Source organism: Virgibacillus sp. L01, assembly GCF_052246775.1.
In the GTDB taxonomy this organism is placed as follows: domain Bacteria; phylum Bacillota; class Bacilli; order Bacillales; family Amphibacillaceae; genus Lentibacillus.
This window is the reverse complement of record NZ_JBQQCP010000001.1, coordinates 576,716-692,058: the sequence shown is the minus strand read 5'-3', so window position 1 is coordinate 692,058 and position 115,343 is coordinate 576,716. Positions and strand designations below refer to the sequence as shown.

108 protein-coding genes, 4 pseudogenes and 3 riboswitches (2 of these 115 running past the window's edge) are annotated in these 115,343 nt (G+C 38.2%); of the genes and pseudogenes, 94 read left to right on the top strand and 18 right to left on the bottom strand.

The genetic code is table 11. The features are described from left to right. The 4 genes in view from ACTWQM_RS03170 to ACTWQM_RS03155 are tightly spaced (at most 13 nt apart) and all read left to right on the top strand, a layout consistent with a single transcriptional unit that may run on beyond the window. On the top strand, window positions 1-368 hold the 3' portion of the coding sequence (locus ACTWQM_RS03170) for a Gfo/Idh/MocA family protein (RefSeq protein ID WP_443256707.1). 538 nt of this gene lie to the left of the window's left edge; only the last 368 of its 906 coding nucleotides appear in the window; the start codon falls outside the window, past its left edge; its stop codon occupies window positions 366-368. 13 nt (window positions 369-381) lie between these two features. Then, complete coding sequence (locus tag ACTWQM_RS03165; protein ID WP_443256706.1) at window positions 382-1,404, top strand: Gfo/Idh/MocA family protein; 1,023 nt, start codon at window positions 382-384, stop codon at window positions 1,402-1,404. 12 nt (window positions 1,405-1,416) lie between these two features. Next, window positions 1,417-2,469 carry an alpha/beta hydrolase family protein gene (locus ACTWQM_RS03160; RefSeq protein ID WP_443256705.1) on the top strand — a complete coding sequence of 351 codons (1,053 nt, stop codon included), beginning with the start codon at window positions 1,417-1,419 and terminating at the stop codon, window positions 2,467-2,469. Next, window positions 2,460-3,578 (top strand): mandelate racemase/muconate lactonizing enzyme family protein, encoded by a 1,119-nt coding sequence (locus tag ACTWQM_RS03155; RefSeq protein ID WP_443256704.1) that lies wholly within the window; start codon window positions 2,460-2,462, stop codon window positions 3,576-3,578. The genes ACTWQM_RS03160 and ACTWQM_RS03155 overlap by 10 nt, the downstream gene beginning before the upstream one ends. A gap of 9 nt (window positions 3,579-3,587) precedes the next feature. On the opposite strand, the gene ACTWQM_RS03150 is transcribed toward ACTWQM_RS03155, so the two are convergent. Then, window positions 3,588-4,007 carry a hypothetical protein gene (locus ACTWQM_RS03150; protein ID WP_443256703.1) on the bottom strand — a complete coding sequence of 140 codons (420 nt, stop codon included), beginning with the start codon at window positions 4,005-4,007 and terminating at the stop codon, window positions 3,588-3,590. Between the two features lie 182 nt (window positions 4,008-4,189). Continuing rightward, window positions 4,190-5,548 carry a hypothetical protein gene (locus tag ACTWQM_RS03145; RefSeq protein WP_443256702.1) on the bottom strand — a complete coding sequence of 453 codons (1,359 nt, stop codon included), beginning with the start codon at window positions 5,546-5,548 and terminating at the stop codon, window positions 4,190-4,192. Between the two features lie 274 nt (window positions 5,549-5,822). On the opposite strand from ACTWQM_RS03145, the gene ACTWQM_RS03140 reads away from it, so the two are divergent. The 16 genes from ACTWQM_RS03140 (at window position 5,823) to ACTWQM_RS03065 (ending at window position 25,181) form a co-directional block, all read left to right on the top strand. Further along, a complete protein-coding gene (locus ACTWQM_RS03140; RefSeq protein ID WP_443256701.1) occupies window positions 5,823-6,839 on the top strand; it encodes an NAD-dependent epimerase/dehydratase family protein in 1,017 nt (338 codons plus the stop codon). After that, entirely contained in the window at window positions 6,840-7,892 is a 1,053-nt protein-coding gene (locus ACTWQM_RS03135) for a dihydrodipicolinate synthase family protein (RefSeq protein WP_443256700.1), read from the top strand. Between the two features lie 36 nt (window positions 7,893-7,928). Further along, on the top strand, window positions 7,929-8,933 hold the full coding sequence (locus tag ACTWQM_RS03130) for a zinc-dependent alcohol dehydrogenase (protein WP_443256699.1): 1,005 nt from the start codon (window positions 7,929-7,931) through the stop codon (window positions 8,931-8,933). Window positions 8,934-8,946: 13 nt separating this feature from the next. Continuing rightward, window positions 8,947-10,002 (top strand): Gfo/Idh/MocA family protein, encoded by a 1,056-nt coding sequence (locus ACTWQM_RS03125; RefSeq protein WP_443256698.1) that lies wholly within the window; start codon window positions 8,947-8,949, stop codon window positions 10,000-10,002. A 25-nt stretch (window positions 10,003-10,027) separates the two neighbouring features. Beyond that, a complete protein-coding gene (locus ACTWQM_RS03120) occupies window positions 10,028-11,080 on the top strand; it encodes a Gfo/Idh/MocA family protein (protein ID WP_443256697.1) in 1,053 nt (350 codons plus the stop codon). Beyond that, window positions 11,081-12,643, top strand: a complete 1,563-nt coding sequence (locus ACTWQM_RS03115; protein ID WP_443256696.1) for an FAD-dependent oxidoreductase — start codon at window positions 11,081-11,083, stop codon at window positions 12,641-12,643. A gap of 14 nt (window positions 12,644-12,657) precedes the next feature. After that, entirely contained in the window at window positions 12,658-13,680 is a 1,023-nt protein-coding gene (locus tag ACTWQM_RS03110; protein WP_443256695.1) for an acetylxylan esterase, read from the top strand. Between the two features lie 615 nt (window positions 13,681-14,295). Beyond that, window positions 14,296-15,138, top strand: coding sequence for a sugar phosphate isomerase/epimerase family protein (locus ACTWQM_RS03105; protein WP_443256694.1), 843 nt, complete (start codon window positions 14,296-14,298; stop codon window positions 15,136-15,138). 11 nt (window positions 15,139-15,149) lie between these two features. Then, on the top strand, window positions 15,150-15,833 hold the full coding sequence (locus ACTWQM_RS03100; protein WP_443256693.1) for a hypothetical protein: 684 nt from the start codon (window positions 15,150-15,152) through the stop codon (window positions 15,831-15,833). After that, the gene (locus ACTWQM_RS03095) at window positions 15,833-16,807 is read left to right on the top strand and encodes a Gfo/Idh/MocA family protein (RefSeq protein ID WP_443256692.1); all 975 of its coding nucleotides are present in this window, start codon (window positions 15,833-15,835) and stop codon (window positions 16,805-16,807) included. The genes ACTWQM_RS03100 and ACTWQM_RS03095 overlap by 1 nt, the downstream gene beginning before the upstream one ends. A 57-nt stretch (window positions 16,808-16,864) precedes the next feature. Next, window positions 16,865-17,743 (top strand): ROK family protein, encoded by an 879-nt coding sequence (locus tag ACTWQM_RS03090; RefSeq protein ID WP_443256691.1) that lies wholly within the window; start codon window positions 16,865-16,867, stop codon window positions 17,741-17,743. A gap of 9 nt (window positions 17,744-17,752) precedes the next feature. Beyond that, on the top strand, window positions 17,753-18,901 hold the full coding sequence (gene nagA, locus ACTWQM_RS03085) for an N-acetylglucosamine-6-phosphate deacetylase (RefSeq protein WP_443256690.1): 1,149 nt from the start codon (window positions 17,753-17,755) through the stop codon (window positions 18,899-18,901). Between the two features lie 3 nt (window positions 18,902-18,904). Then, window positions 18,905-20,002, top strand: coding sequence for a GNAT family N-acetyltransferase (locus ACTWQM_RS03080; RefSeq protein ID WP_443256689.1), 1,098 nt, complete (start codon window positions 18,905-18,907; stop codon window positions 20,000-20,002). A 27-nt stretch (window positions 20,003-20,029) separates the two neighbouring features. Next, window positions 20,030-20,839: an MBL fold metallo-hydrolase gene (locus ACTWQM_RS03075; protein WP_443256688.1), complete on the top strand. Its 810-nt coding sequence runs from the start codon at window positions 20,030-20,032 to the stop codon at window positions 20,837-20,839. 247 nt (window positions 20,840-21,086) lie between these two features. Further along, the gene (locus ACTWQM_RS03070; protein ID WP_443256687.1) at window positions 21,087-24,617 is read left to right on the top strand and encodes an FIMAH domain-containing protein; all 3,531 of its coding nucleotides are present in this window, start codon (window positions 21,087-21,089) and stop codon (window positions 24,615-24,617) included. Window positions 24,618-24,956: 339 nt separating this feature from the next. Further along, the gene (locus tag ACTWQM_RS03065; protein ID WP_443256686.1) at window positions 24,957-25,181 is read left to right on the top strand and encodes a DUF1659 domain-containing protein; all 225 of its coding nucleotides are present in this window, start codon (window positions 24,957-24,959) and stop codon (window positions 25,179-25,181) included. 127 nt (window positions 25,182-25,308) lie between these two features. On the opposite strand, the gene ACTWQM_RS03060 is transcribed toward ACTWQM_RS03065, so the two are convergent. Both ACTWQM_RS03060 and ACTWQM_RS03055 read right to left on the bottom strand, forming a co-directional pair. Then, window positions 25,309-25,470, bottom strand: coding sequence for a hypothetical protein (locus ACTWQM_RS03060; protein WP_443256685.1), 162 nt, complete (start codon window positions 25,468-25,470; stop codon window positions 25,309-25,311). A gap of 118 nt (window positions 25,471-25,588) precedes the next feature. Further along, the gene (locus ACTWQM_RS03055) at window positions 25,589-26,059 is read right to left on the bottom strand and encodes an acyl-CoA thioesterase (protein WP_443256684.1); all 471 of its coding nucleotides are present in this window, start codon (window positions 26,057-26,059) and stop codon (window positions 25,589-25,591) included. A 148-nt stretch (window positions 26,060-26,207) separates the two neighbouring features. Next, window positions 26,208-26,434, bottom strand: a riboswitch (cobalamin riboswitch). Between the two features lie 668 nt (window positions 26,435-27,102). Between ACTWQM_RS03055 and ACTWQM_RS03050 the strand changes: the two genes are divergently transcribed. Together ACTWQM_RS03050 and ACTWQM_RS03045 are read left to right on the top strand one after the other, a co-directional pair. After that, complete coding sequence (locus tag ACTWQM_RS03050) at window positions 27,103-27,297, top strand: DUF1659 domain-containing protein (protein WP_443256683.1); 195 nt, start codon at window positions 27,103-27,105, stop codon at window positions 27,295-27,297. Window positions 27,298-27,340: 43 nt separating this feature from the next. Further along, a complete protein-coding gene (locus tag ACTWQM_RS03045; RefSeq protein ID WP_443257082.1) occupies window positions 27,341-27,499 on the top strand; it encodes a DUF2922 domain-containing protein in 159 nt (52 codons plus the stop codon). A gap of 61 nt (window positions 27,500-27,560) precedes the next feature. Here the strand turns inward: ACTWQM_RS03045 and ACTWQM_RS03040 are convergent, their stop codons facing one another. Continuing rightward, window positions 27,561-28,055 (bottom strand): PTS sugar transporter subunit IIA, encoded by a 495-nt coding sequence (locus tag ACTWQM_RS03040; RefSeq protein WP_443256682.1) that lies wholly within the window; start codon window positions 28,053-28,055, stop codon window positions 27,561-27,563. Window positions 28,056-28,208: 153 nt separating this feature from the next. On the opposite strand from ACTWQM_RS03040, the pseudogene ACTWQM_RS03035 reads away from it, so the two are divergent. Further along, window positions 28,209-29,763, top strand: a pseudogene (locus tag ACTWQM_RS03035) (PTS transporter subunit EIIC). A gap of 3 nt (window positions 29,764-29,766) precedes the next feature. Then, entirely contained in the window at window positions 29,767-30,465 is a 699-nt protein-coding gene (locus ACTWQM_RS03030) for an N-acetylmannosamine-6-phosphate 2-epimerase (protein WP_443256681.1), read from the top strand. 35 nt (window positions 30,466-30,500) lie between these two features. Here the strand turns inward: ACTWQM_RS03030 and ACTWQM_RS03025 are convergent, their stop codons facing one another. Next, entirely contained in the window at window positions 30,501-31,310 is an 810-nt protein-coding gene (locus ACTWQM_RS03025) for a MurR/RpiR family transcriptional regulator (protein ID WP_443256680.1), read from the bottom strand. A 47-nt stretch (window positions 31,311-31,357) separates the two neighbouring features. Between ACTWQM_RS03025 and ACTWQM_RS03020 the strand changes: the two genes are divergently transcribed. From ACTWQM_RS03020 to ACTWQM_RS03010, 3 genes are read left to right on the top strand one after another with little or no spacing between them, the layout of a single operon-like run. Beyond that, the gene (locus ACTWQM_RS03020; protein WP_443256679.1) at window positions 31,358-31,585 is read left to right on the top strand and encodes a hypothetical protein; all 228 of its coding nucleotides are present in this window, start codon (window positions 31,358-31,360) and stop codon (window positions 31,583-31,585) included. A gap of 34 nt (window positions 31,586-31,619) precedes the next feature. After that, on the top strand, window positions 31,620-31,844 hold the full coding sequence (locus ACTWQM_RS03015) for a DUF1659 domain-containing protein (RefSeq protein ID WP_443256678.1): 225 nt from the start codon (window positions 31,620-31,622) through the stop codon (window positions 31,842-31,844). A 43-nt stretch (window positions 31,845-31,887) separates the two neighbouring features. Next, on the top strand, window positions 31,888-32,103 hold the full coding sequence (locus ACTWQM_RS03010) for a DUF2922 domain-containing protein (protein WP_443256677.1): 216 nt from the start codon (window positions 31,888-31,890) through the stop codon (window positions 32,101-32,103). Window positions 32,104-32,192: 89 nt separating this feature from the next. Here the strand turns inward: ACTWQM_RS03010 and ACTWQM_RS03005 are convergent, their stop codons facing one another. After that, complete coding sequence (locus tag ACTWQM_RS03005) at window positions 32,193-33,779, bottom strand: PucR family transcriptional regulator (protein WP_443256676.1); 1,587 nt, start codon at window positions 33,777-33,779, stop codon at window positions 32,193-32,195. Window positions 33,780-33,914: 135 nt separating this feature from the next. Between ACTWQM_RS03005 and ACTWQM_RS03000 the strand changes: the two genes are divergently transcribed. Genes ACTWQM_RS03000 through ACTWQM_RS02965 form a run of 8 tightly spaced genes read left to right on the top strand, consistent with a single transcriptional unit; the run spans window position 33,915 to window position 43,071 of the window. After that, entirely contained in the window at window positions 33,915-35,378 is a 1,464-nt protein-coding gene (locus ACTWQM_RS03000) for a CoA-acylating methylmalonate-semialdehyde dehydrogenase (protein WP_443256675.1), read from the top strand. Window positions 35,379-35,408: 30 nt separating this feature from the next. Next, the gene (locus ACTWQM_RS02995) at window positions 35,409-36,749 is read left to right on the top strand and encodes an aspartate aminotransferase family protein (protein ID WP_443256674.1); all 1,341 of its coding nucleotides are present in this window, start codon (window positions 35,409-35,411) and stop codon (window positions 36,747-36,749) included. A 20-nt stretch (window positions 36,750-36,769) separates the two neighbouring features. Continuing rightward, complete coding sequence (locus ACTWQM_RS02990; protein WP_443256673.1) at window positions 36,770-37,069, top strand: YhdT family protein; 300 nt, start codon at window positions 36,770-36,772, stop codon at window positions 37,067-37,069. Beyond that, window positions 37,066-38,535, top strand: coding sequence for a sodium/pantothenate symporter (gene panF, locus ACTWQM_RS02985; protein ID WP_443256672.1), 1,470 nt, complete (start codon window positions 37,066-37,068; stop codon window positions 38,533-38,535). Before ACTWQM_RS02990 ends, panF begins: the two co-directional genes overlap by 4 nt. Before the next feature lie 15 nt (window positions 38,536-38,550). Beyond that, window positions 38,551-39,774 carry a M20 family metallopeptidase gene (locus ACTWQM_RS02980; RefSeq protein WP_443256671.1) on the top strand — a complete coding sequence of 408 codons (1,224 nt, stop codon included), beginning with the start codon at window positions 38,551-38,553 and terminating at the stop codon, window positions 39,772-39,774. A gap of 1 nt (window position 39,775) precedes the next feature. Then, complete coding sequence (locus ACTWQM_RS02975; protein WP_443256670.1) at window positions 39,776-40,837, top strand: tartrate dehydrogenase; 1,062 nt, start codon at window positions 39,776-39,778, stop codon at window positions 40,835-40,837. 14 nt (window positions 40,838-40,851) lie between these two features. After that, window positions 40,852-41,601 (top strand): SDR family NAD(P)-dependent oxidoreductase, encoded by a 750-nt coding sequence (locus tag ACTWQM_RS02970; protein ID WP_443256669.1) that lies wholly within the window; start codon window positions 40,852-40,854, stop codon window positions 41,599-41,601. A gap of 27 nt (window positions 41,602-41,628) precedes the next feature. Then, the gene (locus ACTWQM_RS02965) at window positions 41,629-43,071 is read left to right on the top strand and encodes an aldehyde dehydrogenase family protein (protein ID WP_443256668.1); all 1,443 of its coding nucleotides are present in this window, start codon (window positions 41,629-41,631) and stop codon (window positions 43,069-43,071) included. On the opposite strand, the gene ACTWQM_RS02960 is transcribed toward ACTWQM_RS02965, so the two are convergent. Then, window positions 43,068-43,364 (bottom strand): hypothetical protein, encoded by a 297-nt coding sequence (locus ACTWQM_RS02960; RefSeq protein ID WP_443256667.1) that lies wholly within the window; start codon window positions 43,362-43,364, stop codon window positions 43,068-43,070. The genes ACTWQM_RS02965 and ACTWQM_RS02960 overlap by 4 nt on opposite strands. Before the next feature lie 242 nt (window positions 43,365-43,606). Here ACTWQM_RS02960 and ACTWQM_RS02955 point away from each other — a divergent pair, with 242 nt between their 5' ends. Both ACTWQM_RS02955 and ACTWQM_RS02950 read left to right on the top strand, forming a co-directional pair. Further along, the gene (locus ACTWQM_RS02955) at window positions 43,607-43,831 is read left to right on the top strand and encodes a DUF1659 domain-containing protein (protein ID WP_443256666.1); all 225 of its coding nucleotides are present in this window, start codon (window positions 43,607-43,609) and stop codon (window positions 43,829-43,831) included. 44 nt (window positions 43,832-43,875) lie between these two features. Beyond that, complete coding sequence (locus tag ACTWQM_RS02950) at window positions 43,876-44,091, top strand: DUF2922 domain-containing protein (protein WP_443256665.1); 216 nt, start codon at window positions 43,876-43,878, stop codon at window positions 44,089-44,091. Window positions 44,092-44,204: 113 nt separating this feature from the next. On the opposite strand, the pseudogene ACTWQM_RS02945 reads toward ACTWQM_RS02950, so the two are convergent. Together ACTWQM_RS02945 and ACTWQM_RS02940 are read right to left on the bottom strand one after the other, a co-directional pair. Then, window positions 44,205-44,492: pseudogene (locus ACTWQM_RS02945) on the bottom strand (acetyl-CoA hydrolase/transferase C-terminal domain-containing protein); the annotation flags it as partial. Between the two features lie 176 nt (window positions 44,493-44,668). After that, a complete protein-coding gene (locus ACTWQM_RS02940; protein WP_443256664.1) occupies window positions 44,669-44,920 on the bottom strand; it encodes a hypothetical protein in 252 nt (83 codons plus the stop codon). Window positions 44,921-45,099: 179 nt separating this feature from the next. Here ACTWQM_RS02940 and ACTWQM_RS02935 point away from each other — a divergent pair, with 179 nt between their 5' ends. The 11 genes from ACTWQM_RS02935 to ACTWQM_RS02885 all read left to right on the top strand — a co-directional run bounded on the left by ACTWQM_RS02935 (window position 45,100) and on the right by ACTWQM_RS02885 (window position 54,910). Then, window positions 45,100-46,053 carry an NERD domain-containing protein gene (locus tag ACTWQM_RS02935; protein WP_443256663.1) on the top strand — a complete coding sequence of 318 codons (954 nt, stop codon included), beginning with the start codon at window positions 45,100-45,102 and terminating at the stop codon, window positions 46,051-46,053. Window positions 46,054-46,262: 209 nt separating this feature from the next. After that, the gene (locus tag ACTWQM_RS02930) at window positions 46,263-46,442 is read left to right on the top strand and encodes a DUF4160 domain-containing protein (protein WP_443256662.1); all 180 of its coding nucleotides are present in this window, start codon (window positions 46,263-46,265) and stop codon (window positions 46,440-46,442) included. 90 nt (window positions 46,443-46,532) lie between these two features. After that, the gene (locus ACTWQM_RS02925; protein WP_443256661.1) at window positions 46,533-46,826 is read left to right on the top strand and encodes a DUF2442 domain-containing protein; all 294 of its coding nucleotides are present in this window, start codon (window positions 46,533-46,535) and stop codon (window positions 46,824-46,826) included. A 466-nt stretch (window positions 46,827-47,292) separates the two neighbouring features. Next, complete coding sequence (locus tag ACTWQM_RS02920; protein ID WP_443256660.1) at window positions 47,293-49,350, top strand: BglG family transcription antiterminator; 2,058 nt, start codon at window positions 47,293-47,295, stop codon at window positions 49,348-49,350. Window positions 49,351-49,389: 39 nt separating this feature from the next. Next, the gene (locus ACTWQM_RS02915) at window positions 49,390-49,884 is read left to right on the top strand and encodes a PTS sugar transporter subunit IIA (RefSeq protein WP_443256659.1); all 495 of its coding nucleotides are present in this window, start codon (window positions 49,390-49,392) and stop codon (window positions 49,882-49,884) included. Beyond that, the gene (locus ACTWQM_RS02910; RefSeq protein WP_443256658.1) at window positions 49,881-50,165 is read left to right on the top strand and encodes a PTS sugar transporter subunit IIB; all 285 of its coding nucleotides are present in this window, start codon (window positions 49,881-49,883) and stop codon (window positions 50,163-50,165) included. Before ACTWQM_RS02915 ends, ACTWQM_RS02910 begins: the two co-directional genes overlap by 4 nt. Before the next feature lie 71 nt (window positions 50,166-50,236). Continuing rightward, window positions 50,237-51,496 (top strand): galactitol-specific PTS transporter subunit IIC, encoded by a 1,260-nt coding sequence (locus ACTWQM_RS02905; protein WP_443256657.1) that lies wholly within the window; start codon window positions 50,237-50,239, stop codon window positions 51,494-51,496. Window positions 51,497-51,894: 398 nt separating this feature from the next. Then, a complete protein-coding gene (locus tag ACTWQM_RS02900) occupies window positions 51,895-52,926 on the top strand; it encodes a zinc-binding dehydrogenase (protein WP_443256656.1) in 1,032 nt (343 codons plus the stop codon). 22 nt (window positions 52,927-52,948) lie between these two features. Continuing rightward, window positions 52,949-53,620 (top strand): deoxyribose-phosphate aldolase, encoded by a 672-nt coding sequence (gene deoC, locus ACTWQM_RS02895; protein WP_443256655.1) that lies wholly within the window; start codon window positions 52,949-52,951, stop codon window positions 53,618-53,620. 57 nt (window positions 53,621-53,677) lie between these two features. Continuing rightward, window positions 53,678-53,833, top strand: coding sequence for a hypothetical protein (locus tag ACTWQM_RS02890; protein WP_443256654.1), 156 nt, complete (start codon window positions 53,678-53,680; stop codon window positions 53,831-53,833). 24 nt (window positions 53,834-53,857) lie between these two features. Further along, entirely contained in the window at window positions 53,858-54,910 is a 1,053-nt protein-coding gene (locus ACTWQM_RS02885; protein ID WP_443257081.1) for a galactitol-1-phosphate 5-dehydrogenase, read from the top strand. Between the two features lie 265 nt (window positions 54,911-55,175). Here ACTWQM_RS02885 and ACTWQM_RS02880 read toward each other — a convergent pair whose 3' ends face one another. Further along, window positions 55,176-55,295 (bottom strand): aspartyl-phosphate phosphatase Spo0E family protein, encoded by a 120-nt coding sequence (locus ACTWQM_RS02880; RefSeq protein WP_443257080.1) that lies wholly within the window; start codon window positions 55,293-55,295, stop codon window positions 55,176-55,178. A gap of 250 nt (window positions 55,296-55,545) precedes the next feature. Continuing rightward, window positions 55,546-56,568: a LysM peptidoglycan-binding domain-containing protein gene (locus ACTWQM_RS02875; protein ID WP_443256653.1), complete on the bottom strand. Its 1,023-nt coding sequence runs from the start codon at window positions 56,566-56,568 to the stop codon at window positions 55,546-55,548. A gap of 254 nt (window positions 56,569-56,822) precedes the next feature. On the opposite strand from ACTWQM_RS02875, the gene ACTWQM_RS02870 reads away from it, so the two are divergent. From ACTWQM_RS02870 to ACTWQM_RS02770, 21 genes are all read left to right on the top strand, one after another. Next, window positions 56,823-57,587: a YveK family protein gene (locus ACTWQM_RS02870; RefSeq protein WP_443256652.1), complete on the top strand. Its 765-nt coding sequence runs from the start codon at window positions 56,823-56,825 to the stop codon at window positions 57,585-57,587. Further along, complete coding sequence (locus ACTWQM_RS02865) at window positions 57,562-58,260, top strand: CpsD/CapB family tyrosine-protein kinase (protein ID WP_443256651.1); 699 nt, start codon at window positions 57,562-57,564, stop codon at window positions 58,258-58,260. Before ACTWQM_RS02870 ends, ACTWQM_RS02865 begins: the two co-directional genes overlap by 26 nt. Window positions 58,261-58,486: 226 nt before the next feature. Continuing rightward, window positions 58,487-59,245: a tyrosine-protein phosphatase gene (locus tag ACTWQM_RS02860; RefSeq protein WP_443256650.1), complete on the top strand. Its 759-nt coding sequence runs from the start codon at window positions 58,487-58,489 to the stop codon at window positions 59,243-59,245. Window positions 59,246-59,332: 87 nt separating this feature from the next. Further along, on the top strand, window positions 59,333-60,097 hold the full coding sequence (locus tag ACTWQM_RS02855; protein ID WP_443256649.1) for a tyrosine-protein phosphatase: 765 nt from the start codon (window positions 59,333-59,335) through the stop codon (window positions 60,095-60,097). 69 nt (window positions 60,098-60,166) lie between these two features. Further along, complete coding sequence (locus tag ACTWQM_RS02850) at window positions 60,167-60,574, top strand: response regulator (protein WP_443256648.1); 408 nt, start codon at window positions 60,167-60,169, stop codon at window positions 60,572-60,574. Window positions 60,575-60,606: 32 nt separating this feature from the next. Further along, a complete protein-coding gene (locus ACTWQM_RS02845) occupies window positions 60,607-60,813 on the top strand; it encodes a response regulator transcription factor (RefSeq protein WP_443256647.1) in 207 nt (68 codons plus the stop codon). Window positions 60,814-61,054: 241 nt separating this feature from the next. Beyond that, window positions 61,055-62,884, top strand: a complete 1,830-nt coding sequence (locus tag ACTWQM_RS02840; RefSeq protein ID WP_443256646.1) for a polysaccharide biosynthesis protein — start codon at window positions 61,055-61,057, stop codon at window positions 62,882-62,884. Window positions 62,885-62,914: 30 nt separating this feature from the next. Continuing rightward, window positions 62,915-63,793 (top strand): UTP--glucose-1-phosphate uridylyltransferase GalU, encoded by an 879-nt coding sequence (galU, locus tag ACTWQM_RS02835; protein WP_443256645.1) that lies wholly within the window; start codon window positions 62,915-62,917, stop codon window positions 63,791-63,793. 21 nt (window positions 63,794-63,814) lie between these two features. Continuing rightward, window positions 63,815-65,146, top strand: coding sequence for a UDP-glucose dehydrogenase family protein (locus ACTWQM_RS02830; protein ID WP_443256644.1), 1,332 nt, complete (start codon window positions 63,815-63,817; stop codon window positions 65,144-65,146). A 186-nt stretch (window positions 65,147-65,332) separates the two neighbouring features. Then, entirely contained in the window at window positions 65,333-66,442 is a 1,110-nt protein-coding gene (locus ACTWQM_RS02825; protein WP_443256643.1) for a DegT/DnrJ/EryC1/StrS family aminotransferase, read from the top strand. A gap of 53 nt (window positions 66,443-66,495) precedes the next feature. Then, window positions 66,496-67,071, top strand: a complete 576-nt coding sequence (locus ACTWQM_RS02820) for a sugar transferase (RefSeq protein ID WP_443257079.1) — start codon at window positions 66,496-66,498, stop codon at window positions 67,069-67,071. A gap of 18 nt (window positions 67,072-67,089) precedes the next feature. Then, window positions 67,090-67,719: an acetyltransferase gene (locus ACTWQM_RS02815; protein WP_443256642.1), complete on the top strand. Its 630-nt coding sequence runs from the start codon at window positions 67,090-67,092 to the stop codon at window positions 67,717-67,719. Window positions 67,720-67,737: 18 nt separating this feature from the next. Then, window positions 67,738-68,904, top strand: coding sequence for a glycosyltransferase family 2 protein (locus ACTWQM_RS02810; RefSeq protein ID WP_443256641.1), 1,167 nt, complete (start codon window positions 67,738-67,740; stop codon window positions 68,902-68,904). A gap of 113 nt (window positions 68,905-69,017) precedes the next feature. Continuing rightward, on the top strand, window positions 69,018-69,797 hold the full coding sequence (locus tag ACTWQM_RS02805) for a glycosyltransferase family A protein (protein ID WP_443256640.1): 780 nt from the start codon (window positions 69,018-69,020) through the stop codon (window positions 69,795-69,797). A gap of 76 nt (window positions 69,798-69,873) precedes the next feature. Beyond that, the gene (locus ACTWQM_RS02800) at window positions 69,874-71,181 is read left to right on the top strand and encodes an O-antigen ligase family protein (RefSeq protein WP_443256639.1); all 1,308 of its coding nucleotides are present in this window, start codon (window positions 69,874-69,876) and stop codon (window positions 71,179-71,181) included. A 147-nt stretch (window positions 71,182-71,328) separates the two neighbouring features. After that, the gene (locus ACTWQM_RS02795; RefSeq protein WP_443256638.1) at window positions 71,329-72,432 is read left to right on the top strand and encodes a glycosyltransferase; all 1,104 of its coding nucleotides are present in this window, start codon (window positions 71,329-71,331) and stop codon (window positions 72,430-72,432) included. A gap of 396 nt (window positions 72,433-72,828) precedes the next feature. Continuing rightward, window positions 72,829-74,007 carry a glycosyltransferase gene (locus tag ACTWQM_RS02790; protein ID WP_443256637.1) on the top strand — a complete coding sequence of 393 codons (1,179 nt, stop codon included), beginning with the start codon at window positions 72,829-72,831 and terminating at the stop codon, window positions 74,005-74,007. A 464-nt stretch (window positions 74,008-74,471) separates the two neighbouring features. Further along, window positions 74,472-75,314, top strand: a complete 843-nt coding sequence (locus tag ACTWQM_RS02785) for a sulfotransferase domain-containing protein (protein WP_443256636.1) — start codon at window positions 74,472-74,474, stop codon at window positions 75,312-75,314. Window positions 75,315-75,957: 643 nt separating this feature from the next. Then, window positions 75,958-77,466: a flippase gene (locus tag ACTWQM_RS02780; RefSeq protein ID WP_443256635.1), complete on the top strand. Its 1,509-nt coding sequence runs from the start codon at window positions 75,958-75,960 to the stop codon at window positions 77,464-77,466. A gap of 43 nt (window positions 77,467-77,509) precedes the next feature. Continuing rightward, entirely contained in the window at window positions 77,510-78,487 is a 978-nt protein-coding gene (locus tag ACTWQM_RS02775; protein WP_443256634.1) for a sulfotransferase family protein, read from the top strand. 272 nt (window positions 78,488-78,759) lie between these two features. Then, the gene (locus ACTWQM_RS02770; RefSeq protein WP_443256633.1) at window positions 78,760-79,053 is read left to right on the top strand and encodes a hypothetical protein; all 294 of its coding nucleotides are present in this window, start codon (window positions 78,760-78,762) and stop codon (window positions 79,051-79,053) included. A 111-nt stretch (window positions 79,054-79,164) separates the two neighbouring features. Here the strand turns inward: ACTWQM_RS02770 and istB are convergent. Continuing rightward, window positions 79,165-79,797 (bottom strand): annotated as a pseudogene (gene istB, locus ACTWQM_RS02765) (IS21-like element helper ATPase IstB); the annotation flags it as partial. 171 nt (window positions 79,798-79,968) lie between these two features. Between istB and ACTWQM_RS02760 the strand changes: the two are divergent. Then, window positions 79,969-80,061, top strand: a pseudogene (locus tag ACTWQM_RS02760) (helix-turn-helix domain-containing protein); the annotation flags it as partial. A 145-nt stretch (window positions 80,062-80,206) separates the two neighbouring features. Here ACTWQM_RS02760 and ACTWQM_RS02755 read toward each other — a convergent pair. After that, window positions 80,207-80,701 (bottom strand): hypothetical protein, encoded by a 495-nt coding sequence (locus ACTWQM_RS02755; RefSeq protein WP_443257096.1) that lies wholly within the window; start codon window positions 80,699-80,701, stop codon window positions 80,207-80,209. Between the two features lie 51 nt (window positions 80,702-80,752). Beyond that, a complete protein-coding gene (locus ACTWQM_RS02750) occupies window positions 80,753-80,962 on the bottom strand; it encodes a hypothetical protein (protein WP_443256632.1) in 210 nt (69 codons plus the stop codon). A gap of 508 nt (window positions 80,963-81,470) precedes the next feature. Between ACTWQM_RS02750 and ACTWQM_RS02745 the strand changes: the two genes are divergently transcribed. Then, window positions 81,471-82,505 carry a restriction endonuclease gene (locus tag ACTWQM_RS02745; protein ID WP_443256631.1) on the top strand — a complete coding sequence of 345 codons (1,035 nt, stop codon included), beginning with the start codon at window positions 81,471-81,473 and terminating at the stop codon, window positions 82,503-82,505. Window positions 82,506-82,712: 207 nt separating this feature from the next. Here the strand turns inward: ACTWQM_RS02745 and ACTWQM_RS02740 are convergent, their stop codons facing one another. Further along, a complete protein-coding gene (locus ACTWQM_RS02740; RefSeq protein ID WP_443257078.1) occupies window positions 82,713-82,970 on the bottom strand; it encodes a competence protein ComK in 258 nt (85 codons plus the stop codon). A 138-nt stretch (window positions 82,971-83,108) separates the two neighbouring features. Here ACTWQM_RS02740 and solA point away from each other — a divergent pair, with 138 nt between their 5' ends. From solA to ACTWQM_RS02720, 4 genes are all read left to right on the top strand, one after another. Further along, entirely contained in the window at window positions 83,109-84,245 is a 1,137-nt protein-coding gene (solA, locus tag ACTWQM_RS02735; RefSeq protein ID WP_443256630.1) for an N-methyl-L-tryptophan oxidase, read from the top strand. A gap of 100 nt (window positions 84,246-84,345) precedes the next feature. Next, window positions 84,346-84,446, top strand: a riboswitch (SAM riboswitch). Between the two features lie 97 nt (window positions 84,447-84,543). Beyond that, window positions 84,544-85,578 (top strand): methionine ABC transporter ATP-binding protein, encoded by a 1,035-nt coding sequence (locus ACTWQM_RS02730; RefSeq protein ID WP_443256629.1) that lies wholly within the window; start codon window positions 84,544-84,546, stop codon window positions 85,576-85,578. Next, a complete protein-coding gene (locus ACTWQM_RS02725) occupies window positions 85,568-86,230 on the top strand; it encodes a methionine ABC transporter permease (RefSeq protein ID WP_443256628.1) in 663 nt (220 codons plus the stop codon). The genes ACTWQM_RS02730 and ACTWQM_RS02725 overlap by 11 nt, the downstream gene beginning before the upstream one ends. A 34-nt stretch (window positions 86,231-86,264) precedes the next feature. Continuing rightward, window positions 86,265-87,080 (top strand): MetQ/NlpA family ABC transporter substrate-binding protein, encoded by an 816-nt coding sequence (locus tag ACTWQM_RS02720; protein ID WP_443256627.1) that lies wholly within the window; start codon window positions 86,265-86,267, stop codon window positions 87,078-87,080. A 531-nt stretch (window positions 87,081-87,611) separates the two neighbouring features. On the opposite strand, the gene ACTWQM_RS02715 is transcribed toward ACTWQM_RS02720, so the two are convergent. After that, the gene (locus ACTWQM_RS02715; RefSeq protein ID WP_443256626.1) at window positions 87,612-89,888 is read right to left on the bottom strand and encodes an ATP-dependent DNA helicase; all 2,277 of its coding nucleotides are present in this window, start codon (window positions 89,886-89,888) and stop codon (window positions 87,612-87,614) included. Between the two features lie 498 nt (window positions 89,889-90,386). On the opposite strand from ACTWQM_RS02715, the gene ACTWQM_RS02710 reads away from it, so the two are divergent. From ACTWQM_RS02710 to ACTWQM_RS02620, 19 genes are all read left to right on the top strand, one after another. Next, the gene (locus tag ACTWQM_RS02710; RefSeq protein WP_443256625.1) at window positions 90,387-91,796 is read left to right on the top strand and encodes an MDR family MFS transporter; all 1,410 of its coding nucleotides are present in this window, start codon (window positions 90,387-90,389) and stop codon (window positions 91,794-91,796) included. 692 nt (window positions 91,797-92,488) lie between these two features. Continuing rightward, the gene (locus ACTWQM_RS02705) at window positions 92,489-93,259 is read left to right on the top strand and encodes an acetoin reductase (RefSeq protein ID WP_443256624.1); all 771 of its coding nucleotides are present in this window, start codon (window positions 92,489-92,491) and stop codon (window positions 93,257-93,259) included. Window positions 93,260-93,513: 254 nt separating this feature from the next. Next, window positions 93,514-93,626, top strand: a riboswitch (TPP riboswitch). A gap of 178 nt (window positions 93,627-93,804) precedes the next feature. Further along, window positions 93,805-95,469, top strand: a complete 1,665-nt coding sequence (locus tag ACTWQM_RS02700; protein WP_443256623.1) for a peptide ABC transporter substrate-binding protein — start codon at window positions 93,805-93,807, stop codon at window positions 95,467-95,469. 350 nt (window positions 95,470-95,819) lie between these two features. Next, window positions 95,820-97,316, top strand: coding sequence for a malate dehydrogenase (quinone) (gene mqo / locus ACTWQM_RS02695; RefSeq protein WP_443256622.1), 1,497 nt, complete (start codon window positions 95,820-95,822; stop codon window positions 97,314-97,316). 304 nt (window positions 97,317-97,620) lie between these two features. Further along, complete coding sequence (locus ACTWQM_RS02690) at window positions 97,621-97,860, top strand: sigma factor (protein WP_443256621.1); 240 nt, start codon at window positions 97,621-97,623, stop codon at window positions 97,858-97,860. Window positions 97,861-98,403: 543 nt separating this feature from the next. Further along, window positions 98,404-98,964 (top strand): sigma-70 family RNA polymerase sigma factor, encoded by a 561-nt coding sequence (locus tag ACTWQM_RS02685; protein WP_443256620.1) that lies wholly within the window; start codon window positions 98,404-98,406, stop codon window positions 98,962-98,964. Between the two features lie 450 nt (window positions 98,965-99,414). Then, window positions 99,415-99,594, top strand: coding sequence for a hypothetical protein (locus ACTWQM_RS02680; protein ID WP_443256619.1), 180 nt, complete (start codon window positions 99,415-99,417; stop codon window positions 99,592-99,594). Window positions 99,595-99,698: 104 nt separating this feature from the next. Beyond that, complete coding sequence (locus tag ACTWQM_RS02675; protein WP_443256618.1) at window positions 99,699-101,300, top strand: PucR family transcriptional regulator; 1,602 nt, start codon at window positions 99,699-99,701, stop codon at window positions 101,298-101,300. A gap of 189 nt (window positions 101,301-101,489) precedes the next feature. Further along, window positions 101,490-102,539, top strand: coding sequence for a TRAP transporter substrate-binding protein (locus ACTWQM_RS02670; protein ID WP_443256617.1), 1,050 nt, complete (start codon window positions 101,490-101,492; stop codon window positions 102,537-102,539). 93 nt (window positions 102,540-102,632) lie between these two features. Next, a complete protein-coding gene (locus ACTWQM_RS02665; protein ID WP_443256616.1) occupies window positions 102,633-103,106 on the top strand; it encodes a TRAP transporter small permease in 474 nt (157 codons plus the stop codon). A gap of 14 nt (window positions 103,107-103,120) precedes the next feature. After that, the gene (locus ACTWQM_RS02660; protein WP_443256615.1) at window positions 103,121-104,395 is read left to right on the top strand and encodes a TRAP transporter large permease; all 1,275 of its coding nucleotides are present in this window, start codon (window positions 103,121-103,123) and stop codon (window positions 104,393-104,395) included. 20 nt (window positions 104,396-104,415) lie between these two features. Further along, window positions 104,416-105,162, top strand: a complete 747-nt coding sequence (gene nfsA / locus ACTWQM_RS02655; protein ID WP_443256614.1) for an oxygen-insensitive NADPH nitroreductase — start codon at window positions 104,416-104,418, stop codon at window positions 105,160-105,162. Between the two features lie 17 nt (window positions 105,163-105,179). Beyond that, window positions 105,180-106,478, top strand: a complete 1,299-nt coding sequence (locus ACTWQM_RS02650; RefSeq protein ID WP_443256613.1) for a CapA family protein — start codon at window positions 105,180-105,182, stop codon at window positions 106,476-106,478. A 231-nt stretch (window positions 106,479-106,709) separates the two neighbouring features. Beyond that, window positions 106,710-107,975 carry a Zn-dependent hydrolase gene (locus ACTWQM_RS02645; protein WP_443256612.1) on the top strand — a complete coding sequence of 422 codons (1,266 nt, stop codon included), beginning with the start codon at window positions 106,710-106,712 and terminating at the stop codon, window positions 107,973-107,975. Then, window positions 107,962-108,747, top strand: coding sequence for a dihydroorotate dehydrogenase electron transfer subunit (locus tag ACTWQM_RS02640; protein WP_443256611.1), 786 nt, complete (start codon window positions 107,962-107,964; stop codon window positions 108,745-108,747). Before ACTWQM_RS02645 ends, ACTWQM_RS02640 begins: the two co-directional genes overlap by 14 nt. Next, entirely contained in the window at window positions 108,748-109,665 is a 918-nt protein-coding gene (locus tag ACTWQM_RS02635) for a dihydroorotate dehydrogenase (protein ID WP_443256610.1), read from the top strand. A gap of 22 nt (window positions 109,666-109,687) precedes the next feature. Continuing rightward, window positions 109,688-111,085: an allantoinase AllB gene (gene allB, locus ACTWQM_RS02630; RefSeq protein WP_443256609.1), complete on the top strand. Its 1,398-nt coding sequence runs from the start codon at window positions 109,688-109,690 to the stop codon at window positions 111,083-111,085. Window positions 111,086-111,239: 154 nt separating this feature from the next. Then, a complete protein-coding gene (gene aspA, locus ACTWQM_RS02625; RefSeq protein ID WP_443256608.1) occupies window positions 111,240-112,664 on the top strand; it encodes an aspartate ammonia-lyase in 1,425 nt (474 codons plus the stop codon). A gap of 264 nt (window positions 112,665-112,928) precedes the next feature. Beyond that, a complete protein-coding gene (locus ACTWQM_RS02620; RefSeq protein ID WP_443256607.1) occupies window positions 112,929-114,110 on the top strand; it encodes a site-2 protease family protein in 1,182 nt (393 codons plus the stop codon). A 426-nt stretch (window positions 114,111-114,536) separates the two neighbouring features. Here ACTWQM_RS02620 and ACTWQM_RS02615 read toward each other — a convergent pair whose 3' ends face one another. Beyond that, window positions 114,537-115,343, bottom strand: partial view of an amidohydrolase gene (locus ACTWQM_RS02615; RefSeq protein ID WP_443256606.1) — the 3' portion only. The gene runs 414 nt beyond the window's last position; 807 of the gene's 1,221 nt are visible here — the last part of the coding sequence; its start codon lies off the right edge, out of view — the gene reads right to left on this strand; its stop codon occupies window positions 114,537-114,539.

Here is a 115,343-nt window from a genome sequence, read left to right as displayed (position 1 = left end):
GGTATGGAATCCATTCAATTGAAATTCTGTTCGCAATTTTAGGTGAGGGCTTTCAGTCAGTAAACACCACAGCGAACGATGAACATGATGTTATTGTTGGACAGCGGCGCGATGGGCTTTTTGGAACTGTTCGAGGTAATCGCAAAGGTAACAAGCAATTTGGAGCAGTAATTCATTTCGAACAGGGGAGTGAATATGTCGATATAAACACGGGTACGAAGCCTTATTATGCTAGCTTACTGGACCATATAATGGATTTCTTTCAGGATGGAATCCCTCGAGTTTCGTTAGCTGAAACGAGAGAGGTTATTCGGTTTATTGAAGCGGCGAACGAAAGCAGAACTACTGGAAAACAGGTTTTAATTTGAGGTGAGTGAAAATATGACGTCAGTAAAATTTGGCATTATAGGTGCTGGTGTATTAGCACCATTGCATGCCAAGGCGATTGCATCAAACCCACAGGCTGAGCTTGTTGCAATTTCCGATATTAATCAACAGAAGGCTGACATATTGGCCGAAGAATTTGGCGTAACGAAAACATTTACAGATTATCAGGAGATGCTCCAAGAACAGATTGATGTTGTTTGTATCTGTGTGCCAAGTGGTATGCACGCGAAATTTGCTCTAACTTGTGCCGCAATGGGAAAACATATTTTATGTGAAAAGCCACTAGATATTAAGTTCGAGCAGATGGACCAGATGATTCATGCATGTAACGATGCAAACGTTAAACTGGGAACTGTTTTCCAAAGACGGACATTACCGCATTTTATCGCTGCAAGGTACGCTAAGGAACACGGGCAACTAGGAAATATGATGATGATTCACGCTTATTTGAAGTATTTTCGTGATGATGACTATTATGCAAGTGCAGGCTGGCGTGGGAAGTGGGAACTTGATGGCGGCGGAGCACTGATGAATCAGGGCGTTCATGGTGTCGATCTTTTACAGTGGATTGGTGGAGAAATTGAAAGTGTTTTTGCTTATAACGATACATTAGTTCGCCAAAATATTGAGGTTGAAGATACTGCGGTTGCTGTGGTGAAGTTTAAAAATGGTGGTTTTGGAACAATTCAAGGTGCTACCTCTGTATTCCCGGAACAGCAGACATCCATTGAAGTTAATGGTGACAAGGGTACAGTGAAAGTTTCCGATACTACTGTGGACATTTGGGAATTTATGAATACTAATGAGCCAATTGAGAAGCCACAATTACCCGAGGATGATCATGACGGACACTCGATTATTGTTGGTGACATGATTGAAGCTATTTTAGAGAACCGTGAGCCAATGATATCTGGTATTGAAGCAAGAAAATCAGTTGAAATTATTTTGGCAATATATGAATCAGCTCGCTCAGGTCGTGAAGTAGTACTGTCAGAATTTCACCCTTTTAAAACGTAAGGAGGTATTTGATTGGCTTACAAGCTGCATATGTTAAATGAGCAAGGAATACCTTCTCTTATTAATGGCGTTGATTCTGCAGAAGACTGGCCGAAAAAGAGATCAGACATCCTCTGGCGCTGGCAGGAAATGATAGGCAAACTTCCTGAGAAGGTTCCGTTAAATTTAAAAATACATGAAGAGATAGAAGAAGATGGCTTTATCAGACAGCGTGTCACATACAACACAGCTGACGCTGATATTGTTACGGCATATTTACTAATTCCAATGGGAGCAGAAGAAAAAAGGCTGCCGGCAGTAATTGCACTGCATGGTACAGATGAAATGGGTAAGGATTCAGTAAGTACAAATAATGCCAATCATTTTAAAAATTATGCGACTGAACTTGTTCAAAGAGGCTATGTCGTATTAGTTCCAGATGCTTTAACTGCTGGAGAACGGATTAAAACAGGTGAAAAGCCGTTTCATAATGCATACTTTTATCGTGACTTCCCGCAGTATTCATCGATTACTGCCAAGAATTTAATTGATCATCGGCAAGGAATTGATTTACTCGAAAGCCATCAGTTTGTTGACGGGAAGCGTATCGGAGCTATCGGTCATTCATTCGGCGGTTATAATGCTTATTATCTGGCGGGAATAGATGGCAGGGTGAAGGCTGTCGTAACCAGTTGCGGATTTTCTATGTTCACCGGAGACTATCGGCCGCAGCGCTGGGCTGACCGGGACTGGTATACACATTTTCCGAAATTAACACCAATGATAGCAGAAGGGGATATCCCTTTTGAATTTCACGAAATTTTGGCTCTTGTAGCACCGAAGCCAGTGTTCAATTGGAGCGGTCAAAGTGATTCAATTTTTCCACATTGGAAGTCAATTGCCAGCGGATTGCATCATGTGTACCAGCTATATGAAAAGCTGGGCTATCATGACCGTTTTACATCATTAATTGGTGCTGAAGGGCATGATTTTCCACCGCACATTCGAGAGTCTGCTTATCAGTTTTTGGATAAATGGCTGGGTTATAATGTCACCTCTAAAGGAGTAATTAATTTATGCGAATAACAGCTATCGATGTTTTTCCTTTAAATTTACCGATGCTGCAAAATTTCTCCATTTCTGGTGGGCAAGTTGGGAGTAAAAATGCAGGTGCGCCACATGTTTATGTGCGTATAACGGCTGATGATGGCACGGAAGGCTGGGGAGAAGCGCGGCCAAGTCATCGCTGGAGTTATGAAACATTGGAAACGGTGGTAAGTACGATTCAAAATTATTTTGCTGAGGCGTTAACAGGCATGGAATTGGTTGATCTGGAGGAAATTCACAGTGTAATGGATCAGCAGATATCATCAGGAATAACACGCGGACAGCCGATAGCGAAGGCTGCAATTGACATGGCTGTTATGGATGCTGTCGGTAAAAGCTCAGGGCAGCCACTTGCGCATGTATGGCTGTCACCACAGCAAAGAAAAATTGCCCTTTCCTATTTAATCAGTGTCACAAATGTGGAAGATGCTGCAGAAAAAGCACGTATTGCGAGTGTTCAAGGATATACTGGTGTTGACGTGAAAATAGGATTAAATCCCGAAAAAGATATCGAAATAATAAAAGCTGTAAAGGAAGTAATCCCTGAAGCATATTTTCGTGTAGATGCGAATCAGGCTTACCGACTAAAAGAGGCAATGCGTTTAAGCAGGGAAATGGAGAAAGTTGGAGTAAATGTATTTGAGCAGCCATTGGCAGCAGGTGATTTATTAGGGCATGCGAAGCTTCGGGAATTCACAACCATTCCGATTGCTTTAGATGAGAGTATATGGACGCCTGAAGATGTCGTTCGAGCTATCCAATTAGATGCATGTGATGCTATTGTCATTAAAGTGACGAAAATGAGTGGCCTCTCACGAGCGAAACGATGTGGTGAAATTGCTCAAGCTGCTGGAATGGAATTAATCGGTGGAGGATTGACGGAATCATCGTTAGGCCTTTATGCGAGTGCGCAGTTGTTTCATGCGTTAGGGATATCAACACCAGTCGATTTGAATGGCCCGCTATTTCTGGCTGATGATCCCTCTAAAGTAAGGGCTGAGATTGAACATGGCGAAGTTAGACTGCCTAGTGGGTTTGGGATAGGATGGGAAGTTGACTCTGCCAAGCTTGGGAAGCTATCGGTGTAGAGGCGTGATTTAGAGCGCTGGATTCGATAGTGCGTTGAACTCGAGCGAGGGTGTGTTGAACTCGAGCGAGGGTGTGTTGAACTCGAGCGAGGGTGTGTTGAACTCGAGCGAGGGTGCATCGAACTCGCGCGACAGCGCACTGAACTCGCGCGATAACGCACCCGACTCGCGCGACAGCACACCAAACTCGCGCGACAACGCACCAAACTCGAGCAAGAGCGCACCAAACTCGCGCGACAACGCATCAAACTCGCGCGACAGCGCACCAAACTCGAGCGACAACGCGCCAAACTCGCGCGACAACGCACCGAACTCGCGCGACAACACACCGAACTCGCGCGACAGCACATCAAACTCGCGCGACAACGCACCAAACTCGAGCGACAACGCACCAAACTCGCGCGACAGTGCGCCGAACTCGAGCGACAACGCACCAAACTCGCGCGACAGCGCCTCAACTCGAGCGACAGCGCCTCAAACTCGAGCGACAGCACACCAAACTCGAGCGACAGCACATCAAAGTCGAGCGACAGCACCTCAAACTCGAGCGAGAGCGCACCAAACTCGCGCGACAAGCACTAAACTCGAGCGACAGCGCACATCAAGGGAACTTATTTCAACTCTTCCTCCATAATAAAAGTCAGGCGGTAAATCCGGCGGGGTCGTCCTTTATAGGTTACTTTCTCCTCGCCGATGATCTCGACGAGTTCTGCGTCCATCCATTTTAATAGGATGCGGTGTGCGCTTCTAATCGTTATTTTGAGGGTTGAAGCTAGTTCCTGTGCAGTGTAATCGATGATTCCGTACCGGGAAACACGTGCCATTAGCTTTGTCATATAGGATGCGGACATACCAGCCTTTTCGGCTCGATCTAACAGTTGTGCATCTGTAATAGCTAAATCATACCGTTCGTATTGTGTGTGGGTAGTAATATCAACTGGGCCTAGGACACTCTTATCTTCGCGGACGATATAGCATACATCGCCACCCAGTTCTTTAGATTGACGTAATGCTAATCGTGCATGGCTGCCCGCTTCAGCTGCTGTGCTTCCAAAGCCAACGCCAATACTTAGCGTTATGCCAATAGCATTATTTGTATCCTGAAGTAGTGGTATGAACTTATACCCTCTGGTTTCCCGTTCGAATACGCCGCGTGTCGTGATAAATGAATATTCTTCTCCACCGAGATTGATTAAATGGCCGTCAAGCTGTTTTATGTAATCAAGGAGAATTTGCTGAATGTTCAATTTCAGTAATTGCACATCATGTTCCGACGTATATTTTTCTGTGACTCTAGTAAAGTCATCAACATTTATTAATCCAAAAACAATTTGCGATTCTTTGTTTCGGCGGGTGTTTGTTGCTAGTAGAGCTCGTTCCAGGGAAACAATCATGTCCTGTTGTGTTGGTGTTACCCATTCGTTAGGAATACTCATTTCTGACAATCTAACAGAAACTTCCTGTATACCTGTGAGTGCAATCGAGCCATCAGAATTATAGTTATTAATGTGGAATTTGATAATGTCTTCAATCAATTTTGGTTTCGAATGGTTAGGAATAACTTTAAATTCATAGTCTTCCTCACCTAATTCGACGAGTATTTTTTTGACGTACTTTTCTTCAATCGTATCAACTGATAGACACTTTAACCCGTAGCTGCTTTTAATAAGAAATAATGACCTGTACAGTCCGGTTCCCATCAATGGAACATGATGAACAGGGATTGAGAAATCCATCGCCTGCTTGGCCAGGTTGTATAAATGGTACTCTGTAAATACTAATACATCAACCTCATGCATTAACTCTGTCGCCAAATCTGTAATTGCGGTGTCAGGTTCAATCACACCAAAGACGGGTTTAAAGTTTGGAAAAGATTTTAACGTTTCTTTTGTCTGGTCTATGAGGGACTTTGATCCAATAATGCCAATATTAATTTCTGAGCTGTCATCAACACGTTTATTAATTTGCATATAGTCATCTCCCTTAAAAAGTTCTAACGAGGCGAAAGCCTTAACTACCAAGAATAGACAATTGTATAGACATGTCTTTTTGTAATCACTGCATTTATAATACTTTGTATAATTAGAATTGTCAAAATTCATTTGACGCTTATTTTTCAGAGGCTATCTAATAAAGACACATTCAAGACTTGTCTTTTAATGAAATTGTTCATAGAATAATAAGTATATTATCAGAAATTTCAATCGAAAAGAGAAAAAACATAATATAAGTAGGAGTGGTTAAATGAAAACAATCTCAGAGCTCGAAAAATTAATGACTGAACCATCGGAAGAGTTAATTGAAGACCTTTCAAAATTGGAAGGTGATATTTTGATATTAGGTATTGGCGGGAAAATGGGGCCGTCAATGGCAAAATTAACGAAAAGGGCTATAGATGAAGGCGGCTTAAATAAAAGAGTAATTGGTGTATCAAGGTTTTCATCGGGGTCGCTAAAACAAGAACTAGAGGATTTTGGCATCGAAACAATCGCAGCTGATTTGTTAAATGAGTCCGATCTTCAATCACTCCCAACTGTAGAAAATGTTATTTATATGGCTGGGAATAAGTTTGGAACGGTTGGAAATGAGCATTTCACATGGGCAATGAATGCATATTTACCAGGTAGGCTTGCTGAAAAATTTGCTGATTCACGTATGGTCGCGTTCTCAACTGGGAATGTATATCCTTTCGTAAATGTATTAAGCAGCAATTGCTCTGAGGACACACCTGTTAATCCAGTTGGGGAATATGCTCAGTCATGTTTGGGCAGGGAACGTGTGCTCACTCATTTCTCACATAAAAATAAAACACCGATGCTGCTATTCAGATTAAATTATGCAATTGACCTCCGATATGGCGTGTTACTTGAAATCGCCAAACAAGTCTATCACGAACAGTCTATTGATCTTGAAATGGGTAATGTCAATGTCATTTGGCAGGGTGATGCAAACGAATACGCTATTCGGTCATTATTACATACGGAAGCACCGCCCAAAATATTAAATGCCACTGGTCCGGAAACAGTATCTGTTCGCTGGCTTGCTGAAGAATTTGCTAAGCGGTTTGATAAAGGTGCCAACTTTTATAACGTGGAAAACCCTACTGCTTTATTGAATAATGCTTCTCAAGCACATAAGTTATTTGGATATCCTAAGGTAACCATACAGCAAATGATAGACATGACGGCAGATTGGCTGATGAATGATGGTTCTACATACGACAAACCAACTCATTTCCAAGAGCGGCAAGGGGCATTTTAAATGTTAAAAAAATCCGTAAAAAATTTTCTGCATGAAGGAGCATTTATACCAGCACATCCATTAGCTTTAACGGAAGACAGAGAACTTGACGAGCAAAGCCAGCGAGCACTTACCCGCTATTATATAGATGCTGGAGTCGGAGGGCTTGCTGTCGGGGTACATACAACCCAGTTTGAGATCCGTGATTCCGCGTTTAATTTATTTGAAAAGGTGTTAAAACTTGCGATTGACGAAATGGAGATGGCCGAGGTACCAGATTCATTTATTAAAATCGCTGGGATTTGTGGACCTCAAGATCAAGCAGTAAAAGAAGCAGAATTTGCTAAAGAAATCGGTTATGACCTTGGATTACTAAGCATGGGAGGTTTACAGTCTCATACAGAGGAACAATTACTTGAAAGAACGAAAAAGGTTGCAGAAGTCATCCCTGTTTTCGGATTTTACCTGCAGCCAGCTGTTGGAGGAAGAGTCCTTTCCTATGGTTTCTGGAGAAAATTTGCGGATATTCCGAATGTGCATGCGATTAAGATTGCACCGTTTAACCGCTATCTTTCACTTGATGTAGTAAGGGCAGTATGCAACTCGCAAAGAAATGAGGACATCGCATTATACACTGGAAATGATGACAATATCGTAAATGACCTGTTAACTGCTTACAGCATAAATGTTAATGGCAAAAAAGTAGAAAAGAAGATCGTCGGAGGGTTACTGGGACACTGGTCAGTTTGGACAAAGAAAGCAGTAGAAGTATTTGATGAGATAAAAAAGGTGCAGCATAATGATCATATCCCAAGTAAGTATTTAACAATAGCACAGGAGATTACCGATGCAAATGCTTCCTTCTTTGATGCCAAAAATCATTTTAAAGGAAGTATTGCCGGGATTAATGAAGTATTAGCCAGACAAGGCCTGCTGCAAGGCAGATGGTGCTTGCTGGAAAAAGAAGAGTTGGGACCTAGTCAAATGGAAGAGATAGATCGTGTATATGCAGCATACCCGCATTTACATGATGATGAATTCGTGGAAAAGAATCTTTCAAGATGGTTCAGCTAGTTATGCAAGAAGTTTTCTGGAAGGAGTAAACGAACAATGCGAAAAATTATTGCCAACAACAAACAAGTTGAAATAGTTGAGGATGAATCACCTGCAGTAAAATCTTCCCACTTACTAATAAAGACAATGTACTCGATTATTTCACCAGGTACTGAACTAACAATTATCGAAAATAGTACCGATAAACAAATTACATTAGGCTACAGCGCGATGGGAGTAGTCGAGGAGTGCGGAAGTGATATTACCGATGTGAAACCCGGGGATTTGGTTGCTGTTTATGGCGCTCCGTATGTGCAGCATTCCGAGTATTTATTAGTTCCAAAAACGCTTTATGCAAAAGTTCCTTCGAATGTTGAACCAAAGGAGGCGGCACTTGCTGGTATTGGTGCGATCGCTATTCATGCATTGCGGGTTGCAAACCTCCAATTTGGTGAGACAGTTTCTGTTGTAGGACTAGGATTACTCGGTCAAATGATTGCTAAAATTGCAGACGCTTCCGCCTACAATGTTATTGCTTATGACTTTCATGAAGAACGGGCATCAATGCTGCAGGAAGAAACAAATATCAAGTCATTTTCTGCTGTTAATGCAATGGAGGATATGATAAAAAATGATACGAGCGGGAATGGTGCAGATGCTGTACTTCTATGTGCCGGTGGTAAGAAATCGCCACTAACAGCACAAAGTCTTGAATGGATAAGAAATAAAGGGAAAGTTGTTATTGTCGGTGACATTGAACCAGATTTTCCGAGAAACCGAATGTTTAGTAAAGAGGCGCAAATTCTTATTTCCAGAGCAGGAGGTCCAGGCAGGTACGATAAGACTTACGAAGCAGAGGCCAATGACTATCCATATGGATTTGTTCGCTGGACAGAAGGAAGGAATATAGAAGAATATATTAGACTAGTAAGCGAAGAACGGATTAATGTAAGCTCTTTCATTAAAGAAGAGATTAACTTCAGCGATGTATCTCGAGCATTTGATGAACTAGTTAACAAAAAATCAACCACGTTAACAAAGGTGATAAATTTCTCAAAATAAGGTGCTGATAAGAATGGAAAATGTCAACGTAGGAATAATTGGACTTGGTGCGATTGCGGAAACAAGTCATATCCTTCATCTGAACGACTCAGAAAATGTAACGATCGCTGCCGTTGCAGATTTGGATTTCAATAAGGCGAAGGAAATAGCTGAAAAATATCAAATTCTACATTTTTTTCAGGAAGCTGAAGAGATGTTTAAGCAGGTTGCAATCGATGCAGTCATTATCTGCACACCAAACCAAACCCATATTCCGATTGCTACACTGGCGGCTCAAAAGGGAATACATGTATTTATGGAAAAACCAATTGGTACTGATTTACAGGATGTAAACGACTATTTGGAATTAGCTAAAGCAAAAGATGTGTTGACGATGGTTGGAATGACCCATCGTTTTCGTCGTGATACGGGTATTTTAAAAGAATACGCAGAACAGCAAGCATTTGGAGATGTTTACTATGCAAAAGCAAAACTGTTCAGACGTCGCGGGACACCAAAGGGCTGGTTTACCAATAAAGCATTAGCTGGCGGTGGTGCAATGATGGATATCGGTGTCCATGCACTTGATTTGGCATGGTGGCTGATGGGAAATCCACAGGTTCAATCGATTACAGGAAAAACGCTCAATGGATTGGGGAATTATCAAACAAAGTATACCTCAAGCTGGGAGTCGAAGAATAAAAAATTAAATGCAGAACATGTATTTGATGTAGAGGATTTTAGTTCCGCCTGGATCCGCTTTAAAAACGGCTCAGTTTTATCACTTGAGATTGCCTGGGCTGTGAATGGGGAGCAGGACGGTAATATCGATATCGAATTATTTGGCAATAAAGGTGGTGCAACCTTATCACCACTTACGATTTTTAAGGAAGAGAACGGATTGCTCAGCAAAACAAATCCATTATACGAAGACAGCATACCATTTAAAGCTGAAATCGAGCATTTCATTGAATGTGTGCGAACGAACACAACTCCATTAATAGATGGCAATGATGGGTACGAAGTTTTGAAAATGATTCACGGAATTTATGATTCATCAGATCAGAATAAGGAAGTCATTTTTGATTAGTTAGCAAAAAGAAAGGAGTTTTCAAATGTTGAAAGTTGGAGTTATAGGTGTAGGTTCGATATCAGAATTTCATATTAAACCATATCTTGAAAGCGAGCAAGCGGATTTAATTGCGCTATGTGACATCAATCAAAATCGTTTGAATGAAAAAGGTGAATTGTATGGAGTGACTCAGTTGTACAATGATTATCAGCAGCTGTTGCAAAACGATGAAATTGATGCAGTCAGTATTTGTACATGGAATAATACCCATGCAAAAATTGCTGTCGCAGCACTGGAAGCTGGCAAACATGTATTGGTGGAAAAGCCGTTAAGCATGACAACCGAGGAAGCGTTAGCAATTGAAGCAGCAGCCAAAAAGTCAGGGAAAGTATTGCAGGTTGGTTTTGTTAGACGGCATGGTGATAATGCAAAACTATTAAAAACGTTTATTGATAATGATGAGCTAGGTGAGATTTATTATGCCAAAGCCTCGTGTTTAAGAAGACTTGGAAATCCTGGAGGCTGGTTTAGTAATATTTCAAAATCTGGTGGCGGTCCATTAATCGACTTAGGCGTTCATATGATTGATATCTGCTGGTACATGATGGGGAAACCACGCCCAGTATCAGTTAGCGGCAATACGTATTCAAAGTTAGGGAATCGCAGCCACATTGAGAATCTATCATTCTACAAGGCTGCTGATTACGATCCGACGTTGAATGATGTAGAAGATTTAACGAATGCATTAATCCGTTTTGAAAATGGTGCATCCCTTTTAGTTGATGTTAGTTTCACCTTGCAAGCAAAAAAGGATGAAGTAAATGTTAAGCTGTATGGCGATAAGGGTGGAGCGGAAATTGAACCCGAGTTATCTTTAGTTACGGAGAAGCATAATACCATTTTGAATGTTACACCACAGCTGGACACACTTAAATTTGATGTCCATAAAGCCTTTGTAAATGAGATTAATCATTTTGTTGCGTGCTGTAAAGATGGAAAAGAAACAATCGCACCTGTTGCAGATGGCGTTCAGGTCATGAAGATGCTCAATGCTGTTTATGAATCAGCAGAAAACGGCAAAGAGGTATATCTGTAGATGGAAGAATTGAATAAGGAGCTAGTAATCGTTGGCGGGGGATTGGGTGGCTGTGCAGCAGCACTCTCCGCTTGCGAAAGTGGCCTGAACGTCCTGTTAACAGAAGAAACAGATTGGGTAGGCGGGCAGATAACATCCCAAGGCGTCCCCCCTGATGAACATAAGTGGATAGAGGATTTTGGCTCAACAAAAAGATATCGTGATTATCGTAATAAAGTAAGAGAAACCTATTCACGCTCTATGACGGTAAAGTCAGGTAAAGCAATCTTAAATCCCGGAAATGGGTTAGTAAGTAACATTTGCCATGATCCACGTGTGACGCTGCATGTACTAAATGAAATGCTAATGCCTTATGTACTGACGGATCAGCTAACAATCGAACTAAACACGAAAGTCACATCGGTTAACAAATCCGGAAAAACGGTCCATGACATGACGTTTGAACATGTGCAAACAGGCACAAAGAAACAGATTACTGTACCATATTTTATCGATGCAACAGAAGCGGGCGATGTACTGCCCTTAGCTGAAATGGAATATGTAATAGGTGCAGAAGCAAAGAACGACACTGGTGAACCGCATGCATTAGATGTTGCTGATCCGGATGATATTCAGGCATTCACTTATGTTTTAGGTATGGAGTATCGAGAAGGAGAAGACCATACCATTCCAAAACCTGAGATGTATGAATTTTGGAGAGAGTTCCATCCAGCTATTTGGCCGGATAGACTATTAAGTTTTTTTGCACCACATCCAATTACAAAAGAAAAGCGTGAATATACATTATTTAGGGAGGAAACAGGATTTCCTTTATGGGAGTACCGCCGGATATTTGATAAGAGCCAATACGACATTCCTTCAAGAGCAGGCGATGTCTCATTAATGAATTGGCCGCAAAACGATTACTTTTTAGGGAATATATATGATGTATCAGAGTTAGAGAAAGCAAAGCACTTATATCAGGCAAAACAGCTGAGCCTTTCTCTATTGTACTGGCTGCAAACCGAGGCACCAAGATCTAATGGTGTGAAAGGTTATCCAGGATTAAAGCTCCGAAAAGATATTTTTGCAACAGAAGACGGGCTGGCAAAGGCTTCCTATATAAGAGAATCAAGAAGAATTAAGGCAGAATATACCGTTACCGAGCAGGATGTATCACCTGACTGCAACGCCGGTCGGGCAGGTAAAAAATACGAGGACAGTGTCGGGATCGGGTCTTATAGTATTGACTTACACCCAAGTATGACAGGAAAAACCTATCTAGATATTAAAGCACTTCCATTTCACATACCATTGGGTGCGCTTATACCAAAGGATGTAGACAACATGCTGGCTGGATGTAAAAACATTGGTACGACTCATATTACCAATGGCTGCTATCGCCTTCATCCGGTGGAATGGAATATTGGTGAGGCATGCGGGGCATTAGTTGGATTTTGTTTAAACAATCATACAGATCCTAAGTCAGTACGAGAGAATGATAAGTTACTAGCAGCATTTCAGTATGAGTTAAGAGAAAGCGGGTTAGAGCTTGAATGGCCTGATGAATTTTATGAAGAGTAATGAGGTGAATCGTTATGGGAAGGCATTTAGGCGACTTTCCACTCGAAAAACTGCGTGATTACCGACCAGCATTAGAAAACAAGCCTCGTGATTTTGAGGCATTTTGGTCTGAACAAAAGAATGATTTGAAAAATGAGCGAACAAAGGTAGAAACAGAATTAAGAGAATATCCTGTTCCATCTGTCGAGGTATTGGATATTGTCTTTACAAGCTGGGATGGTACACCACTGAATGGAATGCTGGTAAAACCAAAGTCCATGGCGGAATGTCCAGTAATTATATGTTTTCCTGGGTATACAGGGAGTTGCGGACTTCCCGTTGATTACCTGAAATGGGTATCAGTTGGATTTGCGGTCTATGTATTTGATGTCCGTGGGCAAGGATCATCACCTGACTTCGGAAACTATCAGAATGGCAGCAGAATTCCTGGCTGGATGTTACTTGGAATTCATCAGCCTGAAAACTATTATTTTACGAATATATACCGCGATATTTTAATGCAGTTAAAGTGGATCAGATCTCAGGATTCTCCCATTATCCCAACGAAACTGGGTGTTATGGGCTCTTCGCAGGGTGGTGGTCTGGCACTTAGTGCAGCAGGATTAGATGGAGAAATGGATTTTGTGATGGCTGATTGGCCGTTCCTAGCACATTTTGAACGTGCATTGGATGTTGCTCTGTCTGGTCCGTATATGGAAATCGTAAACTATTTTAAGTGGAATGACCCACAGTATAGTACCTTTGACCAAGTTATTAGGACATTGGGCTATATTGATAGTGTGCATTTCTGTGAATCAATTACTTGCCAGACATTAATGGCTGCTGGATTAGAGGATGCTATCACACCACCATCAACAGTATTTGCAGCCTATAACCATATTCAGTCAGCCAATAAAAACATCGAGGTATATCCACAGTTCACCCATGAGCTTAACCCGTTTCATGACGAAAAAAAGCTCGAATTCTTGAGCAGACAATTAGAAAATAACCCCCATGACACATCAGGAATAGGTAAGCAACAACTGTTTGATTTGTAAAGTATAGTTTCCAATAAAAAGACATTACTGAACTAGATCAGCAAATTATATACTTTTCATGACTGCTAAAAAACTATAAATTAAGTCATACCTTAATCGTGATTTTCTTCCATACTATATAAGATGAGTGCTAACCCAACGCTTCGGAAAAATACTCGCTTTCCATGGGGAACGCTTCAGCCTCCTCACGAGCAAAAAGCGCTCGTTGCGGGGTCTTCAGGCTGTTCCATTCCCATAGGAGTCTCGCATTTTTCCGAAGCTTGGAATAACTCATTATTCGTTGATTTTTATCGACTATAACTACCCGTTAATCAGAAAATCCTATACCAGTGGAGGCAGAATACGTAGACTCCTATGGGAACAGCACGTTCCGAAGACCCCGGAAGAAGCGTTCTTTGCTTCTGAGGAGGCTAAGGTCGTGCCCATGGAAAGCGAAGTATTCTGCCGGAACGACTTAAGGGGATGCACAATCATCAGAACGGGTGAAAGCTCACAAAATAAAACGTTCAATGTTTCGCAGTTTCTATATAACTGCGAATCTTAAAAAGCCACAAAACTTACGAAATAAGAACTTGAAAGCCCAAAATAAAGCACCTAAATACAAGGAGGATATTTATGAATATTAGTGTCAGCATGTACAGTTTAATTTCAACCGTCAAAAAGGAAAATTGGTCCACTGTCGATTTTATTGATTATGCCAATCGTATTTCACTGGATGGCGTCGAACTGCTCGATATTTTTTGGCAAAACAAAGACGATATCAGAGATGAACTTGAACAGGTAACAAAAGCCCTGAAAAAACACAATTTAAAGGTTTCCGCCTATGACGTAACGAATAATTTTGTGAAAGAATCAAGCGAAGATCGCGCAAAGGAAGTCACAAAAGTAAAAGAAGCCATTCAAGTAGCTAAACAGTTAAATACAAATATAATCCGTGTATTTTGCGGCGACATACATGATGACTTAACATATGAGGATGGTCAGGGCTGGATTGTTGATGGCCTGAAGCAATGTGCTGCAGCAGCTGAAAAAGAGCAGATTTATTTAGCCATTGAAAACCATGGTCTGTTAGCTGGAAAGAGTGAACAGGTTGAGGAGATTATCGAAGAAGTAAACAGCCCATATGTGAAATCCACGTTTGATACAGGCAACTTCTTGTTAGTACATGAGAAACCCCAACAGGCATTTGACCGATTGAAAGATAAAATTGTCCATGTCCACTTTAAGGACTTCCGGGAAAAAGAAGCAAATGAAGATATCAAAGGATTTCGTTCCACGCTAGGTGTCGAGTTAATTGGTACCATTCCAGGAGATGGGGAGGTAGATTTAGCGTACATCGTTCAAGGGCTAAAAGAAACAAATTATCAAGGATGGCTTTCGATTGAATATGAAGGTAAGGACGATGCTAAGGAAGCTAATGAGGAAGCGGTTAATCGTTTAAGAAACTTACTTCAGTAGGAGGGAGAAGAATGGGGAATATTGTATTTGCAAGATTAGATAAAATTGATCATCAGGCAACATTGCGAACCATCGTAGACACTGTTGAACAACAAGCAGAACAAGATGTAACGGCATTATTGTCCATAAGCAAGACTAAACTGGATGCTGTTTTAAATGAAAATAATAACATATTTATTCCATCAACCTTACTGGATAACGTTGCAGAAGGGGTAAATGTTTATTTTGACTTGGAAAATTATCCGTTTTTCCAAAAAATAAAAGAGGTTATAGAAAAAGAACATAAACCAAAGGGTGTTTTACGTTTAAGAAGAATCATTGGTAATGATGAGAGTAAGGAACTGATTGCTGGTGATTTATATGTACTGTCCTCGCTACTGGGTGAACCACAGGATGTTCAAGTGAAGCATACAAATCATACCGTTTCTCCTTACCATGTGATTGTCACTGTCAATTTTGGCGGTGGAACAATGGCACATATGGAGTATACATTTTCTGATCAGGATGAACGCATTGAACTTGAGTGGAGCGGGATAAAAACGATCCTGGAATTTGATAGTGAAACGATGAATTCAATAGATTCGTCATTAACTTATCCAGTCGATTCGATTATTGACATCGCACATACAGCTGATCAGAGTTTGATCAAACGCTTGATCAATTATAACCAGCTTGTAAATGGAGGTGCTAATTAATGAAAATTGGAATGATGAGTTTCGCGCATATGCATGCATACAGTTATGCAGACGGGTTAATGAAGCTGCCCAATGTTGAATTAGTTGGAATCTTTGACGATAATTCAGATAGAGGAAAAGAAGTAGCTGAAAAGTATCATACCAAGTATTTTAATGATCAGGATTCCTTTCTAGCTGCGGATATGGATGCTGTCATTATATGCAGTGAAAATTTCCGTCATAAAGAAATGGTCTTAAATGCGGCAAATGCCAATAAACATATTTTATGCGAAAAGCCAATTGCCACAACAGTTGAAGATGCACAAGATATGATCAATGTTTGTGATGAGAATAGGGTTATTTTACAAACAGCATTTCCGGTGAGGTTCAGCACGCCAATGAGTCAGTTGAAAAACATGATTGATAATGGGGAACTTGGTGATATTGTTGCCTTTCGAACTACAAACAGAGGTCAAAACCCTGGTAGCTGGTTTATCGATAAACAGCAATCTGGTGGAGGTGCTGTATTAGATCATACAGTACATATGGTTGACATAATGCGCTGGTATTTAGGCAAGGAAATTACCGAAGTTCATGCGATTGTAGACTCTTATTTTCACGACATCGCTATTGATGATGCAGGGCTGCTCACATTGGAATTTGAAAATGGTGTTGTTGCCTCCCATGACGCCAGCTGGTCACGGTTTAAAGAATATCCAATCTGGGGCGATGCAACAATTGAAGTTGTTGGCACAAAGAAGACAGTGAAGGCTGATGCATTTAAAGAGCATTTCAGAATGTTTACAAGTGGTTCTAAATCGCTAAGTCATGTTGTCTATGGGAATGATATGGATTTTGACCTCATACGGGATTTTGTTAATTGTGTGCAAGAAAAAAGAGAACCATCCATTTCTGGCAGGGATGGCTTAAAGGCATTGGAAGTTGCTTTAGCAGCATATGAGTCCAGTGAAAAGAAAGCTGCAATAAATCTATAAACAATGCGGGCACCTGTATAAGGTGTCCACTTTTATAAGAGGGAGGTATCAATCAGGGTGTACACGATTGGAATTGATATCGGAGGTACCAAAATAAAATTCGGCATGTTTAATGGAGAAGCCCGGCTAGTAAAAGAGAATCAGATAAAAACACCTAAGGAAGCAATTGTAGAAAATATGATTGATGCGATAAAAGAGATGGTTCAGGGCCAGGAAATTCATGGTATTGGAGTGGCTTCAGCTGGGATAGTTGATTTTCATAATGGCGTGATCAAAAGCTGTCCTAATTTGCAGGCTTTAGCAAATGTGCCAATCCAAGCTATGCTGGAAGATGCTTTTCATGTCTCTGTTGTGGTGGGTAATGATGCGAATTGTGCTGCCTTGGCAGAGGGAACTGCAGGAGCAGCAAGGGCTGTCAGCAGTTATATTTGTATCACATTGGGAACAGGTATTGGTGGTGGAATTGTTCATAACAATGAGCTGGTTCATGGAAATAGTGGGCATGGCGGTGAAGTTGGTCACATGACACTTGTTCCGAATGGAATAGTATGTGGGTGTGGGCGCAAAGGCTGCTGGGAGGCATATGCTTCAGGTAAAGCACTGGAAAGAATGATTTCAGATGATCCTGAATTGACTTCGAAAAATTACCAGCCCAAAGATGTATTTGAAAACTATATGATCGATGCATCCTCTAAACGTGTCGTTGATCACTATTTAGAATATCTGTCAATCGGGCTTATTAACCTGCAATATTTATTCGATCCGGAAATTATTGTTATCGGTGGCGGTGTGATTGATTCCGGCAAGTATTGGTGGAGTGAATTGGAAGAAAAAATGGCAGCAACAGCATCTATTCCGATAGTATTACAGCAGGCACATCTGAAAAATAATGCGAGCATGATTGGAGCTAGTTCGTTAGTCAAACAAGGTAAGTGAGGGATTGATATGTACTATTTAAAAGGTGATGTTATTACGGATGGACGTATTATAAAAGATTGTCTTGTTCAAATAACGGATGGCGAAATAACCCATGTCGGAAATGAAAGAGTAAATACTAATGCCCCCGTATATGAAGTGAAAGTTGGTTATATCTGTCCTGGATTAACAGACATTCACATTCATGGTGTAAATGGGTTTGATTTTATGGATAATCAGGAAGCATTTGCTGAAATTGCAAAACTTTTGCCACGCTATGGGCTTACATCTTTTCTGGCAACCTCCAGGACAGGTACAATTAACGATGTGAAGAAGTTTCTTGAGGGTGCCAAGTCGTATCAGGGTAATCCGATTGTAGGTGCTAACTGCCTTGGTGTTCATCTGGAAGGACCGTGGATAAGTCCGACGTATAGCGGAGCACAAAGCAAGTCCTATATACGGCAGCTAACCTGGAATGACGTTGAAAATGTTTTGAATCCTTTTTTAGATATTATTTCTGTGATTACATTGGCGCCTGAGGAAGTGGAAGATTACGCAATACTAAATCATTTACGAGCAAACGGCATACATATTTCAGCTGGACATACCAACGCAACAATTGAGGAAATAGGAGCAGCAATAGAGTATGGTTTGACACAAATAACCCATACATTTAATGCGATGAGTCCTGTACACCATCGAACACCCGGGACCGCTGTGGCCTCTTTGTATTATGATATCCTCACATGCGAAATTATTACAGATGGTATTCATATACATCCCAATATGATTGAGCTTCTATATAAGGTGAAGGGCAGTGAACGGATGGTCCTGATATCTGATTGTACAGGATATAATGAATTAGCTGATGGAGAATATTTTTTCCGGGAAAAGAACCTGATAAAACATGGCAACAAAGTAACTTTGGATAACGGTCAGCTGGCAGGAAGCGCAATCACCTTGGATAAAGGAATTAAGTATGCTGTGGAACAGTGCAATATACCATTGGAAAAAGCTGTTTATATGGCAACACAGGTGCCGCTGAATGCAATAGATAAAGGAGAAAATAGAGGCAGAATTTCCGCGGGATATAAAGCGGATATTATGATTTTAAACAACAAGTTAAATGTTGATAAAACAATTGTTAACGGGGAAATAGTTTACGCTGGGGGTGTATAAGAAATGGAAATTCGCCATTTAAAAGAACAGGAATTTGACCAGGCGATAGACTTATCCAATCAAACGTTTCGTGAAAAGGATCATACGTCAATGGGTGAAGCATTTCCGCAGGTTTTCTCAAGACAGTTAAACCAGTCATTCGCTGCCTTTGAAGGGGATAAGTTAGTAAGTTTTATAGGACTAGTACCATCGAAAATGGTCATTGGAAGTGCTGAATTAAATACTTTTTCGATTGGCTCTGTTTGTACACACCCCGATTATCAGGGGCAGGGTATATCAACTGCTATTTTAGAAGAAGTATATGACTTTATTGACCAGGCCGGAGCATCACTTTTGTTTGTGTCTGGTGATCGCGGATTATATAGAAGGAATGACTGTTATCATTTTGGAAAAGTGTACAATTATAAAATCGATAATCTTCCCGGTGAACAAAAATATCAAGATTCAGTAAGGAAAGGTTCTGCGACAGATCTTTTTCAGGTTGATGATTTAATAAAAGCAAAACAAGTTCGCTATGAAACTAATATATGGGAATGGGCAGTGCTTCTTGATGCAGGCGGTTATGCAAGTATTTTTAAGCAGAAACAAGCATTGTATGTTACTGAAAATAATGGAGCAATCGAGGCTTATGTGGTCATTGGTATACCGGAAAATGAAAATAAGACGGAATTTGCCCTTGTAACGGACTGGGGTGGTAACCCAGAAGCAATTCGAGAGATATTCACGGATTTATTGGCGAACAGTATTGTCCTGAAACTGGAAGTAACCGTTCCCTGGCAGGATTCGCTTCATGATGAGTTAAGTGATCTTCCATCCGAGGCCGAGCAAAATGGTGGCACCGTACATATTGTTAATCCTGAGAGATTAATAGAACAGGTAATGCCTTATTTAATGGAGAAAAGTCTTGCTGTGGCTGAGAAGTTGACGATAACTTCAGAAGACGGGAATGTAATCCTGCAGTATAATGAATCACAATTCCATTTGCCACCGTCCGATTTGGTAAAGATGTTGTTTGACTTTCAGGATAATGCTGAATTAGAGGCGATGAAGTCGCTATTACCAATTCCATTGCCGAGTACAATAGGAATGTTTTATGTGTGATCCAATTTTTTTATGAGGTGGTATAACATGAAAATTCGCTTGTTAGGCAGTGCTGCATCTGAAGGTGTTCCAGCAATTTTTTGCCGGTGTGAACTTTGTCAAAAGGCAATGGGTCACGGTGGAAAAGACATTCGAACGCGAACGTCAGCATTAGTAGATGATAATCTAAAAATTGATTTTCCTCCAGATACTTTTATGCATGTATTACGTGACGGAGATATGATCTCTAATTTTGAACATCTAATCATTACCCACACACACCATGATCACTTTCACCCGGAAGATATAAGAATGCGTACCCCCGATTTTGCTAAAGACTTTGGGGATAAACTAAATATTTATGGGAATGAGAATGTTGTTCAGCGTTGTCATGAAGTACTTGAGAATGAAATGGAGCATTTTAATATTGCGCCGTTCCAAGCTTTTACAACGTATGAGATAGGTGGCAAGTTAATTACACCTTTGCCGGCTGATCATAAACCGGACGAAAATAGTTTTATTTATTTTATAGAAAAAGACGGAAAGACTTGTCTGTATGGTCATGATACAGGGGTATTCCCTAAAGAAACTTTCAATTGGTTAGCTAAACGTGTAATAGATATTGCTATACTTGATTGCACGAATGGGTTAATAGATAGAAAGGCAATCCACATGAACATAGAAGCAGTTAAGGATACGAAGGCAAAATTTGCTGAATTAGGTGTGCTTCATGAGAATTCCCAGGTTGTAGCAACACATTTTTCACATTACTGCGGATTGTTGCATGATGATTTAGAAAAACTGCTCGTCCCATTTGGAATTGATGTAGCGTATGATGGAATGGAATTACAGGTATAAATAGCCCAAATATATTTATTAATTATGACGAGGCTGTCTCATTATTGGTCGTAATTGTGACCTTTTGAGATGGTCTCTTTTTTTATTGCCTTTATAGCACGCCCATCTAGTTCTTTAGTACCTACTTAAGTCTTTTAAGTGCGTATAAACCTTAGGTGAAAGGATATTGAAAGCGCTTAAAAGAAGTTTATATTAAGTAAGGATGATAGTTTTTAGTTAAATAAAAATTTTGAAAGGAGATTTGATAATGAGTAAAACTTTTTTACGTATTTATTCGATAGCGCTCTCAATGCTGTTAGTTTTTTCGCTTTTACCGCCTTCTGTATTTAACCATATTGTATCGGCTGAAGAGGACGAAGGTTGGGAGCAAATGGAAGTGAAAAACGGTGATTTTGAGGCTGCGCCAGATTCAGAAACCGATCTGCCTTCCTGGGATTATTGGAGTGGTGGCTATACAGAAGGCATGAGTATAGCAAGTGATTTTGCCTTTGAAGGTGACCAAAGCCTTCGAATTGATAACGATGGTGTCGTTGGTCTGTTCAGTCAGGCAATTGATGTAACAGAAGGGAATTCCTACCGACTATCTGCACAAATATATGTGGAAGAACTAATCCAAGGAAATCCTGGAATATGGATGCGTTGGGTCAATGACGAAGGAGAAATCATTGAAAATAGGGCAAAATATTTTGAAAACCTAACCCTTAATGAATGGCAAGAAGTGACCATTAAAGCGGATGCCCCGCCTGAAGCAACTGGGGTTAAACTATTTATTTATCAAACCTCCAATACGAAAACAAAGGGCTATTACGATAATGTGCAACTATTTGAAAAGTCATCAGCAGTTGCTCTAGATTTAGAGAATGCTAGTTTTGAGGAACAATCCAATGAGGGTGCTATACCAGGCTGGGATAAATACCCATCTTCACCTCGTGAGGGAACTTCCGTATCACTTAGTAACGACCACGCTTTTGATGGTCAGCAAAGTGTAAGAATAACAGATGAAAAATCAGATGCCTCGGTTGGACTGTACAGTCAACCTGTTGAGATTGATCCAAATAAAGTGTATACGATAACAGGTAAGGCATATATCGATTCAGGAAGTATAAGTCTTTATATGAAGTATTACGATAGTACTGGAAAAGAAGTGGGAAGTCACCGGTCAGGCTACGATACACCAAACGAGGAATGGCTGGATATTAAAGCTGAAGGGAAAGCACCTGGAGATGCTGTTTCAGCAAAAGTGTTCTTATATGCTGGTCTGGCAGGAAAAAGTTCAGCTTTTTATGATGACTTTAAACTGTCCGTTAAGAAACAAATGGACTTACCATTTGATTATGGGGATCCAATAAATAAGGGACCATCTGCTCTGGCGGCAAAGACACAAGGAGCAGTTATCGGTAATGGACAGGTATACTATGCAACAAATGGTTCCCCAGCAACTTTCTATGCGAATGACGCCAACACTGGAGAAAAGATATTTTCTCAGTCTATGCCAGGTAATGACGTTATTTGGGGCATGACGACTGGTTCTGACGGAAATGTTTACTTTTCGGGAACTTATAATGGTACGTTATACCGCTATCTGGTTGAGGAACAACGAATTGAGACAGTAGGAAAGAACCCGTCTGATAGCTGGGTATGGGAATTGGAATCTACTGAAGATGGGAAAATATATGGTGCAACATATCCAAATGCAAAAGTTTTTGAATATGATATTAATAATGATGAATTTACAGACTTAGGCTCCTTCCATGATGAGCAGAAATATGCAAGAGGACTTGGTGTGACAGGGGATAACCTTTATGTAGGAATTGGCACAACAGCGTATTTATATCAAATGAATCGTGAAACTGGTGAAAAGCAGGAAATAGAACTACCTATTACTGGTGCTCAATCGTCGGTTTCAAACATATGGGAGTATGATGGAAAGCTATTTGTAGCATATGGAACATCACTACTAACGATAGATGCTGCAACGGGCGAAGTGTTAAACGAGATGAACTGGGAAGATGAACATACGTTTGATGGATTGATATCATCTCCATCACCATACGATGAAAGTTTAATCTATTTCAGAGATAAACGAACGAGTGAATTGTGGACATATAATTTAGATACACATAAAACGAAGGCTGTTGAACCGGGTATCAAGCTCCCCGCCTCATCAGCGAAAGCTATGGAATGGACGACAACAGAAGACGGAACAAAGGTACTTTCAATTTTGCATCAGCAAATCGAATATTCGGTATATAACCCACAGACAAATTCAGTGGAAATAAGCTATCCTGAAGTTGAAATGCAGGGACTTAATATACAGAGTTTAGAAATAGGACAAGATGAAAATGTCTATATGGGCGGATACCAAGGTTCAATGGGAGTATTCGATACTTCAACCGAGGAATATACGTTACGCGAACGAAACCCTCACCAAATAGAAGGGATAGGTTTCCTTAATGGAAATGTGTATATGGGGACTTATGGAGGTGCCCGCATTTATGAGCTCGATCCTGAACAGCCATATCAATATTCCGATGGTGGAGAGGGCGACAACCCTGAAATGGTTCAGGACATCGGTGACGACCAAAGCAGGCCATTCACCTTCACATCAGGCGATGACAAACTATTTATTGGTACGATTCCAGGCTACGGAAAGTTAGGTGGCTCGCTCACGATTTATGATGAAAATACCGATGAGTGGGACAGTATCCGTAATATTGTACAGGACCAAAGTATTATCGGATTATCCTATCAAAACGGCGTGGTTTATGGAGGTTCCACCATTACCGGTGGACTTGGAATTGAACCGACCGCTAAAGAAGCTAAAATGTTTGCTTATAATACTGATACAAAAGAACATGAAGTATTTGACTTAAAAGTAGAGGGAATAGCAACGCCTGAAATGATCGGAGAACTATCCATCGGCCCTGATAAAAACCTTTGGGGAACTGCATGGGGCTACGATAGCGAGGGAACTGCCAATAGTGTAGTCTTCGCGATGCACCCTGAAACAAAAGAGGTCATCAAAAGTACAGAGCTCTACTCCGGAGTCTATAGAGGAAGCTCATGGCGCCCATTCTTCATGCGTTGGGATGATCAGGGGATGCTTTATACCACAGCAGGCCGAAAGCTTACAGTGATTGATCCGGAAACAATGATGAGCAAACAACTTATCGGAGACACTGTACACTTAATGGACTTGGATAGTGAAGGCAACATTTATTATGCCAACGGAGAAAATCTATTAAAACTGCCTGTTCCATTAGAAGATGCCACCGTCACTGCTGAGGAGAAGTCAATCGTTCAAGGCGAAGAAACAAGCGCAGATCTTACTGTCACACTGGCTAATGGCAATACCGCTGAACTAGCCGGAGCAGATGTTGAATGGACGAACAGCGCTCCACAAGTTGCAACAATAGAAAATGGAAAAATAACAGCTAAAAATGCAGGAAGTACTGAGATACAAGCGAACATTTCCTATAACGGTGAAACTATCGCTTCCAATAAAATTGAGATTACCGTTCAAGCCACAACTGCATCTCTGACAGATCAGGTACAATCTCTTAAGAAAGCAGGAGATGTTGAACATTCAGTAGCTCAACAACTTATAAATCGCCTGGCACAAGCCAGCCATCACTATGAAAAAGAACATCTAGACCAAGCGATTAAGCATCTGGATGACTTCCTTAAGCACTTAGAGAACAGTAGTGTCACGAAAGAACTGAAGAGTTTACTTGAGAGTAATATAGCATCGATAAAAGAATCGTTCTTAAAAGAATAAGGTTTTATCGAAGAGTAAGCAATTTTATGTTGCTTACTCTTTTTTATGGGATCGAGCGGGTAGGGCGTGGTATCGTACGAGTGGAGCTGAAAGTCGAGCGAGGAGGGCTGAAACTCGAGCGACAGCCCTATTCCAATAATGCTGCGCCGAAAATCTTCTGCTGTGTAAGAAAACAACTCAATAGGTCATTTTCTGCTAAAGCACAAAATCCCTTTCTTTTAAGTACTATCGTTTCTCCAAACAAAAAAGAGGCATTAACATCCAAAAATATTTTTATTATTTCCGATGCCACTTTTCAGTCGTGAGGTTCGATAGTATGTGTGAAAGGAGGTGACCGACATGGCAGTAGCACAAATGATGAACTCACGTATGAGCCTGGTTTTGGATAACGGCATTGACGAAATATCAGGTAAGCAGCTCTTCAAGACAAAGAGCTTCAACAACGTAAAGATTGCTGCAACGGCTGATCAGTTATATTCAATCGCTAACGCAGTCGTCGTTTTACAGCAGCGCCCACTTTTAAGCATCGATCGAAAAGACAGTTCCGAACTTAGAGGGGCATAATCGATCACATTCTAAAAAATAAGGAAGGGAAGGAGGGAATACGATGAAGAAACTTGAACTTAAATTTTTAAACACTGAAGGAAAAACAGTAACCTATTCGGGCTGAACTCATATGCGTGGTCGATTTTTACCTGCTTGGTTCCGTCGAATCTGTCTTTTGAATGGATACAGAGGACCCATTCTTCCAACAATCTCCATCCAAGTCCAACCGGTACATCGTTTCAGTAATTGCTGGTGCAAACGAGACGATTCGCTTTGGCAGAACTGTGTAGTTTACCTCTCGTTCCAAATGATCCGTTACCTTTCACATAAAAAAATCCCCCAATCGTTTTCTCTGCTTTAAGTGAAGTAGATTGGGAGATAGTTGTCATGTATTTAAGCAAGTCGCGCACATCTTAAACGTAATATTATCGCGCGAGTACACGGCGCTTTCGGTTTTCTTTTCGGATAGGGGCCGATTCATACCACGCTTTTTCCTCTTTCGAAACTGGATATACGTTGGAAACCGGAATTGGTTTACCTGCTTTATCAACGGCGACCATTGTTAGAAAAGATTCTGTTGTCAGTTGTTCACTGTTATTTATCAGGTCGTTTGCCGTTACTTTGACGAATATCTCCATCGAGCTGCTTCCGGTGTATGTTACATATGCCTCGAGTGTCAGGGAATCGCCAACTTTTGCTGATGAAAGGAAGTCAACTGAATCAATTGAGGCAGTTACAACCGCACTCTTGGCATGTTTCATTGCCGTCAGTGCTGCAATTTCATCAATATATGCAAGGACCTTTCCGCCGAAAATGGTATCCATATGATTGGTATCCGGTGGTAGCACAAGTCTTGTTTGTACCGTTTTGGTACTGCTGATAGCTGTTTTTTCCATCATTTTTCCTCCTCGTAAAAAAACCAATACAATAAAAAAAGCCCTCCATTTATTGAAGGCTTGTTATCACAATCTGCGTGCATTGGAAATCCTACCACTGGCAGTCCAATGCAATGTTGCGTAACACCCTCCTATCTCCCGTAGGAAAAAAATGTTCTTCCTTATGGCAGGTATCCTGGCTTAGCTTCATGGACAATTCTCTATGTCCTTCCCATTCGAAATTGAACAGTGGACATGCAGGCTGCGAATAGTCGAAATATGCAGCCGGATTTAGAGACGTCTCAGCAATACAGTGGCGGGACCGCGCTGAACTTTCATCAGCTTCCCTTTTCAGCCTTGTCTTTGTACAAGGCCACCATAAGGCATCCTATTAAATTTTCTTCCAAAGCTATCTTAACACATCTGTTACAACGTTGTACGAAAAAATTACTAACAAGTGAATCCTATTTAAATTAACCAAAATCCATCTAAAAGGTACGCTAGCGATTGAACCAACTAACTGTCCGGCATTGATCAAACGTTTGATCAATTTTTTGTCGTCCACCTGGCATCCGTGACTTCATCTTCCTGCAGCGTTACTTCTTCTATGGCAAATGACGCGCGAAACAGCCAGGCATCATAAAAGATACGTTCCCGCCGAGAGCTGTGGATGAGCTCGCCTTTATTCTCGGATAAATCTCCAAAAAATAGTATAGCACACAAATTCCAGTTAAATATGATGTTGATTTTCGGCCACCGCCGGTAATCCTCTTCTTTATTGATTTAGACAGGCTTCGCTAAGGTGAGTCTGTTTTTAAATATTTGCAGCAAGCTCGCGCGACAATAATCAAACTCGCGCGACAGCCTTTTCCAATGACGATGATTTCTGCCGCCGCCGAAAATCCTCAACTTAAATCTAATAGGTCATTTTCTGCTAAAGCAGAAAATCCCTTTCTTTTAAGTACTATCGTTTCTCAAGCCGGAAAGGTGGCATAGTGTCGAAAAAAATCTTTTATTTTCGATGCCACTTTTCACACGTGAGTTCATGAAGGGAAGTGATCGACATGGCAGTAGCACAAATGATGAACTCACGTATGAGCCTGATTTTGGATAACGGCATTGATGAAATATTAGGTAAGCAGCTTTTCAAGATAAAGAGCTTTAACAACGTAAAGATTGCTGCAACGGCTGATCAGTTATATTCAATCGCTAACATTCTAAAAAATAAGGAAGGGAGGGAATACAATGAAGAAACTTGAACTTAAATTTATAACCACTGAAGGCAAAACAGTAACATAATCACTGGAAAAGCCAATCGAGCCAGTTGACCCTGTAGCAGTTAAAGCTGCAATGGACGAGATCATCGCACAAGATGCATTCACATCATTTGGCGGTAGTCTGGTAACTATCAAAAGCGCACGCGCAGTGGAACGCAATGTGTGGGAAGTTGAATTAGCATAATATGAGGGCCAGCGCGGGGGTGCGCTGGTCTGATATTTTTTTAGAGTGGATTACTAACACCCTATTTCACAACAGTTAATATTTCATCTTCTCCTGCAGTTACTTTACTTTGTTTAGTATAGTTAATCTCCCGCATACTATCGGTATTGGTAATGACAACTGGGATGATTGTGCTTTTGGCTTTCTCTTCAATAACTGTTTTATCAAAACTGATCAGTTTATCACCTTGTTTAACGTGATCACCTTCTTGGATATGGGGAGTAAATCCTTCTCCATTTAGACTGACGGTTTCCAACCCAATGTGAATTAAAATTTCTGCTCCATTGACAGCTTGAATTCCCACCGCATGATTTGTTGGGAATAATTGCATAATTTTTCCGTCTACAGGTGATATGACAGTGCTAGTTTGAGGAAATATGGCAATACCATTACCCATCATTTTTTGGGAAAAGACCGGATCAGGGACATCCTCTAATAAAACCGTTCCGCCGCTGACAGTTGCATGCAGGGTGACACTATGTTGTTCTTCTTTTTTACCAAAAATCTTTTTTAGCATTTTAAATCCTCCTACGTTGTTTGGGGAGTATAGCTTATGTGATTAGATATCTGGAATTATTTTAAATAGTTTAAAATTTCCTCTTGATAAAAATAGTTTACAATATTATTATATAACTGTAAACTGTTTTCAAAACGAGGGAGAGGTGAAACAATGAAGGAAAAAAAGAAAAGTGTTTTCTTTGAGAAAGCGCAACGATTTGGGAAATCATTTATGTTACCGATTGCAGTTCTGCCTGCAGCAGGTTTGTTACTAGGTATAGGTGGAGCTTTTAGTAACGCAGCTACAATAGAAGCATATCCTTTTCTTGATGTAGCTTTGGCTGCAAGCTATTTTTACCATTATGAGTTCGGCAGGTAGTATTGTTTTTGCCAACTTGCCGGTAATTTTTGCAGTAGGTATTGCTATTGGACTTGCCAGAGCGGATAAAGGTACAGCAGCTCTTGCGGCAGTATTAGGTTTCCTGGTTATGCATGCGACAATAAATGCTATGCTGACGATAACAGGGGAACTTGCAGAAAGTGGTATTGCCGAAGTAGGGCAGGGTATGGTATTAGGTATTCAATCACTTGAGACTGGTGTATTTGGCGGTGTTCTTTTAGGACTGCTGGCCTATTGGCTGCATCAACGCTTTAATAAGATTGAGTTGCCACGTTTTCTTGGATTTTTTGGAGGTTCACGTTTTATACCAATTGTAACCTCTTTTGCATCAATCTTTTTAGGAATAATTCTATTTTACGTGTGGCCTGTTATCCAAGAAGGTATCTTTTCTTTAGGCGGATTGGTTGAGGCAACGGGCTATCTAGGTACACTTATTTATGGATTTATTTTGCGTTTACTAGGACCATTTGGACTGCATCATATCTTTTATCTGCCGTTTTGGACAACAAGCTTAGGTGGATCGATGGTTATTGATGGTTCTCTTGTTGAGGGAACACAACGAATATTCTTCGCTCAGTTGGCTAACGCAGAATCTGTTAATCAATTCTTTATGGGAACTGCTCGCTTCATGTCTGGGCGCCACATAACGATGATGTTTGGACTGCTTGGAGCTTGTTTGGCTATGTATCATACAGCAAAGCCAAAGAACAAGAAAAAGGTTCTTGGGTTGTTGCTTTCAGCTGGTCTGACATCATTCTTAACAGGTATTACTGAACCAATTGAATTTTCATTCTTGTTTGTTGCACCAGTATTATACGTTATTCATGCATTCTATGATGGTTTAGCATTTATGCTGGCTCATATGGCCGAGATTACAATCGGTCAAACATTCTCTGGTGGCTTTATTGACTTCATGCTGTTCGGTGTATTGCAGGGAGCGGATAAAACAAATTGGTTTATGGTTCCGATTATAGGTATCCCGTGGTTCTTCCTGTATTATTTCACATTCCGATTTATGATTAACAAATTTAATTATAAAACTCCTGGACGTGAGGACGAAGATATGGAAGAAATGACGTTCACCAAAACGGAACGAGCAAATGCTATTATTGCTGGTTTAGGCGGGGATAAAAACATTAAGGATGTTGATGCATGTGCTACTCGACTAAGAGTAAGTGTGCACCAATCAGATCTCGTAAGTAAGGATGAACTGACCAAGACTGGAGCTAAGGGTGTCGTAGCAAGTGGAAATGGTATTCAAGTTGTCTATGGCCCAGAAGTAACTGGTATTAAAAATGAAGTTGAAGAAGCGTTAGGAGATAATTAGAAGATGAAAGTATTAAAGCAGCTAGAAAAACAACTTGTCGTATCGTGTCAGGCTCTGGAGGATGAGGCATTACATTCTTCTTTTGTTATGGGAAAAATGGCTACCGCAGCTTTTCAGGGAGGAGCTGCTGGTATTCGGGCAAACACGGTCACTGATATAAAAGAAATTAAAAATCAAGTGAATCTTCCTGTTATTGGGATTATAAAGCAGGACTATGATGATAGTGCTATCTATATAACTCCGACATTGCAGGAAGTGAAGGCATTACTGCATACAGATGTTGATATGATTGCAATCGATGCCACGAACCGGAAACGTCCTAATGATGAACAATTGGATTTAATTGTTGATTACATGAAAAAGCATGCACCGGATGTTGCACTAATGGCTGATGTTTCAACAGTTGAAGAAGCAGCTACTGCCGCGGATTTGGGATTTGACTGCGTCTCAACAACGCTTATTGGCTATACAGATGAAACAGAGGGGAAAAGTCTATCCGACAATGATTTTTCTATCTTAAAAGAATTAGTCGAAAAAATCTCAATTCCTGTTGTAGCAGAAGGTAAATTAGATACACCATCGAAGGCAGCGAGAGCACTTGAACTTGGAGCGCATTTTGTAGTGGTGGGTAGCGCAATTACGCGTCCGCAGATTATTACAAAGACATTCTCTGATACGATCAAAGACGTTAATCAAATGTAGGCAACTAGTTTAGAACTGGAGGATCATCTCCAGTTCTATATTTTTTTATATTCGTTTAATGCTTGCAAGGTCTGTTCATGTATATTTCTAGAGTCCTTATTGTTTAATAGTAACATGCTCAATACATCCAGTGAGTATAAGATAGATAATTGACTATTTAAGAATCCCTTTACCTGATACGGCTTGATACTTGAAGTATATAACATAAGATCAGAATTGTTAGCTAAGGGTGTTTCAGAATAGCTCGTAATAGAGATAACCTTTGCATGCTTTCGTTTGGCAACATCAATACCATCAATAATTTCTTTTGTTTGTCCAGAACTGGAAATTGCGATCACAATATCTTCTGGAGTAAGAATAGATGATGCAATGATCATCGCATGAGAATCCGTATGTGTATCTACGAAAAATCCCATCCTTGATAGACGTAAATTTAATTCCTCCGCCGACAGTCCTGAACTGCCAATGCCATAAATGTAGATTTTTTTTGCATTTAAAATCCATTCACAAGCTTTCTCGTATTTATCAATATTTGTTAAAGAATTTGTCGATTTAATCACAGACTCATAAATTTGGTTTACCCCATTGATAGCATCATGTGTATCATCCGATTGTTCCACAGCACCACGCAAAAGGATTTTAAATTCCACAAAACTTGCTGCACCAATTTTTTTGCAGAAACGTGTTATTGCAGCTACTGACACATTAATTTGATTGGCTAACTCACTAATGTGTATATTTAAGAGATCCTCATTATGTTTGAAGACATAATCCGCAATCTTTTTCTCTGTTTTACTGAGTGCTTGGTATTTTAACTGTATTTGATCCAAAATCGAATGTACCATATAACCCCTCCAATAGTAATTATAAAGGAGAAATTCTATTCTGCATAATGAAATATAGAGATGTTATGAAAAGAAGCATCTTACTTTGGGCTGGCGCAAATGTGCAACAGGAATTACTGGCTTCCACCGATAACCCTCTACTACAACTCAACTGGTCATTTTCTGCTAAAGCAGAAAATCCCTTTCTTTTAAGTATTATCGTTTCTCAAACTAATAAAGTGGCATTAACAACTAAAAATATTTTTATTATTTCCGATGCCACTTTTTTGTCGTGAGGTTCGATAGTATGTGTGAAAGGAGGTGACCGACATGGCAGTAGCGCAAATGATGAACTCACGTATGAGCCTGGTTTTGGATGACGGCATTGATGCAATATCAGGTAAGCAGCTTCTCAAAACAAAGAGCTTCAACAACGTAAAGATTGCTGCAACAGCTGATCAGTTATATTCAATCGCTAACGCAGTTGTCGTTTTACAGCAACGCCCACTTTTAAGCATCGAGCGAAAAGACAGTTCCGAACTAAGAGGGGCATAAGCGATCACATTCTAAAAAATAAGGAAGGGAAGGAGGGAATACAATGAAGAAACTTGAACTTAAATTTTTAAACACTGAAGGAAAAACAGTAACTTATTCACTCGAAAAGCCAATTGAGCCAGTTGACCCAGTAGCAGTTAAGGCTGCAATGAACGAGGTCATCGCTCAAGATGCATTCACATCTTCAGGTGGCAATTTAGTAACTATCAAAAGTGCACGCGTTGTTGAACGCAATGTACAGGAAGTTGAATTAGTATAATGATAAGGACCAGCGCGGGGGTGCGTTGGTCCGATTTAGCAGTTCCTTACTGCATAAGCGCCATTAAGGCTTGGCGATAAAGCCAAGTTTTAAATCTCACCTGCCTGACTCTCATAAGCATGTAAAGCAAATTCATACATAAAACGATTCTGTGGCAATGAAATATCATAATGTACTAGAGATGTAATTTTTTCTAATCGGTGATAGAGTGTCTGCCTTACAATATACAGCTCTTCTGCAGCTTGTTTTTTTGAGGATTGATTTTTAAGATATATATGCAATGTATACAATAGGCTGGATCCATTGGTTTTGTCATAGTCTATAACAGGACCTAGGTAATCTTGTATAATATCTTTTGTTTCCTGGTTGTTTCCTAAGTTGCTTAATAGACGGTTAATGCGTAAATTCTGGTAAAGCGTAATACTGCCTTTACTCTTATTCATCTGTAAACGATAGGTTTTTTGTGCAGTTTTATGGCTGTAATGTAACTTGCTATAATCTTTTACGAAGATCCCTACACTCATATAATTGATTCTGTTTTTTTGAATATCGTTGGAATTTTGCTTTTGAATTTGGTTAATAGCGTTGTTAAATCTTTTAAATAAATTATAACCTTCAAGCTGATTTATCAGTAGTAAAGTGAAATAACTGTTTTTGAAATCAGTGGTAGCATAAAGATGAAAACCATTACTGCTTAGCGTTTCTCTTATTAAGAGCATGATGTAACTTAATGATCTATTTGTGTAACTCATGTCGTTATTGTCTTTTGTGAAGGGTATGATGGCAATACTCATTTCATTTTGTTTAATGGAGTTATCTAGTAATTCCATGTGACTTAGAACGCTTTGATGATCTAATTTCTCATTAATAATGGAATGAATCCAATCATTTTTCTCTATTTGTTCTCTTTCGATATGTTGATACTTTAGTAGTAATGATTGGCTTATAAAATTAGCACATCGTTCTAGTGCTAATTTTTCAAATTTGGTTAAAAGTTGTGTCTCTTTATTACAATAAAGAATTCCTATCTCTTTATTTAATACGTAAATGGGTATTTTAAAGCATTCGCTTGATTCATTGCCAGCGTCAACACGAGATTGAACTTTCTTCTGTTCGACTTTTGTTAATGAGGGAAAACTCCAAATTTGTTCCTTAGCTTGATAAAACATAACTTGCAAATTGATTGCCTCGTGAAGTACTTTTAGGAAAGTATCAATTTCCTTATTTCTATTAAGCGCATTATTCAGTTGAATAAACAAGTTGTCCAAGTCGTCCCAGATGGACCCTTCAAAGTCAAGTAAGTATTTGTGTAAATCTAGCGTTATATCAACAAACTTAACTTCTTCATTAAAAAGAATAATAGGCAGATTATAAGAATCAGCCAGGTTAAAGAACTTCGGTGATAAAGAGTTTGTATTTCTATCAAGATCAATGCATAATGCAGCAACATTTTTGTCAATGATTTGTTTTAAGAAATAAAGCGAAGTTTGTTCATTTTTATTCCATTCGATCCCTGTTGTTAGAATTAACTCTCCTCCGTTAATTAAGTGACCACATTCGGCTTTTTCTACTACGTGTACCCATTTAAAGGATCTAGTTAAAAAATTGTTGCCTGTGACAATTGTTATATTTGAAAAAGATGGTCTCTTAACTGCTTCTTGAACGGTTATACTCATCATTTTATCACCCTATTACTTTTTCTATTTGTCATTTCGTTATGTGAAAGCGCTTAACAGTTTAACAATATGTCTAGTGTATTACAATTATTCTGTATATATAATAAATTATAACAAATAAAGGAGGGGTAAAACGTGGCTTTAAAAATTTCAGAAAAGATAAAAAACTATGTAGCAGGAGAATGGGTTGAATCAACGAGTGATGAATTTGTAGATGTAGTAAATCCAGCTAATGGAGAAATATTAACGGCAGTACCTATTTCTACTAAATTTGATGTGGATGATGCAGTAAAATCGGCTAAAAATGCCTTTCCAACATGGAGTAATACCCCAGTTCCTAAGCGGGTAAGGGTTATGTTTAAGTATCAACAGTTGTTAATAGAAAATGCAGATGATTTGGCGGCTATTATTACGACTGAGAATGGGAAAACCCTTCAGGATTCTAAAGGGGAAGTACAAAGAGGAATTGAATGTGTGGAATTTGCAGCAGGCGCTCCTGAATTAATGAAGGGGGAGGTAATTCCTGATATTGCAAGTGGAATAGAGTCGGCTATGTATCGATACCCAGTAGGTGTTGTTGGAGGCATAACGCCGTTTAACTTTCCAATGATGGTACCTCTTTGGATGTTCCCTCTCGCTATCGCTTGTGGCAACACATTTGTGTTAAAGCCATCTGAAAAAACTCCAATTTTAGCTACTAAATTGGCTGAGTTAATGGCTGAGGCTGGCTTGCCTGAGGGCGTATTAAATTTAGTCAATGGATCTCATGATGTTGTGAATGGATTGCTGGAACATAATGATGTGCAAGCAATTTCTTTTGTAGGATCGCAGCCTGTAGCAGAATATGTTTATAAGACTTCAACTCAATATGGAAAACGTGTTCAAGCATTAGCAGGAGCGAAGAACCACGCCGTAGTTATGCCTGATTGTGATATTGAGAAATCAGTGGAGGGTGTGATTAATGCAGCATTTGGGAGTGCTGGAGAAAGGTGTATGGCGTGTTCGGTCGTAGTCACAGTTGGAGATATTGGAGATTCATTTGTTAATAAACTTAAAGAGAAGGCAGACCAATTAAACTTAGGTGATGGTTTGGATGAAGAAACTACCCTTGGTCCATTAATACGAGAGGACCATAAAGAAAGAGTACTAAACTACATTGATCTTGGAGAGAAGGAATCAGCACAATTGATTCGAGATGGAAGAAAAGACCGATTAGAAAAAGGCACGAATGGTTATTTTCTCGGAGCAACTATATTCGATCATGTAAGTACAGAAATGACTATATGGAAAGATGAGATATTTGCTCCTGTATTAAGCATCATAAGGGCCCAAACGCTAGAGGAGGCGGTAGACCTTACAAATCAATCAGAATTTGCTAATGGAGCAGTTATTTATACGGATAGTAATAAGAGCACTAGAACATTTAAAGAGAATATAGATGCAGGGATGGTAGGGGTTAATGTTAATGTACCTGCACCAATGGCATTTTTCCCGTTCTCTGGGTGGAAAAATTCCTTTTATGGAGATTTGCATGTAAATGGAAAAGATGGTGTTAATTTCTTTACCAGAAGAAAGATGGTTACTTCTCGTTATTTTTAAAATGAACAGTTAAGTGAGGGAGTGATGTAAATGGAGGGTATAGAAAAAAATGAATCATCAAATTTTAATAATACAGACGAAAAATACGTATGGCACCATCTAAAAAAATACGATCCTGAATCTACTATGATCGTAGATTCGTCAGATGGCGCTTGGGTTACCAATGATCAAGGGGAGAGCTTTTTGGATGGGATGTCAGGTCTCTGGTGCTCCAATATTGGGTATGGCAGGAAGGAAATTGCTCAAGTTGCTTATGATCAGATGAATAAACTCAGTTATTTTCCTTTATCACACTCACATAAACCTGCTATTGAATTAGCTGAGAAAATTAGCGAATGGCTTGGTGGAGACTATGTCGTGTTTTTCTCCAATAGCGGCTCAGAAGCTAATGAATCTGCATTTAAGATTGCTAGACAGTACCATCAACATACTGGAAATACGGGGAAATATAAATTCATTTCTAGATACAGGAGTTATCATGGCAATACTTCTGCGGCTTTAGCGGCTACAGGGCAATTTCAACGAAAGTATTTATATGAACCATTAGCCCCTGGTTTTTTACATGTTCAACCCCCGGATAATTATAGAGATGGGCAACAGATAGATCGAGCAAAAGAAATAGATATGATTATGAAGTATGAATCGAGTGAATCCATTGCAGGAGTTATAATGGAGCCAATTATTTCCGGGGGTGGTGTATTAATTCCACCTGAGGATTACATGGCAAAGATTAAGGAGGTATGCGGAGAGCATCATGCGCTATTGATAGTAGATGAGGTTGTTTGTGGTTTTGGAAGAATGGGAGAAAAATTTGGTCATCAGTATTACGGTGTTAAACCTGACATTGTTACGATGGCAAAAGGTTTAACAGGGGGCTATTCGCCTTTGTCAGCTACTGCAGTACGAAGGGATATTTACGAATCGTTCAGTGGGGAGGGGGATTATGATTTCCTAAGACAAAATAATACCTTTGGAGGACATCCAGTTTCTTGTGCAGTAGCATTAAAAAATCTAGAAATTTTAGAGAAGGAAAATCTAGTAGAAAAGTCAAAGACCTTAGGGGAAAGACTATTAAGCGATTTAAAAGGTTTAGAAGCGATAAAACACGTCGGAAATGTGCGTGGTAAAGGATTGATGATTGGCATTGAACTCGTACAAGACAAAACGAGTAAAGAACCAATTAACGTAGAAAAAGTGAATGAAGTTATTGCAGCATGTAAAAACAGAAATGTCATTATTGGCAAAAATGGTGTGACGGTTGCGGGGTTCGATAACATTTTAACGTTGGCACCGCCACTAACCATAACAGATCAAGATTTAGCATACTTGTCCTCAGTTCTTAAAGAATCATTGGAAGAAGTACTTACCTAAAAGTAGAAAGGAGAAGTTACATGAATAGTAATGGTAAAAATCATGATCCCCGTTTTGATGTTGCACATCGGGAAGCATTAATCGGTTGTGCATTAGCTACATTTAACATTATATGGTGGTATGGGTTTGCATATGGTTTGGGATCGAAAGCACCAGAAGAGTATACGTATGTTTTTGGTTTTCCAGCATGGTTTTTTTATAGCTGTATATTAGGCTTTATTGTAATGGTTACATTAGTGTTTATAGTAGTTAAGTTTGTACTAAAAGAAGTTCCATTTGATGAACAAGGAAAAGACGAAGATGAGGTGAATTCTGCATGAACTGGGGAGTACTTGTACCGTTATTAATATTTCTTGCAATCGTTTTTGCTGTTGGGATTTGGTCAAACAGGAAAATGGCTTCATCCAAGTCATTCCTGAGTGATTACTTCCTAGGAAGTCGTGAATTTGGTGGGCTTGTTCTAGCAATGACAATGGTGGCTACATATGGTAGTGCGTCCAGCTTTTTAGGTGGACCAGGTGCAGCATATTCGATTGGTTTAGGTTGGGTATTGCTTGCTATGACTCAAGTAGCTACAGGGTATTTTGTTTTACTTATATTAGGTAAAAAATTTGCTATTGTAACAAGACGCTATAAAGCAGTAACACTGATTGACTTTTTGAAGGAAAGATATAAAAGTAAATCCGTAGTATTGCTATCTTCCAGTAGTATCATCATATTCTTATTTTCCGCTATGGCTGCCCAATGGGTAGGAGGAGCCTATTTAATTCAGACACTAACTGGCCTGTCTTATACTGGAGCTTTATTTATTTTCACGATATCAGTTTTAGTATATGTCATTATTGGCGGATTCCGTGCTGTTGCTATAACAGATACGATTCAAGGAGTTGTAATGTTTTTTGGAACATTGGTTCTACTTATCGCCGTAATAATAGCGGGTGGGGGTCTATCCAATATCTTTTCTGACCTGATAGCAGAGAACCCTAATTTTGTGACACCTTATGGTCAAGATGGCCAATTGACTGGTTTATATGTGTCATCTTTTTGGATATTAGTTGGTGTTGGTGTAGTAGCACTGCCACAGGTTGCAGTAAGAGCAATGGCTTACCGTGATGCAAAGTCAATGCACAAAGCAATCATGATAGGCACTGTGGTAGTCGGTTTTATTATGCTTAATATGCACTTAATTGGTGTGTTTTCTAGACCGGTATTGCCTGGAATTGAGGTTGCGGATCAGGTTATACCATTAATTGCGTTAGACGTATTACCGGCATGGCTAGCTGGAATTGTACTTGCAGCACCACTGGCAGCAATGATGTCAACAGTTGATTCTCTGTTGCTATTAGTTAGTTCTGCCGTTGTTAAGGATGTATATATTAACTATATTAAACCTAAAGCATCAAATGACCATGTAAAAAAGGTCAGTATGGGATTCACAACTATTATAGGTGTTGTAACCTTTTTGTTAGCAATAAATCCGCCCGAATTACTCATTTTCTTGAACCTATTTGCTTTTGGTGGATTGGAAGCAGCATTTGTCTGGCCAATCGTCCTAGGTCTATATTGGAAATTTGCCAATAAACATGGAGCAATTGCTTCTATGATGACAGGTATTGGTTCCTATATTGGCATACATTTTTACAATCAAGAATTTGGTAACTTACTTGGAGTTCACACTGTTACGATACCAGTTTTCTTATCACTGGCGGCATTTGTGATCTTTAGTATTTTATATAAGACGGAAGCGTATGAATTTCCAACCCAAACATTAAAACAAGAGGCATAAGGAGCGTATTAAAAGATGAATGAAGTGAAAACAGATCAAATAAAAAGAGACTACGAGCGTGTAGTCTCTCTTACACAGCAACTTGTAAGAATTCCTAGTGTATTCCGCCCGGAAGATCCAGATGCGAATGAAGAACAGGTAGCCCAATTTGTAGCTAAGTATTTACGTAATATTGGTATCGATGTCCATATGGAAGAAGTTGCTCCAGGAAGACCAAACTTAGTAGGTGTGATTGATTCTGGCAAACCTGGAAAAACGCTATTGTTTGAAGGGCACACAGATGTCGTCACAGAGGGGGACCGTTCAAGTTGGAAACATGATCCATTTGGGGCAGAAATCATTGAAGGAAGAATGTATGGTCGAGGGACTAATGATACAAAGGGAAACCTTGCTTGTATGATAACGGCTGCTCAATCAATTTTAGAAGATGAAGAATCATTTACAGGCAAAATCATCTTATGTATACCAGTAGATGAAGAAAGTATGATGCTTGGAATAAAGCATTTTATTAATCAAGGATGGGCAGATGACGTTGATGGCGCGATAATTTGTGAACCTGAGGAAAATCAAATTTGTATTGCACAGCGTGGGGCGTTACGAATTAAAATTACAGTCCTTGGAAAAATGGCGCACGGTGCTATTTCCTGGAGTGGTGTTAATCCCAATTGGCGCATGGCAAAAATTATTACGGCAATCCAGCAGTTAGAACAAGAAGAACAGTCGACACATGGAGAACATCCGTATTTGAAATGGCCAAGTATTACACCAACTATCTTACAAGCTCCAGTAAAAGGAGATGCGCAGATTAATGTCATTCCAGAGCGTTGTATGACTACATTGGATATAAGAACCGTTCCAAATCAGGATCACCAGGATTTAATAAAAAAAATAGAGAAGATTTTTGCTGACTTAAAAGACCAAGATGAAGATTTTAAAGTAGAGTATGAAGTGATTGAAGACCGACCAGCTACGGAAACGGATAGAGACCAACCTGTTGTGCAGTCCGTTCATAATGCTGTTGAGCATGTATTAAAACAAGAACCTAAATATAACGGGGTTCCAGGTGCAACAGATGGTACATTCTTACATGTTCATGGTGTTCCAATTGTGACAATAGGTGCTGGTGACAGAGATATTCCTCACCAAATAAATGAATATGTTGAAATAGATGAATTAGGTACGACAACAGAAATATATCGAAAAGCTGCACTTGATTTTCTGAACGGGGATGATAAATAAGATGACGTATAAAATCGCCATTATTCCTGGAGATGGAATCGGGAAAGAAGTGATGAAGGAAGCAATTAAGATGTTGGATGCCGTAACGCTTCATGAGTCCGTTGAGATTGAATATGATCAATTCGACTGGAATTCGGAATACTACTTGCAGCATAATCGTATGATGCCTGAGGATGGTTTGGAAAAACTTAAGGGATATGACGCCATTTTATTTGGTGCAATAGGTGATCAACGGGTACCTGATGATATTTCGGTTTGGGATCTTATCATGCCAATTCGAAAGACTTTTCAACAATATGTAAACTTTCGCCCTGCAAAACTATTAAAAGGCTTAGAAAGCCCGGTTAAGGTTAGAGGAAATAAACCAATTGACTTTGTCATTATAAGAGAAAATTCAGAAGGTGAATATTCAAATGTTGGTGGATCAATGTTTAGTGGTGAACAACGAGAATTAGCCGTTCAAAATACGGTGATGACAAAACAAGGGATTGAGCAAGTAACAGAATTTGCCTGTAACTATGCACGAAATCATGACCTTGAAAAAATAACCAATGCAACCAAATCAAATGCAATCATACACACAATGAAATTTTGGGATCAGGTAGTAGAAACAGTAATGGAACAACATAAAGATATTGCATATGAAAAATATTATATCGATGCACTTGCAGCATATTTTGTACAACGACCAGAAGATTTCAAGGTCGTTCTAGCATCCAACTTGTTTGGGGATATCTTATCTGACTTAGGTTCTGCCATAGTAGGAGGTTTGGGAATTGCACCTTCTGCTAATATTAATCCATCAAAAGATTATCCATCCATGTTTGAACCAGTTCATGGTTCTGCACCTGATATAGCAGGGAAAGGAATCGCCAATCCAATTGCACAGATATGGTCATTGGCACTCATGTTTGAGCATTTAGGAAGAAAAGATATACATGATAAAATTCTTTCTTCGATTGAAGAATTAATTGCTGGAAAATCAAGACTTACAGCTGATTTAGATGGAACAGCAAGTACCGAACAGGCAGGGGATGAACTCGTAAAGATACTTTATAAGTAATGGAGTGTATAAACATGTCATTAGAAAATAAAACAATTGTAGTGGTCGGTGCTGGTGGAGGTATGGGAAAGGAAATCGTCCGTCAACTGTTAGCTGAAAATGCGAATGTGGTTGGTTGTGACATTAATGTAGAAAGTCTATCCGAATTTAAAGAGGAAAGCAATTTTTTAGACCTTCAAGGAGATTTACTGGATGAAAATGTAGTAAAAGATATATTTGAACAAACTAATAACAAATTTGATGGAATTGATGGGCTAGTTAACGCCGCAGGTATTGCGCAGCGCTCAACACCTATCGACCAAATCAGTTTAGATAACTGGTACAAAATCTTTGATATAAATATGACAATGGCATTTTTAACATGCCGAGAAGCCGCAGTTTATATGAAGGAAATGAATGCAGGATCTATTGTAAACATAGGATCTGTTTCAACAACTAGACCAAGACCAGGATTACAGTCATACGTTGCTTCAAAAGGGGCAGTCGAGTCATTTTCAAAAGCTTTAGCACTAGAGCTTGCACCAAATAAGATAAATGTTAACGTATTACACCCTGGACCATGTGATACAAATATGCTTGGTCAGTTTGCAGAGAAAGGTGCAAATATAGATGAGGTTAAGGATAGTGTGTTCAAGCAGAGTGTTCCACTTGGGGAGTTGTTAACACCTAGGGACATTGCTAATTCAGTCAAATTTTTACTATCAGATGATTCTAAAATGATTACAGGAACTGTAATGCATGTTGATGGAGGAAGAAGTGTCTAAATACTACAAGCTGAGAGGAGGTGCAGTATGGAGAAAATAAAGATGTATGTTGATGGTAAATGGCTCGATAGTAGTAATGAAAGACGTATTGATGTAATAAATCCATCCAATGGGGAGATAATTGCTACGATCCCACAAGGTGAAGCTAGAGATGTGAATGATGCGGTTAAAGCGGCAAAAAAAGCATTTCAAAGCGATGATTGGAGCAGTGTTAAACCATACGAACGAGGGCGGTTATTATATGAAATAGCTGAAAAAATAAGAAAAAATAGAGATGAGCTAGCGAAACTGGAAACGATAGATGTAGGAAAACCATTATCACAAGGCTACGCAGACATTGATGCATCAATCAGATATTTTGAATTTTATGCTGGCGCAGCAGATAAATTAATGGGAGACACCATTCCAATTGAGGATGGTCTCATCGATTATGTTGTTCGCGAACCCGTTGGTGTTACAGGACATATTATTCCTTGGAATTATCCCATACAAATATTATCAAGGAGTGTAGCTGCAGCAATTGCTATGGGTAATACGGTAGTTGTGAAGAGCGCGGAAGACACTCCGCTAACAGCAACAAAAATAGCGGAATTCTTCGACCAGATCGATATACCTAACGGAGTCTTTAATCATGTAACTGGATATGGATATGAAGCAGGTGCGGCCTTGTCATCACATCCACATATTAACCATGTTACCTTTACCGGATCCGTACAAACAGGAACTGCCGTAGCAAACGCAGCAACAAAAAATGTAGTCCCTGTTACATTAGAACTAGGTGGAAAGTCACCTAATATTGTTTTTTCTGATTGTAATATGGAAAAAGCGGTAGAAGGAGTCGTAAAAGCAATTATTCAAAACGCAGGTCAAACTTGCTCTGCCGGATCCAGATTACTTATTGAACAATCATTTAAAGATACTTTCCTAGAAAAAGTAGTTGATAGATTTAAAGAATTAACAGTCGGCCCAGCATTAGAAGATAAAGATGTAGGTCCGATATTGAATGAAAAACAGTTTAATCAAATTGTCAATTTTATTGATTTAGCTAAAGAAGAAGGAAGAATCGCCGCCGGTGGAAATCAGGTAACTATAGAAAACGCAGAAAATGGTTTTTATATCGAACCTACTATTGTTGATAAAGTTTCAACTAAAAGTAGTATCGCTCAAGAAGAAATATTCGGCCCAGTTCTATCCGTATTTACATTTAAAGATGACCAAGAAGCTATAAATTTAGCTAACAATACAGATTATGGTCTCGTTACTGGAATATGGACCCAAGATATAAGCAGGGCCCATCTGCTAGCAAATCGAATCGACTCTGGCCAAATATTTGTAAATAACTACGGAGCGGGCGGAGGAATTCAAATGCCCTTTGGTGGCTACAAGAAAAGTGGATTCGGCAGAGAAAAAGGTTGGATAGCATTATATAATTATACACAGGTTAAAAATGTAGCTATTAAATATAATTAGTTATGGGTGATTAAAAATAGTATTTGCTGCAAAAAGTATTGCAATAGGTTAACACGCAATACACCAGATCTAGTAAAATAAGCAGCCGAACTAGTGTTGAAAGATTCAAGATGACGGCATCGTACATGGACGTAGGATGGTAGGATTAATTGACCAAACGTTTGATCAATGCAGGCTCGCTTAGACGGGTCTGTTTTTTTGATGTGTGCCGATAGCTCGCGCGATATTGCGACTGACTCGCGCAATAACATGGTCAACTCGCGCGACAATGCGCTCAACTGCGCGACAGGCACCCAAACTCGCGCAACAGCACTCTCCAATAATGCTGATTTTCAGCATCCGCTGAAAATCTTCTACTGTTTAAGAGAACAACACTATAGGTTATTTTCTGCTTAAGCAGAAAATCCCTTTCTTTTAAGTACTATCGTTTCTCAAACCAAAAAAGAGGCATTAACATCCAAAATAATTTTTATTATTTCAGATGCCACTTTTTAGTCGTGAGGTTCGATAGTATGTGTGAAAGGAGGTGACCGACATGGCAGTAGCACAAATGATGAACTCACGTATGAGTCTGGTTTTGGATGACGGCATTGACGAAATATCTGGTAAGCAGCTTTTCAAGACAAAGAGCTTCAATAACGTAAAGATTGCTGCAACGGCTGATCAGTTATATTCAATCGCTAACGCAGTTGTCGTTTTACAGCAACGCCCACTTTTAAGCATCGAACGAAAAGACAGTTCCGAACTAAGAGGGGCATAATCGATCACATCTCTAATAAATAAGGAAGGGAAGGAGGGAACTCAATGAAGAAACTTGAACTTAAATTCCTGAACGCTGAAGGAAAAACAGTAACTTACTCACTAGAAAAGCCAATCGAACCAGTTGATCCGATTGCAGTTAAAGCAGCAATGGATCAAGTCATCGCTCAAGATGCATTCACATCAGCAGGAGGTAATCTGGTAACTATTAAAAGTGCACGCGTAGTTGAACGCAATGTGCAGGAAGTTGAATTGGTATAATAGTAAGGGCCAGCGCGGGGGTGCGCTGGTCCTTTGGTGTTTTATTTTCCATCAAACAAATACCGACAAAATTATTTCCGGGGAAATAATTTGTCAGACGTTGTCACTATTTCCTACATATATCTCATTTGCTTGGCTCTATATTCCAGCTCTTCACGGAAATTCGGGTGGGCTATGTGTATCAGTTCTTTAGTTCGTTCGCGGATTGTTTTCCCACGCAACTTGGCAATTCCGTACTCGGTTACGACATAATCATTGTCATTTTTTCCGGTTGATACTGGTGTGCCTGGGTTCAGCGCCGGGGTTATTTTAGAAATTGTATCATTTTTAGCTGTAGAATGTAGACAAATTACGCCTCTTCCACCATCAGATAAGTGGGAAGCTAATTGGAAATCGGATTGTCCTCTGGTTGATGACTAGTATGTTTCGCCAACCATTTCATATAAGTTTGTGAAATTCAATTGTTGCTGCCTCCTAAAATGTGACTCTATCTTTAGTTTACTATGATTTACTGGATAAATGAAAGGTGATAATAGGCGCAATGTTGTTTGGATTGCTGAACTCCACATAAGCTGTATTAGCTACAAGTTAAAGAGCCGCGCAATAACGCGGTCAACTCGCGCGACAAGAGGGCAAACTCGCGCAATAACGCAGGCAACTCGCGCAACAAGAGGGCAAACTCGCGCAATAACGCAGTCAACTCGCGCGACACAAGGCTAAACTCGCGCAATAACGCGATTAACTCGCCCGACAAGAAGCTAAACTCGCGCGAAACCCCCCAAAGAATGTTGATTTTCGGCGTATGCCGAAAATCTTCCATATAAATCATTAAATTTACAATTTACTATTATAAAACAACTGAAAATTTCATTTCGCTAGAATAAAGTTACCTTTTCTGATTCTGGATCTGAGCAAAATTCAATTTCACCGCCACTACAACGATTTTTACTGATTTTCATTATTCGATAAAACGTTATATGATAGCCTAAAAAGCAAGGAGCAATCGAAATGAATATGAAAATAAGGACCAAACCACGCCCGCTTAAAAAGCTTGATGCAGCAATCCCACGGTTGTCACCCCAGTTTCCGCAGTTATCAAAAATGAAGGAAGATGCTGCAATCCAACAGAAAGGGTTCACTGGCGAATTGAAAGTTGACTACTACTTGGATTACCTGGCATCAGATTGTACCATTCTTCAGGATGTATATTTGCGGGTGAACGGCAAAAATGTGCAAATTGATTCACTTGTTCTATCACAGCGGGCGATCTATATAGTCGATTCGAAAAACTACAATGATACGATAACCTTCGATACAACCCTCAAACAAATGACCAGAAGTGATGGGAAGGTGGAAGCAGGATTTGAGTATCCTATCACCCAAGTCCAAAATCAACAATTTCACCTTCAAAACTGGCTATCTCAAAACAATCTCACAAACATTCCAATCTATTACTTCGTTGCTATCAGTGAACCATCTACCATAATTAAAGTAAATGGTGACGCAGAAGCATTAGGAAGAGTAGTCGCTCATGCCGCACGCATTCCCTCCATGATTATGGAAAAAGAACAACAACTAGCCGAGCAAAGTGTTAACAAAATTCAGGATAGAAAAACCGGAAAAATAATACTGAATGCCTGCAATGTGTTTGATATGGATATTATCAAGCAATTCTCTATCAAAAAATTGGACCTGCTACCTGGGGTTATCTGTCCAGAATGTGGGTTGCTGGGGATGGAACGTGTTTATGGCGGATGGAAGTGCAGAAAGTGTAAATGCAAATCACACGACGCTCATTTGAAAACTCTAGCTGATTATTTTTTATTGATAAAGCCGTACATTACAAATAAGGAATGCATGCGTTTTCTAGGATTAAAATCGAGGAGTGTCGCAACAAGGATAATGAGAAAAAGTGGTTTGATTTATCAAAAAGAACATAAAAGATGGATTCCAAGAAGATAACACATAAAGCACAGTCTGGGTTGCGTAATTCGTACAACCGATTTCAACTTAATATGATGATTTTCTGCATGTACCGAAAATCTCTCCTCTAGAAGAATAATGAGTAAATCCATCCTCGTCTGGATTTTTCACTATATAATTCAACTGTAAATCTATTTAAGCTCTATAGCTCCATACTGTTTAGATCCTTGATACTGAGAGGTGAACCAATGCCAAAAATTTGTGAATTCAATGGTATGAAAATCTATATATATTTTGATGACCATGATCCTCCACATTTTCATGTAAGAGGTCAAGCGAAGGCTGAAGTATACATAAATACGGGCAAGTATAAGAATGGTACACTCCCATTAAAAAAACAAAGAGATATTCATGTCTGGCTTAAATAAGTACCGAAATGCTATTATGGAGGCATGGAATGATTGTATAGAATTTAAAAAACCAAAAAGGATTCCACCACTTTAGGAGGGGGGAATTAGATGAGAGAAATAGTGAAAGTTAAACCAATACCAACTTTGTCTGGATGGCTTTTATGTGAATTTGATAACGGTGAGAAACGCTTTGTTGATATCAGACCTTCTATGATAGGGGTTCTCGAAAAATTGAAGGATCCAACTATTTTTGGTCAGGTTTATGTAGATAATGAAGCTGGAACAATTGCATGGCCAAATGACCTCCATGTTGACCCTGATACGCTTTACAACCGTGGAATTAAAATGGGAGAAGTCCAAAACCTAGCGGAGATTGTTAAATCAGATGAGAACGGAGACTGATTGGAAAGAGCTTAACCAGTAACTTTGATTTTCGGCGGTAGCCGAAAATCTTCCTTTAGGTTAATAATAAATAAGTCCAGCTTCAGTTAGATACTCACGCGACAAGCATCCCAACTCGCGTAACAAACCTCAAACTCGCGCAACAAACCCCAAATTCGCGCGACAGCAGCACCAACTCGCGCAACAAACCTCAAACTCGCGCGACAAGCACCGTGACTCGCGCAACAGCACCGCAACTCGCGCAACAAACCCACAAACTCGCGCGACAAGCACCACGACTCGCGCAACAAACCCCGCCCCCCAATACATAATTCCCACCCCACCAACCCAAACTATGTAATACCTTGGTTTTGAAAATGTAAATCACAATGTTGTACATTAACTGTTCAATCACTTGTGCTGAAAACGTATTCTTTATGCGTTGGTGCGGTGATATAATTTAGTTAACGGAGGGAGGCGAGACATTGTGCCACTTAGTGAGCGGGATAATAAAGTCCTGGATGAACTAATTAGTAATCCTGGTGTTACGAGTTTGGCGATTGAGAAGAAGTACAATTTGACACGCCGGCAACTTGGTTACAGCATTAATAAAATTAATGATTGGCTAATGCGTAAGGACCTTCCGAGTATTGAAAGAACAAGACAAGGATATTTTGTCATTGATCAATCCGTTTTTACCATGTATAGTGTCGAAAATGAAAGCGTTCCAATGGATACAGCGATTTTGACTGGTGAACAGCGGGTTCAAATTATTATCATGATGCTGTTGAGCACGGAAGAGGAATTGTCGCTTAATCACTTTTCCATTGAATTGGATGTGAGCAAGAATACGGTTCTTAGTGATTTAAAGGATGCACAGGGTTTTCTGGATAATTATGATTTGAATCTCCGTTATTCGCGAAAATTTGGGTATTTGATTGAGGGTAAGGAGTTCAAGATTCGCAATTTACTCATCTATTCAACGTACCAGATGCTGTCCATGCCTGATGGGGAGCGGCGGTTGAAGAAGTTGGCTTCGATTGATGAACACGAAGTAGCTGAATATTTCAAGCGAATTGAAAATGTTGAGAACAAGCTCGATCTAAGATTCACGGATGAGAAGCTTGGGACAATGCCATATGTACTTATTTTGATTTTGAGAAGAATTGAACAAGGGTATGCCATCAATATTTTTTCCATTGAATATGAAGAGCTTTCCAATACGAAAGAATATCAGGCGACAGAAGAAATTTTTCAGGAAGCCGACAAGATTCCAATGGAAGAGCGCTTGTTCATCACATTGCATTTATTGACCACGAATGTGTACAGAACAGACTTCCCGACAGATGAGGATGTCATTCCAAATTTGATTCCGGTAATTGATAATATGCTGCGCCTGTTTGAAAAAAGTGCCTGTATTTATTTGCAGGATCGTGATCTGCTGCTGGATAAATTGCTGCAGCATATCAAGCCAGCTTATTACCGAATTAAGTATCAGCTATCGGAAACGATTTCGCTTCAGGGTACATTGAGTAAAGAATTCAAAGAGCTGCACCATCTGGTTAAACGGTCAACAGGGCCATTGGCAGATTTGGTTGGCAGCTTTATTCCGGACAGTGAAGTCTCCTATATTACGATGCTGATCGGCGGTTGGATGAAGCGGCAGGGTGCAAGTATTGAGAAAAAGACAAAAGCAATTGTCGTCTGTCCGCAGGGTGTATCGGTATCAAGACTGATGTTTAACGAGTTAAGTGAACTTTTTCCTGAGTTTGTCTTTCTCGATTCGCTGTCTGTTCGTGAGTTCCTGAATTATAAACTGGATTATGACATTGTGTTTGCACCGACATTTTTGGAGACGGATAAGAAATTATTTATTGCAAAGGCATTTCTTGGACGTGACGAAAAGAAACGTCTCAGGAAGCAGGTGATGCTTGAGCTGCATGGCTATTTGCCGCATGATCTGAATGTTGAGGAGTTAATGGCGATTATTAGTAATCATGCATCGATTGAAAATGAAGATGCATTAGCTGAGGATTTGCGACGCTATGTAAAAAGGGATGATGATTCATCGATTAGTCAGAATACCGTCAGTAAAACATTGAATTTAGATGAGTTGATTAATCCTGACACCATTACATTAAAAAAAAGTGCTGAGTCCTGGGAAGAAGCTGTCCGACTGAGTGCACAGCCGCTAGTTGATAGTGGAGCGATCACCCCGGATTATGTGGAGGTAATGCTTAGCTATTCAGATGAAGATCCGTATATTGTAATCGGACCAAATATAGCGATTCCGCATGCATCCCCTGAGGACGGGGTTAACAAAGTTGGAATGAGTTTATTGAGGTTAGAAGAAGGCGTTACGTTTTCAACGGATTACCGCATTCATTTAATTATTGTTATTGCTGCGGTTGATAAACAGCAGCACTTGCATGCACTAATGCAGCTAATGGAACTATCGGGATCACAACAGGACCGTAATCAGCTGATTAATGCTCAATCGAAAGAAGCCATTCATACCATAATCCAATCTTATTCGAAAGATTGAGCAAGTGGTCCATATCAGCATAGAAAAGGAGTGTCGAAATTGGGCGAATTATATTTTGATGAATCTGTCATTCTATTAAATGTAGAAGGTGATTCAAAAGAAACTATTTTAGCAAAAATGGGTCAGAATCTGGCAGAAAAACAGCTTGTAAAAGCAAGTTTCACAAATGCAATTATTGCCAGAGAAGGTGAGTTTGCCACTGGCCTGCCAACTGGTGAAGTGTCAGTCGCCATTCCGCATACAGATGTGGAACATGTTAACCGGAAAACAATAAGTGTTGGTATTTTAAAAGATCCGGTTGATTTCGGTGTAATGGGTGGCGATGAAAGTGAAACAGCACCAGTTAAGGTTGTCTTCATGCTGGCAATGGATGAGGCCCATTCACAGCTATCATTGCTGCAGAAGTTAATGCAAGTTTTCCAAAATCAGGAAACATTGAAGCAGCTGGTAAATTCAACAGATAAAACTGAAATCAAACAAATGCTGGAGGCTAAGTTAGACTTGGCAGCCCTTGAAGGAGGTGAGTCGAAATGAAAAAGAAACAAGTATTAGTAGCATGTGGCGCTGGGATTGCAACATCAACAGTTGTTAATGGTGCAATCGAAGAAATGGAAAAAGAACATGGTCTAAGTTTGGACATCAGACAAATCAAAATTGCAGAAGTAAACAGCTATATTGATACAGCTGACTTACTCGTAACAACAGCAATGACGAAAAAAGAATATCCATTCCCAGTCATTAATGCCCGCTCATTCCTGACAGGTATTGGTACAGATGACACAAAAAAACAAATCTTAGAAGCACTGCAAAAATAATAAACTAACAATCTCGGTTTCTTTTATCAAAAGAAATCGGGATTTACATCACAGTATGAGGGGGAAGAACAATGCAAGGTTTTGTTGATTTTATTCAAGCCTTTTTAGATCTTGGAGCTACCGTAATCTTACCAGTTGTTATATTCTTATTAGGTCTATTATTCGGGCAGAAGCCAGGTAAAGCATTCCGATCTGGTCTAACAATCGGGGTAGCGTTTGTCGGTATCTTCCTGGTTGTTGATCTGCTGGTTAATAACTTGGGACCAGCTGCACAAGGAATGGTTGATCGGCTCGGCGTTGAACTGAACGTCATTGATGTTGGGTGGCCAGCTACATCATCCATCGCTTGGGCATCTACAGTAGCAGCATTTATCATTCCACTTGGCTTGGTTGTAAACGTTGCCATGCTGCTGACGAAAACAACGAAAACGATGAACGTGGATATCTGGAACTTCTGGCATTACACGTTTATGGCAGCACTTATTTACACGATTTCAGGCAGTATCATTCAAGGCCTAATCGCTGCGGTGCTTTTCCAAATCGTAGCTCTGAAAGTTGCTGACTGGACAGCACCTATGGTAAGTGATTTCTATGAACTTCCAGGCGTCTCGATTGCAACAGGAAGTACAATCTCTTACGCACCAGGGATCTGGTTAGTAAAACTACTACAAAAAATTCCTGGAGTGAAAAATTTAAACGCTGATCCGGATACAATCCAAAAACGATTTGGTATCTTTGGTGAATCAATCTTTATCGGACTGTTCCTAGGTGCAGCAATTGGTGCATTAGCAGGATACAGTGCAGGTGACATTATTGACATTGGTATGTCAATGGCAGCCGTTATGGTGTTAATGCCGAAGATGGTTAAGATCCTGATGGAAGGGCTAATGCCTGTATCAGAGTCTGCACGTGAGTGGTTAAATAAACACTTTGGCGATAAAGAAATCCTTATTGGACTTGACGCAGCAGTGTTACTTGGACATCCTTCTGTTATTGCAACAGCGTTAATTCTTGTTCCAATCACAGTATTGCTGGCGGTTATCCTGCCTGGTAACGCATTGTTACCATTCGGTGACTTGGCTACAATTCCATTTGTTGTCGCATTCATCGTTGGTGCAGCAAGAGGTAATATTGTGCACTCGGTTATTGTTGGTACGATCATGATTGCATTATCGCTTTATATGGCAACAGATATTGCACCAATCTTTACAGAAATGGCTCAAAATGCTCAATTTGAAATGCCTGAAGGATCAGCCAAAATCTCAAGTATCGACCAAGGTGGTAACCTGGTCAACTGGATTATCTGGAAATTCTTTGCACTATTTAACTAAACTGTTCCTCTGAATTTACCATTTAAATGGGTTGGCTGTTTTGGAAGTTTGTTGTTGGAAAAATATAAACTGCGACACTAGAGCACTGTTTATTTCCGCTACGGTCAGTCGCTTTCCGCGGGCAACGCTTCAGCTTCCTCGGAAGCAAAAACCGCTTCCTGTGGGATCTTCAGCTGTTGCTTTTCCCGCAGGAGTCGACTGCCCTACGCTCCAATAAACGCCATGCTAGCGAAGGAAAACACGAAGACTCCTGCGGGAAAGCGTAGTGTATTTCCGGAGCGGTATTATAGCACTCATCTTATAAAGGATGAATAATGTTGTGACGAAGTTTATATATACTGCCAAGACAAAACTTACAAAAAAGCCACTGTAATCGAACATGATAGGAGGAGTCATCAATGAAAGCATTAGTCAAAAGAGAACAAGGATTTGGAAACCTGGAGATTCAAGAAAAACCAGAACCGCAAGTAGGCAAAGATCAAGTCAAAATCAAAGTAAACTATGCAGGTATCTGCGGCTCCGACATCCACACGTACGAAGGTCATTACAAAGTTGCAGTCCCAGTTACACTTGGACATGAATTTGCCGGGGAAGTTGTTGACGTTGGAGAAGGCGTCACAGAATTCAAACCAGGAGACCGCGTCACATCAGAAACAACATTCTATATTTGTGGCGAGTGCGAGTATTGCCAATCAGGCGATTACAACCTCTGCAATCACCGTAAAGGACTTGGAACACAACAGGATGGCGGCTTTGCCAAGTATTTGGTTGCCCGGAAAGAGAGCCTGCATCATTTGCCTGAAAATGTTTCCTATCAGGATGCAGCAATGACCGAACCATTGGCATGTACGCATCATGCAGTCTACAAAACAGATATTAACGAAGGTGACATTGTTGTCGTCATGGGTCCAGGACCGATCGGGCTATTCACAGCACAGGTTGCCAAAAGCCGCGGTGCGAAAGTAATTATTACCGGCTTAACAAATGACCAGGTTCGTCTCGATAAAGCAGAAGAGCTTGGTATCGACAACGTTGTTAATATTCAAAAACAGGATGTCAAAGAAGTTGTTAACAGCCTGACAAATGGCTATGGCGCAGATGTTGTGTTTGAATGCTCTGGTGCGATTCCAGCAGCAAAACAAGGACTTGATCTGTTGCGCAAAACAGGGCAATACGCACAAGTTGGTATTTTCCCAGCGTCAGAAATCCAATTCGATATGGAAAAAGTTATTCAAAAAGAAATCCGGGTTGTCGGCAGCAGAAGTCAGAAACCGGCAGACTGGGAGCCATCCTTGGAACTGATCAATAATGGGTCCGTCAATGCAAACGATATGATCACACATGAGTTTGATATCACCCAGTGGGATGAAGCTTATAAAGCCATCAAAGACGGGGATGCAATCAAAGTATTACTGACACCTGTTGATTAAACAAGGGAAGTGAGCTGGTAAAATGGATAAACAAAAACTGACCAATATCATTGACTATACACTGCTGAACCCAACCGTGAGCAAGGAAGATATTAAGGCTTTTTGCCAGGAAACGATTGAGTATGGTTTTAAGACGGTATTCGTCAATCCGTACTATGTGCCATACGCTTATGAGTTATTGTCACCACACAACATTAAAGTTGGTGTGCCAATTGGCTTCTCATTAGGCGGTGCCACAACCAAGACAAAGGTTGCCGAGACAAAAGAAGCGATTCAAAACGGTGCTGAAGAGATCGATATGCTGATCAGTCTAGGCGCGATGAAGTCACAGGAATTTGATGTTGTAAGAGACGATATTACAGAAGTAGTTAACGCGTCGGAAGGCCTGACAACGAAAGTTATTATTGAGACAGCACTATTAACGGATGACGAAAAAGTCAAAGCTGCCAAGCTGATCGTTGAAGCAGGTGCAGATTTTGTCAAAACGGCAACAGGCTTTAATGGTGCCGGCGCTACCGTTGAAGATGTGAAACTACTGCGTTCAGTTGTCGGATCTGATTTTGGTGTGAAAGCAGCAGGCGGTGTCCGCACTTATGACGATGCAATCGCAATTGTCGAAGCAGGTGCAGACCGCATCGGAGCAAGTGGTGCCATTGAAATTGTTACTGGTGGAACATCAAACGCTAACTATTAAACAGTGGACGATCGGGTGTCATAGCCCGATTGATCCCATTAGAAAAGAGGGTTAAAAATGGTCGACGCTATGTTGGAATTTATGCTTGGACCTATGCGCGGAATTAGTGATTTTTACCTCGATTATCAAATCTATTTCAATACAATTATTGTAGGATTTGCTTTATATAAAATCTTGTCCAGTAAAAAAAAGACAGAAGAAACAGCTAACTAATTACAACTAGAAAGGGTGATAGAGATGAGATCCCTTAATCTTTATGATGAACAGGATATCCGCTTTGAAGAATCAGAAGAACCAGTCATTGAACAAGCAGATGACGTGATTATTAAGGTGAAGGCTGTTGGAATATGCGGTTCCGATATTTCACGCTATAAAAAATTGGGACCATATGTTGAAGGCATGACATTCGGCCATGAATTTTCAGGCGTGGTAACAGACGTTGGTACCGGTGTAAAAAACGTCAAACCAGGTGACCGCGTGTCCGGCTGTCCCGCTTTTTATTGCGGCGAATGTGAAAGCTGCCAAAAAGGAGAGCCATCCCGCTGTGAGAAATTACATGTCATTGGCGCGCACGTACCAGGTGCATATGCAGAGTTTGTAAGTCTGCCAGAGGAAAATATTGTACCGATTCCAGATAATGTGGATTATGATACCGCTGCATTGATAGAACCATCATCCGTCGTAGCACATGGCTTTTACCGCACAAGCATCCAGCCAGGAGCAGAAGTGGCCATTATGGGATGTGGCAGTATCGGATTGCTCGCTGTACAATGGGCAAAAATATTCGGTGCCAAGAAGGTCTATGCAATTGATATCGATGACACGAAACTCGAAGTTGCCAAAGAGGTCGGTGCTGATGTGCTAATCAATTCACTGGAGAAACCAGCACACGAACAAATCGAAGCACATACAAACGGCAAGGGAGTTGACCTAGCTGTCGAATCAGCAGGTTCACCGATCACATCAGCCCAAGTATTTGCCCTGCCAAAAAAAGGCGGAGAAGTCGTCTTCATGGGTATCCCATATGCCGATATTAACATTGAACGCTTTTATTTTGAGCGCATCGTCCGCAATGAACTGAACGTGCTCGGATCCTGGAATGCGTTATCCTCACCGTTCCCAGGAAAAGAATGGAGCTCAAGCGTCCACTACATGAGCACAGGTCAACTCGACGTTAAACCAATGATCTCCCACCGCCTGAATTTGCGAGAAGGCCCGGAAACATTTGATAACCTGATCAACCGCAAAGGGTCATATGTCAAAGTACTCTTTTATCCGGAACTGGGATAATAACGCGTCCATGTGGGCGCTTTTTTATTTGCGGTTATCGGGCAAACTCGAGCGAGTAGCCCCCAAACTCGAGCAAGCAGCACTCAAACTCAAACGAGCAATCACCGCAACTTGCGCAACACGCCATCCAAAGAATGGTGATTTTCGGCATCTGCCGAAAATCTTCTACTTTATCTAAACAATTCAATAGGATATTTTCTGCTAAAGCAGAAAATTACCATCCCAGTAAAACACAAAACATCCAGCCTCGACTGGATGTTTCCTTTTAATCGTGCATGTACTTCGTTATTAACTCATCTAACTCCCGACTATGTTTTAATGTTTCTTCACCTATTAGTCCGAAAGTTTCAGCTGTCTTTATCATATTATCTTTCTTATTTTCAATTTTTCGTAATAGCTCTTCTGTGTACTCGGCATGAGTAACTATTATACAACATCTCCTTAAATTTGGGGTCTTTCTAATACGATATTAACCGAAAGCTAGTTCAACTACACCACTTCTTACTTATTAATATCGACAAAAAATTAGAAAATATTAACATTATGCAGAACAAATGCACCAAAAAGAGCATTTCGACCCTTAAATTGAAAAAAACACCCAGCATCAGCTGGATGTTCACCTTCACTCCTATAAACTAGTAAAATCGCTTAAATCCATCAAAGTGCTTGCTCCAGTATGAGTTATCCAAGCTAGTAATCTGCACGCCACTTGAGCTGGCGTGGATAAATTCATTGTTACCGAGAAAAATTCCCATATGTGATATTCCGGACTTATAAGTGTTCTCGAAGAATACGAGATCGCCTACTTGTGGTTTATTCACATAGAATGAGCGGTCGTAGTAGCCACTGGTCGATAGTCGCTTCAAGTCTTTACCTGCCTCACTGTAGGAATAGTAAATAAATCCGCTGCAATCGAAGCCGCTTGGTGATTCGCCGCCCCATGCGTAGCCAGCACCGTTCACGCTCTTCGCAGTGCTAATCAATTCAGAGACGTTATAATCTACATCAGCAGTAGGCGCGCTTGAGTCGCCTCCACTATCAGAAGTCGACTTCCCGCCGATATTCAGTTTCTGGCCAATTAATATCAAATCGGACGACAGATTGTTCCATTCCTTCAACTGGGAAACACTGACACCATTGCGTGACCCAATCGCAGACAAGCTGTCACCCGACTTAACGGTGTAAACTTTTGACGATGCGACATCCTTGTCCGACGGTGCAGGGCTCACATCAGGCTCACCGCCGCCACCTTTAGAAATGACAAACTCGTTCCCAGGATAAATAAGCGTTGTATCCAAACCGTTCCATTCCATTAAATCAGTGATTGAAATATTATGTTTTCCAGCGATGCCGCTCAGTGTGTCATCACTTTTAACGGTATATGTAGTAGATTGCGTTGAATCATTAGTAGAATTAGAGTTTGATGTAGTAGTAGATTTGGATGTTTCGATTACCTGATTTGGGAAAATAATGTTTCCTGATAGACTATTCCATGACCTAAGCTGTCCGACACTAACGTCGTATTTATGCGCTATTGCCCATAATGAGTCGCCGCTTTTCACCTTATACGATGCTGCATCTGCATCTTCTGCACTTACAAATGTTGAGGCAATGACCGCACTTGCAGTTACCGACATAAATAATTTCTTGTTGTTCAATTTTCTCGAATCTCCCTTCACAATAATGTATCTACAAGTATAGCATGTGAACGAGAACATTTAATAGAGAGGTGTCGAAATGTAATCTTATTGTAATAAACAGAAGGCATTCTTATCGAAAATTTTTAAAAAAAGTTATATATATCGACAACATGTGTTATAATTTCGTTTGTATTGTCGAAATAAGTAATATGTATTAATAAAAAATTCACCAATGTAATGTTACAGAAAGAGATTATTGGAGGTACTATCACATGGAAGAAACTATATCCCTCAAAGAAATAATGGAGGTCATTAAAAAACGAATGCTGCTGATTGTCTCGTTAGTAGTAGGTGCAGCTTTAATTAGTGCAATCGTTACTTTTTTTATGCTCACTCCGAATTATGAGGCGAGTACTCAATTTATCGTTAACCAAGAGCAACAGGATCCTGCAGCACAATATAATGTAAATGACATTCGGACAAATCTTGAACTTATTAATACCTATAATGTTATTATAAAAAGTCCGGCAATTTTAGAAGATGTTGTCAGTGATCTCGATTTATCTATCTCCAGTGGACAGCTTCAGCAGAAAATCACCGTATCCAGTGCGGAGAACTCACAGGTTGTAACGGTTGTCGCAACAGATCCGGATCCTAACCTTGCTGCTGATTTGGCAAACACGACGGTGAATGTGTTTCGGGAAAAAATCCCTAGCATCATGAATGTCGATAATGTTAGTGTCCTTTCTCCAGCTGAGGTTGGTCCTAATCCATCACCAGTAAGCCCCAAACCACTACTTAATATTGGGATTGCAATTTTACTTGGTGCGATGGTTGGCGTAGGAATTGCCTTCTTACTTGAATACCTGGATAACACAATCAAGTCGGAAATAGATATTGATAATAAACTTGGTGTACCTGTATTAGGTGTTATCAGTCATATGGATGAAAAAGATGTAAGGCCTGATAATGTTCAGACAGTTGTAAACAGAACGAAACGAGGTGGATTTAGTGGCACGCAGAAGAAATCAATCTAAAAACAGTAAAATCAGACACCTGATTACAAAACTAAATCCGAAGTCACCTATATCGGAACAATTTCGTACAGTTCGAACCAATCTGGAATTTACTTCGGTTGATAGTGAGCTAAAGACAATCCTTGTAACGTCATCAGGTCCATCAGAAGGCAAGTCATCAAGCGTTTCCAACCTTGCAGTTGTGTATGCACAGCAAGGAAAGAAAGTCTTGCTTGTCGATGCGGACTTAAGAAAGCCTACAGCACATTACACATTTCGATTAGACAACTTGACTGGGCTAAGTAATATCCTGGTAGGCGAGACATCAATCTCAGAGGCAACGTCAGAAACAGATATTGCTAATCTGGACGTTATTTCATGTGGGCCAATTCCACCAAATCCATCTGAACTGTTAGGGTCAAAGAAAATGGAACAATTCATTAACGATGCTGGAATGACATACGATATTATTCTATTTGACACACCACCTGTTTTAGCAGTAGCAGACGCGCAAATTTTGTCAAATATATGTGATGGATCACTACTTGTTGTGCGAAGCAAGCAAACGGAAAACGAACTAGCACAGAAATCCGTCGACACGTTAAAATCAGGGAGAGCTAAATTACTCGGAACGATTCTTAATGATGTGGAAAAGAAGAAAGCTAATTACTATTATTATTACGGTGTAAACTAGATATGACGACTCCTTGCCAAAATGGTAAGGGGTTTTATTTTGCAGCTACGAAAGTTCAACAACGATGACAGCCCCCTAAAGGCTTGGAGAAGACCATGTTTTCTTAAGAAAATAGAGTATTAAAAGTAAAAATCTTTTAAACTTTGAAAATAGGTGAATAGACCTAATATCTATTTTTTACTTTTGCCTCAATTGAGGGTATAGTCAAGATGAAGGAGAGGACATTATGATTGATATCAATTGTCATATTCTGCCAGGAATGGATGACGGACCCAATATATTAAAAGAAACAATTGCAATGGCGAAGGATGCTGTAGACCAGGGAATCCAGACCGTTATTGCTACTCCACATCATAATAATGGTTTATTTATAAATGAACGAGATGCTATTATTGGTGCGACTGACTATGTGAATTCTAAATTGCAGCAGGAAGAGATTCCGCTATTCATTATTCCCGGACAGGAAATACACATCTATCCAGAAATGATTGATGATCTGGAGAAAGGGCTACTCATGCCACTCAATGAAACGACCAGATATGTATTAATCGAATTACCAGCAAAAAATATCCCATCTTATACAACGCAACTTGTTTTTGAGATGCAAATTGCTGGCTATATTCCGATATTTTCCCAACCTGAGAAAAACACTGTCATAATGGAAGACCCGAATCAGCTATATGAAATAGTGAAAAATGGAGCGTTGATACAAATGAATGCATCAAGTATCATCGGTTCTGCAGGTAAAAAGGTAGAAAAGACTGCCCAGCAACTATTACAGGGGAATATGGTTCATTTTGTTGCATCGAATGCCCATAATATGAAAAAAAAGCGTTTAAATCTTCAGAAGGCATATGCTGCATTAGACAGTTCAGCGCGAGATGTTTTCCAGGAGAATAGTGAACTATTAATACATGGACGTCCTGTCATAAAAGATGCCCCAGTTCGAATCAACAATAAAGGCATCTGGAACCTCTTTAAATAATTTGTAAAAGACTCTCGGAATTTGTTATACTATTATAAGTTACTATTTCTATTATTCTAACAACTACACGGTACAGGAAGTGGACATATGATTGATATACATTGCCATATATTACCCGGAATAGATGATGGCGCGAGTACGATAACGAGTAGTCTTGCGATGGCACAACAGGCTGCGGCGCAAGGGATCCATACGATTATTGCAACTCCGCATCATCAAAATGGGAAATATAACAATATAAAGGCAGATATCATTACCAATACAAACGAACTAAACGATCAGTTGCAGCAAGAAAATATTCCGGTAACAATACTACCCGGACAAGAAACACGGATTAATGGTGATATGATTGCTGATATTGAGAATGGTGTATTAGCGTCATTAAACGATACGAAATATCTATTTGTTGAATTTCCTTCAGGTCAGGTTCCGCGGTACGCGAAACAAATGCTGTTTGACATTCAGGTTGCTGGGTATACGCCAATCATTGTCCATCCGGAACGAAACTCTACAATCATCGAACATCCGTCGATGCTCTATGAATTTGTCCGAAAGGGTGCATTAACCCAAGTAACAGCAGCAAGTCTTGCCGGTAAATTTGGTAAAAATATTCAAAAGTTCTCCCACCAGCTTGTGGAATCAAATTTAACGCATTTTCTCGCTTCAGATGCACATAATACAACTACACGAGGGTTTGTAATGAACGAAGCGTTTCATGAATTACGTGAACAGCATGGAAATGAAGCGTTCTATCTCTTTCTTGAAAATTCACAATTGCTCGTGGACGGGCTAAATGTGAACAAGGACGAGCCTGAGACGATTAAAAAGAAAAAGTTTCTCGGGCTGTTTTAACAAAAAGGTGCTAGGGCTCCCATGCCGGCACTTTTTTCTGCTTTAGCAGGCAGGCTAGGAGGTTGTGTAGTGATAAACGTTTTGCTAGTTGACAATCAGCGACTATTTCGCGAAGGTGTAAAAGCCCTAACTGATTCGCAACAAGACATTAATATAATTGGAATGGCTCCAAATGGTCAAGACGCAATTGCTATGATTACTGAACTCGTGCCTGATGTTGTCTTAATGGACGTCCATATGCCTGACATGGATGGGATTAGGGCTACTGCGCATATAATAGAAATGCATCCTACTGTTAAGGTAGTTCTACTCACAACTGTAGCGGAAGAGGAACTGATCATCAGAGGGATAAGTGTTGGTGCTGACGGGTTCCTACTGAAGGAATTATATCCCGATACGTTACATAATGCCATTCGAGATGCTTATCGCGGTCAGGTTGTGTTGTCGAGGGAAATAGCGCAAATACTTGCGAGCTAACACTTAACAAGAAGCAAATCCTTGCAAAACGTTTGGAAAACAACAATATAAAACTGACGAACCGGGAACTGGATATTGCGTACCTGCTTATGGAAGGTAATTCAAATGAACAAGCTGCTAATAAGCTTTTTCTTGGTGAAGGAACGATTAAAAATTATATTAGTGATATCTATAATAAGCTGGATATTCATAACCGGGAACAGGCTAGAGAATATCTGAGAATTTTGCTGATGGTGTAGGCTCTGTCGAACGCTGTCAAATTAACGACAATTATAGAAATATGACTTTTTTAGTTAAAAGTCACTTAAAAATATGACTAAGATTTTAGTATGATGAAACCTGTTGGATTTAAGTCGGCGGAAACTAGTAAGAATAATTTACAAGAAATATATAAAGAATGACTGAAAAGATGTTATAATCATATTGTTGAAACATACACTTTTTTGAAAGAATAGTTCCAAACAGAAAGGAGCTGACTTAATGACATATCGAACAAGAATCTCCTTGTTGGTTCTGTTAGACTCTATCATTGTCATACTTGCAATTTTTGTTGCTTCATGGGTTGTTTACCCGAATATCATCGAATACAGCATGCCAGCTTTAATTATCAGTTCAATTGCACTCTTAATCTTTCATCATATTTTCGCAATGATATATAAGTTATATAACAAAGTGTGGGCCTATGCAAGTGTTGGTGAATTGATTGCGATCGTAAAAGCAATCACGCTATCTATTATATCGGCAGGAATTGTGCAGTATTTAGTGAATGATTTCACTATCTTTCGCAGGGCTTTAATTGTGACATGGTTATTACACATCACTTTAATTGGCGGCTCTAGATTTATGTGGCGCATCATTCGTGATCGATACATAACGTCGGATAAAAATAAAAAGCGCACATTAATCGTCGGTGCGGGAGCAGCTGGTTCAATGATCGCCCGTCAACTGAAAAATAACCACGATGACAGCGAAATGTATCCCGTCGCATTTATAGATGACGATTTTAGTAAGCAAAAAATGCAGATTTATGGTATTCCCGTATTAGGGAGGTCCAAACACGTAAAATCAGTAGTAGAAAATCATAATATCGAGCATATCGTAATTGCAATTCCATCTCTACAAAGCGGCGAGTTAAATAAACTGGTGATGGAATGTAATAAGACAGACGCAAAAGTGCAAATGATCCCGAAAATTGAGGACATTATGACCGGGAAAGTCTCGGTAAGCAGCCTGAAAAATGTCGAGGTTGAAGATTTGCTTGGCCGAGACCCGGTTGAATTGGACATTCAAGCGATATCGGAATATGTAACGGATAATACCGTCATGGTAACTGGTGCAGGTGGATCGATTGGCTCTGAACTTTGCCGACAGCTGATGCGCTTTACACCACGTAAAATTGTACTCGTGGGACACGGGGAATTTAGCATTTACACAATTGATATGGAGCTACGTGAAAAATACGGTACAACAAATGTTGAAATCGTTCCAGTTATCGGTGATGTACAAGATTGTAAACGCATGTTTGATATAATGGAAGAACATCAACCGACGATCATCTATCATGCAGCAGCACATAAGCATGTGCCATTAATGGAATATAACCCGCATGAAGCTGTGAAGAACAATGTTATTGGAACGAGAAATGTTGCTGAAGCTGCAGACGCCTTTGGTATCGATACATTTGTATTGGTTTCATCTGACAAAGCTGTTAACCCAACCAATGTGATGGGTGCAACAAAACGTTTCGCTGAGATGGTAATTCAGGATTTAAGTACACGAAGTAAAACCAAATTTGTAGCAGTCAGGTTCGGGAACGTCTTGGGAAGCCGGGGTAGTGTTATTCCGTTGTTTAAAAAACAAATTGAACGCGGTGGACCAATTACCGTAACAGACCCGGAAATGACACGTTATTTTATGACCATTCCTGAAGCATCCCGCTTAGTCATTCAGGCAGGTACGCTTGCTAAAGGTGGAGAAATCTTTGTCCTTGATATGGGTGAGCCTGTCAAGATTGTTGATCTGGCGAGAAACCTTATTAAACTATCAGGTTACACCGAGGATGAAATTCCGATTGAGTTTGCCGGCAAAAGGCCTGGTGAGAAAATGTATGAGGAGCTTCTTGATGATGACGAAGTTCTGCCTGGTGAGGTTTATGATAAGATTTATGTTGGACGGACGGTTGCGGTTGACCCTTCTACACTGGTTAATTTGGTAGGAAGCTTTGAACGTTATTCCACAGCAGATTTGAAAGATGAGTTGATGACAGTAATTAATACAGAAAGAACACTATTAGTCGCGAAAGGATCATAAATCGTTCGCTCTTAATTGGGGGTTATTAAATTGAAAACAGTGAAAAAAGCAATTATCCCAGCAGCTGGACTGGGTACAAGATTCTTACCAGCAACAAAAGCAATGCCAAAAGAAATGCTGCCAATTGTTGATAAACCTACAATTCAATATATCGTAGAAGAAGCAATTGAATCAGGTATTGAAGATATCATTATCGTTACCGGTAAAGGTAAACGTGCTATTGAAGATCACTTTGATCACAACTTCGAATTAGAAGATAATCTTATGAAAAAAGAAAAATTTGAGCTGCTAGATAAAATAAACTACGCATCAAATGTAGACCTTCATTTCATTCGACAAAAAGAGCCGAAAGGGCTTGGGCACGCTGTATGGTGTGCACGTAAGTTTATAGGTGACGAGCCATTTGCGGTACTTTTAGGTGATGATATTGTACAAGCAGAAACACCTGGACTAAGACAGTTAATCCAACAGTACGAAGAAACACAAAGTTCAGTCGTAGGGGTGCAACAGGTCCCTGATGATCAAACACATCGTTATGGGATTGTGGATCCTAATACAATTGAGGGTAGACGTTATCAGGTAAACAACTTTGTAGAAAAACCTAGTCAAGGAACTGCCCCATCAAACCTTGCTATTATGGGAAGATACATTTTTAATCCAGAAATTTTCGGTTTTCTGGATAAACAGGAAATTGGAGCAGGTGGAGAAATCCAACTTACCGATGCTATTCAGAAGTTGAATGAACTACAAAAAGTATATGCTTATGACTTTGAAGGCAAACGGTATGATGTTGGGGAGAAGTTAGGGTTTATCCGAACAAACCTTGAATTTGCGTTGCAAAACCCAGAGTTTGGTGAGGAAGTAGAACAAATGCTTAAAGATCTATTAATGGAAAAATCGAAACTATAACTGCAGGATAGGTGAGATAAAATGAATATTTCTGTCGTTGGTACAGGTTATGTCGGGTTGGTAACAGGTGTTAGTCTTTCGGAAATAGGACATCGTGTTACGTGTATTGACATTGATGAAGCAAAAGTGAAAAAAATGAAAAATGGCATTTCTCCTATCTATGAACCAGGACTGTCCGAATTAATGACAAAGAATATAAAAGAAAGTCGATTGTTTTTCACAACAGATCATACAACAGGATTTACGAATGCGGATGTAGCGTATATAGCTGTAGGCACACCGGAAAAAGAAGATGGCTCTGCAGATTTGAAATTTGTAAAACAAGTTGCAAAAGATATCGCAACACATGTGGCAAAAGATACAGTAGTTGTTACAAAAAGTACAGTCCCGGTTGGTACGAATGACAAAATAAAAGAAGTAATTCAGACAAACTTAGTTAATAACGTGAGAATTGACTTTGTTTCTAATCCTGAATTCCTTAAAGAAGGCTCTGCAATTGAAGATTCATTTAATGGGGACCGTATTGTTGTAGGTTCTGACAGCGACTATGCTGCCAAACTTATTGAAGAAGTTAATAAAGGCTTTGGAGTTCCTGTTTATAAAACGGACATCAGAAGTGCGGAAATGATTAAGTATGCCTCAAACGCTTTCTTGGCAACGAAGATAAGCTTTATCAATGAGGTTGCTAATATCTGCGACCGTGTGAATGCAAATGTAGAAGATGTCGCTATAGGTATGGGAATGGATAAACGAATTGGTAATAAATTTCTGAATGCTGGTATTGGCTATGGTGGATCTTGTTTCCCTAAAGATACGAAAGCTCTAATTCAGATTGCTGGTAATGTTGAATATGATTTTGAATTGCTAAAAGGTGTTGTTAAAGTAAACCAAAAACAGCAAGCTCTCTTATTGGATAAATTAAATGAGCGTTTTGATTCGTTGGAAGGTAAAAGAATTGCTGTACTGGGATTAGCCTTTAAACCAAATACAGATGATATGAGGGAAGCTGCCTCGATAGTTGTAACAAACAATCTTATCGAACAAGGTGCAGAAGTTGTTGGATATGATCCAATTGCGACAGATAATGCAAAAACATTATTAAGTGATAAAATGGTATATGCTGACAGTGTGGAAGATGCAGTTGAAGGCAGTGACGCAACGTTGATTATTACCGAGTGGGATGAAGTTAAGCATGTTGATTTGGATGTGTTTAAGTCGATGAAATACCCATTGGTTATTGATGGCAGGAATTGTTTCTCACTAGATGAGATGAAAGAAGTTGGGGTTGAGTATCATTCGGTGGGGAGACCTAGTGATGTGAAGAAGAAAGACTATGTGTTGCAACAAGGTTAAATAGAGTGGTAAGAGGTGGTGCCTCCTTATAATAAAACGGAGGCACACTACTATGCTGTGGGAATAGTGTTTAGTGGTTTACTAGTTTGTTGGATAGATAGGGTATTAGAATTTCCAATTAAGTATTAAGCAACTAAATAGAGTTTTAATGTAAGAGTATATTACTAAGGAAGGAAGTCTTTGATAATGGGAGATAAATTATTCCTCTCGTCACCACATATGAGTGATGAGGGTTATGAAAAAGAATACGTTAATGAAGCGTTTGATACGAACTGGATTGCTCCCTTAGGTAAGAATGTCAATGAGTTCGAAAAAGAACTGGCAGAAAAAGTGGGCAGTAAGCATGCAGCCGCCTTAAGTTCAGGGACCGCAGCAATCCACTTAGCCTTGAAGGCAATCGGTGTTGGCGAAGGAGATGTTGTTTTTTGTCCGACGTTAACATTCTCTGCAACGGTGAATCCAATTATATATCAAAATGCCACACCGGTTTTTATAGATAGTGATGAGGAAACGTGGAATATGTCATCTAAAGCGTTGGAAAAAGCTTTTGAAAAACATCCGAGTGTGAAAGCAGTTATCGTTGTTCACCTTTACGGACTATCGGCAAATATGGATTCGATTATGGAAATATGTCGCCGTTACGATGTGAAAGTGATTGAAGATGCGGCGGAATCACTTGGGGGTTACTATAAAGGTAAGCACACAGGAACGTTTGGTGACTATGGTGTCTTTTCATTTAACGGAAATAAAATCATTACCACGTCAGGTGGCGGGATGCTTGTCTCTGATAATGAAGAAAGAATTTCGAAAACACGCTTTTGGGCAACGCAATCAAGAGATCAAGCACGGCACTATGAGCATAGTGAATTAGGATATAACTACCGAATGAGTAATGTCTCTGCAGGTATTGGAAGAGGGCAGCTAAAAGTGTTAGAAGAAAGAGTTGCCAGGAAAAAGTATATCTTTGATTACTATAAACGAGAACTTGGATCATTAGAAGGTGTCTCGTTCATGCCAGATAATGATTGGGATGAGCCGAATTATTGGCTAAGTAGTATGACGCTTAGTGGTAAGGTGAGACCTATTGAGGTTATGGAAGGTCTTGAAAAAGAAAATATTGAGGCGAGGCCAATTTGGAAGCCGATGCATTTGCAGCCGTACTTTGAAAAGTATGACTTTGTTGGAACGGGTGTGGCGGCGACTTTGTTTGAGAATGGTGTTTGTTTGCCGAGTGATACGAAGATGAGTGATGAAGACCTTGCACGAGTTGTGAAGACTATTAAAGAGCTGTGGTGATTAGTGTGAAATCTAAATATATAAGTATTTATCGAAACTATATAAAGAGACCAATGGATTTGGTCTTATCGCTATTCGCTCTTATAGTTCTAAGTCCAGTCTTATTAGTAGTGACTGTCTTAGTGAGATTTAAATTAGGCAGTCCAATGCTATTTAAGCAAAGACGCCCGGGATTAAACGAAGAGATTTTTACTATGTATAAGTTTAGAACGATGACGGATGAGAAAGATGGAAACGGCGAATTGCTACCGGATAGTGTGAGGCTTACAAAGTTTGGGAAGCTATTACGATCGACATCTTTGGACGAATTACCAGAACTATTTAATATTTTCATAGGCGATATGTCTTTTGTAGGGCCGAGGCCATTACTTTTAGCGTACCTACCACGTTACAGTAATCATCAAAAGAGACGTCATGAGGTCCGACCAGGGCTATCAGGTCTTGCACAAGTGAGTGGTAGGAATACAATTAGTTGGGAAGATAGGTTTAATCTTGACGTAGAGTATGTTGATAGTTTGACATTTTTAGGTGATTGGAAGATTATACTCCTAACCCTCAAAAAGGTGTTTGTTAGAGAAGGCGTTAACTCAGAGTCTGCTGCGACGATGGAGCCTTTTAAAGGTAATTAAAGAAGGAAGAGTGTTTCGATGAAGAAAAATCTTATTATTATTGGTGCAAGTGGACACGGGAAAGTGGTTGCTGATATAGCACTGAGAATGGATCATTGGCAGGGTATCTCTTTCCTAGATGATGACGAAAACATCAAGTCGATAATGGGGTTAGAGGTAGTTGGTAAAGTAGCAGATTACAAAAAGTATATCAATGATTCAGAGATACTTGTAGCAATTGGGAATAATAAAATTAGACAAGTTATTCAAGAAGAGCTTGAGGAATCTAGAGCCAGTATTCCAATACTTATTCACCCTAGTGCAATTATTGGAGAAGAAGTGGAACTAAATTCAGGAAGCGTGGTTATGGCTGGTTCAATTATCAACTGCAGCACCAAGATTGGAAAAAGTTGCATTATAAATACTGGAGCTACTGTTGATCATGATAATTATATTGGAGACTATGTTCACATATCACCAGGGGTTAATCTAGCTGGTAATGTAAAAATTGGTAAAAGTACATGGTTAGGGATTGGAAGCACAGTTAGCAATAACTTAAATGTCACTAGAGGATGTACAGTTGGTGCAGGTGCTTTGGTGGCCAAGAATGTAACTGAACCCGGGACTTATGTCGGGGTACCAGTTAAAAAATTGCCTGATTTATCATAATGAAGGAGAAAATATAACATGGAGATAGTCATGAAAATTCTATTTTATACAAGTGGATTTATAATACTATGGGCAATGATCGGTTATCCACTATCATTAAAAATAATTGGTAAAATATATAATAATAGAATACTTGAAAAAGATTACTCCCACAAGCCAAAAGTAACGGTAATGGTGGTTGCCCATAATGAAGAAAAAGTAATATTAGATAAGCTTAATAACATTATAGAAATAGATTATCCAAAAGAAAAAATAGAATTTTTGGTAGCATCAGATAATAGCACCGATAAAACTAACGAGATAGTAAATAGATTTATAAGAGAACACCAGGATAGAAAGATTAGGCTTTATCAAGTTAAGACACGTAAAGGAAAAACAAATGCTCAAAACGAAGCCCATAAGATAGTTGAGACTGAGTACCTAGTTATGACAGACGCTAATTCTATAATGGAAAAAGATTCAGTTAGGGAGCTAATGGCATCTTTTACTTCTGATTACATAGCATATGTTTCAGGGAGATTGTCAATTTTAAATCATGCTACTAGTGCAGTGAGTGGCGCTGAAGCAAGTTATTGGGATAGTGACATGGCAGTTCGTGAAATAGAGGGAAGAATACAAACAATAACTGCTGGTAATGGAGCAATATACGCTTGTAGAACAAAGGATTATTATGATTTTAATCCGATCGAGTCTCACGATAGTGCCATGCCACCATTGTACGCAATACAAGGAAAAAGAGCGATTGCTAATCATAGTGCGATAGCTTATGAAAAAGCCGGAGAAGTTATTGATGATGAATTTAGTCGGAAAGTTAGAATGAATAGGGTCATTCTAAAACATATATTACCAGACGCTAGAATATTAAATGTATTCAAATATAAGTGGTTTTCATATTTTTATTTTGGCCATAGGACATGTAGATACTTACTTTGGATATCTCACCTTGTTATTCTACTGAGTAATCTATGGTTGGTGCCAGGATCATGGTTCTATACGCTGACTATATTAGGGCAAGCACTATTTTATATACTCGCAATAGTTCGAGGAACGACTAAATCTAATAACAAATATTTGACCATGATTTACTATTATACTGCTACAATAGGTGCACAGTGGGTCGGTGTTTATAGTATATTGTCTGGGAAGGCAAAACCATTTTGGGAGAAAGCGGAGAGTACAAGGTAAAAATATTCAGTGAAAGTTATAAAACTTAAAATCAATCTCAATTTTAATTTCATGATACTTTTTAACAATTGTATTTAAAACATTTCACTCTAAACTCTATAAGGGGACATTCAATGAAACTTCAGGTATTAGTATCAACCATGCATCAAACTGATCATAACCTCCTTGAAAAAATAAATATAAAATCAGATGCGATAGTTATAAACCAGTGTGATAGAAACGAAGTAGAGGAATTTAACCATAACGGAAATGACATAAAGTTTATGTCGCTTGCTGAACGGGGGGTTGGTATAAGTCGAAATAGTGCGCTGATGCGAGCTACTGCTGATATATGCTTGTTTGCAGATGACGATGTAACTTATGTCGATAACTACCCGAAATTGATTCTCGAAGCCTTTCAACAGCAGCCAGATGCCGACATGATAGTATTTAATGTTCCGAGTACAAATCATGATAGACCTTTCAAGCGAATTAAACAAAAAGGACGTGTGAGATGGTTTAATTCGCTTAAATACGGAACCATTAGGATGGCTATAAAAACCGAATCAATAAAAAAAGAAAACATCTATTTTTCATTGTTATTTGGTGGAGGAGCTAAATACGGATCTGGCGAGGATAGCTTATTTATTTTCGACGCTATTAAAAGTGGGTTGAAGGTTTATGCAGATCCTGCAGTGATTGGGAAAGTTAGTCAAGAGGAATCGACATGGTTTAAAGGTTATACGGATAAATATTTCTTTGATAAAGGTGCTCTCTATGCGTGTTTATCTAAAAGTTGGTCTAAACTTTTGGCTTTGCAATTTGTTATAAGACATAAAGAGATGTTTAGGAATGAAAAGCATTGGTTAGATGCGTATAAATTAATGGTTAAAGGGATGAAAGAAATGGAATAAATATTTGCCTTGTTAGGATAAGAAATTCAAGTGGTAGGTGAGTAAAATTAAATTTGAAACAACGTTTTTTAATAGAATGTCAATTTATATATTATTTATAGTAGCGCCTTTTGCTGTTTCAGGGTGGTTTCAAAATTTAATGCCGGTTATTCCAACAACAGTTGTGTTTATGGTTGTGACATTCTTATACTTCGCCCTTTATTTCCTAAAAGTGAAGAAATTGACAATCACAGTATTTGAGAAAAATACTATATTATTGTTTGTTATACCAATTCTGTTATCTTTTCTTGGCGTTTTTGTAGCATTATTTTTTGAAAACAACTCAGATTATTCTCAGTACGTTTCAGGTGATTTTACAGGAAGAATGTTTCTAATTATTTTAAATGTTACTATATTACTTGGGCTATTATCAATATCTACAAATTGGTCAGAGAGAGAAATTATTAATTTAATTAAGAAGTATTACTACGGATTACTAATATTTATTATAATCGGAGTTTGGCAATTCTTTCACTTTAATATAGGGGTCCCGTTTTTGAATATTGAGACACGGAACTATATTCATAGTGTACAAGGGGGGGGCTCTTTTTTAGAGAATCGTCTTACATCACTTGCAAACGAACCAAGTTTCTTAGCCCCTTTAGCGATTGACTTTATGATCATTGCATTCATCGTCAGTAAGCGCCCAGTTAAAATGATGTTACTTGGTTTATTTGTATTAATTTTCTCGTACTCTGGTGGGGGGTATTTGAATTTAATCATTATTGCCCCAATTTTTTTATTAGGATTTTTGAAATATAAGGGTTATAAATTAAAAAGAAAACATTATGCAATATTAGCGATGATGTTTTTAGTAATAACAATTATATCTATATACTATTCTGGACAGTTAGTAAGGCTATTTCATCCTGTGCTTGGAAGGCTAGATACAATCTTTGATATAGAAGAGAGTGCTAGAATGTTTATGTTTGTGATGCCTTTTATTTGGGTCATGAGCAATAGCTTTTTAAATGCCCTTGTAGGGTATGGTCCAAGCTCATATAATTATTTACAACTTACAGAATATTTGCCGAGTGGGATGCCTGTTCATGCAACTTCAAATAATTTTTTTGCAGATACAGTTTATGAGTTAGGTTACTTTGGTTTTGTATGCTATGTATTAATCTTTTGTAGGTTTATGATAAAATCATTTAAGAATCTCTATAATAATAAATATTATCTCATATCATTAGTTCTTTCTGTGCACCTAGTTGCGAGTTCTATCTATAGGGCTGACTTCATGCAACCTAGATTTTGGATAATTCTATTTATTATCATGATGCTATTTAGAGCTGGAGAAAGAAGTAGAACGTTAACTTCTAAATCAATATCAAAAATAAGGTAGTTTTAAAGAAAATTATTAAATTAACGGTGAACTTTTATTTACTGAAAAGATAAGTGGCAGTTGAAGTTTCCCTGTAATCGAAGTTGAATGCTCACTGAAAAGGTACTTGAGTTTGATTAATAAAGTGAAATAGGTGTTTATATGGAAATGAAGAAGAAAGTTGCATTTTTCATCCCTTCACTAAATTTCGGAGGGATTGAGGCTAATACTATTAGATTAGCTACGGCTTTTTCTAAGAATGGTTATGATGTAGATTTAATAGTTGGAAGAGCCCAAGGAGGTTATATCGATAGAATTCCTTCTAATATTAATATTATAGACTTTAAACGTGATAAAGTTTATAAGACGATTCCACAATTAAATAAATATATGAGGTCAGCTAAGCCTGATGCAGTTATATCAGGGGGGGAAGCACCTAATATAACTTTAATAATAGCAAAAATGTTAACTCTAAAAGTGAATACTAAAATTATTGTAAGTATTAGAACTCACTTGACAACGGAGTTAAGACGTACAAGAATTTTTAATAAAAAAGTACTGAAATACCTTGGAAAGATTTTGTATCACTTCGCAGACGAAGTTGTTGCAGTATCTAAAGGAGTTGCGGAAGATGCATCCTTGATTTTTGGGTTGGATAAAGAAAAAGTGAAGGTCATATACAACCCTATTGTAGATGGTGGTATAGCACATAATTCCAATAAACAGCTGTCCCATCCCTGGTTGAATGATAAAAAAGTTCCAGTGTTGTTAGGGGCTGGGAGACTTGTTCCTCAAAAAAATTTTGCTTTGCTAGTAAAAGCCTTTTCCATTGTATGCAGATTAGTTGATGTTAAGCTAGTTATTGTTGGCGAAGGTCCAGAAAAGGATAATTTAGAGAGGGCAATATCAGATTTAGAACTGAATGGACAAGTAGACCTTGTTGGATATCAGCCTAATCCATATGTATATATGAAAAGATCGGATGTATTTGTACTCAGTTCGGATTGGGAAGGTTTTGGAAATGTGATTGTTGAGGCAATGGCCTGTGGATTGAAGATTGTCTCTACTAATTGCCCAAGCGGTCCTTCTGAAATATTAGATCATGGTAACTACGGTTACTTAGTCGATACAAATAACCCTGAATTATTAGCCGATGCAATACTGCAAGCACTAGAAGAAAGTTTTAATTCTGAGGTGAATATTTCTAGAGCAAATCACTTTTCTGTGAAAAATGCAATGACACAATATAAGCATTTAATTGAAAAGGTTTAATATTCATTCCTATATTCCACAAAAAACTGGTGCTCCAGATATTTTATATCCTTCTTACTTAGAGGTGGATTTATTAAACAAGGAAAAAAAGAGGCTTAGAAGTCTGTCTTGAGTCATTAAAAAGTATAAATTTTTTTAATAAAGTAATACCATATTAAATAAACAAGTAATATTACATCCTTTTGTAAAAAAGATTATTTTTGCTTGCCATGTGCATTGGACTTATGGTGAAAAGCGGTAGTTAGTAGGTATTTTCCTGATGAACTAAATTTTAAATTATAATCAATAGAATGTAATTCTTAAAATACCTTTAAGATTTTATTTTAATTTAATATTTGATGACTAAATTGATTTATAAATAAATTTATTATTATATTAACTTGAATAGGTGATTATATGAATGTTTTTTATATAACAAACATGAATGTTGATGGCAGCAAAGGTGGTTTGTTTAATGCAGTGTATGAACGTATGAAGTTGCATAACAAAAAACTTAACAAGGCATTTGTTACTAATTGTAATGGTAGTTACAGTAAATTAATAAAACTGATAGGGAATACGATTTTTGGTAAAAATGAAAACAAAAATATTGGTTTTGATAAACTTGAGTATAGAGGTGTTGAAATACACAACCTGAATTTAGTACTTAATCTATTTAGCTATTTTAAACGGTTTATTTTAAAACAAGGTGTAGAAGAACAGTTAGCTCAGCGCTACATATCCCGATTTGATAAACAACTGAGGAATTCAGATGCCATTCATGCACATAACGGATGGCCAAATGGTTATATATCATATAAATTAAGTCAAAAGTACTCAATCCCTTATTTTATTACATTTCATGGCAGCGATATTAATTACTTGAGAGACAAAAATAAAAAAAAAATGATTACAGCAATGGAGAATGCAAATAGATGTTTTTTTGTTAGTGAAGGATTATATGCCAATGCCTTAATGATTGGTTACTCTGGACATAATAAAGGCATTACGTACAATGGTGTTGATTTAGGTTTATTTAGGATTATAGACGAGAGTAAAACTTCTGAAAAAAAAATTGTTGGATATGTTGGCTCACTTGAGGAAAAAAAAGGAGCTGACTATTTAATTGATATATTTAAAGAGGTTAATTCAAAAAAAAATAACGTTGAATTCTTAATCTTTGGCGATGGAAGCTTATCACAATATCTACGAAATGAATTTAAGACAAGGGGTTCGGATATGGTTGTTAAATTTATTGGAGAGATTGATCCAGAACAAGTTCCAATATGGATGAACCAGCTTGATGTATTAGTTGTTCCAAGTAGAAATGAAGGTTTGGGTATGGTTGCTCTCGAAGCTAATGCCTGTGGCGTCCCTGTAGTTGGATCTAATGTTGGGGGACTTCCTGAGGCAATTGGAGATACCAAAAATATTATAAATATGTCTAATGATTTCACGCATAATATGGCTAATAGGGTTGTTAAAATTCTGGAAGGAGACAGATTAACTAAAGAGCAGTATAGAGAACGTGTTAAAGTAAAGTTTAATTGGGATCATATAACTAATTTTGAAATTGAAACATATAAAGATGGTTAGCCTCCAAAAAGGGTAAAACCCCTATTGTCATCCGAATAAAACTGATAGCAATTCCACTACTTTAGTGTGACATATTTATTACTGATGCCATAAAGAAGAATCCCTGACATACTGTTACTTATTTTGGGTAAGAAAAATGGCGTTTACTTAAGTGTGTTAATAATACATCTTATCTTTTTGGCGAGGTACAATAAAAATAATTGGTACATTAATAGGAAGATAATACCTCACAAAAAAATAAATTATGTCTATATTAGAACATAAAAGGAAGAAAGTACTTTATATCTAAATTCAAAGTAATTCTGAAACCAACCAACCATCCATCCATCCAAGTCTAATAGAGTTTAAATGTGCAAACTCTGAAAGTGTGGAGAATGCAAAAATATGTCATATGGCACATAATTATATATACACTTGTGATGTGATACCTAAAGTTATTTAAGAGGCATTAAAGGAGGAAAAAAATGGGCTTTCCACCAGAAGTATTTTTAATAGGTGCTCAAAAATCTGGTACAACAACATTAGCATCTTTATTAGATTCTCACCCAAACATATCCGTATCGCAACCAAAAGAAACACATTATTTTACTATAAACTACGATAAAGGTATAGATTGGTACAAAAATAGATTTGTTTCAAGTGAGAATATGCTAGTAGATGCTTCAACTAGTTATACTATGGCAAGATTTGAACACCAAGATAAAAACCCGGTTTATGAGAATATTCCTTTTAGAGTGTACTCATTAAACCCAAAAGCAAAGTTTATATATATATTAAGAAATCCAATAGACAGGGCTTACTCTGCCTATTGGCACAGTGTTAAAACTGATAGAACTAATGAAAGCTTTGGAAAATTAATTAGAAGTAATAGATCTCTTTATCTTGATACGAGCAATTATTCTGCCCAGCTTTCGCTTTGGCTAAAATTTTTTCCCTTAGATTCATTTTTATTTATAGATTTTAAAGATCTTAAAGTTGAGCCGAAAAAAACTATTGAAAAATGTTTTGAATTTATGGAAGTGGAATCTGATATTAACATAAATCCATACATACACAAAAACGGTTCATATATGGCAACAACGCTTGGCAAGAAAATTAATCGATTAAAAATTACTTACCCTTTTATTAATAATATTAATATCGGCAAGGTAATTCCAACAATTATTAAGCACAAATTATTGAAAAAGCCTGATAAAATAACAAAAATGGACGACAATGACCGTGAATATCTAATTAATTACTTTTATGAAAAGAATAAACGATTAGCTGAATTAACGGGTTTAAGATTTGAACATTGGGATCAATGAAGTTTTGGGAAGTTGGACCTTACCACGGAGCTAATAAATATGGGGACATATCGGTGTTACCTAGGAGGCGTGAATACTTCATCCAATAATTCATTGTTGTAGATAGAGCTTTCAGTACTTGTTACAAAGTGAATTACAGCATCTATTGAGTATAACTCATTATACACGCTTATAAATACAACTGTAATTATGTTGATAATTGTACTTTATGAACTGATTATTTTTACAGAATTCCAGATGTTAAAATAGCAATTTTTCAAGCTTTTTTTGTAGGAGCACAACTGCTACTTCGAAATGGTCAGATGATAATATTGATGCAAAAAATAGAAATATGTACTCCTTGTTGCACTTTTTTTGGCCAACACAAAGTAACTTAGGTTTTACTGTGCTTCACCAAGCTTTTTGTTTGAAAGACCTTTAGGAGTTCTGGATATTATTGTAGCAAAAGATAATGAATTGAAAAAACAGTGCTATTGTTTGATGTGAAAGTAATGTACTTATTTTTTGTGGAATTTCAGAAATGACGCAACAATTGCAAACTAAAGAAATTATTGTAGAGCTTATATTATAACGAAACGAGAAGTTAATTTTCATAAACAATTAAACATAATGACAAAAGTAGTTTTTTGAAAAGGTGAACTATATGGGGAAGGAATCGAAGGAATTAGAAAACGTAACAAAACAATCTGGAATTGTATTTCTAGGAAAGATAGTTGGACTTGTAATAGGTCTTTTATTTAATTTTATTGCGGCACGATACCTAGGTGCTGAAATATATGGTCAATTTACTTATATATTTACTTTTATAAGCTTCTTTCCATTATTAGTTCTTCTAGGATTACAACAAGGTTTAGTTTACTTTATACCAAAACTAAATGAAGAAAAAAAATATATAAAAAGAAATGAAATTATATCCATTAGTTACTTAATGGTTGCTGTGTTGAGTGTAGTTTTAATTATCATTATAAATATTAATAATGAATTCATCACGAAAAATATACTTAACAGTTCAAGTTCAAGTGAGGTATTAAAGGTAATGTCTCCTTTGATAATATTTTTAGCTTTTGCCCAATTATCACAAAGTGTATTTCGAGGGATAAAATACATAAATCCTTTTGTCATTAACCAAAATTTTATTGTTCCAACATTAAAACTTTTTATCTTAGTTTTTGCGATTGTATTACTTGGGAATCATATCAACACGATGACCATAGCTTTCTATCTCTCCATCATTATAGGGGCGTTATATTTATTATATTCTATTTATAAAAGAAATTTATTTGGAGGAATATCAAGGAATTCTATAAAGTATTATAAAAAAGTATTAATTTATTCCTTACCTTTATTCTTCACCGGTTCTTTAATTTTTATCAGTCAAAAGACAGATATATTTATGATAGGATATTTTCTTAGTGTTGAGCAAGTAGGGATTTATCGTATTGCTTTGCAAATAGGTACTATGAGTAGTTTTATACTAATAGCTTTTAATATGATATTTGCACCAACAATATCATCATTATTCCATAAAGGTGATATTTCTCAATTGGAGTCTATGTTTAAAACAATCACTAAATGGGTTGTAACTGTAAATCTGATGGCATTTAGCTTAATTCTAATTTTTAATAATGAAATAATGGAGATATTCGGTAATGAATTTGTACTAGGATCAACAGCATTAGTGCTAGTGGCAATAGGGCAAGTAGTAAATGCAGGCGTGGGATCTTCTGGCTATATATTAATAATGACTGGATATCCAAAGTATGAGATGTATAATAACATTCTAGTAGTATGTGTAAATATTTTATTAAATTTATTGTTGATCCCTTCTTACGGTATTGAAGGTGCAGCTTGTGCTTCATTAGTTTCCGTCGCATTAGCGAATATAATAAAATTAGTATTGGTCTATAAAATACATAGGATACATCCATATAACAACGACTTTATTAAAGTTATTGTCTCTATAGTAATAAGTACTCTACTAGTTCTTATAATTAGAAGTATTTTTGTGTTTTCCTATATTATTAATTTATCAATGTATTCAATAATGAATATTGGATTGTTCCTGATTATTATGTATTATCTAGGTATTAGTCCAGAGGATAAACTGATTTTTAATAAAGTGAAAAAGGTTATTAAAGGAAAAGTGAAATAAACTTAAAAAGCAAATGATATTTTGAATAAGGGAGAATAAATAAATGAATCAAGAACCAATCTTTGTATTAGGTGCCCACAAATCTGGCACTAGTCTGTTAAGAAATTTGTTTGATGGCCATAAGCAATTGTTTGTCATACCACTTGAAGCACATTTTTTTCAACATAACGGTATGTGGATTGATTATGGGATTAGGAGACAATACCCTAAGAAATTTAAAGAGAAAGAGATTATTGAAAACTATATAAACTGGGTTGGTTATGCGAATAAAAATGCTGACTTGTACGCAGATAGTAACACAAAAGGTTTCTGGAATATCCATGGTTTAAAAGAAGAATTACTTAATAGAAATGATTATGGCAATTTAAAATCGTCGATAGAAAATTACGTGGAGTCTATGTTCTATTCACTTTTTAATGAGAAATTAAGTAATGGGACAAGAATAGTGGAAAAGTCAGTTGAAAATGCAGAATTTGCGTCTACACTGAAAAAAATTTTTCCTAAAGCAAAATTCATTCATATTGTGCGAAATCCCTATTCAAATTTAGTTTCAATTAGGAAATTTAAAGCTAAGAAAGGTTATCCTAATCTAAAACAAATTATGCAGTCTTTATATAATAATTATTATTACTTAGAACGAAATAAAGTTCTATTAGATAATGATTATTTTATTGTGAAATATGAAGATTTAGTGAAAGAACCCATTAAGACGGTTGATACTATCAGACAGTTTACGGGATTGAATCATGATGATATTTTATACGAGCCTACTGTAAATGGCGATAATTGGAGCGGAAATAGTACAACTAATACAACTTTTCAAGGTGTATCAGATAAGTATTTAGATAAATGGAAAAATGAAATTGAACCAATAGAAATAAGAATGGTGAATCAGTTTTTTGCTTCAATTTTAGAAGAATATAATTACAAAAAAATAAAAGACCAAGGCATATTAAAGTTTTCAAAGAAAGAAAAATTTAAACAATATATTCTTAACAGGTTACTTTTGAAGTATTTGTAAGTTGAGAGCATATGTTGGATTTGATAATGTCCCAGAACATATTTTACATCTTAATAGATGCTGTTAGGCAATGGGAATTTTCGATTAGATCTGAGCAATAATTGGGTCAGTCCCAATGTCATCAAGCTTAAATACCATTAATTTACAATTAAGAAATCTGACAATCTATTCATAACGTGAAATTCTTCTTTTTGAATATCAATTAATAAATTAGGAAACAAGAATAATTGGGTGAGACCCATTGGCCTTGCACGTATGGATATAATTCCCAATTGTCTGTAGATGCATTAATGAAGATTTTTGTGGCTGCTCAATTAGATAAATGGGAATCTTATGAGGATATAGAGGAAAGGCTTGAGTTCTTGGTGTCACTTCCCGAAATTACTCGGATTTTGTCGAAAAATATGTTTATAATCAGCTGCCATACGCTATTAGGTTTGGTGGCTTGTTTTATCGTGTGTAAGAAAAATTTAAATGGGTGCAAAATTAGTTTTCTAAACGTTTTGGTAGCTCATTTTCTCCATTTGCATGAAGAAAACGCGATTTTCACCCCATTTCTAATATAGAAGAAGCATGGGGACGGTTCTTTTGCTTCCTTAGAAATTGTCCCTTCGGAAGTGTGAGGTGCGTCAAAGGCCCTTTGTAACCGTCAAGTTAAATTGAACACTTTTTGCTCATTAATTTTGAACAGTTTTGTTATTAAATATTGAGCTTCGGTGTTTTAATCTATAGCTGTCGCCTCCTAATTGAATTACTTCAGCTCGATGAATGATTCTATCTAATATTGCTGCGGTGATCGCTGGATCTCCTAACAATTCACCCCAATCACTAGGGCCTTTATTGGATGTTAGTATTATCGATGATTGATTGTATAAATCGTTTACCAGATGAAAGAAAAGATTCGCTTCTCGTTGGTCCATTGCCATAAACATAAGATCATCTATAATTACCAAGTTAGAGTTTCGAATCCTTTTTAGTCGTATCTGGGATTTACGCGTTATTTCTTCTGTCTTTAGTACATGGATTAGTTCTCCCATGGATATAAATGTAACTTTATATCCTTCATGAATTGCTTTTATTCCTAAGCCGATGGCTAGGTGGGTTTTGCCGACGCGAGTTGGCCCTAAAAGAATTAGATTGTAAAGTTGATCTAACCATGTTAAATCAGTTAGTTGGTTGAATTGTATTTTCTTTAAAGACGGTTGCTCGTGTAATGAAAATTCATCTAATGTCTTATAGGTAGGGAATGTAGCCCATTTCAAGCGTTTTTCAATTACCTTTTCTTCCCGCCTTTTCTGTTCATAAGACATTTGTGACTGATAAACTAAAGTATACAGTTTCCGCTAAATAAAAGTTTACACTTTGCCATATATAAACTGCTCGGCGCGAAAATGGGCATAAAATAAAAGAACCATCACTGCTATAATGATAGTTTGATAGACTACAACAGTGATGGAGGCAAAAAGGTGGATAAGTGGGAAATGTATATGGATATTAAACGATTATTAAAACAAGGATTTAGTAAGGTAAAGGTGGCTGAAAAACTTGGTATATCCAGGGTAACTGTATACCGTTACTTAAAACGTAATCCCCAGGATATGGTGGAATGGGTTACACAAACAAAGACTAGAAAGAAGAAGTTGGATGACTATCAAGAACTGATTCTATCCTGGTTACGTGAACACCCTGACCTGACAGCTTCCCAAGTATTTGATTGGCTTATGGAGAAGTATCAGGAGCTGCAAGTAGCTGTGAAGCCAGCTTATTCAAAGTATTGTTATAATAATCCTTTAACCAAATGTATTTTGAGAGAACTTTTGGATCTTGAGCGTAATCGTCAAGAGCTGTTTGAATTACTGACTTGGTAGTACTCAAAGCAGTGAAGTAATCATACCCGTAGTCAATCTCTTGCCATTGGGACATAAAATCAACGAAATACCGTCCATCTGCATCATGTTCAATAAGCCCAAGAACATATTCTAATTCTTCATTTGGTAAGTGATCCCCTTCTAAAACTGCCACTTCAATTGTCTTTTTATCTACAACAACTCGTGGATATATCGCATGTTTACTTTCTAACTCATAGGCCTCTACCATGGCTGGACCATAAACAATGTTGTCCACATGACAAAGCTCCCCACTGGTAATTCCACCACGCATTTGGATACCTTGTCCCATCATCTCCAATTGAAGATGAATTACGTCGAGTAGCAAGTAAAAACCTGCTGATGATAAAGAGACAGGATAAGAAACTACAATGGAATCTTAAAATACAGTAACTTCCCTACCAATTGACTTTTGAGAAAGAGTACCTTGGTCGTTATCCTGCTTGAGTTCAGAAATAAAGTTCAAAACATCCTTAATCTTCTTAAAGTGATTAGGATTCATAATTGTTTGATTAATGTGCTCCCTGAATCCAAGAATGTCAATAAAAGCTATTATCCTCTTTTCATATTGCTCTAATTCTACGGTCATTTCTAACCATCTCCCATCTTTTACTACTACAGGTCTTTTCGAGTATCATTCTAACACATCAAGCATGGGGACGGTTCTTTTGATTTCAAGTGAACCGTCCCTTTAGCTTTTTGATGGAACATTAATTGGTATCTGCTGGACATTTATAAAGGTAATGATTGCTTTGTGGTTTTGTTTATTTAAAGAAGAGTGCTGATTAATCCCCAAAAAAGAATCACCACCATGAGCCTCAGCAAGCGTTTAGGGACTATTAAGTATTAAGAGTGGTAATAGCAGGTATAAAGCTAATAAATTTAACGAAAAAGCGCTTAGAGGCTTCCCTGAATCACCCCTGAAGTTTATCTATATATTCAGAAACCCGTAGAATAAGTCTAACTTAAGTACGTTTATATTATCGTGCTGGTTTTATCCTAATAAATTTCCCTCTACCAGTAAGAGTTTTGATCTAACGCTCATAGAAAAATTTTATATTCTATTATAAAATGTATTAGAGTACACTTTTTGGAGCGTGAGGATAATTAAACTTATACACAAATTTAACAAAGAAATTGAAAAATCTGAAGTAGATACTTTTATTAAGAAAAAAAATAAGCTTGATGATATCTCTAAAATTGAATCAGAAATGGATAGGTTACTGGAAAAAGTTACTCCGACTTTTTTGTTAGCTCCCGGTGCTTTAGAAGCCTTTATATGTGTTGTTAAAGATAATAGCTTAAATAACTATCAAAGGACTGAGCTAGGTGATGAATTAGCTAGAACGTTGGTCGATTTCTACCAAAATAACTTTAAGATTTTTATGAAATTGCTAGAAAAAAAGGGGGTTAAGGTTAAAAGAAACAAATCAATAATATGCAAAGTTTTCATCGATAAAATTGATAAGAAAAACTATATTGATTGCCTAAATAAATATGGTGATCTAATTCCTGAAGGTGAACATATTAATATTTCTACTGCCTCGCATATGTACCTTAAATCAATTGGCGTAGAAAATATAGAATTTGCTTCTAATTTACACTTCTTATCTAAGCTATTTTTTGACAAACAGATTACAAGCTATAGGTGGAATCTAAAAAAGATAAGTAAAAAAATTGATGAAGTTATAGAAGAGTATAAATTGGAACAACAAATAACTAAACTCGAACAAAGATTAGAGAGTGAAGATATTTCTGGTGATAATAAACGTATTAGTCTAAGACATATTGACAATATGACTGGGATTGAATTTGAAAAATTCTTATCGGAGCTTTTTAATAGATTGGGCTATAAAATTGAGGAAACAAAAGTTTCAGGTGATCAGGGTGCTGACTTGTTGGTGTACAAAGATAATGAATGTATAGCAATTCAATCGAAATGTTATAGCTCTAAAGTAGGGAACAAAGCAGTTCAGGAGGTCGTATCTGGAGGGAATTATTATAAAGCTGAAAAGCACATGGTTGTAACAAATAATTATTTTACTAGAGCTGCCAATGATCTAGCCAAAAAAACAAATACAATCTTGTGGGACAGAGACTACTTAAGTAATTTAATCGACTTATTGTATTAAATCTAGGTCACAGTATGCCTTGCTTCATGAAAATATTGGGGTCAGCCCCCGCTTCGCTTATGCGCTAAGTTATTAAGTGTTTTTTATAGTGTTACACTGATATGCGTGGGGATATATATTACTTGTTGGTTTTATATCCCCTGCCATCGTTAAATAAATTTCCACAGGCACATCCCTGTCCGCTGGAACTATCTTTCAAGTGTATAATTAGACACATCCATTTGGTGGTTTTGGCCATTTAATTGATTTGGAGTTTGGTTTATTTCGAAAAGGCTTTATATCTTGTACATGGCTGTAAAGAATCCAGCTGTACGCAAAATCAGTTGGACTGTGGGTTGGGAAGGTGAAGATGTTTTTGCTTGGGTTAATCAGAATCGGGGTTTTTCGCTTTATCCCGATATGATGCATGTCAGCAATTCGTTTTCCTTCATATGTTGAGCCGTTTTCTAAGCAAGATGCTCGGATAAGCTGGAAAGCTGTTTAGGTAAAGATTATAATTATATTCTATTAATTAAATTATTGAATTCCATCCCAGATGAATGTATTATTCATATTATTATAGATTTGACTTTAATTTCAGTCGTTACGGTAGGAGGATATTACATGGACTATGAAGTTATTATCGTTGGTGCTGGCTCAATGGGGATGTCAGCTGGCTACTATTTAGCAAAACAAGGGAAGCGTGTCCTGCTAATAGACTCTCATAATCCACCACATGCGGAAGGCTCCCATCATGGGGAGACGAGGATTATACGGCATGCTTATGGAGAAGGTGCAAATTATACGGAAATGGCACTACGAGCACAGAAGTTATGGAGTCAGCTTCAAGAGACGTCAGATGAAGATATTTTTGTAAATACTGGTGTTGTTAATATTGCTCAGCCAAACTCCAATTTTATTCAAAATGTAAAAAAAAGCGCAAAGGATTATTCGTTAAATGTTGAACAGTTAACGGCTGAAGACATTAATAATCGCTGGGAAGGATTTAATGTTCCAGAAGGGTACATAGGCTGCTATGAATTGGATTCAGGTGTTTTAATGAGTGAGAATTGTATCCGGGCTTTTAGAGAAGGGGCACTGAAACATGGTGCTGAATTTAAGCCTAACTCGCCAGTGACCTCCATTTCTATTTTTGATAACCATGTACAGGTGGAAACTCAACAGGAAAGTTTTACAGCGGAATCGTTAATTGTAACGCCTGGGGCTGGCACTAGAAATTTGCTTCCATTAATCGGATTAGATTTACCTTTACAGGAATTAAGGAATACATTCTCGTGGTTTGAAACGGATGAGAGCATCTATGATTCTACTGCATTTCCAGCCTTCTCGTTTGAATTGCCTACAGAAACCTATTACGGCTTTCCAAGCATTAAAGAAGCAGGTGTTAAAATTGGTCGACACGACGGTGGACGTCCAAGAGATATGAGTAAACCTTTAGAAACATTCGGCACTTATGAACAAGACAAACAGGATGTTACACGTTTCGCAGAGCGGTGTATACCTGAGGTGGGGCAACATAAACTGGGGAAAGCTTGTACCTATACGAATACCCCGGATTCAGATTTTATTATCGATAAACATCCGAACCATGATCATGTTGCTGTTGCTTGTGGCTTTTCTGGTCACGGCTTTAAATTTAGTAGTGTTGTTGGAGAAATTCTGAGTCAATTAGTAACAGAAGATCACAAGTCGCAACTCGACATTAGTCCGTTTTCCATTCAAAGGTTTGTACAAAAATAAACCGCTAATCAACTTTTATTCGACAAATTATTTTAAAATGTTGACAATTTCGCAATAATTATATTAGTATATTAGGAACCGTTAGATAATAACTTAATATTACTTATCAAGAGTGATGGAGGGACAAGGCCCGATGATATCCAGCAACCTTCTTTAATGAAAGGTGCTAATTCCTACAGGAAATATTCTGAAAGATAAGGTTTATGATTAGAGCCTCTTTCGTTATGAAGGCTCTTTTTTGTATTTGGTGAAGGGATATCACCTGAAGTGTTTTAAGGGAGTAAAGGAGAATACGTACATGTTAGTACTTGACGGAATTCAAAAGGTATATGGTGAAAACGAAGAAAACCCAGTCGAGGCATTAAAAGATATTAACCTTGATATTAAAAAAGGAGAAATATTCGGTGTAGTTGGGTATAGTGGAGCTGGAAAGAGTTCATTAATCCGGTGTGTAAACTTATTAGAAAAGCCTACTTCAGGTAAAGTAGAAATCAACGGGAAGGCTTTAACTAACTTGTCCCCAAAGGAGTTAAGGACAGAACGGAAGAAAATTGGGATGATTTTTCAACAATTTAATTTACTGCATTCTAAAACTGCTTTCGGAAATGTTGCTATGCCGCTTATATTAGAGGGCTATTCAAAACAAGCGATTGAAGAAAAAGTGACAGAACTGCTGTCTTTTGTCGGACTGGAGGATAAAGCAAATCATTATCCTGAACAACTTTCCGGAGGCCAAAAGCAAAGAATTGGTATTGCTAGATCGCTGGCAACAGACCCACACTTACTGTTGTGTGACGAGGCTACTTCTTCTCTTGATCCAGATACAACTAACTCAGTTTTGGATTTATTAAAACAGGTAAGAGATGAATTGGGAATTACAATCTTGTTAATCACGCATGAGATGAACGTAATTAGGGACATTTGTGATAGAGTCGCCGTACTGGATGCCGGTGTTATTGTGGAACAGGATTCCATCATTAACTTGTTTACAGAACCAAAAACAACCATCGCCAGAAGTTTTGTCCGTACTATACTTAACGACGCATTACCTGAAGCTACATTAAGAAAGATTTCACAAAAAGGTACGTTACATTCTGTTTTTCGGATCCTTTATAAAGGAGAATATGCCAATAATCCACTCCTGTCAGATGTTGCGAAAAAGTTCTCTGTCGATGTTAATGTTATTCATGGGACGATCACAGAGCTCCAAGGGGAACCATTTGGTAATATTATTGTGGCATTTAATGGACAACAAAGTGAAATCAATAACGCAGTTGACTATATCAAAGGGCAAAAAGTAACGATCAAGGAGGTTGTACCAGATGGAATTTAATTGGTCCTGGTTCTGGCCTGAACTTCTCGGGTCAATGAATGAAACACTGTATATGATCATTGTGACTTTCATCATTTCTATTTTAATTGGTGTTCCATTGGGAATTATTTTAGTTATAACGAGGGAACAAGGGATACTGGAAAATAAAGCTGTTTTTAAAGTATTGAATATTATTGTTAATACGCTGCGATCGATTCCATTTATTATCCTAATCGTTGCAATTATTCCTATTACTCGGATAATCGTAGGAACTTCTATTGGCACGACTGCTGCAATTGTGCCATTAGTGTTTTATACAGCGCCATACATAGGAAGATTGGTAGAAAACTCGTTGTTGGAAGTTGGTTCAGGTACAATTGAACTCGCGGAAGCTATGGGAGCAACACCTTGGCAAATAATTTGGAAGTTCCTTTTGCCAGAGGCACTAGGTTCATTAATCCTAGGCTTAACAATCGGCATTATTGGTCTAATTGGTGCCACAGCTATGGCGGGAGCTGTAGGAGGCGGCGGTATTGGCGACTTAGCCATCTCATATGGTTACAACCAGTTCCAAACAGAAGTTATGGTTATTACGGTATTAATCCTTGTGATTATGGTCCAACTTATTCAATCTTTAGGAAATTATTTATCTAAGAAAATCAGAAGAATCTGATTCAACTACTACAGCTATATGAAGGAGACTAACTATGAAAAAACTATTTACGATTCTAATTCTATTATTATTATTTATTACCGGTTGTGGATCGGGTAATGACGAAACTACCGTTAAAGTAGGAACTACAACGGCAGAAACCCCTACATGGGAGCTAGTGAAAAAACTAGCTAAAGAAGAGGGCATAAATATTGAAATTATACAATTTAGTGATTATGTACAACCGAACATTGCGCTAGATAACGGCGAAATTGATCTTAACGCATTCCAAACAATAAGTTATTTTGAATCTTTTATTAAAGAACGTGATTTGAATTTATCAGCTATTGGAACAACAGCTATTTGGCCGATGGGTATTTATTCAAATGAAGTAAAAGAAGTAAGTGAACTTGAAGATGGCGCTCAAATTATCCTTCCAAAAGAACCAACAAACCTGGGAAGAGCATTAATGCTCTTACAAAAAGCTGAACTAATTACGCTAGAAGAAGGGTTTAATGGATCTGGTGGACTAGATAGTATTACAAAAAATCCAAAGAATCTTGATATCGTTACTGTAACTGCTGGCCAAACTGCACGCGGCTTACAAGATGCAACAGCAGCAATTATTAACTCAGATGTTGCAATTGCTGCAGGTCTAAATCCAACAAATGATCCTATCTTTCGTGAGGACGATCAAAATGTACCATACATTAACATTATTGCAGCACACACAGATCGTAAGGATAAAGAAGCATTTCAAAAGATTGTAGATATTTATCATTCTGAAGAAGTGACAAGTTTTATTGAAGAAGAATACGAAGGTGCAGCTGTACCAGTTATCAGACCTATTGATGAAGTGATGGGAGAATAGATGCACGGGGACGTCTTGCTTCCATAGAAGTGAAGTAAAGTTTGACACCTCAACACGCCAAAGATACTGTAAGGTCAGTATCTTTGGCGTTTTTTTTATGGCAAAAAGCAGCGTACTATTTTCATTTTTTAGTAACATGGGTTCGGTTTCATATGCTTCCGGGATAATTTGGATCATGGATGTGTAGAAGTGATCCACCTACTTTCATTTCTTTTAACTATTTTTCCGTAAAATGATATAGGGACAGGTTCCTTGAATCTGAATTGTAATGAGCGTCATTCTCTATGAGATGGCGCTTTTTTAAATGGAATTGTTGAAGCACAGTGGTATAAATCTAATATAGGAAATGAAGAAAGTATATTTTTATAAATACCAACAAAGGAGGGAGCTGGTCATTGTACAAACACAACAAGAATAGCAATAACAACGTAAACCAGGTATAACAATGAGGCGCTCTTGCAGGTGGTACGGCTACTATGTTCAGCAAGGGCACCCGAAAAAGATCAAGTAGAATGTTAGAAATTGCATGCTTCAAACCACTCTATATTGCCGCCACTCTTCCGGGAATAGCTTCTGATATTTTGGCTGTAAAAATCTGTCGTCTATTAATACAATGGTCCCCTGATCGTCCTCAGACCTTATGAGTCTGCCGCCAGCCTGCAGAACTTTGTTCATTCCAGGATAGACGTAGGCGTAATCAAAGCCATTATGTCCTTCATTAGTGAAATAATCCTTGATAATATCTCGTTCGAATCCAATCTGCGGAAGCCCGACCCCAACGACCATGACTCCAGAAAGTCGGTCTCCTTTCAAATCGACCCCTTCTGAAAAAACGCCACCAAGAACCGCAAATCCTACTATTCTTTCATTTGCGTTTGCTTTGAAGGCAGTTAGGAAATCCTCCCGTAACTCCTCCGACATCCCAGTTTCCTGGACAATTGTTTTTACATCTGGTGCTTCTGTTTTAAATACTTCGAAAGCCTTATTCATATAGTTATAGGACGGGAAAAAGATGATGAAATTTCCTTCATATTTTTGCAGGGCATCAAGAATAAACTGGACCATTGGCAACAGTGTCTGTTCACGGTCACGATAGCGTGTGGACAAAGGCTTAACCAGAATCTCTACATTTTCATGGACAAATGGAGAAGGGATGGATAACACATAGTCATCCTTGGTTCCTCCTAATAGATTTTTGTAGTAATCTGCTGGTGTAAGTGTAGCTGAAAAGAAAACTTTAGAACGGAAACCTTTTCCCATTTGCTGGAGAAGGTGCGATGGATCTAAGCAAAGCAGCTTCATCATTACCTCGTTCTTGTCTACTTCTACATAAGAGACAAAGCGTTTATCATAGAGCCGGCAGATTTTTGCGAAGGTACTGGCAGCAAAATAAGTATCCACTAAAAGTTGATTGGATTCCGGGGTTTGAACCAATTCTTCTTCTGCGACTGCAGTGAACTTTTCCACCAGAACTGCCAGGTCCTCATCTAGTTGTTTTTCTACAATATTCTCCTGAGTTCGCTTTTCTGCGAGACAAACATTGACAGCCTTTGCGGCTTTAGCAACAGCGCCATTTATATCTTTGTATTCTTTTTGTACTTGTAAAAACGCTGATTTGAACAACACCGCCGAGTACATTTCCCGCGCACGATCGACTAGGTTATGTGCCTCATCCACGAGCAGCACTGCTTGTTTTTTCTGATCTTCTATTAAGCGTTTCAGGGACACTCTAGGGTCGAATATATAGTTATAATCACAAATAACGGCGTCTGCTGTGTAAGCAAGATCGAGCGAAAATTCAAATGGACAAACGCGATGTTTCCGGGCATAGGCTTCAATCACTGTACGGCTCATTAATGATTCATTTTCAAAAATATCCAGAATTGCCCCGTTAATCCGGTCATAATAACCTTCAGCAAAAGGACAATGCTCAGCAGTACAGATAGTCTCCTCCTGAAAACAGATCTTGTCTTTTGCTGTAATAGTGACAACCTTCATTTCCAACCCATTATCAATCAACAACTGGAATGCTTCCTCGGCTGCTGTCCTGGTAATGGTTTTTGCAGTCAGGTAAAAGATGCGCTGGAGGTTGCCTTCTCCAATCGATTTAACTGCTGGAAAAATAGTGGAAATTGTTTTACCAATCCCAGTGGAAGCTTTGGCAAACAGAACCTTTTTATCGAGTATCGTTTTGTAGACTGATCCTGCAAGCTTTCGCTGTCCATCTCGGTAGACTCCATAAGGAAACACCAGCTCTTTACTGCAGGTATTTCTGTCAGTTATATGCTGCGTCTTAGCTTTGGCATAATTAGCGTACTCACTTACCACTTCCATTACAAAGTCTTCAAGTTCGGTAAGTGTCATAGTACGTTGAAACTGTTTCTGTTCTTCTGTTTTGACTTGCATATATGTAAGCTGAATGGTCATTGCCGCAAGTTCGTGATCTAACGCATAAATATATGCATAAAAGACAGCCTGGGCCCAATGTACTGGGTAGGTCTCTTCTGTAATAGTACCGAGCGCATGTGAAGTAGACTTGATTTCATCGACGATTACCGACCCGTCCTCCTGAAAAAGCAATCCATCACAGCGTCCGTCTACATGAATGTTTATATTTTCAAAGGGAATCTCTGCCTTTAGATAGACTTCCTTCTGATCATCTTTTTTGTACGTTTTTTGTATCTTCTGGTGAGCCTTTGTACCATCTGTAAGAGGGTTTGCTGAACGGAAACCACCGGACTCAATACTCCCACTTCGAAATACGTGTTCCACTAGATGCCTAATCGATATTTTAACAACGTTTGTCATGTAATCACCTGCTTCGTTACATTAAGTTTAGCAGGTCAGCTGATTTTAGGGAAGAGGAAGCAAGGAAGCAACATGGGGACGGTTCTTGCTTCATTTGGAAGTTGCAGGAAGCACAAGAACCATCCCCTTGCTTCGATGTATTTGTGCCAATGTGCCTGCTACTTCCCGAATTTTGTCAAAGTATGCTTAAAATATTATTAGCTAGGGCTGCTGGTTTGGTGAAACTGGCTGCTTTTTTTATTTTGAGTTTGATGTTTGTGGGTATGGCAATTGGCATTAGGAAAGAACGGGGCATATTGAGGATGCCATTCCGGATGATACTGCTTTTCTGGTTTATTTATTACTGGATGGTACGAATACCCCGATTGATGGCTATAACCGGAAACGCTTCTAATTTAAATGTTCACCGTTTGTTAGTTAATTGCTGAAACATTGTGTGGCATGTAATATGGTTGTATATAAAAAGGAAATGATTAACTACGAAGGGAGGCAGATGAGATGACTTCGGCGAATCTATCACGTTTTCAACGACGCCTAATTGTAGGGATTGTATTGTCGGCTGCTTTTTTATCTGTTTTGACACAATTTCTGCTAATTACGGCTTTTCCAAAAATCATGAATGCGTTCGAGATTAACTCAACGGAAGTCCAATGGCTAACAACCAGCTACATGTTAACCATTGCCGTTCTGATTCCAATAACGGCTTATTTAATTGATAAATTTCAAACAAGGACATTAATGATGGGTGCTATGTTCTTGTTTTTTGCAGGAACATTAATCTGTTTGGTTGCACCTTCGTTTCCCATCCTGATAATTGGGCGTGTTATTCAGGGAATGGGGTCTGGCATAATGATACCGTTAATGCAGACAATGTTGTTCCTTCTGTATCCAAAGGAAAAAAGAGGATACGCGATGGGATTGGCCGGGCTTGTGATTAACGTTGCGCCCGCGGTTGGTCCGCCTATCTCCGGTGTTGTGATTAGCTATTTCGAATGGCGTTCGTTGTTTCTGATAACCCTGCCGATTGCAGCATGTATTCTGCTTTTTACTTTCTTGTATATGCGCAATATTACCGAGCAGCGAAAAACAGACATCGACATCTTATCCATTATACTGTCAACGATTGGTTTTGGCGGCTTACTGTACGGTTTCAATAGCATACAGGAGGGTGGCATAACTGATCCAGATACACTTACCAGTCTGATTGCAGGAGCCCTCGCACTGGGTTTATTTGTGGTTAGGCAGCTGCGGCTCACGTCACCTATTCTGGAAATTCGTGTGCTTAAAGTGCCTGTCTTTGCACTTATTGCGTTTGTCTCCATCCTTTCGTTCAGTCTGCTCATCTCAATCGAGACGATTTTACCGATGTATGTGCAGAACGCTCAGCAGTTCTCAGCTTATTACGGAGGCCTGATTGTGATGCCCGGGGCGCTGACACTTGCTGCTATGTCGCTTTTGGCAGGAAGATTGTTTGATAAATACGGTGGCAAAACAATTGCGATTATCGGCTTTATGCTGCTAAGTCTAAGCACACTTGGCTTTAATTTGATTCTTGGTCTTCATACGCCATTCATTATTACGATGGGATTATTCATGGTTGCCATGGGCGGGGTGGCATTGATTAATATGCCCATCATGACCGCTGGCATCAATGCTTTGCCTGATAAGCTGATTTCACATGGGACTGCGGTAATCAATACGGCCCGCCAATTCGGGGGATCATTGGGACTGACGTTTATTATTTCGTTTATCAGCAATGTTGGGGCCGGAACTGAGGCTGTCGTACAGCCAGCTAATTATTTGACCGGCGTAAAAACCGCCTTCTTCGTCGCATTTTTGTTTGCTGTCACAGGATTGCTTCTTTCTCTGTTTTTAGAAAGGGAGAAGCAGCCTGTTGAGAGGGGGTAATGATGTTTGGGTGGTAGTGACCTCCAGCAATTTACTTAACCTAGTACTTAAATGAGAATGAGATCCTACCTAGGCAACTTTTGGGGCTATATTCTTGAATTACAAGTATAACAGTTGCCTTGCTCATATTCTCTATAGGCATGTTCTATCTCTAGTAAAGTCTCTTCTCCATTGTTAAAATGCAGCCATCCTCCGTCACGAAGTAGGCCATTTAACTTTTTATACTTAGAATTTTCTGTAGGAATATAGGAACAGTTATCCTCATGTATTGTTACCTTCCTAGTTGGTCTATCGATATTCAACCACATAGAACCCCTCCTCATTCAGGTGCTTAACCTTTTTTATTATTTCATCTAGTTTATCTCTGTTTTTCTTATCTAAATAATATGCTTTTGCAGTTTTGCCTATGCGTACGTACTCGAAAAACTATTATACTACTTAATGCGCCCCAATCGGCTTAACCTCAACTATGTGTAAATTAACATACCTGTCTACTTTAGTCTGTGGGAAATTGAATTATTAACTAAATAGCATGACAACTTTTCTACAAGTGTGGCTTAGAACATTTCGAAAAAGGAATTTAATCCACCTAATGTGGAAATTTTAGGATGCACATAATCCATCCCTATGTTTTTTAAAAATAATTGCAGGGTAGATTTCTAATATAAGACATATTAGAGAGGTGGTTAACAATGAGTAAAGTAGCTGTAATTACTGGAGGAGCACAAGGTATTGGAAAAGGAATTGCTGAACGCTTAGGGTCAGATGGATTTAAGATTGTAATAAGTGATATGGACATTGATTTGGCTAATAAAACAGTTGAAGAACTTAAAAATAGAGACATTGATGTGGCAGCTGTTAAAGGCGATGTTTCTAAACAGGACGATCAATTATCAGTAGTCTCTGAAGCTGTTGAAAAGTTTGGTTCCGTAGATGTTTTTGTTAATAATGCCGGGATAGACCAGGTAGAAGCACTAGTAGACGTGGAACCAAACGACTTAGAAAAGATTTACAATGTTAACGTGTTCGGTACTTTATATGGTATTCAAGCTGCAGCAAAGCAAATGAAAAAACAAGATGATGGCGGTAAAATAATTAATGCGTGCAGTATCGCCGGGAAAACAGCCTTTGAATTATTAGGTGCTTATTCTTCTACTAAGTTTGCTGTTCATGGATTAACACAGGCAGCAGCAAAAGAATTTGCTCAGGATAAGATCAAAGTTAATGCTTATTGTCCAGGCATCGTTGGAACTAGTATGTGGGATCGGATTGACGCCAAGATGGTAGAACATAAAGGGATGAAGCCAGGAGAAGCATGGCAGCAGCAGGTTGATCAAATCCCTTTAGAACGTTCTCAAACTCCAGAAGACGTCGCAAACCTTGTTTCCTATTTAGCATCCAAGGACTCTGACTATATGACTGGACAAGCAATTAATATTGATGGCGGACTTGAAGTTCACTAAATAGATAATTAAATACTGATTTCACCCCCTTCTATAGTAGAGGGGGTTTTTTAAGTGGGATAGAGCAAGGGAATATCTGTGCTACCTTTTTCTAATATATAAGTTTGATGTGTTAAAGACGTGGGAAAGTTTCTCTTACTTTGGAAACGGCAGGCCCGTTCCTGTGCTTCTAAAAAAACTGAGCTGTATGAAAATTTTAAGATTGAATAATTTATCAAGATATGTAATAGTAAAATAATTAATTAAATTCATAACAATCGTTGTAGGGGAACTGGTGTTGCCAGTTGAGAGTGTATCCATTAAGATGCTGATCCTTGGAACCTGGTCTGGCTCAAACCAGCGTAGGAAACACAACAAATAGTCTGATGCTGTTTTGTATGTATTTCCAAACATTCTGGGTAATGGCCCGGGATGTTTTTTATGGGTGCAAATGGTTGTTTCTGTGAAGGAGGTATGTGAGCGAGGGTTGTAACAGGCTTTTTAACAGTGCTCTCATGGTGGTGCTGTGTTTAATTTTTGCAAAAGAGATAAAGGAGGCAAAAAAGATGAATTACATACGAACCATTTCATTCGTTTCACTGCTGTTATTACTTGTCTTGACTGCTTGTAGCGGGGAGACGCAGGATGAAACGGCAAGCGAAGAAGATACGGGCGAGGAAGAAGAAAAAGTGCTTCACCTGAGTGCTCCTGGCCAAATTCCTGGATTGAATCCAACAATGGCTGATAACGACTTTAGTTTTAGGATCATTAACCAGGTATTTGAAGGGTTATACCGGTTGGATAAAGACGGGGATCCACAGCCAGCTGTGGCAGCTGGCGAACCAAAGGTAAGTGCAGACAATCGGGTTTATACATTTAAAATACGGAAAGATGCCGTATGGTCGAATGGTTCCGCTGTTACTGCACATGATTTTGAGTATGCCTGGAAAAAGGCAGTTGATCCTGCGACTGGTGCAGCATACGGGCCACAATTTGAGGAAATCGTCAAAGGGGCTTCAGAAATTTTAAAAGGCGATAAGCCAGTCGATGAGCTTGGAGTCGAAGCCCTGGATGATCGTACATTAAAAGTAACGCTCGAGGAGCCGATTCCATATTTTAAGGAACTATTGACTACAGCTATCTTTTTCCCGCAGCCTCAGGAATTCATTGAGGAGCAGGGAGATCAATATGCAACTGACAGTGAACATACCTTATTTAATGGTCCATTTGTCCTGGAAGACTGGGATGGAACAGGAAGCTCATGGACATATGCAAAGAATGAGCAGTATTGGGATAAGGATGCTGTGAATGTTGACAAGATTAAGGTCGATGTTGTAAAGGATACGCAAACTGCAGTAGATCTTTACACGAATGGCCAGCTTGATCGAGTAGGGCTGACAGGTGATTTTGTTGATAAATTTTCGTCAGAGGAAGAGTACCATACCTTTTTAACAGGTGGGGTACGATTTTTGAAAATGAACCAAGGAAAGGATGGCAACCAGACAAATCTTGCCAATTTACACATCCGAAAAGCCTTGAATATGGCATTGGACAGAGAAGGAATTGTCAATGAAATCCTCAATAACGGCTCCAAGGTTCTGTATGGAACGGTACCACGAGGGATTTCGGAGAACCCAGAAACCGGTAAGGACTTTCGCGAGGAAAATGGAAAGCTGACTCAATATGATGTGGATAAGGCGAAAGAGCATTGGCAGCAGGGATTAAGGGAACTAAATAAGGAAGAACTAGAATTTAAATTGACGACATCGGATTCCAGTTCGTCAATAACCATTGCTGAGAACCTCAAACATCAGTGGGAGTCCAATCTTCCCGGCCTGACGGTTACCATTAAAAATGTTCCGCCCGAACAAAGTGTCGATGCGAACGTTAATCAGAATTACGAGCTTATATTAACCGGATGGGGCGGTGATTACCAGGATCCGATGACTTACTTGAATCTGTTTATTACGGACAGTCCAGGCAATCACACCGGATATTCAAACGAGAAATATGATGAATTGGTTCTTGCATCGAAATCTTCTCTGGGAGATAAACCGATGAAGCGTTGGAATGCATTGCTGAAAGCGGAACAGCTTCTAATTGAAGATAGTGCCGTGTTGGTTCCACTCTACCAAAGTGGCACAGCCTATCTGCAAAACAGTAATGTGAAAGATTTGATCACCTACAAGGTAAGTGCCGAAAATTATAAATGGGTGGATATAGTGGAATAGTAGGTGCTGAATATAATTATTGATAATGGCTGCTGGTTTGATGGAACTGGCAGTCTTTTTCTTTTGGGTTGATGTATTAATTCGTGCAATTTTGTTATAATAGATTCCATCAAGAGGCCTCTTTCTGAATGTAATTTGCCGTTCAAGCATACATTTTATGATAGAGTGCCTTTTTTTTAGCTAAAAGAATTAGTGTTAAATTTTACACCAATTGATTTTCGAGTAATGCAATAGAGACAGTTTGATTTACCAGAATTATAGACATGTGGTTATTTAGAAGAATCGATACAATCAATGAATGCTAACTTTTTCAAAAAGATAAAATACTAGATAAATGGGAGTGATCCAAAATGAATAATCAATCATCTACATCAGACGTTGTTTTAATAGGTGCTGGGATTATGAGTGGAACCTTGGGGGTATTATTTAAGGAATTAGAACCTGATTGGAAAATTACAGCTTTCGAACAGCTTGGAGTTGCTGGTGGGGAAAGCTCGAACGAAAAAAATAATTCAGGAACAGGACATGCCGCATTATGCGAGTTGAATTATACAAACGAACAATCTGACGGTTCCATCGATATCAATGCAGCAGTTAGAATCAATGAGCGCTTTCACTTGTCAAGGCAACTCTGGGCTTATTTGGCAAATCGTAATTTAATCGAGTACCCACGTAATTTTATCACTAGTTTACCTCATATGAGTTTTGTTAAAGGTGAAGAAAATGTAGAATTTTTGAATAAGCGCTTTGAAGCATTATCCAGCCATCCATTATTTCAGGAAATAGAGTTTTCCGAAGATCCAGAGCGGTTAAAAGAATGGTTCCCGTTGATTATGAAAAATAGGTCAGCAAACGAATCTGTTGCCGGATCGAAAATTGATGATGGTACAGATGTTAACTATGGGGAATTGACTCGCACAATGTACGATTACCTGGAAAAAGAAAACGTAACTGTTAACTACAATCATAATGTGCTAGATATTAAGCAGACCACAGATGGGTTGTGGAAATTGAAGGTTCGGGACAAAAATGGTGCAATTGGAACGCATACTTCGAAGTTTGTTTTTATCGGAGCCGGCGGTGGCAGCTTGTTGTTATTACAGAAAACCGGAATTCCTGAAGGGAAACACATTGGCGGTTTTCCTATCAGCGGACAATATCTGGAATGTAATAATCCTGAGGTGATTGAACAACACTACGCAAAGGTTTATGGTAAAAATCCACCTGGAGCACCACTAATGGTTGTTCCGCATTTGGATACGCGATTTATCGACGGTAAAAGAACATTAATTTTTGGTCCTTTTGCAGGCTTTTTACCTAAGTTTCTTAAATCAGGCTCAAATATCGACTTGTTTGCTTCAGTCAAAGCGAACAATATGATTACCATGTTAGCAGCAGGCGTCAAAAACATATCGCTACTGAAATACTTGATTCAACAATTGAAATTATCAAAGAAAGAGAGAATGAATGAATTACGAGAATTCTTTCCTAATGCAAAAGATGAGGATTGGGAACTCAAAGTTGCTGGACAACGTGTGCAAGTGATTAAAGATACGCCAGCTGGTAAAGGAACCATTCAATTTAGTGATACGGAAATTGTTCATAGTCACGATAAAACATTGGCTGCGTTACTTGGTGGTTCTCCAGGTGCATCAACGTCTGTTTCAGACATGCTTGGATTACTTGAAAAATGCTTCCCGCATAAACATAATGAGTGGAAACCAAAATTAAAAGAAATGATTCCCTCCTATGGTGAAACGTTATCTGATAAACCTGAACTTATTGGTGAAATAAAATATTCAACAATGAAAGCTCTGGAATTGGATAATTTAAAGAAGCAGGAATAATCAAAATGATGAATGAGGCTCATTCCCTTTCGAGGGGGAGGGCCTTTTTTGGGTGGGAAACCTTTTTGAGGGTGCTTGCTTTTTTTGAGGTGCCATTACATAAAACTGATATTTTCAAAGTTATGCCACCCTTTGTGATTTTATCGATTAAATACCTGAAAAAGACATGCTTTTCGGTCAAATATTACAAATTTTCGACATTTTTTCAATAAAATTTAAATTTTTAGTCAGAAATGGAAAATTTTTGATGACGAATTAGTGAACATACTCTATTATATAAGAGAATAAAAAAGGAGGACATTGAATGAGTCAAAATGAAAATGTAACATTTGAAGAATTCTTTAAGCAAAATACAAAAAGAATTCACTACCATATGCACAAGCTAGGTAGCTACAATCCGTATCATGAATTTTACACGGAAGGATTATATGAATTATGGATGGCATACAAAAAGTACGAACCCAACAAAGGGTCATTGGCAACTTACTTTAACTGCACAATTCATAAACGTCTCATTGATATGAAGACAAACAAGAGAAGGTAACAACGTAGAAGAGGCATGAATTAACGAAATTTCCGATGGTAGATCAATCATGAATTACAGATATGTTCTGGGAGAGCAATGAGGACCAAGCAAAAAGAAAACCAATGGAAATGAGGGAGTTTCAATGAGGAATCCCACTAAAGGAAGATTCAAAAATGAAAGCGCAAACACAAAGGCGGTGAAAAGTTGGGAAATTGGAGCCAGATTCCACCATTCTTTAACTTTTGATGTGTGGGTGTAGGATGTGCTGAAGCAGTATAAAAACATTGGAACTGTTAGGTCTGTGGTGCTTGTTCACTAGTTGATCTGGCAGTTTTGTTTATGTCCAAAAAACTTCATACTGTCAACCTAAATTTCATACATAATTTTTTTAGTAAAATGCCACCTTTTGCAAAGTTCTATCGATAGTACAAATGAATAGAGAAGTAATCTGATTATCACAATTCTACGGGGGATTTTCCGAATTTATTAGGGAAATTAAGAGATACATAGAATGAGATTTAGTGGACTTGCTCTGTTCAATAGTCTCTAGGGGGAGAAAAAATGACTGAAGAGGTAAGTATGACGTTTGAAGAAATCTTTGAGCAAAATGAAAAAAGGATCCATTACCATATGTTCAAGCTGGGAATTAACGATCCGCATCGGGAATTCTACGTGGAAGGATTGTATGCAATATGGACGGCTTACAAGAAATACGATCCGGACAAAGGGCCGCTTGCAACCTACTTTAACTACACAATTCGCAACCGCCTAATCGACATGATTCGAACAAAGACAAGAGAAGGCAACAATCAACAGAAAATTAATAAACACGAATTATGCAAAGCGGATAACGGCAACCGCTGCGGAACATTGAAACTTCCAATGATCGACCCGGCTGGTATCACCATCGAGGATAATACCTTCTGGCAAAGTGTGAAATCTAAACTAAGCGAAAATCAATGGAAATGGGTCCAATTCTTTATCATTGAAGGCATGTCCATACAAGAAATCGCCCAGAAGGAAGGCGTGTCCACTGATGCCGTGAAAAGCTGGGGGAGAGAGGCTAGGAAGAAGTTGAAGGGGGGAGGGGCTGGAGGGTTTGTATGGGTCGTTCTAGGTTAGGGGTAGGGTAAGATATTTAAATTAAACAGCCGTATTTAAGAAAAGTTCGAATAAAATCGATTAAACGTATCTGCTGTTACAGAATGGCCTATGCTAATATATAAAAAAGAAAGATAGGTGAAAATGACTGTGATGTGCACATATTACAGTTATTTTTAATATAGATTGCGGATAATATCTATCGGGCAGATATATGTGAACTTGGAAAAACTAGCATTAGTGACTATGAGTACTAAATTTTTCTCAAACCAAACTAACTTTATTTTTCCAAATATTTCATTTGTCTGTACTGTACTGATAATAATAAAATATTATGATAATATGTGATAATAAGAATCTTCAATAATCTTATGAGGTTAGCTTTTTGTTGGGAATCATGAGACCTATCGAACTTTTATTTGGTTTTCTGCCCATATAAGGAAAAAAATAATAAAAAAGAGGTGATTAAAAATGGAAGATATTCGAAAGGTAGAAGCTTTTTCTGAATTACACAGTTTACTTATATATTATTCTGAATATCGAGATCAACCAGTTGAAGAAGGCTTTGATTTTTTTAAGGAAGTGGAAGTATACTGCAAAGTACTGGAAATAGATTTTGAAGAGTTTAAAGAAGAATTCGAACTAAACTAAGATAAGATATAACTTGGTTGCAGTAGGATTTCATTTTTTAAGCAATTATAAAATTTAGAGAATTATCTATGGTAATCATAAATTTAGTGGAGGTGGTACATACGATGAGTAATCTTTCTTTACGCAATGCTATGAAGTTAGGAAGATTTAGTGAGTGTGAAATTATTGCTGGTGATAAAGGACTAAATCGGATTATTGAAAACATTACAATCATGGAGGTTCCTGAGGTCGTTCAATGGCTAAAAGGAAAAGAATTGATTTTGACTTCTCTCTTTGCTATTAAAGATGATAGTGATGCCCAAAATTTACTAGTAAGAAATCTGCATAACTCAGGGGCAACCGCAATTGCGATAAAACCCTCACAATTCATCGAAAGTATCCCAAAAGGAATAATAGATAGTGCAAATAAATTAGGTTTTCCTGTTATAAAAATTCCCGATGATGTTAAATATCTGGATATTTTATCTCCTGTTATGAATCACATATTTAATGAAAAGGTTGTACTCCAGGAAGATTTGGAGCAGGCAACCCAAGTATTGCATGAGATCTCAATGAATTCTCAAGGTGTTGAGGGCTTTGTGGAGAATGTCGGTTACTTAACGAAAAATATGATTACTGTTGAAAGTGAATTTTCTTATATCCAAGTTCCATCACCAGAAGGAATGATTTCACCCTTGGGAGAAGGACAGATATACGAACTTTCTGTGATTCAAAGACCTATTCAATACAATCGTAAATATAACGGTGAAAATATAGCATGCATCGTCTCTCCAATTATTGTAGATGGTCAATATTATGGAAATATAACTTCGTGGGGTGTAAATAATGACCACTTATCTATAGATTTAGCTATTCTTGAGAAAGCCTCCAGCCTGTTATCGCTGGAGTTCCTTCAACTAAAAGTCAAATATGATATCGAGCAGCAATATAAAAGTGATTTTATGAGAGAACTGTTATTCAGTGAAAACATTAAAGAGAGAAATGTTATTGAATGGGGAGAGAAATACCGTATTACTAAAGACACTGAGTACGTATGTTTACTATTTAGTGTCAGGGACAGAAATTCTGAAGTAAAGAATTTTGTGGAGTTAAAAGATTATCAAATAAATACTGTGCTTCAAGATTTAAAAGCTGATATGTTAGTTGGTCATATACGGAATGGTATTTGTATCATTTTTCCTGTTCAGGAAGGTAGCGAAAACTTGGAAAAATTTTATGAAGAAATATATAACGCACTTTCAAAATATGTTGGTTCAACTGTCATATTATCTCTGGGTATTGGCAGAGTTGGTAGAGGCCCAGCTGGTATTCAGAAGAGTTTTCTTCAAGCTGAGCAAGCACTACATTTGAGTGAAACAATGAATCATTCCCATAAGATCATTTACTACAACGATTTAGGAGCATATCGTTTAATTAATCAATTGAATGGTAACAGGGAGCTACTTGATTTTTATGAAGAAACTATAGGAGTTTTAGTTAAACAGGATTTTCACAATCAGCTGCTAACAACACTACAAACTTATTTCTATTATGATGAAATATTGAAATTAACCGCTAACTCTTTATATATACATGTCAATACACTCAAGTACCGAATTAATAAAATTGAATCGATTACAGGTTGTGATTTGAAGACCTCTGAAGGTAAAATGAATCTTTTCTTAGGCTTGAAGATACATAATATACGTAATCTTGGTGAAATTTAAATAATTTTTCTGATAATAATTGTCTACTGTCCTTTCAGACAAAAAAATGAGTTTTTTTTAGTTATATTACATATTTCAATCTTCAGAAAATATATGTAATATAAAATATAATTAATATACCTAAGATGTCAGCGTGTTCACTATTCTGGCAGAAAACACTATAGGTATAAAAATGAAGGGGGCAAAATTATGATTAGTAAAAAGTTTATAGTTATGGCCATTGCTGTATTGTTGTTATTATTAACCGCATGTGGAGACAACGAAGCAGATTCAAAAAGTGGTGGAGAAGATGGAGGCGGGTACCCGGAAATGACTATAACATTCAGTCATAACCAGCCCATAGAAAGTCCTGAACACGTTGGGGCTACAAAATTTAAAGAAGTAGTTGAAGAGAAGTCTGGTGGAAATATTACTGTAGAGATCTATCCAGCTTCCCAGCTTGGAAGTCTTAGAGAACAGGTGGAATCTACTCAAATAGGTGAAATCGATATTACAATGCAACCTTCAGCTGTGGTTACACCATTTGTCGATGATGTAAAGATTGTCGATCTACCTTATTTATGGCCAAAGGAAGCTGAAAAGAAATATGAAGTACTTGATAGTGAAGTAGGAACTGAAATCCTTGATACATTAGAATCTGGTGGGTTTAAGGGGTTAGGATTTTGGCCAGGCGGTTATAAATTGTTTACAACACAAGATACAAAGATCACTTCACCAGAAGATATGAAAGGGTTAACATTTAGGGTGATGGAGTCACCGCTATTAATTAGCCAGTATGAACTGTGGGGAGCCAATGCTATTCCCGTTCCGTATGCTGAGGTATATAATTCACTTCAACAAGGAGTAGTGGATGGACAGGAAAATCCTCTGCAAACGATATTCTTAAATAATTATCATGAAGTACAAAATAATATAATCGAAAGCTATCATGGCACAATGACTTATCTATTAATGGCAAATCAAGGTTGGTTCAAGGGTCTTTCAGGAGATACTAAAGAATTAATTAAGGAAGCTCAAGAAAAAGGAAGAGATGATGCAAGAAAGGCACTAAAAGAAACGGAACAAGAGTACAGACAAAAAATAATTGATTCTGGGGTAGATTATTACGAATTGTCAGATGAGGAAGTTGAGAAATTCAGGGAAGTATCAGAGCCATTTCATAAAGAAGTTTATAATAAACCTGAACAATTAGAGTTACTTAAAAAGGTTAAAGAAAAAATTGCAGAAACTCAAAGCTAATTTTTATTTATTTAAAACAAGGGATTAAACACTAAATCATTTCGAAATCCCTTGTTTTTTGTTTTTTGTAATATCAAGAAGAGGTGGAAAACGATGAGGATATTAAAAAAAGCAGAAGATGTTTTTGTAGGAACAGCATTAATAGCTGCTACCTTAGTACTCTTTGTGAATATTGTTTTACGCTATTCTTTCGATGCTAATACAACCTGGGCAGAGGAATTTATCCGGTATGCGATGATATGGATTGCTTTTATTGGCTCAAGTATTTGTTTTCGAAGAGGAATCCATGTTGGTGTTGACTTATTAATAAAATCTGTTTCCAAAGTAGGGAAAAAAGTATTACAAGTATATATTAATATTATTGCCGTAGTCTTTATGATTTTCCTTATCAAGTTTGGTTTTGATTTAGTTATTTTTAGTATGGACACAGGACAAATCACACCTTCATTGGAAATAAAGATGTATTGGATTTATTTAGCAATTCCTATAGGTGCTATTTTATCAATAGTTCATATAATCACTCAAACTATTAACCTATTAAGAAATTATCAAACGAGCTTAGACTAAAAGGGGTAATAACAATGTTAACTACATTAGGGATTTTAATCTTTTTATTTTTACTTACTAGTGTACCGATATTTATCTCCTTAGGGATGGCTGCTTTTTTAGCGGTTCTTTTCTCCAGTGATATACAACCGATGATTCTAATACAGCGTTTATTTGGAGGGATAGATCAGTTTGCATTAATGGCATTACCCTTTTTTATATTAGCTGCTAATATTATGGATGGCGGGGGTCTGTCTCGAAGGATTTTACGCTTTTCACGAGCGTTAGTTGGTCATTTGTCTGGTGGAATTGCAATGACAACTCAAGTTTCGAGTATGTTTTTTGGCGCACTCTCTGGTTCAAGTCCAGCAACTGTTATAGCTATAGGGAAAATTATGTATCCTGATTTACTTCGGGGTGGGTATGGCAAGTCATTCTCTGCTGGATTATTAGCATCTGCTGGGTCAGTTTCACTTATCATCCCACCAAGTATTACCTTAATTATTTTTGGTTCTGTTACAGGTGTGTCAGTAGGCAGTCTCTTTATTGCAGGAATTGGAGCAGGTCTTGTATTTGGTCTTTCTTCAATTCTTTATATTTATATTTATGCCAAAAAGAATGATCTTCCTAAGGATAATAAATCATCATTCAATGAATTGGCGTTATCTTTTGGGAAAGCAATTTGGGCATTACTTATACCTGTGATTATTTTAGGAGGTATATACTCAGGAATATTCACGCCAACCGAGGCAGCAGGAATTTCTGCAGTCTATGCTTTCGTCATTGGCTTTTTTGTTTATAAGGAACTAACGTTGAAAAAAATGTACACAATCTGCGTTGAATCTGCTATTACATCTGCACAAGTACTTGTTCTTGTAGCTGCAGCTCAAGTACTTGGATGGGTGCTGACAAGAGCGCGTTTGCCACAAATGGTTGCAGAGTTTATTTCAGAAAACATAACATCCGCCATTTTATTCTTATTGATCCTAAACCTTATTCTATTGCTATTAGGAATGTTTATGGAAGGGGTTGCGGCGATTATTGTTACTGCACCATTGCTATATCCAGCTGCATTGGCGTTAGGAATCGACCCAGTACACCTCGGAATTATTATGATTGCGAACTTGGCTATTGGTATGTATACACCGCCATTTGGTATGAATATATTTGTAACGCAAACCGTAACTAAAATTGATATGGCTGAAATGATGCCGGGTATATTGAAATTCTTAGCATTCAATTTAGGTGCTCTTCTATTAATTACGTATGTACCTGAACTCTCTTTATTCCTGGTAAATCTATTAGAATAAGGTAGCAAGGAGGGCTTTTAATGATTGACAAACCTGAGGCAATTCATCTTATTGAAAGCCATCGATCTATAAGGAAGTTTCTGGACAAGCAAATAGATGAGGAAATTCTGGATTCTATTCTTCATTCAGCTTGCTGGGCACCGACATCTCATAATATGCAAGCATATAGCATAATTGTTATTAAAGATAAAAATTCTAAAGGCATACTAAGTGAACACTGTGGTGATCAGCGCTATGTACGCCAATGCCCGGTATTTCTTGTTATATGTGCTGACTTTCATAAATTGCATCTAGCTGCTGAAAAACACAAAGAAGAGATGGCAATTGATGAGCTCGAAAATGTTATTGTAGGTTCTGTTGATGCAGCATTAGTGGCTCAGAACATTCTCCTAGGGGCGCGAGCACATAAATTGGGTGGCGTGATGATAGGAGGAATCAGGAATAACTCTGAGAGTGTTGCGGAATTACTAGAACTTCCTAAGCATGTTTTTCCTGTTATGGGTATGTGCTTAGGCTATCCGGATCAGCAACCTTGGCAGAAGCCAAGGTTTCCTGCTGAAGCGATTATACACGATGAAAAATATCAGGCAGATAAAATTCCCAATGCTTTGGAAAAATATGATGAAATAATTTCAGATTACTATAATAGGAGAACAAACGGATTACGTACTCACGGATGGTCTGAACAATTAGCTACCTACATTTCCAAACCAAGAAGAAAAAACTTAACTGATTTCATTAAAAAACAAGGTTTTGATGTAAAATAAAGGGGTGAGAAGCAGATTTGAGTCAGGAAATTTCATTTGTAGCTACCGGTGATAGTTTTATTACAAGGTCTTTACCGACTACTCAATCCCATGGATTCAAGGAAGTTTCACAACTTATTAATCAAGGTGATTTTCGGTTCACGAATTTTGAAATGACAACACCAGGAACTGATAAAGTGCCATCCGCAGTTAGTGGTGGAACTTGGGCGGCAGCTCATCCAAGGGTGATTGATGACCTTAAATCCTATGGGTTTAATTGTGTTGCTTGGGCAAATAACCATACCCTGGATTATTTATACAGAGGATTATCAGCCACGAAACATTTTTTAGAGAAAGCAGAACTTGTACATGCTGGTGTTGGAGAAAATTTGTCCGAAGCAAGTTCTCCTAAGTATATTGAAACCCCATCTGGAAGGGTTGCATTAATTGCATTAACTTCAACCTTTCAGGAAACGTGGATTGCAGGGGAACAACGAAAAGACATACCTGGGCGTCCTGGTGTTAACGGATTACGATACACAAATTATTATCAAACGACATCTGAAAATCTAAAATTATTGAAAGAAATAGCTGAAAACACTGGAGTCAATGCACAACGGAATTTAGATTTCAAAGAAGGCTTCTTGACTGAAGAAGATAATGAGGAGGTAGCTTTCGGAAGTTATAAATTTATCGAAAGCGATACTTCAGGTCTTAAACGGACACCTAATAAAAATGATCTGAAGAGAATGAAAGCATCCATTTCTGAAGCGAAACGGCAGGCTGACTATGTTATCGTTAGCATCCATTCCCATGAAATGCAGGGGGAAGATAAAAAGCTTGCTGCAGATTTTATTGAAGACGTGTCAAGAACCTGTATTGATGAAGGTGCTCATGCTGTATTAGGGCATGGACCTCATATATTACGAGGAATTGAAATCTATCAAAACAGACCGATTTTTTATAGTTTAGGTAACTTTATTTTCCAAAATGATACCGTTGAGTCTCTTCCAGCCGATTTTTACGAGAAATATGATTTAAGTCCTGAAGAGAATGTATCTGATGCGATAGATAAAAGAAGTAAAAAAGACACGAAAGGACTTGGAACAAATCCACTTGTTTGGGAGTCCGTAATTCCTTATTGGAAGATGTCAGATGGTGTGTTAACCGAACTTATTCTTTATCCCATTGAACTGGGATATGGTCAAAAACGTTATCATAGGGGTTGGCCAAAACTATCAACTAATGACGCTATTATTAAAAATTTGCAGAATCTATCTGAAGCCTATGGAACACATATTAATATAGTTGATCATGTAGGGTTTGTGAAATTATAGCTAGCATTATAATGAAGAAATAAGTAATACGAATAAGACGGTCATTTATTGATCGTCTTATTTAAGTTTATTTGACTCACTCATAAACAATCTAAACTTGGTTAATTAACCAAATTATTATAGATAAAACTAAAAATATCGGTTGTTTTCTGTATATTTAGACATGAGAAAGTGCGACTATCTTGTAATATAATGAGACTAGGATAGTTCAACGGAAGTGAGGTTTTACCTATGGATTTAAAGCGATTACAAAATACGCTTAATACACTAAATAAATTTACTGATGAAGGCCAGGGGATAAATCGATTAGCATATACGGATGCAGAGCAAGAAGCAACGAAATATGTGATTGGGCTTTTTAAACAAGCGGGATTGTCAGTAAAGGTGGATTCAGTTGGTAATGTAATTGCAAGACGTGAAGGAGCAAATCCTGATCTTCCTGTGGTAGCTTTTGGCTCCCATATAGATAGTGTGTATGAAGCAGGTGAATACGATGGTACTGTCGGTGTAATGGCAGCTCTTGAAGTGATTCGCACTTTAAACGATGAAGGGATAGAGACAGATCATCCATTGGAATTAATAGTATTTGCCTGTGAAGAATCTGCAAGGTTTGGAATTTCTACTCTGGGTAGTAAGGCAATGGTCGGATTATTAGAAGAAAAGGATATCGCTGATCTTAAAGATAAAAATAATCTATCTTTATCAGATGAATTTTCGAAATACTCATTAAATATAGGCGAAATTAAGAAAGCAACGCGTAAGAAAGAAGAAATTGCAGTTTTCTTTGAACTTCATATTGAACAGGGACCTGTATTGGAGAGTAATGGTAAACAAATTGGTATTGTAACAGGAATAGCTGGTCCAACCAGATTTAGATTACAAATAAAGGGGCAGTCGTCCCATTCAGGTACAACACCTATGAGGTATCGTAAGGATGCTTTTCTAGGTGCTGCTGAAATAGCACTTTTACTTGAGTCAGCTGCTATTTCTGAAGCATCAGAAGGAACTGTTGCGACAGTCGGTGTATGTGATGTGAAACCAGGTGCAATGAATGTTGTACCAGGAATGGTAGAAATGGATATTGATATACGAGGAAATTCTACAGCATCTAAAGAAGTAGTTATTAATCAACTATATAAAGCTATTAATGAAGTTGAGAATAACCGAAACTTAAAAGTAAATCATACAAAAATTGGTGATGAACAACCAACAGAAATGAATCCAGATATCATTAGAAGCTTAGAGGAGACATGTAAAGAAAATGAATACTCCTACGAATTGATGCCAAGCGGTGCCGGACATGATGCGATGAATATGGCGAAGTTATTTCCTTCCAGTTTATTATTTATCCCATCAATTAATGGGTTAAGTCATAACCCTAAGGAGTATACATCTTGGGAGCAAATAGCTGTTGGCGCAACATTACTTGAGAAAGAAATCCTAAAATGGGCTAAAGTTTACAAAGATATTAGAGGTGAACTTCATGAAAGTCAATAAATTAAATGTATTATCAAATGTAAAAGTAAGTGATCGCTACTGGCATATTAAGCTAGATGCAACATCGATTAAAGATTCGATTGAGCCAGGTCAGTTTTTTAACATAAAATGTGGTGAAAATGATTTGCCTTTTTTAAGAAGACCTTTTAGTATTTATCGAATTAATAAAGAAGAGAAAACTATTGAATTTTTATATCTTGTTAAAGGGAAAGGCACAATCCGGCTTACGGATGTTGTTGCTGGCGAAGAAGTAGATGTTTTCGGACCATTGGGAATTGGATTTACATTAAAGCCCGAATGGGACACAATTTTATTACTTGCAAGGGGTGTTGGAATCGCTACATTGGCTGCACTTGCTCAGGAAGCTGCAGAGAAGAATATAAAATGTATTGCAATTCTAAGCGCTAGAAGCAATAATGATCTACTCGCTGCTGAGACGTTGCAAGGGTTTGGTGCACGGGTTTACAAAGTTACGGAAGAAGACGGTACAAGTGATGTAGAAGATGTGAAGCAATTAGTTGTGCAGTTACTAACTGATTATGATATTAAAGCAGCTTTTACATGTGGATCAAAACGGCTTTCAAAACTAATGCAGAATGCTGCGGAAACCCATCACATTCCCGCACAGATAGCACTTGAGGAACATATGGGCTGTGCCATGGGAGTTTGTTATGCATGTGTCTGTGATATTCGGGAGGAAAATGGAATTAGTTCGGTGCGAGTTTGTAAAGAAGGTCCGGTGTTTGACCTTGAAAAGGTGGTGTTAGGCTAAATGGACAATTTAAACCTTAGCGTAAAAATTGGTGACCTCCATTTGGATAATCCTGTTATGCCAGCGTCTGGAGCATTTGGTGCTGAAATGGAGTCGTTTTTTGACTTCAACAAACTTGGGGCAGTCGTTCCTAAAAGCATTACAAAATACCCAAGAGGTGGAAATGCAACACCTAGAGTATGTGAAGTAACGGGTGGAATGATTAATTCTATAGGTATACAAAGTAAGGGTTTAGAGTACTACATGGAACACATCATATCAGCATATCAACAATATAATACCCCTCTTATAGCCAGCATTTCAGCAGATTCTATCGATGAGTTTGTGGAGATGACAAGAGTAATTGGAAATGATCCAGGTGTCTCAGCTATTGAACTAAATATTTCCTGCCCCAATTTAAAAGGTGATGGAAAAGCATTTGGAATGGATGCTGAACTTTCCTGTGAACTTATCAAAAAAGCGAGAGTTGTAACTGATCTGCCTATTATTGCTAAGCTTACTCCTAATGTGACTAGTATACAGGAAATAGCACTTGCTTGTGAAAGAGGTGGAGTAGACGGGTTGAATGTTGCGAATACGCTCTTGGGAATGGCAATTGATATTCACACACGGAAGCCGAAAATAGGAAACGTTTTAGGCGGGGTTTCTGGACCTGCTGTTAAACCAATTATCGTTCGGATGATTCATCAAGTACGAGGAGTTACAGACCTTCCAATTATAGGTTGCGGTGGTGTGATGAATTACGAAGATGCTATTGAAATGATAATTGCCGGAGCAAACGCAATACAAGTTGGTACGGCAAGTTTTATAAACCCAATGGCAATGATGGAAATATTAGACGGAATAAGAGAATATATGATAACCCATAAGATAGAGGACATAAATGATCTTGTTGGAACTGTCGAATTAGCTAATTAGGAAATTAAGGGAGGACTTATTCATGAAGTGGGATCATGTAATATACAATGGAAACATTGTTACACCAGAGGATGAATATCAAGCTAATATATACATTAAAGGTGGGAAAATTGTTTCTATTTCAGCTGAAGAATTAGATGGAGAAGCAGAGGAAACAACAGATGCATCTGGATTATCTGTTTTACCCGGATTAATAGATAGCCATGTCCATTCGAGAGATGGTGGATCCACGTATAAAGAGGACTTTTATCATTCTACAAAAGCTGCGGCAGCGGGTGGTATTACCACAGTGTTTGAAATGCCAAATACAAATCCCCCAGTTAATAATGCAGAAAATTTTAAGAACCAATCAGAAAATTTAAAGAAAAAAGCACATGTCGATTTTGCGATTTGGGGAATTTGCCTTGGTGATATAAATTTAAAAGATCTTCAAGGGTTAGACAAATCGGGTGTTATAGGTTTTAAATATTTTTGGGGATATGCCGTAAATAAAAAGACATATCAATTAATCTACAATTACGAAGAGGGAATGAAGGACGTAATTCCCCCGTGCAATGATGGAGAAGTCTATCAAATGCTTGAAGAAGTTACTAAGACAGAGAAAACATTTGCTATTCATGCAGAGAATAGTGATTTAATAAACTACTTAACGAAAAAGATGAAAGAAACTGGGGAAAGTGATTATGATACAGTATTAGCTTCCAGACCTAATTTAGCAGAAGAAATGACTATTGAGGCTGGAATTGCTATGGCTAAAAAGACAGGCACAAGATTGCATGTTTTACATGTTAGCTCAGCAGAAGGTGTTGACCTAATTAGAAAAGCACAGGAAGAGGGTTATCCGATTACAGCTGAAACATGTCCTCATTATTTATTTTTGACGAACGAAGATTATGAGAAAATTGGTCCTTCGATGAAAGTATACCCTCTTGTTAAATATAAAAAGGATCAAGAAAAGTTATGGGAAGGTATTTCAAATGGCGTTCTTTCTTTTGTTTGTTCGGACCACGCACCACATACTGAAGAGGAAAAGAAGGGCAATCTTTGGAATGTACCAGCAGGGATGTGTGGGGTAGAAACACTTGCTCCATTGATGTTAAACGCTGTGTCTGATAAGAAGATTACAATCCGACAAGTTGCTTCACTACTTTCAGCCAATCCTGCTAAACAATATGGAGTCTATCCACAAAAAGGTTCAATCCAAGTTGGATCTGATGCCGATTTTACGATTGTGGACATGAATAAGCAGTCAGTTATTAAAAAGGAAAATCTTCACAGCAAAAGTAAAGTTACTGCATACGATGGTTTCCAGGTTAAGGGAATGCCTGTCAGGACAATCGTTAGAGGTACAACTGTAATGAAAGAAGGCAAAATCCTAACTGAACCAATTGGGAATTTGGTTACCCCCTGGTCCAGCTAGAGTTAGAGGATAATAATTAAGAGAGGTTTTCATGTTTACAACCTCTCTTAGTTCAATGGAGAGTACATTATTGAATTTTAATAAGCTTATTCATATATACAAGATAGACATAGTCACGTTAATAAGACGAAATAATAACTAGGGTGGGAAGATAATGGAGGACGTTAGAGTAAGAGTAGAAAAGGATTTTCTAGGATCAAAAAGCGTTCCAACTGATTCTTATTATGGAATACAAACATTACGAGCTGTAGAGAACTTCCCTATTACAGGATATAAGATCCATAAAGAGCTAATTAATGCAATGGCTATGGTAAAAAAAGCGTCAGCAATTGCTAACATGGAGGTTGGTCGCCTTTATAGTGGACTTGGTAATGTCATCGTACAGGTTGCTGATGAAATAATAGAGGGTAAATGGCATGACCAATTCCTTGTAGACCCAATTCAAGGTGGGGCAGGGACGTCCATAAACATGAATACAAATGAGGTTATTGCCAATCGTGGTTTAGAAATACTTGGTAAAGAAAAAGGAGATTATTTTCAGCTTAGTCCCAACTCTATTGTGAATATGTCACAATCAACAAATGATTCATTTCCAACCGCTATTCATATTGCCAGTCTTTCATTGCTGAAGAAATTACTTGAAACGATGCGTAAAATGTATCGCGCATTTGTTAAAAAAGCTGAAGAATTCGATGAGATTATTAAAATGGGTCGTACACACTTGCAAGATGCAGTTCCTATACGATTAGGACAAGAGTTTAAGGCATATAGTAGAGTAGTAGAGCGTGATATCAAACGAATTGAACGGTCAGCGGAACACTTATATGAAGTAAACATGGGTGCAACGGCGGTTGGAACAGGACTAAATGCGAATCCTAGGTATATCAAAAGTGTCGTTAAACACTTAGCTGATATAAGTAAATTCCCTTTAGAAAATGCTTATAATCAAGTTGATGCTACCCAAAATACGGATGCCTATACAGAAGTATCTGCAAGCTTGAAAGTATGTATGATGAATATGTCTAAGATAGCAAATGATTTAAGATTAATGGCATCCGGGCCAGGTGTGGGATTCAATGAAATTAAACTACCTGCTCTTCAACCTGGGTCCTCTATAATGCCTGGAAAAGTAAATCCTGTCATGCCGGAATTAATTAATCAAGTTGCTTTTCAAGTAATTGGAAATGATAATACAATATGTTTAGCTTCAGAGGCTGGACAATTTGAATTAAACGTTATGGAACCAGTACTTGTCTTTAATTTACTGCAGTCTATTGATATTATGAACAACTCATTTAACGTATTTACAGAACATTGCCTGAATGGAATCGAAGCGAATAAAGAAAAGCTAAAGAATGATGTGGAAAGAAATGTTGGACTTATTACTGCAGTTAATCCGCATCTAGGATATGAAGTAGTTTCACGTATAGCTCGGGAAGCAATAAATTCTGGAGAATCTGTACGTGATTTATGTTTAAAGTACGATGTCTTAACAGAAGAAGAGTTAGAGATTATTTTAGATCCCTATGAAATGACTCACCCTGGGATTGCTGGGGAGGACTTGTTAAATAAGAATTGAGAGCCCTATTTCAGCTTTTTGCTAATAGGAGTTTCAACAGTTTAGCAAAACACACATGTGAATTTTTCCATTAATCAGTAATCATAAGATTGCAATATAAGCAACTCCCATTATGAAGACACTTTCGATATATTGAAGGTGTTTTTATATTCTTTACCCTCACTGTTTTAAAGCGTTTATAAATCTTTCAAGTCACAGACACCTAAAAATAAGTTTATGTTAAACTTGCTATAGAAAAAGCAACAATGGATTGGGGCGTTTATCATGGCAACAACTGCTAAACAAAATACAAAAAAGAGTTACTGGGGATGGCTAGCGGTAATTGGAGTATTCTTTTTAACCAAAGCAAAATGGCTGCTAGTCTTACTGAAAGTCGGGAAATTTGCCACGTTAGCCTCGATGTTTGTATCTCTGTGGGCATATGCGATATTTTTTGGATGGAAATTTGCAATCGCACTTGTTTACTTGATATTTATTCACGAGATGGGGCACCTTGTTGCAGCTAAGTTGAAAAACATTCCAACAAGTCCTGCAGTATTCATCCCATTTTTAGGAGCTGCGATTGGGATAGACCCGAAAAAAATCGACAATGCTAAAACAGAATTTTTTGTGGCCTATGGTGGACCTTTAGCTGGATTAATTTCCATACTACCGGCATTTGCACTATATACGACAACAGGAGATCCTTATTGGGCTCTTGTCATTCAACTCGGCGCACTTATTAATTTATTCAACCTATTTCCGGTATCCCCACTTGATGGCGGACGGATCGTGAGTGTATTGTCACCAAACATATGGTTAGTCGGGCTCCTGGCTCTAATTCCAATACTTTTTATCTCACCAGATCCGATACTAATTCTAATATTTATTTTTGGCCTCGTAACATGGTGGAAACAATTCAAGAGGAATACAGATATGGAAATAATGAAGCATGAAGAGAACGTTTTGACCGAAATAAACAAGGAGTTTAGCTTTTTAGCTGATCAGTCAGGCGATTTTGGCTATTCCGAAATCACCGCAAATCAATTTACTTCTTTATTTAGTAAAATAAAAGAACGAAAAGACAATGTTAATCGTTATTTGCAAAATAATGAAGGCTTCACATTCCCGGTTTTACAGGAAAAGAAGCGGACAGAAATTAAAAAGAACAAGGCAGATAAACAAATTTTAAGAAGAATCTTAAACGAAATGAACATCAGAGAGGACACACTGGAAGTAGATGTGGCAATACATCTTGATTCAATAGTAAAAAGTATTTACCATAAAAACGAAAACAGACTTATGGAGATCAGAAAAGAGGTCAAGCGTGTTAAGGAATACTACCAAACCTCGCTTGGAACAAAGGTTAAGTCACTCGTTCTCTATTTAGCTTTGGCTATATTGCTTGCTGTGATCCTAGTTTATGCAATGGGGATTTTGGATGCGAGTGAGATAGCGGGGATGTAGTCTAGTTCGGTATAACCCATTGATCAAGATTATTCAAATGCTAGATCATATATGCTGTTAAATCCAATGTATTTTTAAATAATACTGTAGGGTTTAACAGTTTTTTACTCGTAAAGGTAAAAAGTATTTCTAAGATGACTATGTAAGTAAAGCCATGAAGAGTATTGCAATTAATATACTATCATTTGCTTAAATTCTATAGCAGAATTTAAAAATAATCATATATTCATGAAATTGGTCCTCCTACTATTTTCCAATTACTTGTTATATTCTTCATAATCTAAATTATAGCCTCCTTTCATGGGGAGAGATAATAAACACTTATTATGACGATGCTTTTTTTGTCTTCCAAACACATACAAACAAAAACAGCCATAATTAGATGGCTGTTTTTGTCTATTTGCATAGTCTGTCTGTAATAATGGCTTATTCAATATTTCCATAAACGATATTGCCGTTGACCATTACTGCTTTTCTTTCAATTTTTCGTGCGATCATATGGGCCGAGGACTGTGCGTCTACAAATACAAAATCAGCTTGATCATGTATAGCAGGCCATGCTTGTTCTCCATTCTCGTTTAATGGGGTAATGCCGTTAGTTATATATTTAAGTGATTGTGCAATAGAAAGTTCGTCTTTTTTACCAGTAATCTCACAAAACGTAGTAGCCTTTTCCAATACGTCACCATTTCCGTATGGTCCCCACGAGTCGAAAAATCCATCACATCCAAGATGTACATTTACGCCTTGCTTATCCAATAGATCAATTGGAGGTAATGTTTTCGTTAATGGAATAGTGGACATAATGTCTATGTTATTTTTTTGTAATCTGTGTGCTAATTGTGTAGCTTTTTCTGTAGGAATTTCACCAATAGAGAAAGCATGACTTATAGCGCTCCTGCCTCCCCATTCCGCTTTTTCAACTAGGTCAATCCACTTGTCAATTGTGTACCAGCCTACATGCCCATCATCGTGGATGTGAAAGTCAACATCTGCATTAAACTCTGCTGCAATGTCCATTGTTGTGTGTAGTGATTTTTCAATTGAGTTATCAATACCTGCAGGATCTAGGCCACCGACCATTGTTGCACCGGAACGCATGGCTTCACGCATTAATGATGGAACATTATCTCGTATTAACCCGTGTTGCGGAAATGCAATAATGTCTGCAGTAATCTTCCCTTTATATGCTTCAAGAGCAGCTAATACACCTTCAAGGTTTTGTAATCCAAT

Excerpts from the sequence above, each read along its gene's own strand:
- ACTWQM_RS03165 (WP_443256706.1), top strand. The coding sequence starts at position 382 with ATGACGTCAGTAAAATTTGGCATTATAGGTGCTGGTGTATTAGCACCA.
- ACTWQM_RS03155 (WP_443256704.1), top strand. The coding sequence starts at position 2,460 with ATGCGAATAACAGCTATCGATGTTTTTCCTTTAAATTTACCGATGCTG.
- ACTWQM_RS03145 (WP_443256702.1), bottom strand. The coding sequence starts at position 5,548 with ATGCAAATTAATAAACGTGTTGATGACAGCTCAGAAATTAATATTGGC.
- ACTWQM_RS03140 (WP_443256701.1), top strand. The coding sequence starts at position 5,823 with ATGAAAACAATCTCAGAGCTCGAAAAATTAATGACTGAACCATCGGAA.
- ACTWQM_RS03135 (WP_443256700.1), top strand. The coding sequence starts at position 6,840 with ATGTTAAAAAAATCCGTAAAAAATTTTCTGCATGAAGGAGCATTTATA.
- ACTWQM_RS03130 (WP_443256699.1), top strand. The coding sequence starts at position 7,929 with ATGCGAAAAATTATTGCCAACAACAAACAAGTTGAAATAGTTGAGGAT.
- ACTWQM_RS03125 (WP_443256698.1), top strand. The coding sequence starts at position 8,947 with ATGGAAAATGTCAACGTAGGAATAATTGGACTTGGTGCGATTGCGGAA.
- ACTWQM_RS03120 (WP_443256697.1), top strand. The coding sequence starts at position 10,028 with ATGTTGAAAGTTGGAGTTATAGGTGTAGGTTCGATATCAGAATTTCAT.
- ACTWQM_RS03115 (WP_443256696.1), top strand. The coding sequence starts at position 11,081 with ATGGAAGAATTGAATAAGGAGCTAGTAATCGTTGGCGGGGGATTGGGT.
- ACTWQM_RS03110 (WP_443256695.1), top strand. The coding sequence starts at position 12,658 with ATGGGAAGGCATTTAGGCGACTTTCCACTCGAAAAACTGCGTGATTAC.
- ACTWQM_RS03105 (WP_443256694.1), top strand. The coding sequence starts at position 14,296 with ATGAATATTAGTGTCAGCATGTACAGTTTAATTTCAACCGTCAAAAAG.
- ACTWQM_RS03100 (WP_443256693.1), top strand. The coding sequence starts at position 15,150 with ATGGGGAATATTGTATTTGCAAGATTAGATAAAATTGATCATCAGGCA.
- ACTWQM_RS03095 (WP_443256692.1), top strand. The coding sequence starts at position 15,833 with ATGAAAATTGGAATGATGAGTTTCGCGCATATGCATGCATACAGTTAT.
- nagA (WP_443256690.1), top strand. The coding sequence starts at position 17,753 with ATGTACTATTTAAAAGGTGATGTTATTACGGATGGACGTATTATAAAA.
- ACTWQM_RS03080 (WP_443256689.1), top strand. The coding sequence starts at position 18,905 with ATGGAAATTCGCCATTTAAAAGAACAGGAATTTGACCAGGCGATAGAC.
- ACTWQM_RS03075 (WP_443256688.1), top strand. The coding sequence starts at position 20,030 with ATGAAAATTCGCTTGTTAGGCAGTGCTGCATCTGAAGGTGTTCCAGCA.
- ACTWQM_RS03070 (WP_443256687.1), top strand. The coding sequence starts at position 21,087 with ATGAGTAAAACTTTTTTACGTATTTATTCGATAGCGCTCTCAATGCTG.
- ACTWQM_RS03065 (WP_443256686.1), top strand. The coding sequence starts at position 24,957 with ATGGCAGTAGCACAAATGATGAACTCACGTATGAGCCTGGTTTTGGAT.
- ACTWQM_RS03055 (WP_443256684.1), bottom strand. The coding sequence starts at position 26,059 with ATGGAAAAAACAGCTATCAGCAGTACCAAAACGGTACAAACAAGACTT.
- ACTWQM_RS03050 (WP_443256683.1), top strand. The coding sequence starts at position 27,103 with ATGGCAGTAGCACAAATGATGAACTCACGTATGAGCCTGATTTTGGAT.
- ACTWQM_RS03040 (WP_443256682.1), bottom strand. The coding sequence starts at position 28,055 with ATGCTAAAAAAGATTTTTGGTAAAAAAGAAGAACAACATAGTGTCACC.
- ACTWQM_RS03030 (WP_443256681.1), top strand. The coding sequence starts at position 29,767 with ATGAAAGTATTAAAGCAGCTAGAAAAACAACTTGTCGTATCGTGTCAG.
- ACTWQM_RS03025 (WP_443256680.1), bottom strand. The coding sequence starts at position 31,310 with ATGGTACATTCGATTTTGGATCAAATACAGTTAAAATACCAAGCACTC.
- ACTWQM_RS03020 (WP_443256679.1), top strand. The coding sequence starts at position 31,358 with ATGAAATATAGAGATGTTATGAAAAGAAGCATCTTACTTTGGGCTGGC.
- ACTWQM_RS03015 (WP_443256678.1), top strand. The coding sequence starts at position 31,620 with ATGGCAGTAGCGCAAATGATGAACTCACGTATGAGCCTGGTTTTGGAT.
- ACTWQM_RS03010 (WP_443256677.1), top strand. The coding sequence starts at position 31,888 with ATGAAGAAACTTGAACTTAAATTTTTAAACACTGAAGGAAAAACAGTA.
- ACTWQM_RS03005 (WP_443256676.1), bottom strand. The coding sequence starts at position 33,779 with ATGAGTATAACCGTTCAAGAAGCAGTTAAGAGACCATCTTTTTCAAAT.
- ACTWQM_RS02995 (WP_443256674.1), top strand. The coding sequence starts at position 35,409 with ATGGAGGGTATAGAAAAAAATGAATCATCAAATTTTAATAATACAGAC.
- ACTWQM_RS02990 (WP_443256673.1), top strand. The coding sequence starts at position 36,770 with ATGAATAGTAATGGTAAAAATCATGATCCCCGTTTTGATGTTGCACAT.
- panF (WP_443256672.1), top strand. The coding sequence starts at position 37,066 with ATGAACTGGGGAGTACTTGTACCGTTATTAATATTTCTTGCAATCGTT.
- ACTWQM_RS02980 (WP_443256671.1), top strand. The coding sequence starts at position 38,551 with ATGAATGAAGTGAAAACAGATCAAATAAAAAGAGACTACGAGCGTGTA.
- ACTWQM_RS02975 (WP_443256670.1), top strand. The coding sequence starts at position 39,776 with ATGACGTATAAAATCGCCATTATTCCTGGAGATGGAATCGGGAAAGAA.
- ACTWQM_RS02970 (WP_443256669.1), top strand. The coding sequence starts at position 40,852 with ATGTCATTAGAAAATAAAACAATTGTAGTGGTCGGTGCTGGTGGAGGT.
- ACTWQM_RS02965 (WP_443256668.1), top strand. The coding sequence starts at position 41,629 with ATGGAGAAAATAAAGATGTATGTTGATGGTAAATGGCTCGATAGTAGT.
- ACTWQM_RS02955 (WP_443256666.1), top strand. The coding sequence starts at position 43,607 with ATGGCAGTAGCACAAATGATGAACTCACGTATGAGTCTGGTTTTGGAT.
- ACTWQM_RS02950 (WP_443256665.1), top strand. The coding sequence starts at position 43,876 with ATGAAGAAACTTGAACTTAAATTCCTGAACGCTGAAGGAAAAACAGTA.
- ACTWQM_RS02940 (WP_443256664.1), bottom strand. The coding sequence starts at position 44,920 with ATGATTTATATGGAAGATTTTCGGCATACGCCGAAAATCAACATTCTT.
- ACTWQM_RS02935 (WP_443256663.1), top strand. The coding sequence starts at position 45,100 with ATGAATATGAAAATAAGGACCAAACCACGCCCGCTTAAAAAGCTTGAT.
- ACTWQM_RS02930 (WP_443256662.1), top strand. The coding sequence starts at position 46,263 with ATGCCAAAAATTTGTGAATTCAATGGTATGAAAATCTATATATATTTT.
- ACTWQM_RS02925 (WP_443256661.1), top strand. The coding sequence starts at position 46,533 with ATGAGAGAAATAGTGAAAGTTAAACCAATACCAACTTTGTCTGGATGG.
- ACTWQM_RS02910 (WP_443256658.1), top strand. The coding sequence starts at position 49,881 with ATGAAAAAGAAACAAGTATTAGTAGCATGTGGCGCTGGGATTGCAACA.
- ACTWQM_RS02905 (WP_443256657.1), top strand. The coding sequence starts at position 50,237 with ATGCAAGGTTTTGTTGATTTTATTCAAGCCTTTTTAGATCTTGGAGCT.
- ACTWQM_RS02900 (WP_443256656.1), top strand. The coding sequence starts at position 51,895 with ATGAAAGCATTAGTCAAAAGAGAACAAGGATTTGGAAACCTGGAGATT.
- deoC (WP_443256655.1), top strand. The coding sequence starts at position 52,949 with ATGGATAAACAAAAACTGACCAATATCATTGACTATACACTGCTGAAC.
- ACTWQM_RS02890 (WP_443256654.1), top strand. The coding sequence starts at position 53,678 with ATGGTCGACGCTATGTTGGAATTTATGCTTGGACCTATGCGCGGAATT.
- ACTWQM_RS02885 (WP_443257081.1), top strand. The coding sequence starts at position 53,858 with ATGAGATCCCTTAATCTTTATGATGAACAGGATATCCGCTTTGAAGAA.
- ACTWQM_RS02870 (WP_443256652.1), top strand. The coding sequence starts at position 56,823 with ATGGAAGAAACTATATCCCTCAAAGAAATAATGGAGGTCATTAAAAAA.
- ACTWQM_RS02860 (WP_443256650.1), top strand. The coding sequence starts at position 58,487 with ATGATTGATATCAATTGTCATATTCTGCCAGGAATGGATGACGGACCC.
- ACTWQM_RS02855 (WP_443256649.1), top strand. The coding sequence starts at position 59,333 with ATGATTGATATACATTGCCATATATTACCCGGAATAGATGATGGCGCG.
- ACTWQM_RS02840 (WP_443256646.1), top strand. The coding sequence starts at position 61,055 with ATGACATATCGAACAAGAATCTCCTTGTTGGTTCTGTTAGACTCTATC.
- ACTWQM_RS02830 (WP_443256644.1), top strand. The coding sequence starts at position 63,815 with ATGAATATTTCTGTCGTTGGTACAGGTTATGTCGGGTTGGTAACAGGT.
- ACTWQM_RS02825 (WP_443256643.1), top strand. The coding sequence starts at position 65,333 with ATGGGAGATAAATTATTCCTCTCGTCACCACATATGAGTGATGAGGGT.
- ACTWQM_RS02820 (WP_443257079.1), top strand. The coding sequence starts at position 66,496 with ATGGATTTGGTCTTATCGCTATTCGCTCTTATAGTTCTAAGTCCAGTC.
- ACTWQM_RS02815 (WP_443256642.1), top strand. The coding sequence starts at position 67,090 with ATGAAGAAAAATCTTATTATTATTGGTGCAAGTGGACACGGGAAAGTG.
- ACTWQM_RS02810 (WP_443256641.1), top strand. The coding sequence starts at position 67,738 with ATGGAGATAGTCATGAAAATTCTATTTTATACAAGTGGATTTATAATA.
- ACTWQM_RS02805 (WP_443256640.1), top strand. The coding sequence starts at position 69,018 with ATGAAACTTCAGGTATTAGTATCAACCATGCATCAAACTGATCATAAC.
- ACTWQM_RS02800 (WP_443256639.1), top strand. The coding sequence starts at position 69,874 with ATGTCAATTTATATATTATTTATAGTAGCGCCTTTTGCTGTTTCAGGG.
- ACTWQM_RS02795 (WP_443256638.1), top strand. The coding sequence starts at position 71,329 with ATGAAGAAGAAAGTTGCATTTTTCATCCCTTCACTAAATTTCGGAGGG.
- ACTWQM_RS02790 (WP_443256637.1), top strand. The coding sequence starts at position 72,829 with ATGAATGTTTTTTATATAACAAACATGAATGTTGATGGCAGCAAAGGT.
- ACTWQM_RS02785 (WP_443256636.1), top strand. The coding sequence starts at position 74,472 with ATGGGCTTTCCACCAGAAGTATTTTTAATAGGTGCTCAAAAATCTGGT.
- ACTWQM_RS02780 (WP_443256635.1), top strand. The coding sequence starts at position 75,958 with ATGGGGAAGGAATCGAAGGAATTAGAAAACGTAACAAAACAATCTGGA.
- ACTWQM_RS02775 (WP_443256634.1), top strand. The coding sequence starts at position 77,510 with ATGAATCAAGAACCAATCTTTGTATTAGGTGCCCACAAATCTGGCACT.
- ACTWQM_RS02750 (WP_443256632.1), bottom strand. The coding sequence starts at position 80,962 with ATGACCGTAGAATTAGAGCAATATGAAAAGAGGATAATAGCTTTTATT.
- solA (WP_443256630.1), top strand. The coding sequence starts at position 83,109 with ATGGACTATGAAGTTATTATCGTTGGTGCTGGCTCAATGGGGATGTCA.
- ACTWQM_RS02730 (WP_443256629.1), top strand. The coding sequence starts at position 84,544 with ATGTTAGTACTTGACGGAATTCAAAAGGTATATGGTGAAAACGAAGAA.
- ACTWQM_RS02725 (WP_443256628.1), top strand. The coding sequence starts at position 85,568 with ATGGAATTTAATTGGTCCTGGTTCTGGCCTGAACTTCTCGGGTCAATG.
- ACTWQM_RS02720 (WP_443256627.1), top strand. The coding sequence starts at position 86,265 with ATGAAAAAACTATTTACGATTCTAATTCTATTATTATTATTTATTACC.
- ACTWQM_RS02715 (WP_443256626.1), bottom strand. The coding sequence starts at position 89,888 with ATGACAAACGTTGTTAAAATATCGATTAGGCATCTAGTGGAACACGTA.
- ACTWQM_RS02710 (WP_443256625.1), top strand. The coding sequence starts at position 90,387 with ATGACTTCGGCGAATCTATCACGTTTTCAACGACGCCTAATTGTAGGG.
- ACTWQM_RS02705 (WP_443256624.1), top strand. The coding sequence starts at position 92,489 with ATGAGTAAAGTAGCTGTAATTACTGGAGGAGCACAAGGTATTGGAAAA.
- ACTWQM_RS02700 (WP_443256623.1), top strand. The coding sequence starts at position 93,805 with ATGAATTACATACGAACCATTTCATTCGTTTCACTGCTGTTATTACTT.
- mqo (WP_443256622.1), top strand. The coding sequence starts at position 95,820 with ATGAATAATCAATCATCTACATCAGACGTTGTTTTAATAGGTGCTGGG.
- ACTWQM_RS02690 (WP_443256621.1), top strand. The coding sequence starts at position 97,621 with ATGAGTCAAAATGAAAATGTAACATTTGAAGAATTCTTTAAGCAAAAT.
- ACTWQM_RS02685 (WP_443256620.1), top strand. The coding sequence starts at position 98,404 with ATGACTGAAGAGGTAAGTATGACGTTTGAAGAAATCTTTGAGCAAAAT.
- ACTWQM_RS02680 (WP_443256619.1), top strand. The coding sequence starts at position 99,415 with ATGGAAGATATTCGAAAGGTAGAAGCTTTTTCTGAATTACACAGTTTA.
- ACTWQM_RS02675 (WP_443256618.1), top strand. The coding sequence starts at position 99,699 with ATGAGTAATCTTTCTTTACGCAATGCTATGAAGTTAGGAAGATTTAGT.
- ACTWQM_RS02670 (WP_443256617.1), top strand. The coding sequence starts at position 101,490 with ATGATTAGTAAAAAGTTTATAGTTATGGCCATTGCTGTATTGTTGTTA.
- ACTWQM_RS02665 (WP_443256616.1), top strand. The coding sequence starts at position 102,633 with ATGAGGATATTAAAAAAAGCAGAAGATGTTTTTGTAGGAACAGCATTA.
- ACTWQM_RS02660 (WP_443256615.1), top strand. The coding sequence starts at position 103,121 with ATGTTAACTACATTAGGGATTTTAATCTTTTTATTTTTACTTACTAGT.
- nfsA (WP_443256614.1), top strand. The coding sequence starts at position 104,416 with ATGATTGACAAACCTGAGGCAATTCATCTTATTGAAAGCCATCGATCT.
- ACTWQM_RS02645 (WP_443256612.1), top strand. The coding sequence starts at position 106,710 with ATGGATTTAAAGCGATTACAAAATACGCTTAATACACTAAATAAATTT.
- ACTWQM_RS02640 (WP_443256611.1), top strand. The coding sequence starts at position 107,962 with ATGAAAGTCAATAAATTAAATGTATTATCAAATGTAAAAGTAAGTGAT.
- ACTWQM_RS02635 (WP_443256610.1), top strand. The coding sequence starts at position 108,748 with ATGGACAATTTAAACCTTAGCGTAAAAATTGGTGACCTCCATTTGGAT.
- allB (WP_443256609.1), top strand. The coding sequence starts at position 109,688 with ATGAAGTGGGATCATGTAATATACAATGGAAACATTGTTACACCAGAG.
- aspA (WP_443256608.1), top strand. The coding sequence starts at position 111,240 with ATGGAGGACGTTAGAGTAAGAGTAGAAAAGGATTTTCTAGGATCAAAA.
- ACTWQM_RS02620 (WP_443256607.1), top strand. The coding sequence starts at position 112,929 with ATGGCAACAACTGCTAAACAAAATACAAAAAAGAGTTACTGGGGATGG.